The sequence below is a fragment of the Thalassobius sp. Cn5-15 genome, assembly GCF_022347685.1.
Taxonomy (GTDB): domain Bacteria; phylum Pseudomonadota; class Alphaproteobacteria; order Rhodobacterales; family Rhodobacteraceae; genus Thalassobius.
The window spans coordinates 741,499-856,841 of record NZ_JAKRGF010000001.1; the positions used below are offsets into that span (position 1 = coordinate 741,499).

Below are 115,343 nucleotides of genomic sequence, written 5' to 3' on the forward strand. Positions count from 1 at the left end.
TCCACACCACATGCCAGCGGGGTCACCAGACCCAGACCTGTAACAACAACTCGGCGCATATCTGCTCTCCTTTGCCTCGGCAGTTTGCGCCTTCAATAACTGAGATACAGTAACAGGCGCAAGTAGATCGGCGGCAGTATTGGGCCACCGGCATGCTGTTGCCAATGGAAAAACGGCTGTGGGTGTTGGGAAAGCGCAAAGTGGCGGGGAAAAGTCCATCTGTACCACCCGGCCGTTAGGTCGGGCAGCACCTGCCTGCCCCTCGGCAGGCGCTGCCCTAAATGCATTGTGCAACCACACAACAAAAAACCCCCACCCAAATGGGCGGGGGTTTCTTTAGGTCATTCGACAGGGAGGCTTAGGACGCTTCGCTGATGAATTTAACCGCGTCACCGAACGACTGGATGGTCTCGGCGGCGTCATCGGGGATTTCGATGCCGAACTCTTCTTCGAAGGCCATGACCAGCTCAACGGTGTCCAGGCTGTCTGCGCCCAGATCGTCGATGAAGGAGGCGTTTTCGACAACTTTGTCTTCTTCAACGCCCAGGTGTTCTACAACGATTTTTTTGACGCGGTCTGCGATATCGCTCATTTTCTGTCCTCATTCGTTTGGGCGCTGTGGCCCAGTTGATCGCCCTGCCCGAAGGTAGGTCGGTAAAGTGCCCCTCCGGGCGGATCTGGTCCCACACATCCCGCAGGATCTGTGAAACATTCTCAAGGCCGGAACCCCCCGCCTTAAAAAATCTGGATGGCCTATAGCATATGGTGAAGCCAAGGCAAACGATTTCACACGTTTCACTATTGCTGTTTTGCTGTCTCGCAACAGCCTGAGAGCAAAATTCGCGCTTCACATAAGCATTCCTGCTCGTGACACAAGAGAAAAGTGACCAAGGGTCACCTTTCGCCTGTTATCCGAGCATCGCCATGCCGCCATTTACATGCAGGGTAGTGCCAGTCACATACCCCGCCTCAGTGCTTGCCAGATAGATCACGGCTGCGGCGATCTCTTCAGGCGTCCCCATGCGGTTTGCGGGGATCTTGCCGTTGATGGTGGCTTTCTGATCGTCGTTCAGCTTGTCGGTCATTGGCGTCGCGATGAAGCCCGGCGCAACCGCGTTGGCGGTGATGTTGCGGCTGGCCACTTCGGCAGCGATGGATTTGGTCAGACCGACCAGACCGGCTTTGGCGGCCACATAGTTCGCCTGACCGGGGTTGCCGGTGGCGCCAACAACAGAGGTGATGTTGATGATCCGGCCCCAGCGGGATTTCATCATCGGGCGCATCACACCACGGCACAGACGCATCGAAGACGTCAGGTTCACATCCAGAACCGATTGCCATTCCTCATCCGACATCCGCATGAAGATCTGGTCGCGGGTGATCCCAGCGTTGTTGACCAGAATGTCCAGACCACCCATTGCGGCGATCGCCTCTTTCGGCAGCGCATCAACAGCCGCGCCATCGCTGAGGTTGCAGGGCAGAACGTGGGCGTTTTCACCCAGTTCAGCGGCCAGCGCCTCCAGCGGCTCAACACGGGTGCCCGACAGGCCCACAGTTGCGCCTGCCGCGTGCAGCGCCTTGGCAATGGCACCACCAATGCCGCCCGATGCGCCAGTTACCAGCGCTTTTTTACCAGTCAAATCAAACATCTGTCTGCCTCTCTCACTTGACTATCACAGGCTCTGTCAGGAGCCGATATTTCTCTATTTCTGCCTCAGACATCTCATGGGAGTCATCGATGGAGGCCGCTGTCAGCGTATACCAATAGAAATCCGCCGATCCCAACATCCGTGCAGTATAGTCTACATAAGCTTGGTGCACCGGATCATCTTTGGGAAAGTCCGTGCCCGATTGCGTGGCTGTGCCCCATGTGTGCACACCAATCACTGCGCCGCGTTCCATGCTGCGGCGCACGCCCGCAAGGAACAGGTCAGAACCACCCGAATGTACTTCGCTCGTCGCGGTCAAGTGGGTGTTGAGCCCCAGATCGCGCACCCGGTGCCCCAACGCCAAGTTGGTGTCATCATCCACCGATCCCGGCACATCCAGCAAAACCAAACGGGTCAAACCCGGATTTTCTGAAACGACCTTTTCAAAGGCGGCGAGCGTATTCTGGTTCAGCGTACCACTGACCTGCAGGTCGCGGCCATCCACCACAAAGGAGGTGGTCTCGCCCATATTCCAATAGGCCAGTTCCACATACCCACAGCTGCTGAGGGTCAGCGCAGCAAAACCTGCTGCGCCAAGTGCCAGAAAACGGCGTTTCATCACAGGCTGGCCACCGCTTTGGCCACATCTTCAGGTGTGCCAACGGCGGTGCAGGCGATCGACCGTTCGATGCGGCGCACCATGCCCGACAGCGCCTTGCCCGCGCCTACTTCCCAGATGGCGTCAACACCTTCGGCAGCCATGAAGCCAACGCTTTCACGCCAGCGCACTGAACCGGTGACCTGATCAACCAACAGCGAACGGATGGTGGCAGGGTCGGAAACCGCCTCGGCAACCACGTTTGCAACAACCGGCACCACGGGACGGTTGATGTCCACCTCGGCCAGTGCCTGCGCCATCACCTCTGCCGCCGGGGCCATCAGTTCACAATGAAACGGTGCGCTTACCGGCAGGATCACTGCACGTTTGGCGCCTTTTTCCTTGGCCAGTTCGACCGCACGCTCCACCGCGTCCTTATGGCCAGAAACCACAACCTGGCCCGGATCGTTGTCGTTTGCCGCCTGACAGACCTCGCCCATCGCGGCCTCTTCGGCCACAGCTTTGGCACCTTCGAAATCCAGCCCCAGCAGCGCGGCCATTGCGCCAACGCCCACCGGAACCGCCTGCTGCATCGCCAGACCACGGGTGCGCAGCAAACGGGCGGCGTCCGAAATGGACAGCGCGCCAGCGGCAGCCAGCGCCGAATATTCACCAAGAGAGTGACCAGCGACAAAGGCCGCCTGATCGGCCAGCACAACGCCCTCGGCCTCCAGCGCTTTCATTGCGGCGAGCGAGGTCGCCATCAGCGCGGGTTGAGCATTCTGCGTCAGGGTCAGCGTATCCTGTTCACCTTCCCAGATCAGGGTAGAGAGCTTTTCGCCCAGCGCCTCATCCACCTCATAAAACACCGCTTTGGCCGCCGGATAGGCCTCCGCCAGTGCTTTGCCCATTCCGATGGTCTGTGCCCCCTGCCCGGGGAAAACAAATGCTTTGGTCATATTCGGCCTCGTCCCGATTTTATATCTCACTTATCTCTTGTGACGTGGTGTAAACCCACATGCGCCCCACCACAAGGGAAAGCCACATACCCCCGTGGTGCACATCACAGCCACAGGCCCGCGCCTCCCTATGCGCGCAGTAGCAGATCACCTGTGCGTGTGCAGTGGTTTATCGTACGACGCCAGCACGCTAGGGTATCAGAAGTCGGAATTTACATGACATTTGACCGGAGAGAGCTCATGTCCCTCACCAATACCCAGGCGCGCTACGGCAGCGTCGCCAAGGCGCTGCACTGGTCTGTTGCGCTGTTGATCCTTGCGATGCTGCCGGTTGGTTTCATCGCTGCCAAACTGGCAGAAGCCACACAGGCTGGCAGCCCTATAGTGTCGATCAGTGTGCTAACCACGTTGTTTTCGGCACACAAAACCTTTGGTGTGCTGGTGCTAATCCTTGCCGTGTTGCGCATCCTGTGGGCGCTGACACAATCACGCCCGGCACCGCTGCATCCGGAACGCAAACTGGAAACACTGGCCGCAGAGGCGGTGCACTGGATGCTCTACGCCTTTATCCTTTTGGTCCCGTTGACCGGCTGGATACACCACGCCGCCAGCAGTGGCTTTGCACCGATCTGGGGGCCATTCGGTCAGGATCTGCCGTTTGTCGCCAAGAATGAGGCGCTGTCGCATGTCTTTGCACAGCTGCACTTTGCCACCGTGCTGGGCATGGTGGGCACGCTGGGTCTGCACATTGCCGGTGCGCTGAAACATCAGGTGATTGACCGTGACGTGACCCTTGCGCGGATGCTGCCGGGCCGGACCCTGCCAGAGGCTGCTCTGTCCGGTGTCGGCGCTGAACCGCATGGCAAAGCGGCCAGTCTGTTCGTGGCTGTCCTGCTGCTGGGCGTCGGCGCAGGCGTCACGTCGCAACTGATCGGTCAAGGCCATGACGCGGCAACGCCCCCCCACACGTCCCCCTCCGCCACGGCCACGCCAGCCCCTTTGACCGCCACGGCCACCGCCGCCTCCACCCTGCCCGTCTGGCAGGTCGAAGACGGCACATTGGCGCTGGAAATCACCCAGTTGGGCAATCTGATTTCTGGTCAATTTGACAACTGGCAGGCCGACATCCGCTATGATCCAGAGGCCACAGGCACAGACAAAGGCGCGGTGAGTGTGGACATTGACATCGCCAGCCTCAGCCTGGGAACCGTCGCGGCGCAGGCTATGGGGGCGGATTATTTCGACAGCGCAGAATTCCCCACCGCCCGCTATGAGGCAACGCTGCAGGACATAGACGGCGCCTTGAGCGCAGTTGGCAGTCTGACGATCAAGGGTATCGCGGTTCCTCTCACTCTCCCTGTTGCGCTGCGTGTTGAGGGGGGGCAGGCCGAAGCCAGCGGCGCCTTCACCCTAGACCGCCGCGCCTTTGGTATCGGCGACACGGTCCCCGACGAAGGCACATTGGGCTTTGGCGTTGATCTGAATTTCACGCTTAAGGCCACACGACAGTAACCCTGCCACTGCGGACAGGCGCACCAGACTTACAAAGGGCCGCCCGCACCTCGGGCGGCCCTATCCATCTGGGCAACCTGTTCATCTGGGCAACCTGCCCCAACAAAACACTGGCGCGGATCTTGTGTTTCTTCGCCCCCCTGCGCACCATGGAACATGCTCAAGATTTAGGCAGCGTCCCAAGCGAGGTACGCACAGCCAAGCCCGTAAAATTGCCGGAATTGACAGGCGCTTATGAATTTGATCAAAATTCATCAATCACAACACGCGCCCCACAAGGGCGCAAAGGAGGACCGGTGAACACCCCCGCCCAGAGCCCAGACCAGCCCAAAAGCTGGCAGGCCACATTGCCCGAAGATTTCCTTGCCCACGCCCGCGGTCGCCGCGTTGATGAAGTGGAGTGCATTGTCCCAGACCTTGCAGGCACCGCCCGCGGCAAGGCGATGCCTGCCTACAAGTTTGATCCAGACAGCGAACTGGCGCTGCCCATCTCGCTGTTTTATCAGACCATTTCTGGCGAATACGTGGATATGGAGATTGAAAACCAATGGATGGAACGGGACGTGATCCTGCGCCCTGACATGTCTACCGCCTGTGCGGTGCCGTGGTCGGACGATGTGGCGGTACAGGCGATCTGTGACATGTTCACCCGTGACGGCGACCCGCTGCCCATCGCGCCGCGCAACCTTTTGCGCCGTGTTATCGCGCTTTATGAGGCAAAGGGCTGGCGCGCCGTTGTTGCGCCCGAGCTGGAGTTTTACCTGACCAAACCCAACCGCGACCCAAATGAACCGATCGAGCCCCCCATCGGCCGTACAGGGCGCAAAGGTGCCAGCCGTCAGGTCTATTCGATGACGGCGGTGGATGAATACGGCGCGGTGATCGACACCATCTATGATTTCGCCGAAGCGCAGGGCCTGCGCATCGACACCATCATTCAGGAAGGCGGTGCGGGTCAGATTGAGATCAACCTAACCCACGGCGACCCATTACATCTGGCAGATCAGGTCTTCTACTTCAAACGCACCATCCGCGAGGCGGCGCTAAAAAACGGGGTCTTTGCCACCTTTATGGCGAAACCCATCCGCGATGAGCCGGGCAGTGCGATGCATGTACACCAGTCAATTGTGGATATTGAGACCGGCGAAAACATCTTCTCTAACGCGGATGGATCTGCATCGGATCTGTTTGGCTACTTCATCGGTGGATCGCAGCGATATATGCAGGATGTGGTGCCGCTCTATGCGCCTTATGTGAACTCCTACCGCCGCATCACTGTGGACGGGCAAAGCGCACCGGCAAATCTGGAATGGGCGCAGGACAACCGCACCACCGGCCTGCGGGTGCCTCATTCGCCGCCCGCTGCGCGACGGCTGGAAAACCGTGTCATCGGGATGGACTGCAACCCTTACATCGCCATCGCCGCTTCGCTGGCCTGCGGCTATCTGGGCATGGTGAACAAAATCACCCCCCGTCCCGAAGCCCGTTCCGAGGTGTGGGAGGCAGATGATCCCCTGCCACAATCTCTTGCCGTGGCGCTGGAACAATTCGAGGGCGGGACAGAGATTCGTCAACTGCTGGGCGAAGAGTTTTGCCGTCTCTACCACGACATCAAACGGGCGGAGTATGAGGAGTATCACCGCGAAATCTCCCCTTGGGAACGTCAGCACCTGCTGTTGAACGCCTGATTTTGCGACGCCTTTAGGGGGTATTTCGATGGATCTGCTTACCGTGAACGACCGCGCCGGCCAGTACCCGGCGTCTTACTACGCGGCCTGTGCTACGCCGCTGCCGCCGTTTCCTGTGCCTGAGGGTGCGCTGCGCTGCGATGTCTGTGTGGTCGGCGGCGGTTTCATGGGGCTATCAACTGCACTGGAGCTGGCTCAGCGCGGCTATGACGTGGTGCTGCTGGAGGCGCAGCGCGTTGGCTTTGGCGCATCGGGTCGCAATGGCGGTCAGGTGGGACAAGGTCAGCGACTGGATCAGGACGATCTGGAGGATCTGGTCGGCAAAGACCACGCCCGCCAGCTATGGCAGATCGCCAATCAATCCGTTGATCTGGTCCGCGAACGGGCGAAATCCCCGCTGGTAGAGGCGGATTTCAACGACGGCATCATCCACGCCGATCACCGTGAACGCTATGTGCCCCACAGCCGATCCTATGTGGAGAAGCTGAACAGCACCTATGGCTATGACAAAATCCGGTTCCTTGATCGGGACGAAATGCGCCACATGGTCAACTCCCCCGCCTATCATGGCGGCACGCTGGACATGGGCGCAGGCCACATCGATCCGCTGCAATACGCGCTGGGTCTGGCGCGGATGTGTCAGGCAGCAGGCGTGCGCATCTATGAAGGTGCGCGGGTGAACCAGATCGACCAGGGCGCACCGGCGAAGGTGAATCTGGCGGGGGCTGATGTCACAGCCGACTATGTGGTCATGGGGATGAACGGATACTTGGGGGATCTGGAGGCACAGGTCGCCCGCCATGTGATGCCGATCAACAACTACATCGTCGCCACGGCACCAATGACGCCCGATCAACAAGAGACCTTGCTGCGGCACAACCATGCGGTGGCGGATAGTAAGTTTGTGGTGAACTATTTCCGCTTTTCTCCCGATAACCGGCTGCTGTTTGGCGGCACCGAAAGCTACCGCTACAGGTTCCCCAGCGACATCGCCGCCAAGGTTCGCAAACCGCTGGCGGAGATTTATCCACAGCTGGCGGACGTGCAGATCGACTATGCCTGGGGCGGCACTCTGGGCATCACGATGAACCGAATGCCGCATGTCACGCGGCTCTCGGGCAATGTGTTGTCGCTATCAGGCTTTTCCGGTCACGGGGTGGCGATGGCATCGCTGGCGGGTCAAATCGCGGCAGAGACGATCGCCGGTCAGGCTGAACGGTTCGACGTGATGGCAAAGGTGCCGAAACTGCGTTTCCCCGGTGGGCCACGTTTACGCACCCCGCTCTTAATCGCCGCGATGCTGTGGTATTCGCTACGCGACAAACTGTGAGATCCTGCCCATGACCCGCATCTATGAGGATATGGCCTACAGCGACCGTCCCATTCAGGATCGCTATTGGGACAGCACGTTAGATGCGGAGTTGCCCGTCTATCCCGCGCTAGACGGCGACGCGTCTTGCGATTTTGCCATTATTGGCGGTGGCTATACCGGATTGTCAGCGGCCCTGACGCTGGTTGAGGCGGGCGCTGACGTGATCCTCCTGGACGCTAAACGCCCCGGTTGGGGGGCTTCGGGGCGCAATGGCGGTTTGGTCTCGGCGGGGATGAGCAAACTCAGCGATGATACAATCGAGGCGACATATGGCGCTGCGGACGCGCGACTGTTCTATGACGCGGAACGGGCGGCGGTAGATCTCGTTAGGGACTACATCGACCGCTACGCCCTAAACGTTGATCGTCATTCCGACGGCTATAGCTGCGTTGCGCACAGCCCTGCGGCCCTAGATGGGCTGAAAGCCTATGGGGAGAGCTACACCCGCCGCTACGGACTGCCCTATCAGTTGATCGCACCGCAAGAGATGGAAAATCATGGCATGGCCTCGCCCGATTTTCACGGCGGGGTGCATTTGCCGATGGGCTTTGCCCTGAACCCGCTAAAGTTCCTTGTCGGCCTCACCCGCGCCGCCGCAGCCGCAGGCGTCATGATGCATTCGGACACACCCGTACTGAAGGTGCTACAAGACGGTGGCTTTCATCTGAAAACACCGACCGGCACGGTCAGGGCGCGCAAGGTGCTGTTCGCCACCAACGGCTATGGCAGTGACCACCTGCCCCGCCCGCTGGGCGCACACTATCTACCGGTACAATCCAACATCCTTGTCTCCCGCCCACTGAGCGAGGTGGAGCTGCAGACGCAAGGTTGGACCAGCCGTCAGATGGTGGTGGATTCGCGCACCTTGTTGCATTACTTTCGCCTGCTGCCTGACAACCGGATGTTGCTGGGCCTGCGCGGATCGGTGCGGGTGAGCGAGGACAACATCGCCAGAACACGCGCGCGCGCACGCACCGATTTTGATCGGATGTTCCCTGCATGGCGCCATGTGGAAACGCCTTATTTCTGGTCCGGCCTCATCTGCATGACCCGCGCCCTAGTGCCCTTCGCCGGCCCCGTGCCAGGCATGGAGGGAGCCTTTGCTGCCTTCGGCTATCACGGCAGCGGTCTCACCGGCGCACCATACGGGGGGGCATTGATCGCGGATCTGGCACTTGGGCGTAACAGCGCCGACAGACCACATCCCGCCTTTATGCAGGCCGCGCCCAGACGGTTCGAACTGGGCCGCTATCGCCGTGCCAGCCTGCCACCGGCCTTTGCGTGGTACCGGCTGAAGGACCGCCTGTCCTAAAACCGGTCCGGAACCACATGGTCAGTACCGCATAGAGAGGTTGTAGCCCTGCCGGTACAACAGCCGTGTGAAGTTCACCGGCACCTCGCCCGCCCAAACCGCACGTTCGATGCGAAACAGCGCCGCCCCCACTTCTGTCCCTAACAGGCCAGACATATCCGCATCGGCGATCTGTGCCGAAAGGCTCATCTCTACATCGCTGAACGGCACCTCAGACACGAACCATTCTGCCGCGCCACTCTCCGCAAAGGACGGCGTGCGCGCCGTTGGCAGACCCAACAGGTTAAACCAGCGATCCTCATACTGATATGGCACACCGTCAGCGTAATGCATCGCGCGCACATGGCGCACCTCTGCCTCATCATGAAGGCTTAGACGCGCGCGCAACCAATCAGGTGCAGGTGCGATCGTATCCTCCAACAGCGCATAGCGATAGCGGCTGCCGGCGCCCTCGATCTCGTTGCGGATCAGCGGCACCGGCATCCTGACATGACGACGCGGCACCTGACGCACCCGCGTGCCCGCCTTGCGCTTGCGTTCCAGCAACCCCTCTTCGGCCAGTTCACGCATCGCGCGGTTCACTGTGGCACGGGCGCAGTTGAATTCCGCAGCCAGATCCACCTCATTCGGCAAAAGCGCGCCAAGCTTCCATGTTCCCCCAACAATGCGCTGACGCAGCTCACTTTTAAGTTCTCTAAAGTCAGTTTTCATAATCTTCCTTTAATTCCTCCCTGCCCGCATCTTCCAGAGCACCCAGCGTAGCACACCAGATCTTTGTCAGGTGGTTTTTCCACTTCAACAGGTCCACGGCTTCAGATGTCTCCAACTCGCTTTCGAGCGTGTTAAGCGCGTTGCGTAACTGTCGCGCCCCCATCATCGAAGCGCTGCCAGCCATCGTATGAACAGCCCGCATCAAGGCTTCACGCTGCGCGGCGGACAGACCGGAGCTGGGCAACCCTTCCAACTGTTGCACCAAAGCGCCACCTTCATGGCGCACACCCGAGATAAGCTTTTGCGCTTTCTCAGGAGATAATGCCGCCAGCACCTTTTTCAGGTGCTGCTCATCAATCCTTCCTGCCTCTTGTACTGCGGGGACAATCCCCCGCACCTCCCCCTTGAGTACACGGCGCAAATCGTTCCATTGCAATGGTTTTGATAGCACTGCGTCCATTCCCGCCGATTGGTAGACGGCATCATCCCGTTCGGTAAGATGTGCGGTCAGAGCGATAATGCGGCTGTCACGACACAGGCTATCGCGACGGATCTGCTGGCTGGCCTCCAGTCCGCCCATGACGGGCATGTTCAGATCCATGAAGATCACATCGAATTTTTCGCGCTGCGCCCGTGCCAGACCAAGGGCGCCATTGACCTCTTCGGCCACCGCATGGCCATCCCGCTCCAAAAGGTCGCGGACCACCAGCCGGTTGGTCGGATTATCCTCTACAACCAAGATCTTCTGCGGCGCAATTGCAGCGGCCTTTGTCCCCGTCTGGTCCTGCTCCGCAGCAGCGACCAGTTGACCGTCCGCCAACTGAGGCATCGTCACCCGCACCCAGAAAACTGAGCCTTCCCCCTCCAGACTGTCAACGCCGATTTCACCGCCCATTGCCTCGACAATGCGTTTGGCAATGCCTAATCCCAGACCAGTGCCTTCGATATGTTCTGTGCCTTCGCTGTCCAGCCGCACAAAATCCTCAAAAATCCGCGCCTGATCCAATTCAGAGATCCCTATGCCGGTATCAGTCACCTGAAATTCCAGACTGACGCGCGGGCCTTTGACCTCTGCATCCGAGGCAGGCGACAGAAGTTGCTGACTGACAGAAATACACACCTCGCCCTGTTCGGTGAACTTGATCGCATTGCTCAGAAGGTTCAGCAGCACCTGACGCAAACGATTGCTGTCGCCGTGAAAGCGCCCGAACGGGGCCTGTGGCGCCTCAAAGGTCAGGGTATTTTCCTGCAACTGCGCTGCCACCACCATTGGTCCGATCAGATCTGCCAACATCTGGTCCAGATCAAAGGCCTGTGGATTCAGGCGCAGCCCATCCACCTCCACCTTGGCAATCTCCAGCACGTCATTCACATGCCCCAGCAGCAACTGCCCCGAGTTGCGCATCAGATCAAAGTAGCGCTGCCGGTCCTTTTTGCTGAGTTCGCCACTTTCTATCACCTCAATCAGCCCCAGAATACCGTTCAGCGGCGTGCGCATTTCATGGCTCATCACCGCAAGGAACCGGGATTTCGTCCGTTCGCCGGCAAGGGCACGGTCGCGCGATGCCAGAATAGCCTTATCCGCCGCCAGTCGATCGGAAATATCCCGCAGGAAGTACACGTAGAAAGAGCGCCCCTCCACCTCTGCCACGCCTTGTGACAGTTCAATCGGCACCGTCGCCCCCTTCGCGCAGCGGACCGAAAATTGCTCGGCGCTGCGTGGCTCGCTTGTCAAAAGAGGCAGATGCGCCCAGCTGCCGGAGGAGCCGAACAGATATTTGGCCAGCCGTCGCCCCAACATGATGTCGCGGGATCTTGCGAACAACTCTTCGGCGGCTTGATTAAACTCGACGATCAACCCTTTTTCATCAGTCACCACCACCGCATCCGGCGAGGTGGCGATCACCGCCGCAAATCGCGCCGACGCATTGCGGTACTCCAGCGCATTTGCGCGATAACCACGGCTGTTGCGATAAAGCAGCAGGGTCGCCAGCGACAGCGACAGAAAAGACACCACCGAAGCAATCGACAACTGCAGCAACAGCGCACTGACGTCATCGCGGGCCTCTTGGCTCCGCTGGCCGGTATATTGATTGCCACGGTTGATGATCCGGCGAACCAGTCGAGAGCGGTTCTGATGCGCCGCCAAAAGCTGCGGCAGGGACGCCTCCAGCTCCGGATCGGGCTGATCAATCAGCGGCGCCAATTCTAACATTTCAGACCGGATCATATGCAGGGCCGCCTGCGTGCCAGCGATCTGAAAAGCGTTGCGGTAAAATCCACCGGTGTCCAACGTCGCAAGGCGGCTGTAATACACATCGAACTGCTGCCGCACATCGCCCAGTTGATTAGGCGTCACCTCCTCCGCATCCGTAGCGGCAAGCAGGCTACGTTCCAACTTCAGAAACTCCACCTCCAGCTGGGTGAGGTTCCAGATCACATTGTCCTTCTCGGATGTGCGCAGTTGCAACAGCTTGGCCGAAACCTGCCCCCAGATCTGTACCACCATCGGCAGGCTGATCAACACGACCATGACCAGAACACCGATCTGAATCAGATTGAGGAGAGACCCGGCCCGTGGCCGTTTGGCCGGCGCAGCATCAAAGCCGTTAGACCGAACGTCGGCTTTTTGCCGCCGAGGATCTGTGTGCGCGCCACTCATGTGGTGTCCTCCACGCTTGGTGACAAGATCGCTGAAAAAGCGGTCGTTCGGAGTATTCTCAATGCTTTTCGCAGCACCGCACCTCGTGTCCGGTTACGGCAATGCAATCATCAAGTCTAGTTGCCAGATACTCGAAACATATACCATTTCTGTCTGCAAATGCGGCCCCTCGTCATAGGGATACACCACCCAAAGCGGCCCGCGTTCGCGTGGCGACATCAAGGCGCCATTATGGCGGTAGGCAATCATCGCTTGACTGCCTGGAACTTTCTCAGCGACAAAATCCACCAGATATTCATTCAGCGCGCTCAACTCCACCGTGCCCTTTTCCAGCCCCAGATGAGCGAACACATCCTGCAGCCAGACGCCGTCAAACCGCTGCACGCCATCTGTCCATATCGTGGTGGTGTCAAACCCCGCCTGTGGCATGGATGCCAGATCGCCCAGTGTTAACTGCCGCACTTCGCGTCCACTGCCATCCTCATAGCGCACCTCCAACACCTCCTTAGCGGCCTCATCCGCAGTCAGGGGGCGTGCCTCTTCGGCGGCGCTGGCAAATGCGCTGGCCAGACAACCAATCACCGCAATCACATATGCCTTCATTCGGGTGTCCTCCCAATCTCGTTTCTGTGCACAACTATAGGAAATCACCACAAACCCATACAAATCACATTGCTGAAATTGACTCGGCGCGTCCACCACCCTATCCATTTGGATAAGGATAATCAGAAAACCCCTGATGTAGACGCCGCGCTAGATATTGATTTTTGTACACTGCATAGCTTTCATTCCTTCGATCCCCGCCGTTAGTGACAGAAGTTACCGGTTGTAACCCGAACGGACCCAACGCAGGACTTTGCCTTATGGCCCGCATTCTGATTGCAGATGACCACGATCTGGTCCGCGAAACGCTCGCTGCGTTTATGAGGGATATGGGGCAGTTCACCGTTGATCAGGCTGCTGCGCTGCCAGAGGCCGTGAAACTGATCGAAGAAAACGCCGCCTATGATCTGATCTTGCTGGATTACACCATGCCCGGCATGACTCTGCCCGACGGGCTGACCCAGACGATGGGCATTGGCAAAGGGGCACCCGTTGCAATCATTTCCGGCACGGCATCCCCCTCAGTGGCCAAGGGCGCGCTGTCAGCCGGTGCTGCGGGGTTCCTGCCGAAAACCATGAATCCCGAAACCCTGTTGTCGGCGATTAAGCATCTGCTGCAAGGCGGGATCTACACACCGCAGACCTTTCTGGACACCCCATCCAAAACAGAGGCGCGTGTACACCTGACACCGCGTGAGCTGGACGTGCTGCGCGGCATTTGCGAAGGCAAGGCCAACAAGGAAATCGCCCGTGACCTTGATGTGCAGGAGGTAACGGTAAAGCTGCATGTGAAAACGCTCAGCCGAAAACTACAGGCCCGCAATCGCACCCATGCGGCGATGATCGGGCGCGATCAGAACCTGATCTGACCACTGCATTTACACCGATCCAACATAGAAAAAGGGCGCCCGGTCGGCGCCCTTTTCTATTGTCAACAAATCTCAGGAAACCGTCCGGGGTTCACAAGACAAAGCCTCATACCCCCCGAAGAGTGCCCATGGCTTAGCCGCGACGACGACGACGGCCACCGCGACCACCCGCTGCATCGTCACCGGGTGCTTTGTTGAATTTAATCCAGGCTGCACCACCTTCGTCGTTGTTGGTCAGGAAGTTGGCAGCGCGGATGGCCTCCATTTCCTTGCCAGCGCGCGGCTTGGTGGAGCCGATGCCGAAAGTCTGGCAGAAGGTTTCGTCATCCATGTCGGCGGGGATGATGATGCCTTTCGCTTCGATCTCGGCGCGTTTTTCAGCCAGCTTCTTGGGGCCAACAGGGATCGCAACCGGGTTCATGATCGCCGAAGTCATGCCAGTGGCCATCGCCATCGGCAGGAAGGCGTTGTTGATGCCGTGACGGTTCGGCAGACCAAACGAGATGTTCGAGGCACCACAGGTGGTGTTCACACCCAGTTCGTTGCGCAGACGGTAGTTCAGTTCAAACACCTGCAGGCCAGCGGTGCCCATGGCACCAACCGGCATCACCAGCGGATCAACCACGATGTCATGCGCGGGGATGCCGAAATCAGCGGCGCGCTCGACAATCTTTTTAGCAACAGCGAAACGCACTTCGGGATCTTCCGAGATGCCAGTGTCGTCGTTGGAGATTGCAACAACGGGAACGTTGTATTTGGCAACCAGCGGCAGAACCACTTCCAGACGCTCTTCTTCACCGGTGACAGAGTTCAACAGCGGACGACCTTTGGCGGCAGCCAGACCAGCCTCCAGCGCGCCAGGAACCGAGCTGTCGATGCACAGAGGGCAATCGGTCACTTCCTGCACTTTTTCCACCAGCTGACGCATCAGCTCGGGCTCCACGAAGTTGTTGTCCGCGTAACGGGGATCTTCGGCCATTTTGTTGGAGAAAACCGCGCCCGAGTTAATGTCCAGAACGGTGGCACCAGCGGCAACCTGTGCCAGTGCGTCGGCCTGCACGCGGGAAAAATCGCCGCGCTCCAGCTCTTCGTTCAGGATTTTACGACCCGTGGGGTTGATACGCTCGCCGATAACGGTGAACGGCTGATCAAAACCCATGATTGCGGTTTGGGTTGCAGATTCAATGATAGTACGGGTCATAATTAATCCTGTTGTGCAGCGGCGGGTTGTGCCGAGGCACCGCCATTTTCGATTGCCCAGTTGGCGTTGGTTTTGATGCCGCCAAGCGGGAAGAAGTGGACTTTTTCGATGTTAAAGTCTGGGTTCGCGGCCTTGTGTGCCGCCAGATCGGTCAGTACGTCGGTCGGCTCATGCGGCAACAGCAGCTTCGACACATCCTTGGCACGCTTTTGCAGAACTTTCAGCGACGGGCCAACGCCACAGGCAATGGCGAACTTGATCATGGTCTGCAATTTGGCAGGACCCGCGATACCGATGTGGATCGGCAGGTTCATACCGCGCTCTTTCAGTGCGTTTGCCCATTCAATCACCGGCTCTGCCTCAAAACAGAACTGGGTCGCCAGCGCCATCGAGGCGTCTGTGCGTTTGGAATATTCCTGTTTCCAGTCCAGCGCTGCGTAGGTATTGGCGCGACCGCCATTCGGGTCGATGTCCAGGTTCGGCTCGGGGTGGCCGGCGACGTGCAGGTTGGTGAAACCCGCTTTGTCGAACAGACCAGTATCCAAGAGCTGCATCGAGTCGGAGAAATCGCCATGCGGGTTGGCAACACCACCGGCCAGCAAAAGCGCCTGTTTTACGTCCGCTTCGCCCTGATACATGGAGATCCAGTTTTCCAGTGTCGCCTTGTCCTTGATGATGCGCGCGGGGAAGTGAGGCATCACATCATAGCCTTCGCCTTTGATGCGCTTGGCAGTGGCAACCATATCCTCGATCGGGGTGCCTTCGATGTGGGCGATATAGACGCGGGTGCCTTCGGGCAACAGCGCACGGAAATCTTCGACCTTGGCCGCGGTGCGCGGCATCACTTCGATCGAGTAGCCTTTCAGAAAGGCCTCAAGCTCGGGGTTCACAGGTTTGGTGCCCTGTGCCTCCTTTTTGCGGAAATTCAGCAATGCCATGACGGCCTCCCTAATATGTTGCGACCACGGGATCACCCGCGATCCCATCCTTCAGCTGCGATCAGCGCCTTAATGCGTTCCTGATCGTATTCTTCCTCCAGTCGCGCCACTTCGGCGGCGACAATCTCTGCCGGATCACCGGCCATCTCATAAGGTTCCGCCTTGCGCCACTCTGCCAGATAGGCGTCGGTGTCGCTGGCGCCGATCTTCATCGCAGCGCGGTCGATCGCCTGCTCAAAGCGTTCGGCCAGCGGCTTTTTGGCGCCACGGCGTCCTTTTCCAACGATGACCTGCGCCGGAATATCGCGCCAGTAAACGATCGTAACATCGGGCATATCAGTCGTATTCCTTTGTATGCGGGGTCAGTTTCGTTGCGCGGGGTTTGATTCCGCCTCGGTGTCTTACTTGCATAAACCAGCCGGTTTGCGACGTGGGGGCAGTTTTCGACATTCCGGTGCGGTCCAGCGACCTATCGTCATATTTACGACGTATAACACCACCGCTTGCGTCAGATCGCCGGACGCTCTACGCTGGGGCCAACTTGAAATGGAGGGCGTGATCATGGCGCCCAAGCGTCGCAGAGGTGCGGGCGCATTCCCCAAACCGGTTGAGAGCCCCGCGCCCAATCCGCCTGATTCAGCTGAGCTTTACGCAGCGCTGGATCTGGGCACCAATAGTTGCCGTATGTTGATTGCCCAACCCAAGGGCAGTCAATTTCATGTGGTGGACAGCTTTTCAAAATCGGTGCAACTGGGCGCCGGATTGGAAAGCACCGGACGGTTGAGCCGTGCCTCTATGGGGCGCACGGTACAGGCGCTTAGGATCTGTCAGCAGAAACTGAAACGCCACAAGGTGCGCCGGATGCGTCTGGTCGCAACAGAAGCCTGCCGCCGTGCCAAAAACGCCCGTGATTTTATCAGGCAGGTGCGTCGTGAAACGGGCCTGCAGCTGGAAATCATCCAGCCCGAAGAAGAGGCGCGTCTGGCCGTTATTTCCTGCGCGCCCTTGGTTAGTACCAAAACAGAACAGCTGTTGGTCGTCGATATCGGCGGCGGGTCTACTGAACTGGTGTGGATTGACCTGACAGCGGTGCCAAAACGCGACCGCCCGCGCGCGATCATGCGGCTGCATTCCGGTTTTCACACCGCAGACAGCCCGTTTCCTGCGGCCAAGGTGGTGGACTGGATTTCAGTCCCCTTGGGGGTCGCCACCCTGCGCGATCAGTTTCAGGATGTCGAAGACGATGCCGCCCGCTTTGCTCTGATGAGCTGGTTCTTTGAAGAGAATCTGGCTGAATTTGCCCCCTACGCCAACGAACAGGCGCGCGAGGGGTTTCAGATTGTCGGCACCTCCGGCACCGTGACCACAGTTGCGGCGTCACATCTGGGACTGAAACGCTATGACCGCACCAAGGTGGACGGGCTGCGCATGACCTCGGATCAGATCGACAAGGTGATCCACGGCTATCTGGAACTGGGCCCAAAGGGACGGCGTAACGATCCCCGCATTGGTCAGGACCGTCAGGCGCTGATCATGTCGGGATCTGCCATCCTGCAGGCGCTCCTGCGCTGCTGGCCCACCGACCGGCTGTCTGTGGCGGATCGTGGCCTGCGCGAGGGGTTGCTGTATGCGCAGATGAGTGCGGATGGTGTCTTGGAAGATGGGCCCTTCTGATAGGGACCGTTTCTGGCGTCATTTGTCAGGAAAAGACCCAATCGGGCTTGGCTTTTCGCTGAACATACGCCAAACCCGCGCAGACCTTGAAATTCTACGGTTCCGGCGTCGATGCGCCACTGTCCAGACCGTAATCGAACCGCCCAGAGGGTACAGAGATGGCCAAAAAACCCGGCAAGAAAAAATACGGCGTCGGCAAACCCGGTGCGAAGAAGAACACATCAGGCCGTGGTCAGCGTGATCTGACGGTGACGGTGAAAACCGCCCGTGGACGCAAGATTTCATCGACCCTCTGGCTGCAGCGCCAGCTAAACGACCCTTATGTGAAGCTCGCTCAGGCCGATGGCTACCGTGGGCGCGCCGCCTATAAGATCCTAGAGCTGGATGACAAATTCCGCTTCCTCGTGCCCGGTGCGCGGGTGGTGGACCTTGGCTGTGCGCCGGGCGGCTGGTGTCAAGTGGCTGTGCCCCGCATCAACGCGCTGGGTGAGAAAAAGGGCAAAGCTATCGGTCGCATCATCGGCGTCGACCTGCAAGAGGTGGAACCGATTGCGGGCGCAGAGGTCTATCAGCTGGACTTCATGGAAGATGATGCCGACCTGAAGGTGAAGGAATGGCTGGGCGGTCAGGCGGATGTGGTAATGTCGGATATGGCAGCAGCCTCCTCGGGCCACAAACAGACCGATCACCTGCGCATCATCGCCCTGTGTGAGGCGGCGGCCTATCTGGCCTTTGACGTTCTGGATCAAGGCGGCACCTTTGTGGCCAAGGTTCTGGCAGGTGGCGCCGAGGGTGAGCTTCAGAAGCTGTTGAAGAAGAAGTTCAAGAAGGTGGTGAACGTTAAACCGCCGGCATCGCGCGCTGACAGCTCAGAAAAGTTTGTGGTTGCGACCGGCTTTTATGGCCGTGACGGTGAACGCGATGATGATCCCAGCAATCCGCTGGGGTAACGCACCCGACACAACAAACCCGACACCCAACAAATCCTATCGACATAAAAAGGGGATGACTGCATGCCATCCCCTTTCCTGTGTTCACTGGCAGGAGCAAATCACGCGGGCTGACGGGTCGCGGCAATGACCACGTCGCGGATATTCACGTTCTGCGGCTGGGTATACATGAACAGCGCAGTGCGGGCGATGTCGTCTGCAACCAGAACGCCACCCATGTCCTCTTTCCATGCTTCATAGCCATCAATGATCTCTTGATCGGTGGTGTGGCCCAGCAGCTCGGTTTCCACTGCGCCGGGGCAGATGGTCATGACGCGCACACCATCACCAGACACTTCTTCGCGCAGGTTTTCACTGATCGAGGACACGGCAAACTTGGTGCCGACATAGGCTGCGTGGTTGGGAAAGCTCTTCTTGCCAGCGATGGAGCTGACGTTCAAAATAGTGCCTGTGCCGCGCGCCTTCATGCCGCTCAGAACCACTTGGGTCGCGTTCAGCAGCGCCAGTACGTTCACATCAAACATGTTCTGCCATTCGGCCGGATCTTGTGTGTCCAGCTGACCCAGTTGCATCAGGCCCGCGTTGTTGACCAACAGGTCGACAGGGCCATACGCCGCCTCTGCCTCTGCCACCGCGGCACGCAGGGCGGCAGTGTCGGTCACATCAACCGAACGGCACATGGCATTTTCCAGACCCAGCGCCTCAATCCGGTCCAGACGGCGGGCGATCAGCAACAGCGCGTGGCCCGCATCCGCAAAATGCTGCGCCATCGCTGCGCCAATACCGGAAGAGGCACCGGTGATCACAACAAGCGGTTTCAAAATATCAGCCATAAGGGAGGTCCTTTCATTTCCATTGCCCCTTATCTGGCGCGGATCGGGCAATCTGGGAATGACAGAACCTCTCAGAGAGTTGTCAAATCCTGTCAAACTCCCCCGGATGATGTGCCGCCCGCCTCTTGCGGCAGTTTCCCCTTCCCCCTAGGTAAGGGCGATGCAGACAGACCAAGACCAGATGCTAGAACAGCTGAAACAGATCTATGGCTTTGAGCCGGGCGCGGGCTATGTGGAAACCCACCTGCCTCAGGTGCGGTTTTTCTGGTCGACAGAACCGGTGCCACGGGCGCCTCTGATCTATAACGCCGGTCTGGTGTTGATCCTGCGTGGACACAAAACGGGCTATCTAAACGATCACACCTTTACCTATGATCCCGATCACTATTTGGCGCTATCGGTGCCAATGCCGTTTGACTGCAAAACAGATGCTTCTGCAGACGATCCCCTACTGGGTCTGTTCATTGATGTGTCGCGCAAAACACTACACGAACTGAATCGCGCCATGGGGGATCCCCGAACAGAGCCGGATCAGGCCACCAAGCTGGGCGTCACCCCTGCCCCGATGGACAGCGGCATGCGCAGCGCGATTGACAGGCTGATGGCGGTGCTGTGCGACAGTCAGGATGCCGCGATCCTTGGCCCCGGCATCCTGCGCGAAATCCTCTATCATGCGCTACAAGGTCCGCATGGATCAGCCCTGCGCGCGATCGGACAGGTGGACAGCCACTTTGACCGGATTGCCCGTTGCATCAGCCAGATCCGCGAACACTATGCAGAACCGATCAGTATTGACGACATGGCCCAGACTGCAGGTATGAGCAGTGCAGTCCTGCACCGTGCGTTCAAAAACGTGACCGGCGCGTCACCACACCAATATCTGACCGCCACCCGCCTGAACCGCGCCAAGGGCATGATCATCGCCGATGGCTTGCCCGTAGCCGAAGCTGCGCGTCAGGTCGGCTATGACAGTGCGGCGCATTTCAGCCGTGCGTTCCGCAAACATTTCGGTGTCAGTCCGCGCGACGCACGCGATGCCGGTTACAGCCCGATTGACATCTAACGCTGCCAAACGACACAGGGCGTCGTTTTTGCCCCTATCGCCCCCCTTCTGCCCCACCTGCAGCGCAGCAAATCCACTTTAGGGTGCGCAGCTTTGCATAAGAAATCAGCGATATAGCGCCGCGTTGCCTCCTGCGGGGCATTTCTTTTATCACACTCCAACGACTCAGATTAATCGACTGTTTTGATTTAATTTTAAAATGAAATCCGCATAATGAAACGTCATGCTGCACGGTCTTTTCATGCTGCCTCACAGCGTACCGTGGTGTACTTCGGCAAAAATTGCATTGCAGAGACACGACACAGTTATGATTTCCGTTTTTCGATCTAAAAGTGTCGTTTGTTGTCCTCCGCAGCAAAGGTCTTCGGAACTAAGTTCGGGCTGCAAGGTGCCGTTGGTCCGACATACTCGAATCAACGGAGAATTGGGAAGCTGGTGAAATTCCTGCACTGCCCCCGCAACGGTAACGAAGGCGTGGTGCTGCAAAAACCACTGGGACGAGGGTCCCGGGAAGGTGCAGCATTGGGCGAAAGCCCCTTCTAAGTCCGGAAACCAGCCTTGCATGTTAGTCAAACCGCGGGTGGCGGTGGAGGCTCTGTGTCCGGCGGCGACCCCTCGTCTGCGCCGGGACTGCCTCTGCTTGCCTTCTGCTCCAGCGAAGCGCCGCAGCATAAGCGGCACAGGAGGTAGCAATGCTCCAAGATAGCGAGATTCTGGCGAAGCTCATGCAGCGCCAAATGGGGTATTCCCTAGAACAGGACTTTTACACCGACGCCGGTGTGTTTGATCTGGACCTGCGTAGCGTCTTTTACCGTGAGTGGCTGTTTGCCATTCCCACCTGCGAAATCCCCAAGCCCGGCAACTATGTAACCCATAAGGTTGGCGACTACGGCGTGATTATCGTGCGTGGTCAGGACGGCGAAATTCGCGCTTTCCACAACGCTTGTCGCCACCGTGGCTCCGTTGTCTGCAAGGCCAAGAAGGGCACCGCACCGAAACTGGTCTGCCCCTACCACCAGTGGACCTATGAACTGGACGGCAGCCTCTTGTGGGCGCGGGATATGGGGCCCGACTTCGATGCCTCAAAACACGGGCTGCGCAGCGTACACTGCCGCGAGCTGGCCGGTCTGGTCTACATCTGTCTGGCCGCAGAGGCGCCCGATTTTGACGCCTTCGCTGCAATGGCAGAACCCTATCTGGCCCCTCATGATCTGGGCAACGCCAAGGTCGCTTACGAAAGCTCGATCATCGAGAACGGCAACTGGAAGCTGGTCTGGGAAAACAACCGCGAATGCTACCACTGTGCGGGCAACCACCCATCACTGTGCCGCACCTACCCCGAAGATCCTGCCGTCACCGGCGTCAGTGATGGCTCCACCCCGCCGGTGCTGCAACAACACTTCGACCGTGTTGAGGCAGGCGGCATACCGGCCCGTTTCCAAATCGATCAGGGGGGCCAGTTCCGCGTGGCGCGTATGCCGCTGCTGGACGGTGCCGTCAGCTACACGATGAACGGCAAAGAAGCTGTGACCAAGAAACTGGGTCGCGTGCCCTTCGCGGATGCCGGCCCGCTGCTGCAGTTCCATTACCCCACCACCTGGAACCATTTCCTGCCCGATCACTCGATCGTCTTCCGCGTGACACCGATCAGCCCGACGGAAACCGAAGTGACCACCAAATGGCTGGTGCATAAAGATGCCGAAGAGGGTGTGGATTACGACCTGCAGCGCCTCACTGAGGTGTGGATGCACACCAACGACGAAGACCGCATCGTGGTCGAGGACAACCAGCAGGGCATCAACTCGCCCGCCTATACCCCTGGCCCCTACTCACCCACCCATGAAAGCGGCGTGATTCAGTTTGTGGATTGGTATACCGCCCAGCTGACCCGCACCATGACGGGCCGCACCCTCGTTGCAGCGGAGTAACTGAGATGAAAGACATGAACGACCTCCCCGGGTCTGCGATCTGGAAAGACAGCGAATTGCTGGAATGCGTCTCGGTCGTACCAGAGGTGCCCCACACCGCCAGTTTCTCGTTCAAGGCGCCTTCGGGCGCGCTCTTCTCTTATGAAGCAGGTCAGTTCCTGACACTGGAAATTCCGGCGCCGGGCGAACCGGGGGGCGTGGTGCACCGCACCTACACCATTTCTTCCTCCCCTTCGCGCCCACGTATCGTCACCATCACCGCCAAGGCGCAGGCAGACAGCATCGGCACCCGCTGGATGCTGGACAACCTGCAACCGGGCATGACGCTGCGGGCTTTTGGCCCTGCCGGACTGTTCACCAATGCCGCCAGCAAGGCGGACAAGTTCCTGTTCATCTCTGCCGGGTCCGGCATCACCCCGATGATGTCGATGACCACCTGCATGTATGACGAAGGTCAGGATCTGGACATCGTCTTTATCAACTGTGCCAAACGCCCATCGGAGATCATCTTCCGCCAGCGTCTGGAACAGATGGCCAGCCGCGTTCCCGGCATCGACCTGAAGTTCGTGGTCGAAGAGCCCGACCGTTACAGCCCGTGGACCGGATATCAAGGTCAGTTCAACCAGCTGATGCTGGGCCTGATGGCACCAGACTATCTGGAGCGTGAGGTGTACTGCTGTGGCCCCGAACCGTTCATGGACGCGGTGCGCGAAGCATTGGCCGGTCTGGGCTTTGACATGGACAACTACAATCAGGAAAGCTTCGGTGCGCCAGTTCAGGAAGAGGCAGACCAGCCAGAACTAGACGACGTGGTTCTGGACGACGCGGCCAAAGCCACCATTCACTTCACCCAATCTGACGTTACCCATACCTGTAGTGAAACCGACACCGTTCTGGCCGCAGCCAAGGCAGCGGGCCTCAATATTCCATCGGGTTGTACTTTCGGCGTCTGCGGCACCTGCAAAGTCAAGAAAACTTCGGGTGACGTGCATATGGTCCACAACGGCGGCATCTCTGATGATGATGTCGAGGCAGGCTACATCCTTGCCTGCTGCTCGAACCCGATCGGTCAGATCGAGGTCGAGGTTTAAGTCATTCTCCCCGGCGGTACTCTCGCCGCCGGGGAGGTCACAGCGGTTCACCGCACCCATCCCAATAAGCGAAATTTTCCTTGCAACCACTAGGACGGACGATAGGGTTTGATTATCGTCTATAGGGAAAATTCTATGAAAAAGCTTTTCACTACACTCTGCGCACTGACCCTTACTGCAGGCGCAGCTGCCGCCGATATGTCCATCACCCTCGGCGGAGGCTGGGACGGCAAAAAAGTACCCGCTGGCCAGCAATGCACGCTCTTTGGCGGCAAAGGCAAAACCCCACCTATGGCCGTCAGTGGCCTGCCCACGGGCACTACATGGGTGATTGTTGAATACAATGACCGCGACTACCGGCCACTCTCCAAGGACGGCGGTCACGGGGTCATTGGCTATCCCGTCAAAGGATCAAACGCTGATCTCTACGCCGTGCCCGGTCTGGTCGGTAAACTGCCCGGCAAGGCCAAAGTGATTTCCGCCGCGCGTGGAACCGGCAAGTACAAGTCCGAAGGTTACATGCCCCCGTGCTCTGGCGGCAAACGAAACCGCTATTTCGCGATCGTAAAAGCCGTGTCCGCGGACGGTAAGGTTCTGGAAAAAAAGCGCGTGAACATCGGGCGCTATTGAGCGTCAGAACCAAAATCTCTCGCGGCGATTCTGCCGCGGGAGCATGACACTGAACGGACAGAAAAGCGAAGGTCCGGAATTCCCTACAGAAAAAATCAACTATTGACGCTGATAATTTTAGTCAGGTATCTAGGGGCAGCCACAATGGACCCCGACTATGATTATTTGCAGCTGCCAAGTCATCAGTGACACCGACGTACACAACGCCATCGACTGGATGCGCGCGTCGGACGCCAGCACCATCATCACCCCCGGAAAAATCTACCATGCCCTTGGTAAATCACCTGATTGCGGGGGTTGTATGAAATTGTTTATTGCCTCTATGCGTACAAACCCTAATCTAGAAGTCCCAGCAGAGTTGCGTAGCTTGCGCAACCAGCAAGACAGAAGGAGTATGGGAAATGAAAGGCGACAAGAAGGTTATTGAATACCTCAACACTGCACTAAAACACGAGCTGACCGCCGTGAACCAGTTTTGGTTGCATTATCGCCTGCAGGCCGACTGGGGAATCACCAAACTGGCCAAAAAGATGCGCGAAGAAAGCATCGAAGAGATGGAACATGCCGATAAGATTATTGATCGGATCATCTTTCTTGAAGGCATGCCCAACCTGCAATCCCTGAACCCGCTGAAAATCGGCCAGACCGTACGCGAAACGCTGACCTGTGATCTGGAGGTCGAGCTGGAGGCAGTCGCGCTCTATGCAGAAGCGCGCAAATACTGTCATGAGGTGGGCGATTACGCCTCCATGCGCCTGTTCGAAGACCTGATCATGGACGAACAGGGTCACGTTGATTTCCTTGAGACCCAAATTGGCCTGCTGGATGACATCGGCGCAGCGAACTACAACAAACTGAACGCTGACTCTGCCGACGCAGCAGAGTAATTTATGCGATGTTCCTCCTTGCCGCGAGGCGCATCGCACACCGCAACAAAAAGGCCCCCAGCATCGCTGGGAGCCTTTGATATATCCTGACCCGGTGCGCGCTGCTTTATAAATAAAGCGTTAAGTCCGGTATGACTCTGACCATTATCCGCGCAATACTCATCAGGATCATGAAGAGCTGCGCGAACAGCCGTCCCCCCCCTGTCTGCCGCTATTCCTCTTCGCCGCAGTGGGGCCCGGAGTAAATTCGGGCAATCCAAAGCGCCGAAGTAATATTTCTTCAGGCTTGCGCAACGTCTTTTAAGTATCTGCGTAATCGTGAAAACATCACTTCTCAACCATCTGATCAGAAACCCCAGATGCCCCTTAAAGACACTCTGTTGCGGATCAAAAAGGCAGCACTCAGGCGGATCAACCTAACAGTTCTGAACGAATACAACTGTAAATTCGGGACTCGCCATCATGTAGGCAGACATGCCATTCACACCCTGACCAACATGAACTGTGCACGACATGCACTTGATAAAAAACAAAAAAGCCCGCCACAAGGGCAGGCTTTTATGGCGGACAGGAAGGGATTCGAACCCTCGAGACGGTTCCCCGCCTACACACTTTCCAGGCGTGCGCCTTCGACCACTCGGCCACCTGTCCGAGGCTGGGTCTATAAAAAGCCCCGACAGGCCGCAAGCCCAAAAGTGAAGAATATTGCGTCGATGTGAAATTTTTCTGCTCACACAAGTTGCACGTTACAGTGAGGGGGATCGTTTTATGCAATCTGCCAATGCAGAATAAGCGTCCGACTGTTGTAACCCGAGGTCACATCGAACATAGTCTCGACGCAAGACGCTCTGAAAGCTGCGAAATGAACCAAAGTCCTCACCGCCCTCCAGCCCCCCGACCGGTTGAAACCGGTCGAATGAAACCCAGCCAGATGGAACGTGCCCAGACAGCGGCGCTGATCATCATCGCGCTGGCGGTGGTGTTGTTCCTACTGGTGCAGGCGCGGTTTTTGCTCATCTCGCTAGCGACGGCGATCATTCTGTTTTCGCTGACCAGCGACGCGATCAACTTCATCGCCCGCCAACGGATCGGCCCCTTTCGCATTCCAAATGTTCTGGCTTCTATCACGGCCTTGCTGCTGATTTCGGCGGGAATGCTGACGCTGACCTCGATCATCCTCAGCCAGATTAACACCGTGTTGACGCTGTCCCTGACCTATGCTGCCCGCCTGCCCCATGCGGTGGCGGCCATGTTTGCCTGGCTGGGCGAGGATGTGCAGACCTCTGTTTTTAACACGGTCAGTTCGATTGATGTGGCCAGCTACGTGAGCACCGCCGCCGGCGGCGCAGGCAACCTGATGTCGGCCACCGTGCTGGTGATCCTTTTTGTTGGCTTCCTCTTTGCAGAACGGATCTGGTTTTCCACCAAGCTGGTGGCGCTGGCAGGCAATGAGGAGCAGGCTGAACGGGTCAGCCGCATCATCGCGACGATCATTCACCGCGTGAACTACTACCTGCTGGTCAAGACAGGCGTCAGTGCCATCACCGGGATTATGGTCTGGGCGGTTGCCAGCTTCTTCCAGTTGGATCTGGCGGTGGCGCTGGGGATCCTGACCTTTGTGCTGAACTACATTCCCAACATCGGGTCGATCGTGGCTACGGTGCTGGTGGCACTGGTGTCCTTTGTCGAAGTTGGTGAATCCGGCCAGACAGCGGCGATTTTCGTCATTGTCGCCATCATTCAGTTCATCAACGGATCGGTCATAGACCCGATGCTCATGGGCCGCGCGCTGCGGCTGTCGTCTTTTGGGATTATCATTAACCTCGCCTTCTGGGGCGCGGTTTGGGGAGTGCCGGGAATGTTCCTGTCAGTGCCGATCATGGTGGCAATGATGATCATCTTCTCGCAGATCCCCGAACTGCGGTCGCTGGCAATTCTATTGTCACGCGAAGGCCTGCCAGAAGCGGAAGAAGCCGCTGCAGAACCGCAGCGTGCGGCACCGCGCACGTTGGAGCATGAGGCGCCCAAACAACAATCGCAGGAAGAAGACACCGCCGCCTGAAGACCCACTGAGACGCCTAAGCCGTCAGTTGTCCAGATGCACGTAAACGCGGCGGTTTTGCTTACCCTTCTTTTCGATCTTGCCCAGACGCAGACGGCCGATTTCGCTGCTGCGCGCCACATGGGTGCCACCGCAGGGCTGCAGATCCACCTGATCGCTCTCTGTTCCAATGCGGACCAGACGCACCCGTCCCTGCCCCATCGGCGGCATCACTGACATAGTTTTCACCAGCGATGGATTGGCTGCCAGCTCTTCATCGCTGATCCAGTCTTCGGTCACCTCCAGATCACGGTCGATCAGCGCATTCAGCGCCTCCTCGATCGCGTCGCGATCCTGCGGCGCCTCAGGCATATCGAAATCCAGACGCCCCTTGTCCACCCCGATACTGCCACCGCTGACCGGCAGCGGGATCACCACAGACAACAGGTGCAGCGCGGTGTGCACCCGCATGTGACGGTGACGACGATTCCAGTCCAAATGCTGTTCCACCCGCGTGCCTACAGCTGGCAGCGCGGTGGGTTCTGCGGGCACCAGAATGACGCTGCCTGCCTCCCCCTTGACGGCGGTGGCGATCTGCATCTCTGCGCCGGACCAGGTGATCCGACCACTGTCGCCGGGTTGACCGCCGCCGGTGGGGTAAAACACCGTAGCATCCAGAACGATTCCACCTTCGGGCGTCAGCGCAATCACCTCTGCCTCTGCGTCGCGCAGGTAGGCATCTTTACGAAACAGGGGGTTAGTCGTCTCTGTCAATGTTACGCTCCTCGACACTGGGGGCCTCTTGGGGTTGGCTGGCTTTGGCTTGGCTGTCTTGAGGCTGCAGCGCCTCAGGGTTGCGCAGCCAGATATCACGCTGTGCAAAGGGAATTTCTATCCCCTCAGCCGTGAACCGTTCGGCAATCGCGTGGTTCATGTCACTGCGCACGGACAACATCCAGTTCACATCGCGCAGAATGGCGCGGATCTCAAAGTCCAGCGCATCTGCGCCAAAGCCCTGAAACAGCACCGCAGGGGCAGGATTGGCCAGAACCATTGGATGGGCCTCTGCTACGTCGCTCAGGATCTTTTCGACCTTACGTGTATCTGTACCATAGGCGACGCCAACACTGACAATCAGGCGGCCAACCGTATTGCCGCGCGTGTAGTTGGTGACCGTGCCACTGACCAGATCAGCGTTGGGGACAATCACATCTGTGCGGTCAAAGGTTTCGATCCGCGTGGCACGAACAGAAATATCGCGCACATAGCCCATCTGACCGCCCACCTCGATCCAGTCGCCTTCGGAAATAGGGCGTTCGACCAACAAAATGATACCAGAGACAAAATTCGACACAATGGTCTGCAAGCCAAACCCGATGCCCACCGACAGCGCACCCGCGACAATCGCAATGGACGACAGGTTCAGGCCCGCGCCTGTGATCGCCACCAGCGCGGCAATCGTGATGCCCAGATAACCAACGCCCGACACCACCGCGGTCTGACCGCCCTGATCCAACCGGGTTTTCGGCAGGACAGAGGTTTTCAATGCGCCCTGCACCATGCGGGTAATCACATAACCGATGGCAAACAGCATGGCGAAGGCGATGAAATCACGCGGCGAAATACGGGTGTCGCCCAGCGTGATGCCAGCCATGAACTGGCCCCACATTTCGGTCAGGTCGGTGACACGCATGCCCCAGATCAGCGCCAGAACCGGTAGGGCCAGAACCGCCAGCGCAACGCCGACCAATGCGGGCACCAGTGCCTCTTCGGGGTCATCGCGGGTGCTGAACAGCGCGTAGATCATTGTGCCCAGATGCTGAGTGGCGAACAACGCCGCCAGCAGTCCAACGGTGTAGATCGCGGGGTAAATCAGCGCCTCTGCCGCATTACGATAGCCGATTGCGGCCAAGAGCGGCGCAAGGACCGCCACCACCATCGCACCGCGCGCCAGAAGGACCACCGCGCGCAGGCGCAGTGGCGCAGCCTCATCTGTATCCAGTGCCAGCAAGCCGGGCATTACCAGCGCCCGCACCAGACGCCCCAGCCGCATCAAAGCCAGCGAGCTAAGAACCATCAGCGGGAAGGAGAGCAGCACGCCTGCCACCTCATCCAGACCGCTCAGCGCTTCAAAATCCGCACCGATCTGCGCCAGAACCACGGCTCCCGCCAACCCACCACCAATGCGGCGCAGTGACCCACGACGGCTGGCATCAACCTCAAACACTGCAGGCGCGGGCGGATCGGCAAACAGCTTGTCACACAGCCACACAACAATCAGCAGCGTGCCGCCCCAAAGGGGCACCTGTGCCACCAGCGCCTCACCGCGCAGCCCCAGAAGGCCACTGACCAACAGCGCCTGCGTGAGCAGGATCAAACCGATTAACGGCAGGATCACCTTGCTGAGCGACACGAGGAAGGTCAAAATCTCGGTGCTGGCGATGACACGCGGCGTGACTTGATCGCGCTGCAGATAGGTCCGCAGCCGCGCCATCGCCTCTGCCGCCCAGCCACGCCCACGCGCCAGCAAAATCAGACCCAGCAGACCCAGCGGAATAATAGCCAAGAGGTTCTGACGAAACTGGAACAGACGCAATTCGTTGCCAAGATTGATCCGCACCTCTTGCAACGGGACGGCAACAGCATCTTTCAACTCTGCCAGACCTTCCCCCCAATCGACAGGGTTCAGCGGACTAGGGCCAATGGCGACCAGCGCGTCGGCCTGACGATTACGCAGTTCTGTATCGATTTCAGCAATCAGGCCAGAGGCGCGGCTGGCAGCACTTTCGGCAGCCACAACCGGCGCCCTCAATTGCGCCAGACGGTCGGTCAGATCCTTGCGCTGCGCGCTGATTTCAGCGCTTTCGCTGCCATCTTCGGGCATCGGGCCCAGAACTGCCAACTGGCTTTGCAAATTGGCGATCCGCTGCCCGTGACTGCCCTGTGCCTTGACGAACACCTCGCGCCAATCGACCAGTTCGGCCCGCAACCCATCCAACACCCGATCCGAAGCGCGCCCCGCCTCCAGCGCCAACTCGGCACGCCGAGCGGTGCTTTGCCAATCCTGATTTTCCGCCTCTGACAGGGTCAGGGCCCCAACACCCTGTGCCTGCACCACACTGGGCGCAGAAAACAGCGTCACGGCAAACAGGAGGGCCACAAAAAACAGCCCCCCCGCGATACGCCCGAACCAAGAGGTGCGGGCCGGCGTTCCATAGCGGGGGGGCTGTGTCATATACATCAAGCGGGTATCGCTCTGACCGATTTACGGGTTTTCAAACACCGCAGGGGGTGTCGGCAGCTCCTGCGTGAGCCATTCAGGCTGCGGCAGACCCTTTTCGGCCAAAAACTCTGGGTTAAACAGTTTCGACTGATAGCGGGTGCCATAGTCGCACAGGATGGTCACGATGGTGTGGCCGGGGCCTATATCCTTGGCCATGCGCATCGCACCGGCGATGTTTACCGCCGAGGATCCGCCCAGACACAGGCCTTCGTCCTGCAGCAGATCAAAGACCAGAGGCAGCGCCTCTTCATCAGGGATCTGGTAATTCATATCGGGGGTGAAGCCGTCAAGGTTGGCGGTGATCCGCCCCTGCCCGATGCCTTCGGTGATCGAGGTGCCAGTGGAGGCAAATTCACCGTGCGCATAGTAGCTGTAAAGCGCAGCCCCCATCGGATCAGCCAAACCGATTTTCACGCCCTTCGGCTGCAGCGCCATGCCAACACCTGCCAGCGTGCCGCCAGACCCAACAGCGCAGATAAAGCCGTCAACCTTGCCACCCGTTTGGTCCCAAATCTCAGGGCCGGTGGTTTCCACGTGGGCCTGACGGTTGGCGACGTTGTCAAACTGGTTGGCCCAGATCACACCGTTTTCCTCTGTCTCGGCCAATGCTTTGGCCAGACGTTCGGAATAGCGCACGTAGTTGTTTGGGTTTTTGTAGGGTGCGGCGGGCACCTCTACCAGTTGAGCGCCAGCCAGACGGATCATGTCCTTCTTTTCCTGACTTTGAGTTTCGGGGATCACGATCACGGTCTTGAACCCCATCGACGCGCCAACCAGCGCCAGACCAATGCCAGTGTTGCCGGCAGTGCCCTCAACAATGGTGCCCCCCGGTTTCAGCTGCCCCTTGGCGATCGCATCCTTGATGATGTAGAGCGCGGCGCGATCCTTAACCGATTGACCGGGGTTCAGAAATTCGGCCTTGCCCAGAATTTCACAACCGGTTGCCTCACTGGCCGCTTTCAGGCGGATCAGGGGGGTTTTGCCAATGGCGTCAGCCAGATCGCGTGCGATGCGCATAATTATCGTTCCTCATCAGGTTTGACGGAAACTTATGCGGCAATGCCGCGATGCTCAAGCACCTCTGCGCAAGCTTTCACGATTTCGTGCCAGCCAATGCAGCGCCAGGGCCAGTGGCCCCACCCGAATATCGCCGCGATCCAGCATCGCCATCACCGTAGCAAATCCAAAGACATGCCCCTTGATGTCCTCATGTTCTCCGTCCACACCGCCAAGACGCGCCGCCTCATCCGGCAGATCAGCAAGGCCGAGGTAGGTGTAGAAAAACTCTGACGACGCACCGGGTGACGGATAGCCCTGATGGATCTCCTGCAAATCGGTTAGCGTCAGGCCCGCCTCTTCCTGCGCCTCACGCCGCGCGGCCTCCTCTGGTGCCTCGCCGGGGTCAACGCGACCTGCAATCGGCTCCAGCTGCCATGGCCCATGATCACCGCGCGCCAAGGGCCCCATGCGCACCTGTTCGACGAGCAGCACCCGATCGCGCACAGGATCATAGGGCAACACCAGCGCCGCATCACCAGACATAAAGATCGCGCGATCCACTTCGGCACTCAACGAACCGTCAAAACGACGAAAACGCAGGTGGCGCTCCTCCATCGCGAAGAAGTTGGCGTAGGGAATTGAAATATCGCGACTTTCAACATGCGCACGGCGCATTCCGCTGGGCCCCAAAACAGGCGTTTCCCGCTGAGCGGCAACAAAAGCGGCGGCGCGCACATGGATCATACCGTAGATCGCGCCCACCTCTGCCGCGGTTTTGCAAGGCTGGTGACGCATCACCTCAACCGCCGCGCGGGTGTTGATATCACCCCACTTGGGCGCCCAATCTTCCAGCCGGAACACTGCCCCCGGTGCGTGACCGCTTTCCGGCGGCCAAAACATCTGCACCCGACGTGACACCCCATCCTCCACGACCTCAGTCCAGATTAGGTCAAAATTGAAAACCTCTTCGTAGTACACCAGCCGCGCCACATCCGCATCACTCAATCCGCGCGCCAGCAGGCCCACCGCCTGCTGTCCCTCTGCCTTAACCAACAACGGAAAGGCATGCCCTGTCGCCCAATGGATCTGGTGATCAGGAAATGCCGCCTCACTCAGACTGATGCCAGAAAGGTCGTGGCCAATCACAGTTTCAAGCAGCGGCACATGGCACAGGGTGCCAAAGAAAAACAGATCCGGCATTTGGGGCATATCCTATTGAAGAAAAGAGGAAAGTTATCTCCAACGGCTATGGGCCATACCCACGATAAAGGCAATCAAAACCGTTCCGATGATCAGTGGGCCAATCACCGTCGGGTGCAAAAGAATGGCACCATATTCCGCAATGATGCGAAAAACATCTTCAAGCGCTTTCAGAGGGTTAGAATAGCGCAATCGCATCGACAGACGTAGCATCTCATTCACAGCCTGTGCCAGTATGGCAATGCTGGCCAGTGAAAACGCCGCTGTCAGCCCGCGTGACAAGGGCGCCAGAGGGTTGGCTTCGTCCTGCCCATCTTTGGGCACCAGCATCGCCCACCCCACATAGCCACCAAGCGCCAGATTTACGTGATTGAACCAGCCAAATACCGTGCTTTCCGGCATCAAGGGCCGCACCATGTCAGATACAAACCATCCCAAGGCGCCCATCAGGATGGCACCGATCACCCGCGCTGTCGTTAAACTCATCTGCTCGCCCTTCGTTTTTTAGCAGGACCATGCAGCTATATTGATGTTATTTTCGCCGCAACGAACGCGGTTTTGCGCCCGCAGAGGGTGCTTTTGCACCACTTTGCCCTCCCCCAAAGGTGACAAGAAACGCGAGGCGGATCAAGTCCACGTCGCCCATCATCGTGTGAAAGCCTTGCTCAGACCTTTTCAGGCTGCGTTGCTTTAAATGCCTCCAAAGCCGCAAGCGCTGCGGTCCGCCCCTGCGCCAGCGGCACGATAGGGTTCAGTGGGCGTGAGGCTTTCCAGGACAAGGGCATCGCCTCTTCAAACCCGCTTCCCGTGCCCAGCCAATGCCGGCAGTAGGCGTTCTGTGCATCGAATTTCTGCTGTTGAGTGTCGGGATTGAAAATTCGGAAATAGGGTGCCGCATCCGGGCCGCAGCCAGCGACCCACTGCCACCCCATCGCATTAGACGCTGCATCCCAATCAACCAGCGTGTCGGCAAACCACTGCTGCCCCAACCGCCAATGCATACGCAAATGTTTGGTGAGATAAGAGGCCACGATCATCCGAACCCGATTGTGCATCCGCCCCGTGGTGTACAATTCGCGCATGCCTGCATCGACCAGATCAACGCCCGTGCGCCCCTGCTGCCAAGCGATCAGATGAGGGTGATCAGCCGCTGTGTCCCAGTTGAAGCGATCCCATTCCTGCCGCCAGCACCCAGTCTGGATGTGCGGATCATGGTAGGTCAAGTGCCAGGCAAAATCGCGCCACGCCAACTCCTTCAGGAACTTCTCAGCCTCGCCATTTGGGTAGCGCAGCCATGTCTGATGCCAAATCTGGCGCGCAGAAATCTCGCCATAGGCCAGTGGTTCACTAAGGTTCGAGGTGACAGCGCGCGCCGGAAAATCACGGTCCTTGGCATAATCCGGCAGCGCAGTTTCCAGAAACCTATCCAATCGCGCCTGCGCCGCCTCTTCACCCAAGGAGAGATGGAGCGCCACAACGTCTGCGCCGCGCCCCATATCGTGGCCAAAGCCCCAACTTGCCAAAGTTTCCGACGCAGGCCATTCATCAGGCGCGCGCAGAACCTGCGGCGCCGCAATCGGTGCAGGAATATCGTGCACAGAAAGCGCCCGCCAGAACGGCGAATAAACCTTAAAATGACCGCCCGTTTTGGTGGAAGTTTTCCACGGCTCCAGCAAGAGATTGCCAGAAAAACTCCGCACATCGATGCCTGCGGCGGCAAACTGCGCCTTAACCTCGCTGTCCCGTTCGATACTTTCGGGGTCATAAGCACGGTTCCAATAAAGAGACGTGGCACCGGTTTCCGTCATCAACGCCCGCAGCACGTCGAATACAGGCCCACTGCGCAGGATCACCCGGCTGCCCAGACTCTGTAATTGTTTTTGAAACTTCTTGAGCCCCAGCCCAAAGCGCCACTTCGGCGCAGCGCCCAGCGCGTCAAACAGAGGATCACGGACAATTACGGCAATCACAGGACGGCCGGTTTCAGCTGCGGCCACGACAGCAGGATTGTCACCCAGACGCAAATCACGCCGCAGCCACACAATAACGGGAGCCGCACAAGACGCAGCAGGGATAGCGGAACCAGACAAACAAAACGCCTTTCTTTGCCCCGAATACGCAGCCTGCCACGATTTGGATCACCGTGTTCGGAACGCTTTCTGAATAAAGTACTCTCAAACCTCTTTCAACAAACGCGTTGCAGGTCAGGGCCTTGACCTCAATCCCGCTACGCCGCGACCTCACCCAGCGTAGCGGATTGTTAGCCACCCTTACGCGTTCACATCGACCACAACACGTCCCTGCACCTGTCCGGCTAGGATATCCGCGCCCAGCTGCGGCAGATCAGAAAGAGTCGCCGGTCTCACCATCGCCTCCAGTTTGTCCATGGGCAGGTCGGTGACAACCCGTTGCCAAGCACGCTGGCGGTTTTCAAACGGCTGCATAACCGAGTCGATCCCCAGCAAATTGACCCCACGCAGAAGGAACGGAATAACGCTTGCCGGCATCGCTGTCCCGCCAGCCAGACCAACAGCAGCAACCGAAGCACCATATTCCAGTTGCCCCAGAATGCGCGCCAACATCTCTCCGCCGACGGCATCCACACAACCAGCCCAGGTCTCTCCCTCCAACGGACGTTTGATGACCTCATTCAATTCTGCCCGCGCAACAATCTGCGTCGCACCAAGTGATTTCAGATACTCCTGACTCTCATCACGTCCGGTCACCGCAGCAACGCCATAACCTTTGTGCGCCAGAATCGCAGTAGCCACCGATCCGACACCGCCCGCAGCCCCCGTTACCAGCACCGGACGACCGCCGGGCGTCATGCCATGATCCTCCAGCGCCATGACAGACAGCATCGCCGTAAAGCCTGCGGTACCAACAGCCATCGCCTGACGGGTGCTCAGCCCGTCAGGCAGCGGGACCAGCCAATCGGCGTTCACCCGCGCCTTTTGACCATAGCCGCCCCAATGCACCTCGCCCACACGCCAACCGGTCAACACGACCTTATCCCCGGGGGCGTAGCGGGGATCATGTGACTCCTCTACAGTGCCAGCAAAATCAATGCCCGGCACATGTGGATAGCTGCGCACCAAACCGCCACCGCGCGGCCCCATGCAAAGGCCATCTTTGTAGTTCACGGTCGAGTATTCAACCGCAACAGTCACATTCCCCGCAGGCAGATCGGAGAGTTCCAATTGCTGCACCTGTGCGACGTTTTCTCCGTCTTCATTCTGCGTAACCACCAGCGCATTGAACATTTGATATCTCCTCCGAGTTAATTTTTTCCTAATGCCACAGCAAAAATTCGTTGCGATCTGAAAAACGCAAAAGCGGCCTCCAGAAAGCACGACCGACCTCTGCATCAACGTTTTCTTTACGATTTAGCTTCAAATTAAATCCGATCATCGATTCTAAACCGTTCAACACCACCCAAATCCCTGTTCGGTATAGGAGGGGCAAACATCGAAACATTGCATGGCGCTGCGACAGACGTTAAATGTCTGACAAATAAAAATCGGCTTGCCAAGCGAAATGTCAGACAATTCAGAAAAACGCCCTTCAACACGGAAACCAGCCCGGCGGGCAGCGTCCGATCTATCCGCGGATATTGCCAATGAGATCCGCGATTCTATTATTGATGGCCGCCTGATTGTTGATGCGCGCCTTCCGTCGGAAGCAGAGCTGGCGGCGCAATTCGCCGTATCGCGGCCGACAGTTCGTGAAGCACTGAAACGCCTTGCAGCGCAATCGCTTATCCGTACACAACGCGGTGCAAGCGGCGGGGCGTTTGTGAACCGGCTGAGCTATGAACAAGCCTATCCGCAGCAGGTGACCACCGCGACTCTGCTGCTCAGCATGAATGGCATCAGCTTTGCCACCGCCTGCGAAGCGCGCTTTGCGTTAGAGCGCGCATGTGCGCTGCTGGCCTGCTCAAACCGGACAGACCAACAGCTGGACGCATTAAAATTCGAAATCGAACGGCAGAAGGACACCTTCTTATCGGACGAAACGTTTTGCCAATCAGACGTTTCCTTTCATCGCACCTTCGTCGACTGCGCCTGCAACCCCGTTCTATCCTATCAATTGGCAGGCGCTATTGAAGCGATGCAGCCGTTAATGAACATGATCACTTACACGCGACGGTCACGGGCAGTTATCGTCGACCTCCATAGCGCAATTCTGGATGCCCTTGCGGATCGCAAGGCGACGAGCTGTGAAAACGTTCTGGATGAACTGCACAGCTATACACTCTCGCTCGCGTCCCCCAAGTCGTGAGGGTCTCGCGTCCCCCAAGTCGTGAGGGTAAAGCCTCACCGGCGCGGCTGGCGCGAAATAACGACGGGCGACCTTATTTCAAAACCTTAGGACCAACACCAACCGTGTAGCCCGACGCCCCAAACACCCAAATGCCGCACAACGCCCCTTTTCAAACTGCGATCAAGCAACTAGATATCAGGTGTTCCCTCGGGGACTATGGACATAAACGCGCTCGTAATAAGCGGATCGGACCCGGGGGCGGTACCCGGCGGCTCCACCAAACATCCTTTATTGGGGGATCATGGGGCCGAAACAGGATCGACGAACGTCTAAAAGGGTTAGCTTTGTCCCGGTGAGATACCACCGTTATCGGTTCGTTAAGCATAATTGCCAATAACAATCGTGCTCCGATGGCTCTGGCTGCGTAAGCAGTCCGAAAAATCGACCTTTAAGTCCTTACGCCTAGCAGCCTAAGGCGGGGTCCGCAGGTACCTGGCAACAGAAACCTGCACCTTACCTTCCCTATCTTTTCAAGACCTGACATGGCCGCCACAGCCTGACATATCCCTGACAAATCTGCGCTATACGCACAGTGCGAAGCCCGCTAGAACGGGCCAACCGCCCCGCCTTTTCAGTCGCAGGTAAACCATGTCTTCTCCTTCCATGTCCGAGTTGTTCCGCGTCTTTGGCCGGATTGGCTTCATGTCCTTTGGCGGCCCTGCGGCCCAGATCGCATTGATGCATAAAGAACTGGTGGAGGATCGTCCGTGGCTGAGCGAACGTCAGTTTCTTTCAGCGCTTTCCTTCTGCATGTTGCTGCCCGGGCCAGAGGCAATGCAGTTGGCCACCTACGCTGGCTGGCTGAAACGTGGGACATTGGGGGGCGTGATGGCCGGGGCGCTGTTTGTACTGCCGGGGGCTGCGGTCATTCTGGCACTGGCGCTGGCCTATGCGCAGTTCGGCACCCTGCCCCTTGTGCAGGCCGCCTTTCTTGGCGTGCAGGCAACTGTTGTGGTCATCGTGCTGATGGCGCTTCAGAAAATTGCAAACAAAGCGCTAAGCAACACTGTGTCGCGGACACTCGCGTTGCTATCTTTCGTCGCCATCTTCGCACTCAACACGCCCTTTCCGCTGGTCGTTTTGGGGGCCGCGCTGATCGGCGCGCTGCGCCCTGATACCGCGTCAGCAGAGAGCGGCACGCCGCCCCGCCATCGGTTCAACTGGCGGGCTGTTTTGACCTGCATTATTCTCTGGGCCCTGCCCTTTGCCGCCCTTCTGATCTGGCCAGCCCCCTTCTTGTGGGATGTAGCACAGTTCTTTTCCAAACTGGCGGTGGTGACATTTGGCGGTGCCTATGCGGTGTTGGCCTATATGACGCAAGCAGTGGTGCAGGACTTTAACTGGTTAAACCTTAACCAGATGATGGACGCCCTCGGGCTGGCGGAAACCACACCGGGGCCGCTGATCCTGGTGACACAGTTTGTGGCCACGCTGGCTGGCCAGCTGCAGGGGGGAATCAGCGCCGCGTTGATCGCGGGTGCCCTGACCCTGTGGGTCACGTTTATCCCCTGTTTTTTATGGATATTCGCTGCCGCCCCCTATGTGGAGAGGATCACACACGCCCCACGTCTTGCAGGTGCGCTGAGCGCGATCACCGCCGCGGTTGCAGGCGTTATTGCCAACCTGTCGATCTGGTTTGCAATGCAGCTGCTGTTTGGGGAGGTCACGCAAACCGCCTTCGCCCCCCTGCCCGTCTGGTCCACGCTTTCCCCCTTGGCCGCCATGTTCATCGGACTGGCGGCGATCCTGATGCTGGTGCTGAAACGATCGATGCTGGTGACGTTGGCAATAATGGCAGGGATCGGTCTGGGCTGGGGGGCAATCGGGGTATGACACACTGCCACATAAGCCAAGATCCCAGCCTGCAAAATTTTCTCAACAATTCCGCAAGCGCCCTTCCGTTTTGTGGCAAATCTACTATGATTTTTACAGACAGACCCGCACCAGCGACCGGACGCAGAAATCGCGCGCAAAGAAAGGCAACCACATGTCCAGCAGCATTGACTACGGAAACCTGATGCACCGCGCCATGCGCAGCCTCATTCAGGAGGTGCTGCAAGACGTGGCCGATAATGGCCTGCCGGGGGCGCATCATTTCTTCATCACCTTTGACACCAACCACCCTGATGCGGTGCTGGCAGAATGGCTGAAGGAGCGTTACCCCGAAGAGATGACCGTGGTTATGCAGCACTGGTATGACAACCTCTTGGTTGAAGATGACGGTTTCCACGTCACGCTGAATTTCGGCGATCAACCGGAGCCCCTGTATATCCCCTTCGACTCACTGCGCACATTTGTGGATCCGTCGGTCGAATTTGGCCTGCGCTTCGAAAGCCCTGAGATGGACGACCTTGGCGAAGAGGATCTGGACGACGACCTGCTGGATCAAGACGAAAGCGCCGCTTTGGAAGAGATCCTCGAAGAGAAAGACGCGCCCAAAGAGGCTGAGGTTGTCAGCCTCGACAGCTTCCGCAAGTGATCGCATTCGCGAACTGCCATCAGACCGTCCGGCGCCGCTGGGCGGTTTTGCATTTCAGCCATCAAAACCACCTGCGTGCAGCACGCTGGAAATAGAGCTGTTAGCGGTATCCCACGGTATACAGCATTGCACTTTGGCCCCCATGCGTTATGACAGACTCAACGCTTTTATCGGAGGTCCATCATGGCAAACACCCGCACCGAAACCGACAGCTTTGGCCCGCTGGAAGTTCCGTCCGACAAGTACTGGGGCGCGCAAACCCAACGTTCGATCATGAACTTCCCCATTGGTTGGGAAAAACAGCCCGTCGCCATCGTGCGTGCGCTGGGTGTGATCAAGCAGGCCTGTGCCATGCAGAACAAGGCCACGGGTAAGATGGACGCAAAAATCGCTGATGCGGTGATTCAGGCCGCGTCCGAGGTGGTTGAGGGCAAGTTCGACGACAACTTCCCGCTGGTGGTCTGGCAGACCGGTTCCGGCACCCAGTCGAACATGAACTCGAACGAGGTGATCGCCAACCGCGCGATTGAAATCCTCGGCGGCGTGATCGGCAGCAAGGATCCGGTGCACCCCAACGACCACTGCAACATGGGTCAATCCTCCAACGATACTTTCCCCACCGCGATGCACATCGGCGCCGCGATGACGGTACGTGATGTGCTGCTGCCCGGTCTGAACAAACTGGCCGAAGGACTGGAGAGTAAAGCCGAAGAGTTCAAAGACATCATCAAAATCGGCCGCACCCACACGCAAGATGCGACGCCACTGACCCTTGGTCAGGAATTTGGCGGCTACGCCCACCAGATCCGTCAGGGCATCGCCCGTGTCGAAGCGGCCCTGCCCGGCATCTATGAGCTGGCCCAAGGCGGCACCGCCGTTGGCACCGGCCTGAACACCCAGAAAGGCTGGGGCGAGGCAGTAGCGGCAAACATGGCCGAAATCACCGGCCTTCCCTTCGTCACAGCACCGAACAAATTCGAAGCGCTGGCTGCCCATGACGCGATGGTCTTCATGTCCGGCGCGCTGGCGACCGTTGCAGGCGCGATGTACAAAATCGCCAACGACATCCGTTTCCTTGGCTCCGGCCCCCGTTCGGGTCTGGGCGAGCTGATCCTGCCGGAAAATGAGCCGGGTTCGTCGATTATGCCGGGCAAAGTCAACCCCACTCAGGCAGAGGCGATGACGCAGGTTGCCGCCCACGTGATGGGCAACAACGCTGCGATGACCTTCGCAGGGTCGCAGGGCCACTTTGAACTGAACGTTTACAACCCGATGATGTCCTACAACCTGCTGCAGTCCATGCAGTTGTTGGGCGACGTGGCAGACAGTTTCACCACCCGTATGCTCAACGGCATCAAGGCCAATGAGCCACGCATCGACAAGCTGATGAAGGAGAGCCTGATGCTGGTCACCGCACTGGCCCCGACAATCGGCTATGACAACGCGACCACCGTTGCCAAAACCGCGCACAAGAACGGCACCACGCTGAAGGAAGAAGCAATTGCCCTCGGCTTCGTGGATGAGGCGACCTTTGACGCGGTTGTGCGCCCTGAGCAGATGATCGGTCCCAAAGACTAAGATCCGGTTAAAATCATGTAGGAAAGGCGGCCATTTGGTCGCCTTTCTTTTTGAGACTCTGTCTGTTAGAGTTTTGGCTATGACTGTGGTGAACCTCAACAAATTTCGCAAAGCCAAAACACGCGCAAAGAAACGCACGCAAGCAGATGAAAATGCTATGAAATTCGGGCGTAACAAAGCGGAGAAATTGCTGGACCAGGCGCGCGCTGACAAAGCAAACCGCGACCTTGACGGCAAGCGCCGCGAGGACGGGGAATGAACCGTCCGGTCAAACGCTCGCTGACATTGCGCGGCCACCGCACATCGGTCAGTCTTGAGGATGCCTTCTGGCAGGCCTTTCGAGAAATCGCAGCAGAACGTGGTCAGCCAATCAACGTTCTGGCCGCCGAAATTGATGAGAACCGCGATTTGGACGCAGGCTTAGCGACAGAGATCAGGTTGTTCGTGCTGGCGCACTATCAGGAAAAAATGCAGACCGTTTAGACGGCTTTAACTTTGTTGCATGTATCCTCGGTCGCGTTTTGAGGAGTATACAATGCACCAACAGACAGATCCGCCCACGCGAGGAAACACTTTCCTGACCTCTGGCCGAGGGAGCTGTTTACGACCTGCGCAGCGCGAACGGGCAATGTTTTCCGTTGGCAAGGGCACGATGTGAAACGTGTATTTGTGATGCGCAGCACTTTCTGAATTTGATCCTGTGCCACGGGTTTCAAGTGGTTCGAAAGGGGGCGTGCCCACAGTGGCCTCTGTAACCAACAGCCGCTCCAACAACTGGTCTGAGCGCGGCTGGTGTATGTGGTGTAGGCTTTCTGGCGCCAGAAAGCCCCATCCGAATGTGTCGCCAAATGTGGAACGCCGGATGGACAAGTTAACGCTTTGTGAACCGCAACCAGATTCCATCCCCCCCGCGCACAGTCAGATGCGCCACAGGCACCGGTGGTTTTTCAGTCACCACCTCAAACCGGTAAGCCCGCACCAGTTGTGACAGGATCAACGGCCCCTCAACCATCGCAAAACCCGCACCGGTACACACACGTTGCCCGCCAGAGAACGGCATATAGGCATCACGCAGGCCGGACTTGCCATTCTCCGTCTCAAACCGTGTAGGGTCAAACTCATCAGGCCGGTCCCATAGGCGTTCATGACGGTGCAGATGCCAGGGCGACAGCACGATCTGACTGCCAGCGGGCGCGCTACGGTCGCGCAACTGTTCTGGGCAGGTGTTTTCGCGCACCATCATCGGCACCGGAGGATAGAGGCGAAGGGTCTCTCGAAATACGTCACGACTGACCCTCAACGTCTTCACCACCGAAAATTCTGGCTGCACAGGACTGGCGAGTACCGCTGCCTCATCTGCCACACGGTCCTGCCAGTCGGGATAAAGCGCCAGTAAATACAATGCCCACGCCAGTGCCGAGGCGCTGGTTTCATGCCCTGCGAGGAAGAAAATAGCGACCTGATCCACCATTTCTTCGGTATCGAAACGGGCACCTGTTTCGGGATCAGCGGTGGTCATGATCTTGGTCGCCAGATCATCAGGCGCCTCGCCTGCGCGGATTGCCAGCATGCGATCCGTCGTCAATTGGGTGATAAGCTGGCGAATGACCCTCGCCGTCTGTTTGGTACGGCGGCGGTGAAAGCGTGGGAACCAACGTGGCAGCGGTACAAAGGCGCCGAGGTTCAGCACCGGCTGAGTACGCTGGTGTTCACGGAACTGATCAAATACCTCTGCCGCAACCTCATGTTCGATGGGAATCGAAAACAGCGTGCGGAAAATCACGTCAGCAGCGGCGTGACTGGTGTGTGCCTCAACCTCCACAGCCTCACCCGTTGCCAGCCCCTGCAGTCGCGCGACTGCCGCCTGCCCTGCCTGCCACATAGCGGGAAAGGTATCGCGTAGGCGGCCGCCCTCAAAGGCGGGATCAATGATACGGCGCTGCCGCTTCCACACCTCACCGTTGGTCAGGAACACCGAATTGCCCAACAAGGGCCGCAGCCCTTCGCTGATGCGTTCGGATTTGGGGAAGTCATCCGGGCGTTGTTTCAGCACCAGATCCACCAATTCCGGCTGGTTACACATATAGCTGCGGAAAAACGGCGTGCGAAATTCGGCCATCCAGGCACGGTAGAGCCGCTGCGGCTGGGCTGATAGGATGTCGCGGCGAAACAGGCGCAGATAGCGCAGGAGCGAGACCCTATCAGGACGCGCCTCTGGCTTCGGCGGCCTGGGAGAGACGGGGCAGCCGGTCATTGCATTACCTCTGCGGCCATGGAGGTGAATTTGTTCACAGGGGCTTCCAGTCGTGATTTCGACGGTGCGCGACCGGCGAAACGATGTTCCAATCGTTCAGGTCCTGCAGTGATGCGGAAGTAGTCGTAATCGCCAGGCCGATCAAAGGCGCAAAGGTATTGAAAGTGCAGCCGGAAGAACCGCCAGCGCAATTCTTTCCAGCGCGCAGGGCTGAGCGTTTGGGTGAAGGCGGCGGAAATCACCACTGGCCAGCGCTTTCCTTCCGGCGCAACGCCGGTCACGGCCACCGGGTCGCACAACGCAAAGGCACAGCCGTCCCCCGGCGCCGTCACGTCCAGCCACGCCAATTCATCCCGTACAGACAGGAAATGCAAATCGCGCCGCAGTCGGTCGGCATCGGGCAGAAATGCAACCATCGGCACCACCTGTCCCAGCGACATAAAGTTCAGACGCGCTCCGGTCTCTGGTACCTCGCCGGCGCGGATCAGATCGGCAAGGATGGACACCGCAAGGTGAGCACCCGAACTGTGACCGATGACCAGCACCTCATCGACGTCCGTGGTCAACGCCTCCGCAATCAGTGTGCGGAACTCATCAATCCGTTCCTCCAATGGCGCGGGATTGGCACCGCGCGTATTGGCCGAATAGGCATAGTCATGCATCAGATAATAGGCGAAAAACTTTCCGTCCTTCGCTTTAAACCAGCGCAATACAAAGGGCACCACAGCCAGTCCAGCCCATGCCAGCAGCGGATGCAGCCGTGCCAACAGCGCGCCAGCTCCCCACGCCAGAGCCAAGGCTAGCAGAAGTTGCACGATCAGGAACACCACAGGATAAAGCGCGGCAATCACAGGCCCCTTGCGCAGACGCATCAGCCGCCAAAGGGCACCGGTGCCGATATAGGTCCATGCGGTGCGGGCCAGTTGCAGGTAGGTCTGAACGATGCCCTGATCCATGCTGTCGCGCACCAGATCGACCCAGTAGAGGACCTGAACATCCGTATCCGTATGGTGGCCATCCTGCGTGCTCTCTACGTGCCAGCCATAGGGGCCGTCCAGACGTTTGGGGCTGAGGGTCAGATTATAGCCGGAAATAGCGGCCTGCGACGCGCCCTCTTTGCGGTACAGTTCGCGGTAGCGGCGCGGGTGGATCGGGTCATAGCCCGGAATATAAAAAACCCGACGGGTCCGCACGGATGGGTAAGTCTGATCGGTCATACGCTGCCTCTTTGCGCGTATCTTAGCGCAGATTTGCCGCGTTACCACAACCGATCAGTGTTTTATTGTAGGGACTTAGGCGAAAACCCTCTGTCGTGTGTCAGCCCATAAGTGCCAGCGCCGGGAAGGTTTCCAGCAGCCAGTAAGAAAAGGCCGAAAAACCACCTGTCAGCATCAACAGACCAATGGTCCACAGCAAGAGGCCCATGACCTTTTCGATCTGCTCCATGTGACGCTTCATCCAGCTCATAAAGCCGGTGAGGCGCGGCAGGAAGGCCGCGACCAGCAGAAAAGGCACACCCAGACCCAGCGCATAAAGCGCCAGCAACATCGTGCCACGGGCAAGCGAGGCCTCAGATGCGGCCAGCGACAGGATCGCGCCCAGCTGCGGGCCGATGCAGGGCGTCCAGCCAAAGGCAAAGGCCAAACCCAACACATAGGCACCAAAGGCCGATCCACCGCGATCACCGGCGTCAAGACGCGCCTCGCGGTCCAGAAAGCCGATGCGATACACGCCGACAAAATGCGCACCGAAGATCATCACCAAAATACCAGCGATAGAGTTGAACCAACCTTGATACTGTAAAAACAGAGTGCCCACGGCAGAGGCCGTGAAACCAAGGAACAGGAAAATCGTCGACAGTCCCAGAACAAAGAACAGCGCTGGCACCACGGCAGCACCGGACTTTGCACGGCCCTCGCTGAGGTCAGTGATCGACACACCGGACATATAGGCCAGATAAGGCGGCACGATCGGCAGCACGCAGGGGCTGAGGAAGGAAATCAGGCCAGCAAACAGGGCAATCGCCATGGCGGGCAACAGGGCGGCATCAATGATGCTGATATTTTCGAGTCCAAACATAGCGCCTGCGTAGCGAATCCGCGCGCCGCTGTCACCTGACGCGATGTCACAAGCCCGTGCCAAATGGTTACAGTGACGCGACCCGCAGCCGTGGCAGACAAAAAACGCCGCCCTCTTTGCGGAGGACGGCGTTTTTTAGGTTCTGTTTAAAGCTCTTAGATCGACCACCAGCCCCGACGCTTGGGCTTCGGGGGGGCGGCTGGCTCTTCGACGGCGGGGGCCACTGCAGCCTCTGCAACGACAGTCTCTGCCGCCAGCTCAGGCTCAGGCTCTGCCGCCGCAACCTCGGCCTCTGCTTTCGCCTCTGCAGGCGCAGATTCGACAGCGACCTCTTCTGCTGCAGGCTCCGCTTCGGCTTTCACCTCTTCGGCCGCGGCTTCAGTGGGCTCTTCGGTGAGTTCTGCGGCTACAAGCCCAGTTTCTGCTTCGGGGGCCTCTGCATCGGATGCCTCTTCGGCTGTGGCTTCAACGGGGGCCTCTGCGCGGCCCGCGCCTTCAGCTGCCGCTTCAATTGCTTCACCTTCCGCGTCTGCTTCAGCGGTTTCTGCCTCAGCATTTTCTGCCTCAGCGGGCTGATCGGACTTCTTGCGACGTGAACGACGACGGCGGCGTTTCTTTTCCACCGGTTTGTCCTCATCGCCCTCTGCCTCAGCTGCGCCACCTTCGGTGCCCTCCGACGCTTCTGCATCAGCCGCAGCCACGTCTTCGGCTTCACCTTCTACGGTCTCCCCCTCAGGGCGATCTGCTCCCCCCTTGCGGCGGCGGCGGCGACGGCGGCGCTTCTTCGGCTTCTGCTCTTCATCGCCTTCCGCTTCAACAACAGCTTCTGCAGCTTCCTGCGTCTCTTCTTCGGCCTCTGCCTCTTCGTCGATTTGATCCATCAGCGAGGAATCGACCGAGACAACAGGTGCGGTGGGTTCCGCCACAACGCGGGTCGCAGTTTTGAACTTCTCAATGGTGAAGTCGGGGCTGACCAGCATGGGATCCCCTTCGATTCGAACCGAAAGGCCATAGCGTGCTTCGATCTGGGCGACGTGTTCACGTTTCTGGTTCATGATGAAGTTGGCGATGCCAACAGGGCATTTCACCAGAACTTCGCGCGAACGACCACGGGTGCCCTCTTCTTCGATCTGGCGCAGGATCGACAGCGCGAGGTTGTCATCAGAACGGATCAGGCCAGTGCCGTGACAATGCGGGCACGGCTGTGTCGTTGCCTCGATCATGCCGGGGCGCAGACGCTGGCGCGACATTTCGAGCAGACCAAAGCCAGAGATACGGCCGATCTGAATGCGCGCGCGGTCGGACTTCAATTTGTCCTTCAGGCGTTTTTCCACCGCATTGTTGTTGCGGCGTTCGTCCATATCGATGAAGTCGATGACGATCAGACCAGCAAGGTCACGCAAACGCAGCTGGCGCGCCACCTCTTCGGCGGCCTCCAGGTTGGTTTTCAGCGCGGTTTCCTCGATCGAGCCTTCTTTGGTGGCCCGACCAGAGTTCACATCAACCGCAACCAATGCTTCGGTCACGCCGATCACGATGTAGCCGCCGGATTTCAGCTGTACGGTCGGGTTGAACATCCCGCCGAGGTAGCTTTCCACCTGATAGCGCGCGAAGAGCGGCAACTGATCCTGGTAGTTTTTCACGTTCTTGGCGTGGGACGGCATGATCATTTTCATGAAGTCCTTGGCGATGCGGTAGCCGCGTTCACCTTCGACCAGAACTTCATCAATCTCGCGGTTGTACAAATCGCGGATCGAGCGTTTGATCAGGTCGCCTTCCTCATAGATTTTGGCCGGTGCAATGGATTGCAGGGTCAGTTCGCGGATCTGTTCCCACATGCGCTGCAGGTATTCATAGTCGCGTTTGATCTCTGCTTTGGTGCGTTTGGCACCGGCGGTGCGCACAATAAGACCCGCGCCCTTGGGCACGTCCATTTCATTGGCAATCTCTTTCAATTTCTTGCGGTCGGCGGCGTTGGTGATTTTACGGCTGATGCCGCCGCCACGGGCGGTGTTGGGCATCAAAACGCAATAACGCCCCGCCAACGACAGGTAGGTGGTCAGCGCAGCGCCTTTATTGCCGCGCTCTTCTTTGACCACCTGAACCAACAGGATCTGGCGGACCTTGATAACTTCTTGGATCTTGTAACGACGGGGACGCGGTTTGCGGCGGGGACGGATATCTGCACTGTCATCTTCATCGGCAACAGATTCGATGCTGTCGTCTTTATCCGTCGCGTCCAGTTTGTCGTCGCCGTCTTCATCCTCATCATCAGAGTCGTCAGAGGCGTCTTCAGGGGTATCATCAGATGACACTGCATCTGCAGCCGCATCGTCAACCTTCGCATCATCTACAGCTGCGTCATCAACTTTCGCCTCTTCGGCTTTTGCGTCTTCAGCAGGAGCTTCCTCAGCGGGGGCGGCTTCTTCAGCTAAAACTTCAGCAACCGGCGCCTCTTCGGCAGCGGTTTCTTCGGCGGCGGTATCTGCGGCGGTTTCCTCTGGGGTCGCCTCAGACGGCTCTTCAACGGGGGTTTCCGCAACGGTTTCCATAGGCGACAGGCCTTCGCCTGCCTCCACCACATCGGCGGCACCAACTTCGCTTGCCTCTACAGCTTCTACGCCACTGTCCGTCAGGTCGATGGTTTCCATGCCCGCGATGGCGCTGCCGCCTTCGGCGGTCGCCTGATCAACAACGGGGGCTGCCTCTTCAGACGATGCCTCTACCTCTTTGGTGGCCTTGGCGTCTTTGGATTTGGCCGATGCAGCACGCGAACGCGAACGACGGCGACGCGGCTTTTTCTCTTCTTCTTCCTCTTCGGCCTTTTGCTGTTCGGCGTAGGCGCGCTCTTCTTCCATCAGGGCTTCGCGGTCAGCGACCGGGATCTGATAGTAGTCAGGATGGATTTCCGAAAAAGCGAGGAAACCATGGCGGTTTCCGCCATAATCCACGAAGGCCGCCTGAAGCGAAGGCTCTACGCGGGTGACTTTTGCCAGATAGATGTTGCCAGCAAGCTGACGTTTGTTTTCGGATTCAAAGTCGAATTCCTCAACCTTGTTTCCGTCGACCACCACAACGCGGGTTTCTTCCGCGTGGGTGGCATCGATAAGCATTTTCTTTGCCATGTTGTCCGTTTGCATCGCTGCAAAACGGCCCGACCCGGGGGCCCGACCTGTTGCGGCGGATGTCTGTCAGGGGCGAGTGCGGACGCGCGACTGGACCGGCTGCAGGCAGCCGTCTCAGTCAAACTCGTAGGTTTCGCGCGCCTCATCGCGTTTCTCTCCGGACGCTGCTGGCGGGTTTTAGCCCCTCGCGCAGCGCGCCCATTACTTGGGCCTATAGTTGGTTCAAGCCAACCTCAGGCGGTCTAAACAGCCCGTTCACGCAGATCGCGGCGCGGGCTCAATCGGTCTGATCGAAGGGTCGAGGCCAGTCATTTGTGGGCCGTCGGCCAATCTGTCGATCAGCGAAACTCATGCAGGGGGTGGATTTATCCACAACACCCGTGGCTCGACCATAGTGCGGGCTGGGGATAAAATACAATGGGGAAAATGCGCCTCCCCCCTTTTCGGGAGGGTTTTACATCCCATTGCATGTGCGTCGCTCACGGGCTGACCAATAACGTGCTGTCGCGACAAATGGCGACAGATCAAACTCGCCCTAGCCCTTGCGCCCAGCACTTACCCCATACGCCCCCGTACGGCACTGGCCTGTGCCTGCGCAACGGCCTCTGCCAATGTGGTCGCGACCATCTGTCCCAGCGCAGGCAACGGTTTGCCAGCGGGACGCAGATCAGGCACCTGCACCGCGTGGCATCCGGCGGCCACGGCCGCCGCAATTCCGCGATCGCTGTCCTCAAATGCAGCGGCGCGTGTTGGGTCAACAGCCAGACGATCCGCCGCCATAAGGTAGGGGGCAGGATCTGGTTTAGGTGTCGGCACCTCATAGCCACCAATGACAAAATCCATATGACGCAGCAGGTCGGCCCGTTCCAGATGATGACGTGCGCGGTCGCCACTGGTGGAGGTGACAACAGCCATCCGCGCCCCCTGCCCCGCCAGATCTGACAACAGATCTGCCACACCGGGTTTCACCGGAACGCCAGCCTGTGTGGCCAGATCGAAGGCAGCGGTCCAACGGTCCTCGACCTCTGCGACAGTGATATCCGCCGGCAAGAATCCCGCCAATAAGCGGCGTCCTTCTGGTGCAGCGGTGCCGATCATAGTCAAACCAAAGGGTTCCGACACATGCGCCGCCACGCCAAGCGTTGTCATGACATCGACAAAACAGGCCATCCCCAGACGTTCCGTGTCCAGCAAGAGCCCGTCCATGTCAAAAAGGTAGGCGTCAGGCATTACAGGTAATCAGCGCGGGCCAGACCGTATTTCGCCATCTTTTCATTCAGCGTCCGGCGCGGCAGGCACAGCTCTTCCATCACCGAAGCGATGGAACCTTTGTGGCGGCGCATGGTATTGTCGATCAGCATGCGCTCGAAGGCCTCGACATATTCCTTCAGCGGTTTGCCTTCGGTGGTCATCACCGGTTGCATGTCCTCATGATCCGACATCAAGAGCGAAGCAATAGTGCCGGAACCGCGACGCGATTGCAGCACCGCGCGTTCTGCCAGATTGATCAACTGACGCACGTTACCGGGCCACGGCGCCTGCAACAGCTGCGCCGCCTCTTGCGCCGACACTTGCGGGGTTTCGCATCCATATTCATCGGCGAACTGTTCGCTAAGGCGGGTAAATAACGTCAGGATATCCTCCCCCCGCTGACGCAGCGGCGGCAGAGTAATGCGTAGGGCGGCCAGGCGGTAGAACAGATCAGAGCGCAGTGCGTCTTCGCAGGTACGGTCCTGTTCCTGCATATTGCAGATCGCCACAACGCGGGTTTCCGCAGGTGTACCCTGATCGTTGATGAAGGACAAAAGCCGCGCCTGCAGGCTATCGCTCAACGCCTCGACGTCTTCCAGCACCAGCGTGCCGCCCCGGGCTTCTTCGACGGCGGGCAGTTGACTGTCTTCGGGCAGCATCGGACCAAAGAGGCGCTTGGCCAGCGCGTCCTCATCCCACGCTGCGCAGGAGAGCAGCACGAACTTCTTGCCTGCGCGCGACCCAACCGCATGCAGCGCATGAGCCACCAGCGTTTTACCGGTGCCTGTTTCGCCATCGATCAACACATGGCCGTCGGCCTGACCCAGATCCAGAATATCCTCTTTCAGCCGTTCCATTGCGGGGGCGGAACCAATGAGTTTCTTCATCAGTTGCCCCCCATCGGAGAGCTCACGACGCAGAGCGCGGTTGTCCAGCGTCAGGCGGCGGGCATTGGTCGCCTTCTTGGCCAGTTCGGTCATCCGGTCAGGGTTGAACGGCTTTTCAAGGAAATCGAACGCGCCAACGCGCATTGCCTCGACCGCCATCGGCACATCGCCATGGCCAGTAATCATAATCACCGGCAGGGCGCTGTCGCTGCCCATCAGTTTCTTCAGAAACTGCATCCCGTCCATGCCGGGCATCTTGATGTCCGAAATCACAATACCCGGGTAATCCGGCCCCAACGCCTTCAGCGCGTCTTCGGCACTGGCGAAGGTTTCCGTGTCATAGCCCGACAGCGCCAGCCACTGGCTGATCGACTGACGCATATCCTGTTCATCGTCTACGATGGCGATTTTCATTGCTTTTGCCATGATCATACCGGCCCTTATTCGGCCGCCTCAATGTCACTTTCACCTGTTAAGATAGGCAGCTGCATTTCAAATACAGCCCCCCCACCCTCAGCATTGCGTGCCAAGAGGCGTCCCCCTAGGTCGTTCACGATCCCCGAGGAAATGGCAAGCCCCAGACCAACGCCATCGCCGGGGCGCTTGGTGGTGTAGAAGGGTTCAAAGAGTGCATCCAGATCCTCAATCCCCTGCCCGTTGTCGCGCACAGTGAGGGTGACGGTTTCACCGGCGGCAAGGATCAGATCGACCTGCGGCTCATCCACCGATTGGGTGGCGTCCAGCGCATTGCGCAACAGGTTCACCATCACCTGCTCCACCCGCACACGATCCCCCATCACATGGACCGGCTCATCCGGTATCACGCGGCTGATCTGCACCTTACGGTTTTTCAACTGCGGCTCCATCATCGACAGGGCCGAGGCCAGCGCATCGCCCATATTCACAGGGGTAAAGTGATCGCCACCCTTACGCGCATAAGATTTCAGCTGACGGGTGATTTGCCCCATGCGATCAATCAGATCATCGATCCGCTGAAACGATGACAGCGCCTCATCCGGCCGGTTTCTGTTGAGGAGCAGACGCGCGCCCGCCAGATAGGTCCGCATCGCTGCCAAGGGCTGGTTCAGCTCGTGACTGACCGCTGCCGACATCTCGCCCAATGCGGCGAGTTTTGAGGATTGCGCAAGCGTCTGCTCGGCCACTGCAAGCGTCTGCTGCACCCGTTCGCGTTCGGCGATTTCCCGCTGGAGCTGCGTATTCAATTGGCGAAGCTCTGCCGATTCCCGTTGGAACAGCACCATGCGCCCCGCCGTCTTGCGGCTGAGCGCATAAAACGCCAGCGCCAGCAGCATGGCGAATCCCATAATTTCTAACGCCAGAACGCCGTTCACCTTGTCCCGGACGCTCTCGTATGTGGTGAAGCTGGCAATGTGCCATCCACGGAAGGGAATGCGGCTTTCCATCCGCATCACGGCCTGCCCCTGCACATAGGCATCTGCCGGCAGCGCGGTCCAATCCGCGGTGGCCTGCAGCGCGCGTTGAATTGCCGATTGCGCCGGCGCTTTGACCAGCGCCTCCCCTTCGGTTTTGCCCCGCCAGCGTGGCTCTGTCGCCAGAATGATTGCACCGGTACTGTCGGTCACCAGAACGGCATCAGAAATCCCCGCCCAGGCGCGTTCAAACTTGTGCAGGTCCACCTCAACCATGATCACACCGAGGAGCTGACCCAGATCCTCAATCCGACGCGAATAAACGAAACTGTAACCACCAGTCTCATTCTCCAGCACCGTGAACAACGTCTCACTCGCCCTTGCAGCGTTGACGAAATAAGGCGACATGCGGTGTTGACTGCCCAGACGATTGCGGTCGGTCGCCGCCACCGCGCGCCCGTCGGAGTCAAGCAACATCAACGAGGCCGCCCCAATCTCTTCTACAAACGAAATCAACCGCTGCGAGGAGTTGGAATAATCCGACGAATTCAGCGCCCCGATCAGGGCCGGATCGCGCGACAAGAGCTGTGGCACAATCGCGTTGCGGCGCAGCTCTGACAGCAAGTTGCCGGAATAGAGCGCAAGGCGCAGCTCGGCGCGGTTGCGGGTGTTTTCGGTGAACCGGTCGGTCAGCAAAACATTGGTGACAACGACGGTGATCACCGCCAGCACAAACAGCATCGCCAGCGCGATACGCACACGCCAAGAGGTCAAGGGCGCACGTTGGAACGGCGATACGGCTGAATCAGCAGAAGGGTTGGGCAGCGCAGACATGGCGCAAAGGTAAAGCAGCCCCCGTAGGGGCTGCAAGGGCACATCGTTATGCGCTGACCAGTTGATCCATCAGACTGCGGAACATTGCCGATCCGTCAGCGCCACCATGGCGGGGATCCACCGCACGTTCAGGGTGCGGCATCATTCCCAGCACGCGGCGGTTGTCCGACAGGATGCCAGCGATATCGCCGTCCGACCCGTTGGGGTTTTCGGTGTAGGTAAAGGCCACGCGGTCCTCGCCCTGCAGACGGGCCAGCAGATCGGCGTCAGCGTTGTAGTTGCCGTCGTGGTGCGCCACCGGAATGGTCACCTCTTGGCCCGCGCTGTAACCGGCGGTGAAGGCACTGTCGGCAGTTGCGACATTGAGGCCCACCTGTTTGCAGATGAACTTCAGCCCTGCGTTGCGCATCAGTGCCCCCGGCAGCAAGCCGGTTTCGGTCAAGATCTGGAACCCATTGCAGATGCCGAGCGCGTAACCGCCACGTTCGGCGTGTTTTACCACAGACCGGCAGATAGGCGAGTTGGCAGCGATTGCGCCGCAGCGCAGGTAGTCACCAAAGGAAAACCCGCCGGGGATGCCGACAATGTCGATCCCTTCGGGCAGGTCGGTGTCCTTGTGCCAGACCATGGTGACATCGGCGCCAGCGCGCTCAAAGGCCACAGCCAGATCGCGGTCACAGTTGGAACCGGGGAAGACGATGACAGCAGCTTTCATGTGCTCTCTCCTCTTGATTGGATGGTCGCGGCTTAGGCCAGTTCGATCGTGTAGCTTTCGATCACGGTATTGGCGAGCAACTTCTCGCACATCTCTTTGACGGTCTCTTCCGAGGTGCCATCGGCCAGATCCAGTTCGATCACTTTGCCCTGACGGACGCCTTCGACGCCCCCAAAGCCCAGCGCACCCAGCGCGTGGCGCACGGCCTCACCCTGGGGGTCCAGAACACCGTTTTTCAGCATGACGTGTACGCGAGCTTTCATGTGCGTCTCTCCGGTCTCAGTCGTTATCTTGATATGCAAACGCCCGGCATGACACCGGGCGAAAGGATTAGTTGATCAGGGTAGGCTTGGACACAGGTGGCTGGCCTTTGGGCATAACGCCCAGCCGGTTTGCAACCTCCGTGTAGGCGTCGGTCAGGCTGCCAAGGTCGCGGCGGAACACATCCTTGTCCAGCTTTTCGCAGGTTTCAATGTCCCACAGACGGCAGCTGTCGGGGCTGATCTCATCCGCCACCACCAGACGCTGGAAATCCCCTTCAAACACGCGACCAATTTCGATCTTGAAATCGATCAACTTGATGCCAACACCGTACATGACACCTGACAGGAAGTCATTTACCCGCAGCGCGATGCTAAGGATGTCGTCCATGTCCTGCTGACTGGCCCAGCCAAAAGCGGCGATATATTCTTCGGGGACCAGCGGATCGCCTAATGCGTCGTCCTTGTAGCTGTATTCGACGATCGGACGCGGCAGTTGCGTGCCCTCTTCGATGCCCATGCGTTTTGCCATGGAACCGGCGGCATAGTTGCGCACGATCACTTCCAGCGGAATGATCTCACACGACCGCACCAGCTGTTCGCGCATGTTCAGACGTTTGAGGAAGTGGGTGGGAACGCCGACGTTTGCCAGACCCAGCATGAAGTATTCCGAAAGCATGTTGTTCAGAACGCCTTTGCCTTCGATCACGTCCTTCTTTTCGGCATTGAACGCAGTGGCGTCATCCTTGAAGTATTGCACGATAGTTCCCGGTTCCGGGCCCTCATACAGTGTTTTTGCTTTGCCTTCGTAGATTTTCTTGCGCCGTGCCATGACCACTCCGTCAGTGATCCGGGGCCGAGTCCCCGGGGTTGGCGCCCTCTTAGGGCAAGAACGCCTTTGTCGCAAGCGTGCTGAGCACCCTCTGTCACAGGAATGTAACGTGTAAATGGCCCCGCGACGCTGCTGCGCAGCAAATTTGTGCCGTCAGCCGGCGTCAGGACGCATCAGAGGCCCGTTGCAACATGCCCACGACATCGACGATCTGCGCGAATGTGTCATCGGGCAGTGCGAACCGTTCGGCGATTTCCGCCAACGCCTGTTTCTCACGGTGCGCCAGATGGCCATCGACCATCGCCACCCGCATGGCGAAACAGACAGCTGTTTCGCGCAATGGCATCGCCAGTTCCGCAGCCGCATGATCAATCACCGCCTCGGCGCCTTTGGTGTTGAATTCATCCAACAGGCTGTCGATCAGCGCGTCCACACTGCCAGCCGGCAGGCGGGCATAGATCGGGCTAAAAGCACAAAGGTTTTGCAGCATAGCATGCTCCGCCTCTGCCACCCGACCATCTGCCGCCATGGTCAGCACCGCAGGCGCCAATGTCGCGCGCGCCTCTGGCGTCAGGTCGGCCAGATCAGTGGCGGCGGCCACCACCGCTTCGGCGGCATCGTTTTGTCCCAGAAGGCGGGTGAAGAATGTCATTGCTCTGTCCTGTTCTCTGCGCAGTTCACATCCTAATCAAAACGCACCGAACAACCGCTATTTTAGCCCCCGTCTTAGCCTCCGTGGCCGATCCGAACGGATCTGCCCTAGGCGGGCGTTTTGACTTGCGCAGCTTTCCAGATGTGTTTTGATCTGCATCATGTTGCAGCAATGCCCCGAATGGCACATAGCTAGGGCGCCGTTACACTAACAGGACAACTAAAGGGACAAGGCAATGAGCACCTTTGACGAACGCGAAGCCGCATTTGAAGCAAAATTCGCCCATGATGAAGAAACCAAGTTTAAGGCAGAAGCCCGCGCCAACAAGGCACTGGGGCTATGGGCCGCAGACCTGCAGGGCCTATCGGGTGACGCAGCTGAGGAATACGCGTTGACCGTGATCAAAGCCGATTTCGAAGAAGCAGGTCACGAAGACGTGGTGCGCAAGGTTGCAGGCGATCTGGAAGGCAAAGCCGACGCCACCGCCATTCGCGCCAAACGTGGCGAACTGCTGAGCATGATCAAAGCAGAGATGATGAAAACTGCCGACTGATCGACACTTATACTGACGCATGTCAGACGAAGACTGACGAAACGCGGCGATCCTCGCCGCGTTTTTGCGTATTTGCAGGGACCTGCCCCTTGGCCTTTATGTCGATGCCCTATAGCGTTCGACGAATCCCGCCTGCCCGTGCGCGCGGGAAATCGCTAATGACCTGATCACAGCATTGGACTGATCTTATGACCAACGCCCTCTCCCGCATTCTTGAAACCCGCGACTGGCTGCTGGCCGATGGCGCAACCGGTACCAACCTGTTCAATATGGGGCTGCAATCTGGCGACGCGCCGGAACTGTGGAACGAACAGCACCCTGACCGCATCAAGAAGCTTTACCAGATGGCTGTAGATGCGGGCAGTGATCTGTTCCTGACCAACAGTTTTGGTGGCAACGCATCGCGTCTGAAACTACATGATGCCGGCGATCGCGCGCGCGAACTGTCGCGCATGTCGGCAGAGATCGGCCGTGAGGTGGCAGACGCCTCGGACCGCGACATCATCGTTGCCGGTTCAGTCGGCCCGACCGGCGAGATCTTTGCCCCCATGGGCCCGCTTACCCATGAGCTGGCGGTCGAGATGTTCCATGAACAAGCCGAAGGTCTGAAAGAAGGCGGCGCAGATGTTGCGTGGCTGGAAACCATTTCCGCGCCCGAAGAATACATCGCCGCCGCCGAAGCCTTTGCACTGGCGGATATTCCGTGGTGTGGCACCATGAGCTTTGACACCGCAGGCCGAACCATGATGGGCGTGACCTCGGCGCAGATGACCGAAATGGTGGAGAAACTGCCGAACCCACCACTGGCCTTTGGTGCCAACTGTGGCGTCGGCGCGGCGGATCTGATGCGTACCGTGCTGGGCTTTGCCGCCCAAGGGTCAGAGCGCCCGCTGATTGCCAAAGGCAACGCCGGCATCCCGAAATACGTCGATGGTCACATCCATTATGACGGCACACCTGAGCTGATGGCCGAATACGCAGTTCTGGCCCGTGATGCAGGTGCGACCATCATCGGTGGCTGCTGTGGCACCATGCCCGAACACCTCAGCGCGATGCGCGCCGCACTGGAAACCCGCGAGCGTGGCCCCCGGCCGTCACTGGAACAGGTGGCAGAGGCGCTTGGTGGCTTCTCCTCCGCCTCCGACGGTACCGGCGAAGACGCAGACGCGCCCAAGCGCGAACGCCGCGGCCGCCGCCGCAGCTAAGCGCTGTCAACGAACGAAAAACGCCGTCCAGCCTATTTCACCGGCTGGGCGGCCAACACATCCGAAATCGTGCGCAACAATTCCATCGCGCCCACCGGTTTTGACAAAATCTGCTGTGCCCCCAGCAATTTCGCCACCTCCAGATAGTTCACGGCAGATGTTCGCGCCCCACCCGAAATGGCGATGATCGGCGGTGCATCCGCCCGCTTGCGTAATGCGCGGATCACTTCGACCCCGTCGCAATTGGGCATGATGATATCGGTCAGCACCAGATCCACCTTCAGCGTGCGCAGCAAGGACAGACCTTGCAGCCCATCCGCTGCCATCGTGACCTGATGGCCGTCAGCGCCAAGGATGATTTCAAAAGTGTCGCGTACTGCAGCGTCGTCTTCGATCAGTAGAATATGTGCCATTTAGGGTCCGCTGATGAGAATTCTTTGCATTGTAGGTTCTGGGCCTTGGCGGATTTCGCCTGCGTTTTGGGACGCCTGACACTGTCGGACGCCGGTCTGGTTTCATCCGGCGGCCTCTCTTGCCACGCTGCCTTTGGTCCAATGGTTGTCTTCGGCGCGAAAGATCCCTGGCACCCAGACTTTGAACTGGGCGCCGCTACCAGGCTGTGAATCGACCGATATCTGCCCCCCGACATTGCGCAAAAGTTCCTGCACCTGCCATAAACCAAGGCCTGTCCCCTCACCCACCGGCTTAGAGGTGAAGTAGGGTTCGAAAATACGGCTCAACATATCCGGCGTGATGCCTACACCTGTGTCCGACAGACTGAGAAACAAACCATCGACACCGCTCATCTGGCCCGGCGTTGCAGTAAAGGTCACGCTGCCCTGCGCCCCACCAATTGCGGCCAAGGCATTCGAGAACAGATTCATGATCACACTTTCCAAATCATCCCAAGCCATTTTTGGCTCCGGCAGCGCGTCTGAGATAATCGGCAGAAAGGTCACATCACTGGGGCAACTCAGGCTGAGCATATCCACCAGATCCGCCATGTTCTGAGTGACATCCACCTCGCCCCCAAATTCATTTCTGCGCCGCGAGATGCGCAGAACCGTATCCAGCGATCCTCGCGCCCGCATTGCCGCGTCGCGGATCATTTCCAATTGCCGCAGCCTGGGATCTTCTTCGGCCGTTTGCACCACAATCAGTTCTGACAGGCCGATGACCGGCTGCAACTGGTTGTTCACCTGATGTGCCATCCCCGCCGCGAGCGTGCCCAGCCCGTCCATTTTCCGCGCATGCGACAGTTGACGTTCCAATTCCAATAAGCGTTCTGTCTGTTTCTGTGCCTCGCGCATGCGGCGCCATGTGTACCAGGTCAATGGCAAGGGCAGCAGCAGCAGCAAGATGACCGTTTCGTCCAGATCCCAATCCTCATGCGCGCGGGATACTTCATAAAACCATTCATAAAGGTCCAGTTCCGACATCGGCACCCAAACCAGAAGCAACAGCACCAGCATAACCCACACGTCGCGCCATTTGGCAGATCTGAATAGTCTCGATCCGGACATACTTCCGAAGATACTCAAGCCCCATCACCCCTTATTACAGGACCCGACGCACCACCTTGCAACAACAAAGGTTGTAGCAATGCGCCTCACCTCCCTCATTAATAGTCAATTGAACCAAATCAGGAAACACCGTCGCAATCCGGTAAAACAAATTCTCTTCAAAGCACAAAAAACGGCCAAATTCGCCGCGAAACATACACATTATAGCCGCCACATAGCCGCCAAAACGGTCACGTCGCTAACCAGTTGTGCAGTCGCAGAAAATTCACCGACGAAGGATTTAAACGACCATATTTTTGACCTTACGTCGCAACTGCACATCGCCAAGTCGCAAATTGCCCAGACCAATCTGCCTCGAAAAAGCGAAATATACTTAGAAACACCGCCCCTAATTTATCCGGGCTCCCACTCATTTCCAGCCAGCCTGTTTTACAGATGCGTGGCCAGACCAAGCCAAGGAAGCACACCATGTCGGACGAAGACGATATCATCCTGTCGGAACTCGATGATGAGGAACTTGTTCAACAGATGTTCGACGACCTCTACGACGGTCTTAAAGAAGAGATCGAAGAAGCGGTCAACGTCCTGCTGGAACGCGGCTGGCAGCCCTACGACATCCTGACCAAAGCATTGGTTGGTGGTATGACCGTTGTTGGTGCCGACTTCCGTGACGGCATCCTGTTTGTGCCTGAAGTTCTGCTGGCGGCAAACGCGATGAAGGGCGGCATGGCCATCCTGAAGCCGCTGCTGGCTGAAACCGGTGCACCGCGCATGGGTTCGATGGTTATCGGTACGGTAAAAGGCGACATCCACGACATCGGCAAAAACCTGGTTTCCATGATGATGGAAGGCGCTGGTTTCGAAGTTGTAGACATCGGCATCAACAACCCGGTCGAAAACTATCTGGAAGCTCTGGAAGAGCACAAGCCCGATATTCTGGGCATGTCCGCCCTGCTGACCACCACCATGCCATACATGAAGGTTGTAATCGACACGATGGTCGAAAACGGCATTCGTGACGACTACACCGTTCTGGTTGGTGGCGCCCCCCTGAACGAAGAGTTCGGCAAAGCAATCGGCGCAGATGGTTACTGCCGTGATGCGGCTGTTGCCGTGGAAATGGCCAAGGAGTTTGTTGCGCGCAAGCACAACCAACCCAACGCCTAAGAACTGCGTCTGACCTATGACGCAGTTTGATGACAGCACCCTGACCTCTCAGACCCTCCCACCCCTTCAGGGTCAGGGTCGGGTGCTGATCATCGCTTGTGGTGCTTTGGCGCGGGAAATACTCGCGCTGAAGGACTTGAATGGCTGGGATCATCTGGATCTGACCTGTCTGCCCGCCATTCTGCACAATCACCCCGAAAAAATTGCCGACGCTGCACGGGATGCGATTGCCAAGCATCGCGGTGCCTATGACCAGATCTTTCTGGCCTATGCGGATTGCGGCACCGGCGGTGCGCTGGAAATGGTCTGCCGCGCGGAGGGGGTTCATATGATTGCCGGCCCGCATTGTTACAGCTTCTTTGCCGGCAATGAAGCATTTGAAGCGGCGGGCGAAGTGACCAGTTTCTTCCTCACCGATTTTCTGGCGCGTCAGTTCGAAACCTTTGTGGTGAAGCCGCTGGGCCTCGACCGCCATCCAGAACTGTCGTCGATGTATTTCGGCAATTATGAAAAACTGATCTATCTGGCCCAGACCGACGATCCCGCCCTAACCGCAAAGGCTGAAGAAGCGGCAGAAACTTTGGGGTTGGCATTTGAACGGCGCATGACAGGCTACGGAGATTTGGCCACTGCTCTGGCCGACCTGAAAAAGTAAGTGCGGCCCAGCATGGACCGCACTTTCATTTCAAAACAGTGATTTAAGGCATGTCCTTTGCTGCGATCTGTTTCCCCCCCTCTGTCTCAAACGCTGCCAATGCGTCCCCGTCCACTTGCGCCCCTACACGGGACACCCAGTCCCTGATCAGCGCACTCTCTGGCATCAAATGCGGCGCCCACTGGAAGGGCGACGCCATCAGGATATCCGCCACGCTCAGCGTATGCCCCAAAAGATACGGTGCCGTATGGAGCGCACTCTCCAGCTCTGCCGCAACCTCTGACATACCGCGGAATGTCTCTGCCAATGCGGGGTGATCAAGGCCGGAAAACGCCGCAACCAGCACCGGTTCCAGCACCCCAGCGGAATAGACCATCCAACTGAGGTAAGCGCCACGTGTCGCCTCGCCCAGCTTGGGACTGAACGGTTGGTCGAACACCTCATCCAGATAGATCATGATCGCCGCGCTTTCGCGGATACCTACCCCATCATCTGTGATCAGATAGGGCACCTTGCCTTCTGGGTGAGGGTTGCGCGGATCACGACACCCAGTGCCATCATGGCGGGGTACATCAACGATCACGACCTCCACCGCATCCAGTTTGCCCATCAGCATCAATTGCGCAATCACACGGGACGAGCGGCTGTTGGGGGAATGATAAAGGGTTGGCATGGGATGCCTCCTGTCTGGGATTGAAGATGCCCCCTCTATCGCGCTACCCTCTTGCCAATTTTTGTCAGTATCGATCAGCGACCCTACCCCATGTCCAAAAGCGATCGCCTGTTCCGCCTGCTGCATCTGATCCGGGGCCTCCGCCCGCCGGTGACCGCCGCCCGTCTGGCCAGCGCAATGGAGGTGTCAGAGCGCACGATTTACCGCGACATCGACAGCCTGCGCGCCGCAGGGGCGCGAATTGAAGGTGAGGCAGGCGTCGGCTACACCATGGTCGAAGATCCTGCATTGCCACCGCAGACGTTTACACAGATCGAAATTGAGGCGCTGACGCTGGGCCTGTCGGACGTAACACAACGTGGAGATAGAGATCTGGCGCAGGCAGCGCAGGATGCGCTGGTCAAGATCCTCGCGACCCTGCCCGAACGCCAACGCCGCCAAGCCGCGCACGCGGTCAATATGGTGCACCGTTTCAACACGCCCCCGACACCCACAATTGACATGACGCTGCTGCGAGAAGCCATGTGGGCCGAAGAGGCGCTGGATGTCGGCTACCGCGACCTCAAAAACACACATACGACGCGGCGTATCTATCCGCTGGCGCTATCCTATCATGATCGCAACGTGATGTTGCTGGCGTGGTGCTGCAACCGGCAGGATTTCCGCAGCTTCCACGTCACCCGTGTCACCGGATACAAAAAAACCGGCGAAAGCTTTCGCCCGCGCCGGGTCGCACTATTGCGCGAATTTGTGGTGCAGCTACAGGAACGCGACCGCGCTTGCGAGGCGGCGAACCAGACTCAGCCAACATCTTAGACGGGCTTCTTAAGCCGCTGCCGCCACGCTGCGGATCCGTTCAATCATCGCCCGCACCCCGTTGGAACGCTGCGCCGACAGGTGTTCGTTCAACCCCAGACGGCCCAGTTCGGCGTGGGCATCCACCTGCCCCACCTCAGACAGCGTAAGATCATTATAAAGCGCCCGCAGCACCGCGATCAGGCCTCGTACGATCATCGCGTCGCTGTCCCCGTCAAAACGGAACACGCCCCCCTCGATGCTGGGATGTAGCCAGACCTGCGATGCGCAGCCATCCACCTTGGTCGCGGGCACCTGCAGGGCGGCATCCAGCCCCTCCATCGCTTTGCCCAGTTCGATCACATGGCGGTAGCGATCTTCCCAGTCTTCCAGAAATTCAAAGTCTTCGACGATCTCTTCAAAGGCGGCGGCTGCCATCGCACTCTCCTGCTTTGGTGCTGTCATCTGCTGCAACCGAGTTAGGGCGCAGACCGCCAAAGGTCCAGCGAAATTCAGCGTAAATCCAGCTACAAATGGGGCAAAGCGTGCAAGCCACTTTTCAACACCCTTCCAATGCGCTACCCCAGAGCAAAGCGACAACAAGCAGGCCACAGGTAGAGCTCATGCAAAAATCACTCTCGGTTCTTCTGATTTCATCTGTGGTGCTGGCAGGCTGCGGTCAGTCAGGCCTTGGACAATCGCGCCTTAATCCGCTGAACTGGTTCGGCAGTGCAAAACCTGTGACCGCCGTGCCAGCCACCACAGACGCGACAGTGAACCCGCTGATCCCAGAACGCAGCCGACTGGCACGTGATGACACCTATCAAGGTGAACTGGTGGCAAATATCACCGATCTGATTGTTGAGCAGACCCCCGGTGGCGCCCTGTTGCGGGTAAACGCCTTGGCCGCAGCTCAAGGGAGCCATGACGTGCGCCTTGAAGCGCTGAACGAGGGGGAACCAATCGCAGGCGTTCTGGTCTATGAGCTGCGTGCTATTCCGCTGAACCCGCGCTTTCGCGACGCCAAAGTTGGCAGCGAAGCGACCCGCCGCATCACCGCTGCGGCCTTCGTCAGCGAACAGACGCTGGCACGGGTCAACAGCATTGAGGTGCGTGGGCTGAACAACACTTTGGCCAGCCGTCGCTGATCGGGCGTCGCTGATCGGGCGTCACTGAACGAACCTTGAGGTTCCAACAGACATCTTTGAAATGAAAAAGGGGCCGCGCGGCCCCTTCTTTGTGTCTAGCACGGATCGGCTGATCACAGGCTGATCAGCTTGATCGATTTGCCCTTGGCAGCCAATGCCACCTCGCCGTTGCACAGGCGCAGGGCGTCATTGCCAAACACCTCTTTGCGCCAGCCCTGCAGCGCAGGCACATCGCGCACGCCAGCGGCGATGGCATCCAGATCCGCAGCAGGCGCAATCAGACGCGATGCAACGCCAGCATCTTCGGTCTTGGCCTTCAACAGGACCCGCAGCAGATCGGCCAGCGCGGGGTTCACCTGCAGCTTGTCACGGCTGGTATCCGGTTTCGGCAGTTGATCGGCGGGGCAGTTCACGCCGGCTTTGACGGCAGCCAGAATACCTTCGGCGATGTCACCTTTGCGGGCCTCACGCAGCAACAGGCGCGAGCGCCCCAGATCCTGCATATTGCCCGGTTTGGTCGAGGCCAGTTCCACCAGCGCGTCGTCTTTGAACACGCGCGAGCGCGGGATGTTACGCTGTTGCGCATAGCCTTCGCGAAACTTCGCCAGTTCACGCACAACGGCCAGAAACTTGCCGCTGGTGGTGCGGGTTTTGACCCGTTTCCATGCATCCTCAGGCTGGATGATATAGGTATCGGGATTGGTCAGAATGCGCAGTTCCTCGCGCACCCAAGCGTCGCGGCCGGTCTTTTCCAGCTCCGTCGACAGGTATTCGTAGATCATCCGCAGGTGGGTCACATCCGCCAGCGCATATTTCTTTTGCGCATCCGTCAGCGGACGGCGCGACCAATCGGTAAAACGCGATGTCTTATCAAGGCTTTGCTTGGCAATCTTGCGCACCAGTGTTTCATACCCCACCTGTTCACCAAAGCCACAGACCATTGCGGCAACCTGCGTGTCAAACAGCGGTTCAGGAAACACGCCCGCCTCAACAAAGAAGATCTCAAGGTCCTGACGCGCGGCGTGGAACACCTTGACCACATTGGTGTCTTTGAACAACTCCAGCAGAGGCGCAACAGAAATACCATCGGCCAGCGGATCAACCAGTACGGCGTTGTCGTCGGTGGTGCCGGGCATAGCCAGTTGCACAAGGCACAGTTTGGAGTAATAGGTGCGTTCCCGCAGGAATTCGGTATCGACCGTCACATAGGGGTGCTTGCGGGCCTCTTCGCAATATGCGGCCAGCTCTGCGGTCGTGGTAATCGTTTTCATAGAGTGCTTTCGCCTCATTCTGGTGGGTGCGGGGTCATCCCGCAGGAAATGCCTGACCCTGTTGGCCAAGCTGGGGGCAGCCTTACGCCATTCGGGGGCGAATGGAAAGGTGTGCGGTGTTGGGGTCAATCAAGGATAAGCGGCGCCGTTTCACCGGCCACAAAGCGGCGCAATACGGCAGGGTATAGTTTGTGCTCCTGAACCAGCACCCGTGCAGCCAGCGTGTCGGCGGTATCACCTGCCTGAACCGGAACCCGCGCCTGCCCCAGAATGGGGCCATCATCCAATTCCGGCGTCACCAGATGCACGGAACAGCCTGCTACATCATCACCCGCATCCAGCGCGCGTTGATGGGTGTTGAGGCCTTTGTACTTCGGCAGCAGCGACGGGTGGATGTTCAGCATCCGCCCTTCCCAATTGCGCACGAACCCTTCGGTCAGAACCCGCATGAAGCCCGCCAGACAGATGATGTCCGGCTGCGCCTCTTCCAGCTGGCGCTGTAGTTCCGCCTCAAACGCAGCGCGGTCGCCTTTATAGGGGCGATGATCAACGGCGAAGGTGGGCACGCCCATCTCAGCCGCTTTTTTCAACCCGCCCGCCTCTGGGTCATTGGACCCCACAAGGACGGCGCGTGCAGGGTGATCGCCCTGCATGCTTTCGACCAGTTTCACCATGTTCGAACCGCCGCCCGAAATCAGCAGCGCGACCCGTTTGCTCACAGCAGCGCACCCTCATAGGCAACGCCCGGCGCGGTGGTCACGGCGCCCAGTTTGGTGACGGTTTCGCCAGCGGATTCCAGCACTTTGGTCAGTGCTTCGGCTTCTGCCTCATCAACGACAAGGATCATGCCGATGCCGCAGTTGAAGGTTTTGAGCATCTCGGCCTCTTCCATACCGCCCGTTGCGGCCAGCCATTTGAACACAGGCGGCATATCCCATGCGCCCAGATCAATCGTCGCGCCCAGATCGTCGGGCAGAACGCGCGGCAAGTTTTCGGTCAAACCACCACCAGTAATATGGGCCAGCGCATGTACGCCACCTGCGCGGATCGCGTCCAGAACCTGTTTGACATAAAGACGGGTCGGTGCCAGCAGCGCGGCACCCAGCGTCTGGTGGTCATCCCACGGACAGGTCGCGTCCCAGCCAAGGCCCGAGACCTCAACCAGTTTGCGCACCAGCGAATAGCCGTTGGAGTGCACGCCGTTAGATCCCAAACCCAGCAGCACATCGCCTGCCTTCACGTCTACAGGCAGATCCGCGCCGCGTTCCATCGCACCAACAGCGAAACCGGCAAGATCAAAGTCGCCTTCACTGTACATGCCGGGCATCTCGGCGGTTTCACCACCGATCAGCGCACAGCCGGATTGTTCGCAGCCAGCGGCGATGCCGTTGATGATGCGGGTTGCGCTGTCCAGTTCCAGTTTACCGGTGGCGAAGTAGTCGAGGAACAACAGCGGCTCTGCACCCTGACAGACCAGATCGTTCACACACATGGCCACCAGATCAATGCCGATGGTATCTACATTGCCGGTGTCGATCGCGATGCGCAGCTTGGTGCCCACACCGTCGGTGGCGGCCACCAGAATAGGGTCTTTGTAGCCTGCGTCCTTTAGGTCAAACAGCGCGCCAAAGCCACCCAACCCCGCCATCACGCCGGAGCGCGCAGTACGCTTGGCTGCCGGTTTGATCCGATCGACCAGCGCGTTGCCTGCATCAATATCCACACCTGCGTCTGCGTAGGTCAGACCGTTCTTGCCCTGGCTCATAGTGAGATCCCCTGTGTACCATCGGTAATTTGGCGCCTGCGATAGACCAAGCAGCGGCTCGTGTCTACGCTTTCTGCCTGTTATCTCAACCAATGCAGGCAGATCAGCGACAAATACTGCATTTAACGCAAGCCCTCTGCAATACTCACCCCCTCAGGGCGATCACGCAGGGACGCAATTGCCGTGGAAAATTTACTCACTTGAAACGAGTATCTTACCCCACTCCCACACCAAATTCGGCGGCATTTCCAACAGCGGTCACTAATATTCCAATTTTTGATGTCGTTACCTGTTACAGCGCGTTCAAACACGCAGTAACAAGTTCAGAAAGATTTATGATGTCGAGTGTAGACCCCGCAAAACAAGACACCAGCAATCTGTCCCAACAGACAGCCTACGCCGCCTACGAACACCTCAGCTGCCCGATCATGGTCTGTGATAGCCAATTGGTCATTCGCTATGCCAACAGCGTCGCTTATAAGATGTTCGCCAGTATTGAGGCCGCCATCCAAGAAGATCTGCCGCATTTCACCGCCAGTGATATCATCGGCAAAACCATCGACGATTTTCACAAAAAACCGTCCTATCAGCGTGATGTCATCGCAAATATGACCGAAACCCATCTAGGCAAGCTCAAGGTCGGCAGCAAACATCTGACCTTTCACGCTTCGCCCAACTTCAACGATGATGGCACACTGGATGCAATTGTTGTCGAATGGCAGGACCGGACCGAAGAGCGTCAAGCACGCGAGGATCTGACCAACTTTTTGGCGGAAGTAAAGGCAATGGGTGGTGCCCATGAAGAAGGCGATACCAGCATATTTATCGCCGACGGCAACTATCCAGACCGTTTGGGCGAAGTGGCCAAAGCCGTGAACACCATGGTGAAGGGCCATATGCATATCCAAAAATGCATGGGCGCCGCCACCGCTGCCTTTGCAGCCGGTGACTTCAATTTCGAGATGGAGCAGTTCAAAGGCGATAAAGCCGCCGTCAACGATGGCGTGGAGCATGTGCGCTCCAGCTTCTTGGCGCTGACGTCCGAAATCCGCAAAGCCTCGGAAGCGATGGTGACAGGGGATCTGGCCATTCATATTGAAACTGAAACCTTCGAGGGTGAATTCCGTGAAGTGATGGAAACCTTTGACCGCGCCTTCGCGGATCTGAGCCACACAGTGGGCGAGCTGAACGCGCAGATCCAGGAGGTCAGCAAATCCTCTGACCGCGTTTCCAACTCGTCACACACCCTGTCCACCAGTGCCGAGCGCGCGAGTCAGGCGATTGACGAAATCTCCTCCTCCTTTGATGAAACCGAAAGCATGGTGCGCGCCACCTCGGACGCGGCCAACCGTGCCCATGAGGTTGCCAATTCCGCCAGCCAAACCGCAACCGACGGCAGCGACACCATGGCCAGCCTGCTGACCGCGATGGACGGCATCGACGCCAAGGCCCGTTCGATCGCATCAATCAACAAGGTGATTGATGAAATTGCGTTTCAAACGAACCTCCTGGCGCTCAACGCTGCGGTAGAGGCCGCGCGTGCAGGCCAATATGGTCGCGGTTTTGCTGTGGTGGCCCAAGAAGTGCGCAACCTCGCAGGTCGCTCTGCCAAAGCGGCACAGGAAACCACATCGCTGATCGAGGATTCGACCCAAGCTATTCAGGAAGGCGTGAAAATTGCCAATGACATGGACACCGCCTTCAGGTCCCTGTCGGATTCCTTTGATGATGTGAAATCACTGGTCGGGGAAATCAACGTTGCCACCCGCGAACAACAGGCGGCGGTCGGTCATATCTCAAACTCGGTCAGTGAAATCGCAGGCACCGCCGCCACAACAGATTCAGAATCCAGTTCGCTGGCAACGGGGGCGGAACAGCTGTCCTCCTCCACCAGTCTGATGCGGGCACAGTTGGGTCGGTTCAAACTGCGCGACACACAGGCCGATATGTCTGGCGCACTGGCGGATTTTGACCTGTCAACGCTCAGCCCGGAAATGGCAGCGCAGGTTCAGCGAATGCTCGACGATGACACGCTGAACAAATACGTGGGTGAATAAGACGGTTCTCCGCCCTACCCTATAAAAATGCAAAACGCGCCCTCAATCGGGGCGCGTTTTTCATTGCTTCGAATACTGTGATTACTCTGCCGCGATTTTCATATCACCGGCCGGAACCTCATCGCTGAACGGCATCTTCCAATCTGTTTTCAGACCGTTCAGCAACGGGAAGGTGTCGTAGAGGCGCGGCATTTCCTCTTCGCGGACAGACGCATCACCACGACGCCCTTTGCTGTCGTTGGTGCCATGCACAGACCGGATGTATTGCGGTTCCAGCGTGTGGATCACCCGTACAGGGCGACGTTCCAACACCTTGTGGTGGGCCACGCGGAACGGGCTGCGATGGCTTTCAGTGGGGGCCACAACGGTCAGGCCCAGATTGGTCGCCGGCACGTTGCGCGGAATCAGCTTCAGTGCGCCTTCCTTAAACTCTGCGGTGACGCCACGCGGCCAGGACAGGAATGTATAGTTCGGCTGATTCGCCTTGCGCAGAGTGACGGCTGCATTTGCTTCACCCCGTAGATCCGCGGTGAAATCGACGCCAACCGCGTCATCGTCATCCAGCACGATCTGCGCAGTGTGCGCATAACGATCAAAGGTCTGCCAACGGTATTTCTGGAACACCCGCGATGTGGAGTCCGGTTCGCGGAAGATCACATGCGCCCGTGACCCCAACATGTCATGACAGATGTCTTTCAGGCGGGTCTGATACTTCTCCGGCATCAGGGTCGAGGACAGGACAATCAGATTAAAGCCCTGGTCTGTCTGATCCCGCAACGACGGCAGCGCAACCTTGCGCAGAAAATACTCGCGTTCTTCCAGACGTTTGGGATCGAACAGTTTTCCGGGATCACGACTGGCTTCACCCCGCCAACCGGACTGACCAAAATACGAATAGCGCATCAAGTAAAGCAAGTGCATCGATCGAAACCTCTCAGCTCGCGGCGGGGTCTTAATACTTTGAGAGCCGCTTTATTCTCTTTTTATAGAAAACATAGACAATTTGATGGCATCTCGCAAATTTTTTCGCTCACAGCGATAAAATCGGTCGTGAGGATGATGTGAATTAAACCACAGAGTGCATGCCAGACCCGTAAAAGAGCCAAGACGGCGCACCATCATCACCTGCATAATTGCAGGACACAACAAAAAAGGCCGGAGCAAGCTCCGGCCTTTCTGCATGTCTATCCAGATCCTGCGCTATTCAGCAGCGATCTTTTGCGCTGCTTCTACGCGTACGGCGGAGAATTTGAACTCAGGGATCTTGCCGTAGGGGTCCAGCGCTGGGTTGGTCAGGATGTTTGCCGCCGCCTCAACATAGGCGAAGGGTACGAACACCATATCCTCTGCCACTGCGCGGTCGGCACGGGCCATAATCTCGATCGAACCGCGGCGTGTGCTGAGACGCACCATATCCCCCGGCTGCACGCCAAGGCGACGCAGGGTTTTGGGGTGCAGAGAACAGTTCGCTTCGGGCTCTACCGCGTCCAGAACCTTGGACCGACGGGTCATCGACCCGGTGTGCCAGTGTTCCAGCTGACGACCGGTGGTCATGATCATCGGGTAATCCGTATCCGGCGCCTCATCCGGCGCGATAACCGCCGCAGGAGTGAAGCGCGCACGCCCACCTGCACGGGGGAAGCCATCGCCGAACACCACAGCCTGACCCGGATCTTCGGGGCTGAGCGACGGGTAGGTCACGGTTTCTGTCTTCAGACGGTCCCAGGTGATGTTGTTCAGCGACTTCATCACCTGCTTCATCTCGTCAAAGACCTGCGACACATCGGTGTAGCCCCAATCAAGGCCCAGACGCTGCGCCAGTTCCACGGTGATCGCCCAATCTTCGCGCGCTTCACCCGGTGGGGTGACGGCGGGACGGACCCGCTGAACCTGACGGTTGGTATTGGAAACGGTACCGTTTTTCTCATAGAGCGCCGAGGCCGGTAGGATCACATCGGCAAAACAGGCAGTTTCGGTCAGGAAGATATCCTGCACCACCAGATGTTCCAGCTTCGCAAACGCTTCGCGCGCGTGTTCCGCATCAGGGTCGGACATGGCGGGGTTTTCACCCTGAATATACATCCCCTTCACGTTGCCCGCGTAGGCCTGATCGACAATCTCGGTCACGGTGAGACCGCGTTTGTTCGACCAATCCTCATCGCGCCCCCAAACACCAAAGATGTCTTCGCGGACCGCGTCATCCTCAACCGAACGATAATCCGGCACGAACATCGGGATCAGACCCGCGTCAGACGCGCCCTGTACGTTGTTCTGACCACGCAGCGGGTGCAGGCCGGTGCCCGGACGCCCCACTTGACCTGTCATCAGTGCCAGCGAAATCAGGCAGCGCGAGTTATCGGTGCCGTGGATGTGCTGGCTGACGCCCATGCCCCAGAAGATCATCGCCGATTTCGCACCCGCAAAGGTACGGGCGACGTCGCGGATGACATCAGGTTTAATGCCACAGATGTCTTCCATCGCTTCGGGGGTGAAGTCCTTCAGGTGTGCCTTCTCTGCGTCCCAGTTTTCCGTATAGGCGTCGATGTACTGCTGGTCATAAAGGCCTTCCTCGACAATCACGTTACAGATCGCGTTCAGCATGCTGACATCCGCGCCGGGGCGGAATTGCAGCGTCTGATAGGCAAAGCGTTTGAGGCCCTGCGCGCGCGGATCCATCACAATCAGTTTGCCACCACGTTTGGTGAACTGCTTGAAGTAGGTTGCCGCAACGGGGTGGTTTTCCAGAGGGTTACAGCCAATAACGATCGCCACATCAGCGTTTTCAATTTCGTTAAAGGTGGCTGTCACAGCGCCAGAGCCAACGTTTTCGATCAGCGCCGCAACCGATGATGCGTGGCACAAACGGGTGCAGTGATCGACGTTGTTGTGCTTGAACCCCTGACGGATCAGCTTCTGGAACAGATACGCCTCTTCGTTGGTGCATTTCGCCGAGCCAAAGCCCGCAACCGACGCCCCACCATGCGACTGGCGTAGTTTCGCCAGACCGCCTGCGGCTTTTTCCATCGCCTCTTCCCAACTGGCTTCACGGAAGTGGGTCATCAGGTTGCCGGGATCGACGTTCAAGCCCTTTGCCGGCGCATCGTCACGACGGATCAGCGGTTTGGTAAGACGGTGTTCGTGGTGAATGTAGTCAAAGCCAAAGCGGCCTTTCACACACAGGCGACCTTCGTTTGCGGGGCCGTTGATGCCCTCCACATACTTGACCTTGCCATCCTTCACCTTGAGCGAGACCTTACAGCCGACACCACAGAAGGGGCAGACGCTTTCGGTTTCGCTATCGAAATCAGCAGTGTCACCCTGTTGGTTTTCGTCCACAACCGACGACGGCAGAAGCGCGCCGGTGGGGCACGCCTGCACACATTCACCACAGGCCACACAGGAACTGTCGCCCATCGGGTCAGCAAAGTCGAAGGTCGGATAGGCGTCATGGCCACGGCCAGACATGCCGATCACGTCGTTCACCTGAACCTCACGGCAGGCGCGGACACACAGACCACACTGGATACAGGCATCAAGGTTCACGCTCATCGCGACGTGGCTGTCATCCAGCAGCGGAATGCGGCCCTCTTCCAGCTTGGGGAAGCGGCTGGTGTCGATGCCATTGGCATCAGCCATATCCCACAGATGCGAGGATTTATCGTGCGCCTCTTCACGCGCGGGCTGATCGGTGACCAGCATTTCCACAACCATCTTACGCGCAGTTTCAGCGCGGTTCGAATTGGTGGTGACAACCATGCCCTCAGCAGGTTCGCGGATACAGGAGGCAGCCAGCGTACGCTCGCCCTCAATCTCTACCATACAGGCGCGGCAGTTGCCGTCGGGGCGGTAGCCCGGCTGCGGCTTGTGGCACAGGTGCGGGATTTTCAGCCCACGGCCGTTGGCCACTTCCCAAATGGTCATGCCGCGATCTGCGGTGACTTCTTCCCCGTCGAGGGTGAATTTGATTTGGTCGCTCATCCCTCAGACCTCATCTGCAAAGTGTTTCATGGTCAAACGGATCGGGTTCGGCGCGGCCTGACCCAGACCACAGATCGACGCATCGCCCATGGTGGTGCACAGCTCTTCCAGCAGGGATTGATCCCAGCGGTCCGCCTGCATCAGCTTCACTGCTTTTTCGCAGCCCACGCGGCAGGGCGTGCACTGGCCACAGCTCTCATCCTCAAAGAAGCGCAGCATGTTCAGCGCGGCTTCACGGGCGCTGTCGGCCTCGGACAGGACAACAACAGCGGCGGACCCAATGAAGGTGCCGTGCGGTTGCAACGTGTCAAAGTCCAGCGGAATGTCGTTCATGCTGGCAGGCAGCAGACCGGAGGACGGGCCGCCCGGCTGGTAGGCCTTGAACACGTGACCATCTGCCATGCCACCGCAAGCCGCGATCACGTCGTCGATGGTGGACCCAGCAGGCAGCAAGTGCACACCGGGGTTCTTTACGCGGCCAGAGACGGAGTAGGAGCGCAGGCCTTTGCGACCGTTCTTCTCAACGCTGCTCATCACCTCTGCGCCTTCGCGACAGATCTTGGCCACCCAGTAGAGGGTTTCAACGTTGTGCACCAAGGTCGGCGCGCCGAAGATACCGACCTGCGCCACAAACGGCGGGCGGTGACGCGGGATGCCGCGCTTGCCTTCGATGCTTTCGATCATCGCGCTTTCTTCGCCGCAGATATAGGCCCCTGCCCCACGGCGCAGATCAATATACCCCGGTTCCACAATGCCAGCGGTTTCCAGTTCTGCAATCTCACGACGCAAGATTTCCAGCACGGCGGGATATTCGTCGCGCATGTAGATGAAGGCTTTTTCTGCCTCAACCGCCCATGCGGCGATCAGCATACCTTCAAGGAACAGGTGCGGCGTGCGCTCAAGATAGTAGCGGTCCTTGAAGGTGCCCGGTTCGCCCTCATCGCCGTTAACGGCCAGATAACGCGGACCTGCATTCGCGCGTACAAAGCCCCATTTGCGACCCGAGGGGAAGCCTGCGCCGCCCAGACCACGCAAACCAGAAGACAGCACAGTTTCCTGCACCTCTTCCCAGTTGCCGTTCTCGCGCAGTTGCTTCAGCTTGGCGTAGCCGCCATCCGCCTGATAGGCCGCCATGTCCTGATAATCAGGAATATCCGCATGCGTATGGTTTGCCGCAATCGCCGCTTGCACCTTTTCTGGGGTCGCGTGATCGATGTGGTGATGGCCCAATTCCAGAACCGGCGCGGTATCACAACGGCCCATGCACGGCGCGCGCAGAACACGGACTTCGGACGGATCCAGACCATCCTCAAGCGCCTGTTTCAACTGCTGGGCACCCGCCATTTCACACGACAGGCTGTCACAGACACGGATGGTCAGCGCGGGCGGCGGGGCCTCGTCTTCTTTGACCACATCGAAATGGGCATAGAAGGTTGCAACTTCATAAATCTCGGACATGGCGAGGCGCATTTCCTCTGCCAGTGCACGCATATGCGCCGCACTCAGATGCCCGTATTCGTCCTGGATGAGGTGCAGAAACTCGATCAGCAAATCGCGATTGCGGGGACGATCCCCCAAAAGGGCGAGAACCTCGCCATGGGCTTTATCATCCAACTGGCGGCCTTTGGTCGTGTGGCGACCTTTGCCTTTGCCGGATTTCCAGATGCCCGCGTCATCCAACGACATGTTGTGACCTCCCGTCCGCACTTGCGTGTGTGTTTTGCTGGTTGCAACGTAGATATTTGGATTAGCCTACCATATCCGACGTAGGGTCAGATTACGGTTTACGCCATTCTGCTGCCTAAATGCGCCACCCGGGACTGCGCCCACCGTTCAGTCACGACCAAGAGATGCCAAATTGCGGCGTGGCGTGATTTTCATGCCTCTGCTGCGGGGATTTATCCGACAAAAACAGAAGGTTATCAGATAGCTCACCCCAATATGCACAAACAAAAAGGCGACCCGCTGGGCCGCCTTTGACAGAAGTGATGTGATGTAACCTACGCCCCGCAGGCCGCCATCAAACGATAAGTAATCTGCGCAGCAGTGAAATCCCATGCTGCCTCCCCGTTCGGCGCCAGCTCGACCACGTCAAGACCCACGCAACGACGCCCTTTCAGTGCGTTTTCAACAAGATGAAGCGCCTGATAGAACTGCAATCCACCCGGCACAGGCGTGCCAGTTGCGGGCATCTGACTGGGGTCCAGACCATCCACATCAAAGCTTACATAGACCAGCTCAGGAAAATCCTCAGGCAGATCGACCGCGTGAATGTTGCCTGTGACCAGTTCTTCGGCATCCACATAGAAAACGTTGTTGCTGGTCCGGCTGTCTGCCTCTTGCGGGCACAGGGCACGAACGCCGAATTGCGCCAGACGCACACCTTGTTCCGCCAAGAGGTGCATAACAGAAGCATGCGAATGCTTTTCGCCCTGATAGGCAATCCGCAAATCGGCGTGAGCGTCGATTTGTACGATTCCAATCGGCTGGCCCAGCGCACGCGCCACTCCCATCACCGCGCCATAACTCAGCGAGTGTTCCCCCCCCAGCGTCACCGGCAGCTTGCCCGCCTTCACCACGCCTTCGGTGGTCGCCGCGATACGTTCCATCACCTCTGGCAGCGGGCCGTCGCAATCAACAGACGGCAGCGTATGGACGCCCTGGCCACAGGGCTCCCAGCCTGCACACAGGCGCTCCAGCTCGTCCGAGGCCTCAAGGATCGCGGCGGGACCGTCCACGGTGCCCGAACCATACGACACCGTACGTTCCAGCGGCACGGGGATCACATGGAACCGCGCATCCACACCGCGTTCATCTGCGGTCAGCTCACTGTCGAGGAAGATAGAGGTGCTCATCGCTTAGGACAGCCTTTCCTTGAAGTCATCATAGGTAAATTCACGGATCATCTGCAGATCGTCGGTCTTGCTGTTCCACAGCGCAATCGCGGGCAGCGGCACACCATTGAAGGTGTTGGTTTTCACCATCGAATAATGCGCCTGGTCAAGGAAGGCGAAACGATCGCCTACCGCAGGCGGCGTGGCCCAGACGTAATCGCCGATCACGTCACCAGCCAGACAGGATTGTCCACCGAACCGATAGCGCCCGCCCTCTGCAGCCTCATCCAGCATCGCCGGGCGATAAGGGGCCTCGATCACGTCGGGCATGTGGCAGGTGGCGGAAATATCGGTGATCGCAAGGTTCATGCTGTTGTGGTGCAGGTCCAGCACCTCCCCCACCAGAATGCCCGCATCCAGCGCCACCGCTTCGCCGGGTTCCAGATAGACCTCCACCCCGTAGGTGGCGCGGATGTCCTGAATGAAATGCACCAACCCGTCGCGGTCATAGTCAGCGCGGGTAATGTGGTGGCCACCGCCGAAATTGATCCATTTGATCTGCCCCAGATAGGGACGCAACTGATCCTCGACCGCAGACCATGTGCGCTCCAGCGGTTCAAAACCCTGCTCACACAGCGTGTGCATGTGCAGCCCCACAACCCCTTCCAGCGCTTCTGGCGTCAGCTGCGACACCGGCGTCCCCAGTCGCGATCCGGGTGCGCAGGGATCGTACTTGGCAATCTCGCCCTCAGAATGTTCGGGGTTGATCCGCAGACCGATCTGTACACCAGCGGCCTGAGCGTCTGCCAGAAAGCGATCCTTCTGCGCCGGTGTGTTGAAAATGACATGGTCCGACAGTGCAAGAATTTCTGCCATGTCCTGCACTTTGTAGGCGGCGCAATAACTGGTGACATCGCCGCTGAATTCTTCACGGCCCAGACGCGCCTCGTAAAGGCCACTGGCACAGGTGCCCGACAGATAGCGCGACACCAGAGGTGCCAGCGAAAACATCGAAAACGCCTTCAGCGCTAATAAGATACGTGCGCCGGAACGGGTCGACACATCCTGCAAGATGCGCAGATTGCGTTCAATCGCGGCTTCGTCAACGACGAAACAAGGGGTCGGAACACGCCCCAGATCAAAGTGTTGAAATGCGCCGGCATCGCCGGCTTGGGTGGTCATGACATCGGTCATTGTCGTCAATCCGAAATTGCGCCGACAGGGGCCAGCAAGTGAGTGTTGAGGGGCGACACGCCGACACCGCCAGAAGGCGGCGTTGGGGGGATGGCGGTCTGTCTCGCCCGATGTCATCGCGAAATCGGGCGAAACTGTCGCTAGTTGACGCTATCGCGATCAGAAGTCAACCGGTCCTTCCAGCTCATGCACCTGCCACGGCAGACCGTGTTCGTTGAGCATATCCATAAAGTTATCGGGATCGAGCTGTTCCATATTCCAGACGCCGGGCTTGACCCAATTGCCTTTCAGCACCTGCGCTGCACCGATCATCGCGGGCACGCCGGTGGTGTAGGATACAGCCTGCGAACCAACCTCGGCAAAACACTCTTCGTGATCGCAGATGTTGTAGATGTAATAGGTCTTCTCACCCGAACCATCTTTGGCCTGACCGGTGGCGATGTCGCCGATGCAGGCCTTGCCCTTGGTTTCCGCACCCAGATCGCCGGGATCGGGCAGCAGGGTTTTCAGAAACTGGATCGGAATGATTTCCTGACCGTCGTGCACCACCGGATCAATGCGGGTCATGCCAACGTTTTCCAGCACTTTGGCGTGCATGATATAGGCATCACCGAAGGTCATCCAGAAACGGGCGCGCTCAATCTCGGGGAAGTGGGTCGAAAGCGACTCCAGCTCCTCGTGATACATCAGGTACATATTCTTGTTGCCGATGGCGGGGAAATCGAACTCGACCTTGGTGGTCATCGCCGGGCTGGTTTTCCATTCACCGCCTTCCCAATGGCGCACCTCGGCCAGAACTTCGCGGAGGTTGATCTCCGGGTTGAAGTTCGTGGCAAATTCCTGATCATTCGAGCCACCGTTGGCATCCAGAATGTCGATCTGGCGAATGGTGTCCAGCTTGTGCTTTTTCAGCCAAGTTGCAAACACCGAGGTCACGCCCGGATCAAAGCCAGATCCCAGAATAGCGGTCAGGCCTGCCTCTTTGAATTTGTCCTGATAAGCCCACTGCCAATGGTATTCAAACTTCGCCACATCCTCGGGCTCATAGTTTGCGGTGTCGAGGTAATGGCACCCCGCTTCAAGGCAGGCATCCATCAGCACGAGGTCCTGATAGGGCAGCGCAAGGTTCACCAGAATTTCGGCGCCGGTTTCCTTGATCAGCGCTACGGTGTCGGCAACCTTATAGGCGTCCAGCGCGGCGGTCTTGATCTCTACGCCGGTGCGTTCTTTGACGCTGGCGGCGATGGCATCGCATTTGGATTTGGTGCGGCTGGCCAGCGTGATATCGCTAAAGATATCCGCATTCATTGCCATTTTGTGCACGGCTGCGTGGCTTACGCCGCCGGCCCCTACAACAAGTGTTTTGCCCATCAGTCTCTCCTCGAGCGTTTGCCCTAACAGGGGGTCATTCAAAATAGGTATAGCCATTCATCGAGTCGCGATAGGCCCCGATCAATGTCTTGCGGTCGCTGGCCTTCAGGCCACCGGCGGAAATGGCCTCATCCACCATCTTACGGAAGGCGGCGAGGCAATCGGCGGGATCGTATTCCACGTAGGAAAGAACCTCGGCGATGGTGTCGCCCTCTTGTTCGTGCAAGAGGTCAAAACCGCCATCGGGGCGCAGGTCGATCGTCACCACATTGGTGTCCCCAAAAAGGTTATGCAGATCCCCCAGCGTTTCCTGATAAGCACCAACAAAAAAGACGCCAAGGTAGTAGGGCCGATCTTCTGGCAGGGAATGCACCGGCAAGGATGGGGCAATTTCACCGTCCAGAATGAACTGATCCAGTTTGCCGTCACTGTCGCAGGTGATGTCAGACAGAACCGCGCGGCGGTCCGGTGCCTGATCCAGCATCTGCAACGGTACAATCGGGTGCAACTGATCAATCGCCCAGACATCCGGCAGCGACTGAAAGACGGAGAAGTTGCAGTGGTACACATCCGCGATCTTCTGCAGCTCTTTGTCCAACTCACTGTTTGCCTCAGCCGTGCGGGCAATATCCTTGATCCGCGCCATCAGGCTCAGGTAGATGCGTTCCGCCCGCGCCATCTGGCGCAGGTCCACATAGCCACGACGGAACAGGGCGCGCAGCTCATCGCGGTAAAACCGCGCGTCGTTCCAGCATTCCTGTACGCGGTCAGCAACCAAATAGCCCGACACCGCAGCCAGATCAGCCAGCAGGTGGTGATCATCAGGCTGCACCGCCGGCGCGTCCGGCGCATCATAAAGCGTGCTTTCAAGGACATCGAAAATCAGCATGGACGATGTGGCGGATACCGCGCGACCGCTTTCGGTGATCAGAACAGGGTGATCCACCGCTGCCTCATCCATCGCGTAGGCCACGGTTTCGACAACCGCGGTGGCATATTCGGCCATCGAATAGTTGATGGAGTTTTCACTGGCGCGTTTTTCGCCAGTGTAATCCACCCCCAGACCGCCGCCCAGATCCAGATGGGTCAGCGGCACGCCCTCACCCACGAGTTCGGTGAAGTACCGGCAGGCTTCGGTCGCGGCGCGGCGTACGTCGTTCACGTCCGGCACCTGCGATCCAAGGTGAGAGTGTTGCAGTTTCAGACAGTGCAGCAGGCCCTCGTGACGCAACCGATCTACCACGCGCATCAGTTGATCAGTGTTCATCCCAAAAGCCGAACGGTCGCCAGAGCTGCTCTCCCACTTGCCGCTGATCTGGTTGGTCAGCTTGACCCGCACACCCAACAGCGGATCCATGCCCAATTCGCGCGCGACCTCAATGACGATCTCGGCCTCTTTCGGGCTTTCCAGCACGATCACCGTGTTGAATCCCAGACGGCGCGACAGGATGGCCAGACGGACAAACTCCGCATCCTTGACCCCATTGCACACGATCAGCGCGTCGCGCGACAGCCGGTGGGCCAGCGCGATCACCAGTTCAGGCTTTGACCCTGCTTCCAGCCCGTAATCATACTGGCGGCCAAATTCGACAATGCGGTCTACCACCTGCGCCTGCTGGTTCACCTTGATCGGGAACACACCGCGATAGGGCGCGCGATAGCCCGTGCGCTGGATCGCCTCGGCAAAGCCTTCGTTGAGGGTGCGGATCTCCGCCTCAAGGAAGCTTTTGACGCGCAGGACCAGCGGGCTGGCGATGCCACGCTGCTGTAGATCCTGCATAATCTCAGGCAGGCTGATCGGCGGCGCGTCGGGATGCGCCGGATCACACAGGGCGACATCGCCGTTTGGCAACGCGGACAAGAGGCCTTTGCCCCAACGGTCAAGACCGTAAAGATTGGCGGAAAGGGGCTGTTCATGGGTCATGCGAACACACCTTTGCAATGTATAGGAAAGTCTAGGAGAGAGAACACACGGCAGTAAAGCCACGTCAGACTACGCGGGTTCAATCTGTCCGGCGTTGTGAAGATGAAGCCATTTCATCTGTCATAGTCTCCTGAAACGCTGTGGGGTTAATCAGCGTGATGCGGCGATAATTTCGCAACCCCCTTCTGTCAACAGAAAAAATACGGCAACAGGCCTGCCCTACCCTCTTTGCATTGCCATTGATGCCCACTGCAGCCGAGCATAAAAAAACCCTCCCCGAGGGGGGGAGGGTCTGATGTCTTACGCTATTTGACGCTTTAGAAGTGGGCCGACTTGGTGGTCGACGGCACCTGCAGCGGCGGCGCGAACTTGGTCAGGTCGATGCCTTCGACAGCGGCCTTATACTCTTCCAGCGTGGGCGTGCGGCCCAGGATCGCCGACAGAACAACCAGCGGGGTCGAAGCCAGCAGGCTCTCACCCTTCTTCTCGGGCAGGTCGCCTACAACGCGGCCTTGGAACAGGCGTGTCGAGGTGGCCAGAACAGTGTCACCCTTGGCGGCTTTTTCCTGGTTCCCCATGCAGAGGTTACAACCGGGGCGTTCGAGGTAGAGGATGTTCTCATACTCGGTCCGGGCCTGTGTCTTCGGGAACATGTCATCAAAGGTGAAGCCGGAGTAGCGCTCAAGGATTTCCCAATCGCCCTCTTCTTTCAGCTCATCAATGATGTTGTAGGTCGGCGCGGCCACAACCAGCGGCGCGTTGAATTCGACCTTGCCGTTCAGCTTCTCAAGGTTCTTGAGCATCTGCGCCACGATCTTCATGTCGCCCTTGTGCACCATGCACGAGCCGACGAAGCCCAGATCAACCTTCTTCTCGGCCTTGTAGTAGGACACGGGACGGATGGTGTCGTGGGTGTAACGCTTGGACACGTCGTCGTTGTTGACGTCCGGGTCTGCGATCATCGGTTCAACGATCTGGTCCAGATCCACCACAACTTCGGCAAAGTACTTGGCGTTATCATCCGGGGTCAGTGCAGGCTTTTCACCCGACTTGATTTCCGCGATACGCGCATCCGCTTTGTCGATCAGACCCTGCAGGGTGCCAACGGCGTTTTCCATACCCTTGTCGATCATCACCTGAATACGGCCTTTGGCCAGTTCCAGCGACCCGATCAGGGTGTCATCGTTGGAGATACAGACAGAAGCCTTCGCCTTCATCTCTGCGGTCCAGTCGGTGAAGGTGAACGCTTGGTCAGCCAGCAGGGTGCCAATGTGCACCTCGATGACGCGGCCCTGGAAGACGTTGTCGCCGTGCTGTTCCAGCATCTGCGCCTGCGTGGCGTGCACCACATCACGGAAATCCATGTGCTCTGCCATCTGGCCCTTGAAGGTCACCTTGACCGACTCAGGGATCGGCATCGCCGCTTCACCAGTGGCCAGCGCCAGCGCAACAGTGCCCGAGTCCGCACCAAAGGCGACGCCTTTGGACATACGGGTGTGGCTGTCGCCGCCAACGATGATGTCCCAGTCATCTACAGTGATGTCGTTCAGCACCTTGTGAATAACGTCAGTCATCGCGTGATACTGATCTTTCGGGTCACGCGCGGTGACCAGACCGAAATCGTTCATGAATTTCATCAGTTTGGGGATGTTGGCCTGTGCCTTCTTGTCCCAAACGGATGCGGTGTGACAACCCGACTGGTAGCCCACGTCGACGGAAGGCGAGATCACGGTGGCGGCCATCGCCTCCAGTTCCTGCGCGGTCATTGGGCCGGTGGTGTCCTGCGACCCCACAACGTTCACCTTCACACGCACGTCGGAACCGGCGTGCAGGGTGGCGCCGGGGGTTGCGCCCAGTGCGTTGCGGTTGAAGATCTTTTCAACCGCGGTCAGGCCTTGGCCCTCTACGGACACTTCTTTCGACGGTGCGTAGGCGGATTTCAGTTCTTGACCCAGTGCAGCCGCGGCGAATGTCTGCAGCTTCTTGCCGAAGACAACAGCGTAGGAGCCGCCTGCCTTCATGAACTCCATCTTTTGCGGGGTGAAGGCGGCAGCAACGCTTTTCAGCTCTTTACCGTCTGCATCATGCAGGGTTTTGGTCTTGGAGTTGATGGTCAGCACGGTGCCGGTGGCGACCGAGTATGCCTCTTCCAGAACCGCTTCGCCGTCTTCGTCCACAACAACGTTGCCGTCGGCGTCGACCTTCTTGACCCAGTTGTCCAGATCAATGCCGATACCGCCCGTCACACCAACGGTGGTCAGGAAGATCGGCGAAATGCCGTTGGTACCTGCCACAACGGGGGCGATGTTGATGAAGGGCACGTAGGGCGATGCCTTCTTGCCGGTCCACAGGGCCACGTTGTTCACACCCGACATGCGGGACGAGCCAACGCCCATAGTGCCTTTTTCAGCGATCAGCATCACACGGGCATCGGGGTGCTGTTTCTGAAGCGCCTGAATTTCGTCCTGCGCCTCAGGGGTGATCATGCACTTGCCGTGCAGTTCACGGTCCGCACGCGAGTGCGCCTCGGCACCCGGCGACAGCAGGTCCGTCGAAATATCACCGATACCGGCGATATAGGTGACAACCTTAATCTCTTCTTCAACTTCGGGCAGCTTGGTGAAAAATTCTGCCTTGGCGTAGCTTTCCAGCAGCTCTCTGGCGACGGCGTTGCCTGCTTTGAACGCTTCGTCCAGACGATCAGTGTCGGCCTCATAAAGGAACACTTGGGTCTTCAGAACTTCAGCCGCCTGTGCGGCGATGGCTGCGTCGTCACCCAGCGCCAGATCCAGAAGAACCGCAACAGACGGGCCACCTTTCATGTGCGAGAGCAATTCGAAAGCAAACTCGACCGAAATCTCTGCAACCTCGGCGGCACCCAGAATAATCTCTTTCAGGAACGCGGCCTTCACGGCTGCGGCGCTCGTAGTGCCGGGCAGTGTATTGTAGATAAAGAAGTTCAGCGAGTCTTCGCGGTGCGCGTTGCCCTGATCTTTGATCTGTTCGATCAGTTCTGCGACCAGATCCCCACCGTCGATGGGTTTCGGGTTCAGGCCTTCCTCTTTACGAGTGGCAATCTCAGTCAGGTAGTCGGTGTACAAGCTCATGACATTCCTAGCGATTTGGTGTTTCGAAAGCCCTATCCACATTCACAATGCGGGATGTGGCAAGCTGGGGGCAGGCTCATTTGTATGCGGTCGTATACCATTTCATGGTGAAGTGCAATCACTTCCCACCCTGATCCTGTAACCCAGATACGCGGCGTCAGCATTGAGAACAGGCCTGCGGTCGGTGGATCGGTGCGGGCAATGCGCAACCACTATGGTCGCGCTCTTAGCGCAAATTGGGGGGCGAGCCAAAGGAAAAACGTGTTGGCTAGACCTCTGTCCCATGCCCCTCATCCAAAAGGATTAACCGCAGCACCCACTGGTGCAACTGTTTTGCACTTGTTGCAGATCCTCATCAATCAGCGCCAGTTCGCCGGTCAGCACCAGCGTCGGAATATGCAGCGCGGCCGCGAGACGGTCTGCAGCGGGTTCCGCCATGGCGGTGGCAGGACCGGCCACTGCGGTTTCCAGTTTCGTGATTTGGCGTTCCGTCATACCGACCAGCTTGGCCAATTTCGGCCGCCCCAATTTGCGGGCCTTGCGCAGGGTTTTCAGACGCTGAGGATCAATGGTGAGGGTGGTCATATATTCGGGCCTTCGATCTGGAACGACAGTTTCCTGTCATAGAAAGCCCCATACGCTGTCTGTCAAGCACTCCGCTCAGACCACGGCGGCCAACTGCACTTTGCTGCTTTCAGACACCGGGCGACGATCCGTTTCTGCTAACGCGGTTCGGGAATAGGCAAGGTAAGGCGCAAGCTGCCGGCGATCATGCGCACATCGTGTAACATGCGTGGGTCTCCTCACCTATCGCGCCCATGCGGCGAAGCTGGCGCGCGCGGCAGTTAATACTTAGCAGACGCAGGCATAGGATTTACATCTTTGGGAGCGGCGCCGCACCGGTAGTGTACCGGGGATGCATCGGGGGTGTACTGACGTATTTTCCTCGCCAAATACCGAAAAGCCGCCCACACATGTGGACGGCTTTCCCAGATTTCAAATGATCCCGGATCACATCCGGGTCACATTCGATCAGTCGATGATCGCGTTCAGTGTGGCCGAGGGGCGCATCACTTTGGCTTTCAGCTCAACCGACGGGCGGAAGTAGCCGCCAATGTCCGCTGCCGGACCTTGGGCTGCCGCCAGTTCGGCCAGAATGGCCGCTTCGCCCTCTGCCAGCGCCTTGGCAACACCGGCAAACTCTGCCGCGAGATCCGCATCGTCGGACTGAGCGGCCAGTGCTTCGGCCCAGTAGCGGGCGAACCAGTAGTGGCTGTCACGGTTGTCCGGCTGACCTACCTTGCGCGAGGGCGAGCGGTTATCGTCCAGAATGCCTTGTGTCGCTGCCTCTGCCGCGACGCCCAGAACGCCTGCTTTGGCGTTGCCTTTGGCGTCGGCGAGGAAGTTCAGGCTTTCACCCAATGCGCAGAATTCGCCCATCGAGTCCCAGCGCAGGTGGTTTTCTTCGACCAGCTGCTGCACATGCTTTGGTGCCGAGCCGCCCGCGCCGGTTTCAAACAGACCGCCGCCCTGCATCAGCTTCACGATGGAGAGCATTTTAGCAGATGTGCCCAGCTCAAGGATCGGGAACAGATCGGTCAGGTAGTCACGCAGCACGTTGCCGGTGATGGCGATGCTGTCGTTGCCTGCGGTGATGGTTTTCAGCGACTGTGCAGTGGCTTCGCGCGGGGCCATGATCTGAAACAGGTCCGCCTTACCAGCTGCTTCCAGTGCGGGCTGGACGTATTTGATCAGCTCTGCGTCATGGGCACGGTTTGCGTCCAGCCAGAAGATCGCCTCGGATCCGGTCAGTCGCTGACGATCCAACGCCAGTTCAATCCAGTTCTCGATCGGGGCTTTCTTCACAGTGCAAGACCGCCAGATGTCGCCAGCCTCGACGTTGTGGCTGTGCAGGGTTTCGCCATTCGCCAGAACGATGCGGATGGTGCCTGCGGCAGGCGCTTCGAAGGTGGTGGGGTGCGAACCGTATTCTTCTGCCTTCTGGGCCATCAGACCAACGTTGGCCACAGAACCTGCAGTGGTCACGTCCAGCGCGCCGTTGGCTTTGAAGAAGTTGATGGTTTCGTCATAAACGGTGGCATAGCAGCGGTCAGGGATCACACAGTTGGTGTCACCTTTATTGCCAGCCTCATCCCAGCCTTTACCACCCGCGCGGATCACGGCGGGCATCGATGCGTCGATGATCACATCAGACGGCACGTGCAGATTGGTGATGCCTTTGTCGCTGTCGACCATATACATGGACGGACGGTCCAGCGCAGCAATCTCTGCCTTGATCTCATCGGCGTTGGCCAGCGTGTCGATGGCCGCCAGAACCGCGCCGAGGCCCGAGTTGGCAGCGCCACCAGCAGCGGCGATTGCGCCGCCGTGTTTGTCCCAAACAGGACCCAGCCATGCTTTCACCGCGTGACCAAAGATGATCGGATCAGAGACCTTCATCATCGTCGCTTTCATGTGCAGCGAGAACATGGTGCCGTCGGCTTTGGTGTCTTCAATCGCTTCGGCGAGGAAGGAACCCAATGCAGCAGCAGACATAAAGGTCGCATCCGCAACGGTACCTTCGGCCAGAGGATAGCTGTCCTTCAGAACGGTGACAGCACCGTCCGCAGCGACGAATTCGATCTTCGCATCACCGGCCTGAGCAGCAGAGATGGTCGCCGACACTTCGTTGGCATAGAAATCGCTGCCGGGCATCGAGGACACTTTGGTCTTGCTGTCCGAAGCCCAAGCCCCCATCGAATGCGGGTTGTTCTGAGCGTAGTTCTTTACCGCCTTCGCCGAACGACGGTCAGAGTTGCCTTCGCGCAGAACCGGGTTCACAGCGGAGCCTTTGATCGCGTCGTAACGGGCGCGGATCTCTTTTTCAGCGTCAGTTGCGGGCGCTTCGGGATAGGAAGGGATATTGTAGCCCTGCCCCTGCAGTTCCTCAATCGCGGCAACCAGCTGCGGCACAGAGGCCGAAATGTTGGGCAGCTTGATAACGTTGGCGTCAGGGGTCTTTACCAACTCACCCAGTGCGGCCAGATCATCAGACTGGCGCTGATCATCGGTCAGGTTTTCCGGGAAGGTCGCGATGATGCGGCCCGCTAGCGAAATGTCTGGGGTGCCCACGGTGATTCCGGCAGTCGAGACAAACTTGCGAATGATCGGCAAGAAGGAGGCGGAGGCCAGCTCGGGCGCTTCGTCTACAATTGTATACAAAATGTCGGGCGTCTTGTTTTCAGCCATGTTTCTACCTTTCGTTTTTTTACAGGGTAGCTGGTTGACGAACAGCAGCGGCGCTGCATCACAGAATGCGACGGTACAGGCGCCTGCCATATGGTGCAGCCTGCACGGTTCACGTTTCCCTTAGAGCAGCTGGGCCAAAAGATCAATTCGCATTCGCGCAATTGGCGCATCAGCCGCAAAAAATCACCGGTCAAAACATGAAAACCTGTGCAAGTTTCGTAGATCAGGCTGTTGATCACGGATCAGGCGCTGCCTACGACGGTTCGTCAAAGCGCGGTCAAATGAGCAGCGGGGCCCGCCCATAAAGAGACAGGCCCCGCAAGCAATGTTTCCAGTTTCACCAGTCAGATCGAACAGCCAGATCGGGCCGCCAAATCAGGCAGCGCGGGTCTGGGCGGGGGTGAAATCGACATCATCATCCGCATCATCCGCGTCTTCTTCGAAATCATCCATCGACAGATCAATCCCAGCCCCATGCGCCAGCGCCTCGGACGCCACCGGGGCGGCCTCTGACTGTTCGGCCGCAACCGGCGCGTCGCTGACAACAGCGGCCTCATCCAGATCCGCCTGCCCCTCTTCCAGCTGGAAGTAGCGCACACTGTCACGCAGCGTCTGCGCCTGTGCGGCCAGTTCTTCGGCAGTGGCAGACATTTCCTCGGACGCGGCGTTGTTTTCCTGTGTCACGTCATCAAGACTGGTGATCGCATGGTTGATCTGCGTCATGCCTTGCGAAATCTCGCTATTGGCGTTGGAGATATTAGAGACCAGCGCAGCAGTGCGTTCGATGTTCGGCACCAGCCCGTCGAGCATTTTCATCGCCTTTTCAGCCGCCCCTTGCGTGCCCGACGACAGCGCCGAAATCTCGCCTGCGGCTTCCTGGCTGCGCTCTGCCAGCTTGCGCACCTCTGCCGCCACGACGGCAAAGCCGCGCCCATGTTCACCCGCACGCGCAGCCTCCACCGCGGCGTTCAGCGCCAACAGGTCGGTCTGACGGGCGATTTCCTGAACCACGTTGATACGGTCAATGATGGTATTGAGGCTGTCCATCGCCTCTTTGACCGCCGCACCACTGTCGCGGGCCTCTTCGGCCGAAGCCAGCGCCATCTTTTCCGTTTCAACCGCATTTTCTGCGGTCTGCGAGATGTTTGCGGTCATTTCCTCAACCGAGGCAGAGACATCTTCGGTCGCCCCCGCCTGTTTCGATCCGCCATCGGCAATCCCAACGGACGCTTCGGCCATCTGATTGGCGCCGGTAGACACATAACGCGCACCTTCGGCCACGTTGGTCACAACACCGCGCACGTTGGTCACCATGTCGTTGAGGTTGTCGAGCAGATCGCCCAGCTCGTTGCGCTGTTTGTGAGTTATGGTTTTGCTCAGATCACCACCAGCCACATCGCTGGACAGATCAACCGCCTGCTTCATGCCGCGCGACAGGGCGGTCACAATGCCCTGCCCCATAACAATCGCAATCAGAATGCCAGCAATCACCGAGCCAATCAGGATACGCAGTGTCCACTCATATACTTCGACATTCTTGGCCAGCGCTTTGTCCAACAGATGATTTTCCTGATCCAGCGTGTAATCAACCAATTCTGCCATACGGATGTAATTGCTGCGATTATCCTCGCGCAGCAGGTTGGCCGCGATGCTCACGCCACCCACACCCAACATCTGCATCACATTGCGGTTCACCCGATCAATCTTCTTCGAGATCGCCTGATATTCTTCAAGGAACGCCAGCATCGCCAGTTCGTGCTGAGCCGAGACGTCGCCTTCACCCAGATGGGCTCTTACATCCGCCAGCGTCTCTTCGCTGATCCCGTCCTGCAGGGCAAATTCACGGTGCAATGCAAACGCGGCTGCAACCTGCGCCTTGCGGTCATCGGTCAGTGCCTTCAACTCTGTTTTCAGAGCTTTGCGATCCTTGCGCCCCTCAACCAGAAGGTAGTCGCGGATGCGCGTTTGAATTTGCTCATGCACATTGGCCAATTCTTCGACCTCTTTCAGGGCCGAGAAGTTACGGGCGACGATCTTGTCGTTCACCGCGTTCATCTTGCGCATTTCGTTGACGGACAACCCGCCGATACCGGCGATCACAAGTGTCAACGCCACCAACGTCACCGTTAGCCGGGTTTTAATTGTGACTTTCATACTCATACACTCTCTACTGTTGTTTCTACCGACGACACCCAATTCAGGGACGATTGCGCCATCGGCTTTTGATCAGTGGGGTCTGATTGGCCAGAAGCCAGAATAGCCTGAACCGCGGCGCCCCCTTCGCGGCGCCGCGGTCAAAAGAAGTTATGCAGCTTTGCTTTTGTCTGATGAGCTGTCCTTGGGGATGAAATCAACCTCGGCCTCATCGGCAAACTCATCCTCTAAATCGTCCATCGAAAGATCAATGACCGGCTCTTCCTTGGCGGGGTGCGGCTGTGCTGCTTGCGCCGCTTGGCCCGCTGCGTCCTGCTCTTGGTCTTCGTCTTGATCCGCACCAGAAATCACTGCGGCAGCGGCCTGACAGTCGGTATCGCTGCCATCGCATTCCAGCACAAAGGCCCCGACGGTTTCGCGCAAACTCTGCGCCTGTGCGGCCAGTTCTTCGGCAGTGGCAGACATTTCCTCGGACGCGGCGTTGTTTTCCTGTGTCACGTCATCAAGACTGGTGATCGCATGGTTGATCTGCGTCATGCCTTGCGAAATCTCGCTATTGGCGTTGGAGATATTAGAAACCAGCGCAGCAGTGCGTTCGATGTTCGGCACCAGCCCGTCGAGCATTTTCATCGCCTTTTCAGCCGCCCCTTGCGTGCCCGACGACAGCGCCGAAATCTCGCCTGCGGCTTCCTGGCTGCGCTCTGCCAGCTTGCGCACCTCTGCCGCCACGACGGCAAAGCCGCGCCCATGTTCACCCGCACGCGCAGCCTCCACCGCGGCGTTCAGCGCCAACAGGTCGGTCTGACGGGCGATTTCCTGAACCACGTTGATACGGTCAATGATGGTATTGAGGCTGTCCATCGCCTCTTTGACCGCCGCACCACTGTCGCGGGCCTCTTCGGCCGAAGCCAGCGCCATCTTTTCCGTTTCAACCGCATTTTCTGCGGTCTGAGAGATGTTTGCGGTCATTTCCTCAACCGAGGCAGAGACATCTTCGGTCGCCCCCGCCTGTTTCGATCCGCCATCGGCAATCCCAACGGACGCTTCGGCCATCTGATTGGCGCCGGTAGACACATAACGCGCGCCTTCGGCCACGTTGGTCACAACACCGCGCACGTTGGTCACCATGTCGTTGAGGTTGTCGAGCAGATCGGCCAGCTCGCCCTTTTCTTTATGATCAACCGTACGCGACAGAACACCCTGCGACACATCCTTACTGAGGCCGATAGCCATGCGCAGCCCACGCGACAGAGCGCGAATGATGCTCCATGCGGTAAGGACACCAATCAACAGCGCCGCCGCCACCATCGTCACCACCTGATTGAATGCGGTATCGTAGATCGCCTGGGATTCCTCAATCGACGTCTGCATCGCGCCGTTCTTCTCGGCGAAGACTTCGGTCAGCAGCTTTTCCATCGCGGTGTCAATCTTGGTCGACTCGGTTATCAGAATGCTGGCAGCCATGTCTTTGCTGCCAAAGACGAGGACGTTCATTACTTTTTTATTGGCACGCTCCGACTGGGCCTTCAGCTCTGCGTATTGCGTGAGGAAACCGGCCATCACCGGATCCAGCGCAGCACGTTCGCTGGTTGCCGTGGCATCGCCCGCACCGTCGGAAACGGGCTGCGCCCCGTCCGCTCCGGCCTCAGATGCAACATCGAGCGCACCATAGGCCAGTAGCTCGCCTTCGGTGATCAACTTTTCTTGCCGTGCTTTCAGTTCTGCCATCTCAGCCTTCAGCTCTTTGCGCAAGGCACGATCTTCGATCAGCATGTAGTTGCGAATGCTGGTTTCGATCTTGGCCTGCACCGCGGCGAGGTCTTCGATTTTCTGAAGTGCGGCTACATCGCTGGCGACGATGTGTTCGCCGCGCTGCTGCACCTGACGCAACTCATAAAGAGACAATGCGCCGATACCGATAAACAGGACGGACATCAGGGCAAAAGTCAAAGACAGACGGGTTTTGATGGTCATAAACTTGGCCTTCACTGGTTACATTCGCACGCTCACCACTGTCTATGGCCACATCACGCAGACGCATTGGAAACAGGGCGCTTCCTCCTCTAAACGACGCGATGCCGCACCATTTGAGCATTACGTAAAAATACAACCTGTGACTGACATCAGGCCGCAAACACAAGAAAAATGCGGTGTGCATGACACCGCAACGACAGCCGCCCCCGGCTTTGGCGACGCGCTGCAAGCGTACAACGCGAGCGACAGACGCAGGCTAAATATCAGCTGAGATGCAAACAGGACGGAAATCTGGCAGGATCGGCGGGTGTGCCTGTTTTCGGGAAAAATGCTTATCTTTCAAACTTGAAGTGCGCCACTGCGCGTAAAATCCTGCTCTGACAAAACCAATAGGTTAGAGGGCGGGTGTCCCACGAAAACACGCCCAAATTCATCACCGCCTTGCAATCAAAGCAATAAGGGGCCATGCCTTCGGGGGGGTTTGTTCCACACAAGAACGCGTTTTATACTTCTGTCCACATGTGATTAGGTGCAATTGATATTCTATTAGGAGTTTAAAATATTGCCACGTTTGTTGATGTTAACAGGTTGTGCCATCGTGTTCGGGTTCGTCGGCTGGGGCTACTGGCATGCAGTGATCGAAGCGCCGGCTGTCAGTTACCACACGGATTGGGGATCAAATACGATCCGACGACTTACTGTTTTATTGGCCAGTTTCATTGTCGTCCCCTTGGCCGGTTGGGTGTTCAAGCTTGGACTTCGCCGGCAACTGGCCGCCGCGGATGCTGATACGGGTGGAGCGGAGCCAGAGCACCTAAAATCGAACCACAAAAGTGGTTGGCATTATGTCATAGAAGGACTGGGATTAATGATCATCTGTGGCTTGATCATTGCGACTGCCCTGGCTTGGTGGAACAGTATTCCTACAGGATATGGTGATCGCGGGATGGGGCCAATCGCTGTCTTTCTGGGAAGTCTCGTACTGGCTTTTCCCGTTGGTGCCCTCCTGTTGATTGGAGGCAGCGGCGTTATCTATGGTGCGATCCGTTCGTTGGGCGGGCTAAGCGCGGTTATTGCCAGCAAACCTTCATCCTGAGTTATGTGTGATAAGCCAGATCCCATCATAGGCATTAATCTGTGAAGGGGGTCTAAGGGGGTCGATTGATGACGTGTCCCGCGCCCAATTTGCCGTGGGACACTTTAGGTCGCAAGGCTGCGCTTTGATGTAACAAAGTGATAGGGGTGGTAGGCCCGGCAGGATTCGAACCTGCAACCAAAGCGTTATGAGCGCTCTGCTCTAACCGTTGAGCTACAGGCCCCCAGTGATCCACTGCTTAGGCCTATGGCGCAGGATGGTCAAGCGCCTTGACCCAACATCGACCGCAGCTTTTTATGCGATCCGCCCTACCCCGAAATGACGCGGCGTTTTGATCAAAACCAATGGACACTGCACCGCAACTTCTTATCACAGCGGGCATGCAATACGCACACGTATAATCTTGAGGAGGATTTCATGTTTGGTTCGATGATGCACCAGCAGCTGACCGTCAGCTCGCAGCTGGCACACGCCGCACGTTATCACGCAAAAACTGAGGTTGTTTCCGTAGAAACCACCGGTGGCATTGAGCGCACGACCTGGGGTCAGGTTGAACAGAACGCACGCCAACTGGCGTCTGCACTGGAGAGCCTCGGCCTCGACAAAGGCGCACGTTGCGCCACCATCGCCTGGAACAATCGCCGCCACCTTGAAATCTACTTCGGTGTCGCTGGCGCAGGTATGATCTGCCATACGATCAATCCCCGTTTGTTCCCCGAACAGCTGATCTACATCATCAACCACGCCAAAGATCAGGTGCTGTTTGTCGATGCCACTTTCCTGCCGATCGCAGCAAAGCTGGGTGAGCACCTGAACACCGTAAAGCATGTGGTTCTGATGGGCCCGCGCAACGAAGAAGCTGCCGCTCAGATCCCCAACCTGAAATTCTACGACGAACTGGTTGCCTCGGGCGATGCAGACTATGTCTGGCCCGACATCGACGAAACCACGCCGTCGTCGTTGTGCTACACCTCTGGCACGACCGGCAACCCCAAGGGCGTTCTCTATACGCACCGTTCGACCGTTCTGCACTCGCTCAGCGCAAACCAGGCTGACGGCATGGGCATTTCTGGCCGTGACACCGTCATGCCGGTTGTACCGATGTTCCACGTCAACGCATGGGGCACCCCCTACATCGCGGCAGCAAACGGCTGTAAACTGGTCCTGCCCGGCCCGAACATGGATGGTGCCAGCCTTGCCAACCTGATCGACGACGAACGTGTGTCGATTGCTTTGGGTGTTCCGACCATCTGGATGGGCCTTTTGGCCGCTCTGGCAGAAAAAGGATCGAGCGCACCGTCGCTGTCGCGCACCGTTATTGGTGGATCTGCTTGCCCGCCATCAATGATCGAAACCTTCCGCGACAAATACGACTGCACCGTGATCCACGCTTGGGGCATGACCGAAACCAGCCCGCTGGGGACCGTCAACAACCTGCTGCAGAAACACGAGGGACTCAGCGTCGCCGAACAAAACAAGATCCGCGAAGGTCAGGGCCGCCCGCCCTTCGGCGTGGAGCTGCGTCTGGTCGACGACGAAGGTCACATTCTGCCCCACGATGGCGTCACGCAGGGTGAGTTGCAGATCCGCGGTCATTGGATCGTCGAAAACTATTTCATGGTAGAGGAAAGCGCGCTGACCATCGACGGCTGGTTCGACACCGGCGACGTCGCAACCGTGGATCCTGATGGCTACATGATCATCCGCGACCGGTCCAAGGACATCATCAAGTCCGGTGGTGAGTGGATTTCTACCGTAGAGCTGGAAAACATCGCCGTCGGCCACCCCGCCGTCGCCAACGCCGCAGCCATCGCCGCGCGTCATGAGAAATGGGACGAACGCCCCGTGATCATCGCGCTTTTGGCCGAAGGTCAATCGGTGAGCGAAGAGGAACTGCTGGCCTACTACGACGGCAAAATCGCCAAGTGGCAGATCCCAGACAAGGTGATCTTCACCGACGCCCTGCCGATCGGCGGCACCGGCAAGGTGCTGAAAAACAAGCTGCGCGAGCAGTACGGCGAGTGCCTTATTGAGGGCTAAGCCGCTGATAGAGCGTCAAAAAGGAGGCCGGGGTTCTGCCCTGGCCTTTTTGCTTGCCTTGCCTAACCTTTCGCGCGCCCCCACACCCTTTGCGTATCAGACCTAGGCCTCTGCGCGCCTGAATGTCGCCACAGTTTTTGGTTAGGCTGACACCAACGGGATAGCGCCACCCCGGGTCAGACTGGCGCACAGCAGCAAGGGAAGGATGCAATATGCCTCAAGATGCTCAGAAACCGCAGAAGTCCCCGCACCAACGTGCGATCGCAACGCCACAGGAACCACAACAGTCCAAACGCGAGGCACAGCAACCTTTCGTCTTTACCGATTTTGCGATGATCTAGGTCACTCCGGCACGTGACGTCTGATACGGCTTGGGCTACAAAGGCACATGCCCGATCCCGTCAGCACCATCCGCAACCTTGGCCCCAAAAGTGACGCCAGCTTTGCCCGCGCAGGCATCATGGATGCCGACACCTTACGCGATCTGGGCGCGGATGAGGCCTATAAACGCCTGATCGCCAGCGGATCAAAGCCGCATTTCATCGGGTATTATGCCCTTGTGATGGGCCTTCAGGGACGCCCGTGGAACGACTGTCAGGGTGACGAGAAAAAAGCGTTACGCAAACGCTTTGACGCACTCAAAGTGGCGGCTAGCCAAATGCCCGCGTCCGCAAACCCCCTCGCCGCGGGCCACCTGCCCCATGCGATTGAGAAGGTCCTTGATGAAATCGGTGTCCGTCCTGATCGCCACTGACTGTTTTTCACACCACCATCACAGCCAAGCCTTGCCCGACGCGGCCTTTTTGACCACTCTGCCTCAAGCAACAGAGGGAGAGAACTATGGCAGATCACGGATATAACAGCGGACGTTTGGATCTGCCCTTTGTTGGGATCGCCACCTTTGGCAAACGTCCGTATCAACCTGACTGGACCCAACTGGAGGCAGATGTTGCCGTCATTGGCGCGCCTTTTGATGCGGGCACGCAATGGCGTTCCGGCGCCCGTTTCGGCCCCCGCGCGGTGCGCGAGGCATCAACCCTGTTCAGCTTTGGCCACGCCGGAGCCTATGATCATGAGGACGAGGCGACCTACCTGCCGGGATCGGTGCGGATGGTCGATATGGGGGACGCAGACATCGTGCATACTGACACGATGAAAAGCCACGCCAACATCGAAACAGCCGTGCGCGCCGCACTGGCAGCCAAGGCACTGCCGGTGGTGATTGGCGGCGATCATTCGGTCAACATTCCCTGTATTAACGCCTTTGACGGTCAGGGCGATTTTCACATCCTGCAGATCGACGCCCATCTGGATTTTGTCGATGAACGCCATGGGGTGCGGTTCGGTCACGGCAATCCGATGCGCCGCGCTGCCGAAAAACCCTATGTCACCGGCCTGACTCAGGTGGGCATTCGCAATGTGTCATCAACTGCGAAAGAAGGCTATGACGATGCCCGCGCCATGGGATCGGACATCCTGTCGGTGCGCCAAATGCGCAAACTGGGACCAGCGGCAACCGCACAGCGTATTCCCAAAGGCGCGCGGGTCTATGTGACGATTGATATCGACGGTTTCTGCCCCTCGATCGCGGCCGGCACCGGCACGCCCAGCCACGGTGGCTTCCTATATTATGAGGTGCTGGAGCTGCTGCAACAAGTGGCCCAGCAGCATGAGATTATTGGTATAGATCTGGTAGAGGTGGCGCCGGATTATGACCCGTCGGGCGGCACTCAGGTACTGGCAGCGCAGGTTTTGCTGAACCTCCTTGGCTTCATCTTTCACGCGCGGGGATATCGCTAACACCTCGTCCCTAGGACGAAAGATGCGACACTCAATTGCGCAAATATAACTATAAAATTCAACTTCATGACGCGGTTGGAGTTGTTTATGCCGCCTTTGCACTGTCGGGCAGCCTGCGCTGACCTATGCTAAACTCACGCGAACAACATGTGACGAGCCATGACTACCGAGCCAAACACCGATCCTCTTGTCATCTTCACACCTTCGGGCCAGCGCGGGCATTTTGCCAAAGGCACCTCGATCCTTGATGCCGCCCGCCAGCTGGGCGTCGATCTGGACAGTGTCTGCGGCGGGCGCGGTATCTGCTCCAAATGTCAGGTGACGCCATCTTTCGGCGACTTCCCCAAACACGGGCTGACCGTGTCTGAAGAAGCGCTATCGGAATGGAACGCGGTTGAGGAACGCTATCGCCACAAACGCGGGCTGATCCACGGGCGCCGTCTGGGTTGTCAGGCCAAGGTTGAGGGCGATGTCATCATCGACGTCCCGCCCGAAAGCCAAGTGCACAAACAGGTGGTCCGAAAAGCAGCCGACAGTCGCGTGATCGAAATGGATCCCGCCACCAAACTGGTGGTGGTTGAGGTCGAAGAGCCCGACATGCACGCCCCCACCGGCGATTTTGAGCGCCTGAAGGATGCTCTGCGCGAACAATGGCAGATCGAACGGGTCGACGCCGATTTAAACATACTAACCCGCCTGCAACCCACCCTGCGCAAGGGCAAGTGGCAGGTCAGTCTGGCAATGCACATCTGCCACGCCGGTGGCCCGTCGCGTATTCTGGACATCTGGCCGGGCGTCGCGGAACAGGGGCTTTATGGTCTGGCCATTGACTTGGGTTCCACTACAATTGCAGCACATTTGTGCGACCTGAGTGACGGCAGTGTGTTGGCCTCGTCCGGCGCGATGAACCCGCAGATCCGCTTTGGTGAGGATCTGATGAGCCGCGTCAGCTATGCGATGATGAACCCCGGCGGCGATCAGGAAATGACCAAGGCCGTGCGCGAGGCGCTGAATGGCCTGATCTTTGACCTGATCAAAGAGACAGAGATCCCGCCAGAGCGCCTCTATGAGGCAGTGATCGTCTGTAACCCCGTCATGCACCACCTGTTAATGGGCATTGATCCGGTGGAACTGGGTCAGGCTCCGTTTGCGCTGGCCACCTCAGACTCGCTGTCGCTACAGGCCTGTGATCTGGACCTGCTGGCCATGGCGCCGCGGGCACGGGTCTATGCGCTGCCTTGTATCGCCGGTCACGTGGGCGCAGATGCTGCTGCCGTTGCGCTGGCGGAATCCCCCCAAAGCTCCAGCGATCTGGCGCTGATGGTCGACGTGGGCACCAACGCGGAAATCCTTTTGGGCGACCGCGATGGCGTTCTGGCCTGTTCCTCTCCCACTGGTCCTGCCTTTGAGGGGGCGCAGATCTCTTCTGGTCAACGGGCCGCTCCGGGCGCGATTGAACGGATTGAGATTGATCCCGTGACCAAGGAACCCCGTTTCCGCATCATCGGCGTGAATATGTGGTCCGATGAAGCCGGATTTGAAACCGCCGCCGCCGCAACTGGCATCAACGGCATCTGCGGGTCCGGCATTATCGAAGCGGTGGCCGAAATGCGCATCGCTGGGCTGCTAGACCCCACCGGCCTCATTGGGTCGGCAGAGGCAACAGGCACGCCACGCTGCATTCAGAACGGGCGCACCCATTCCTACGTGATCTGGGACGGCAGCGCCGATGGCGGGCCGGTGATCACCGTGACCCAAGGCGACATTCGCGCCATCCAGTTGGCGAAATCCGCGCTATACGCCGGTGCACGTCTGCTGATGGATCAACGGGGTGTGGACAAGGTGGACCGCGTGGTGCTGGCTGGTGCCTTTGGCGCCCATATCAGCCCCAAACACGCGATGGTGCTGGGCATGATCCCCGACGTGCCGCTGGACAAGGTGCAATCGGCCGGCAACGCCGCAGGCACAGGCGCGCGGATCGCGCTCTGCAACCTCGGCGCGCGGGCAGAGATTGAGCGCGTAGTACGCGAAATCACCAAGGTGGAAACCGCAGTGGAGCCAAAATTCCAAGAGCATTTCGTCGCCGCCAACGCGATCCCGCATGCCACCGATCCCTTCCCCGAATTGAGCCAAGTGGTTACCCTGCCGGACGTGAACTTCAACACCGGCGGTGGTGAAAGCGCCGATGGTGGCCGCCGCAGACGTCGCCGCAAAGCGTAATCCGGCGACGGAACAGCACCGGGATGAACAGGGCGTTGCTTTTATTGAGGCAGCGCCCTTTTTGCGTCATACTCCCCTTATTTTATGACTCTATTCACTGATGGCGGAGAGTGCCCCCATGTCACGCAAATTGATTGTCTGTTTCGACGGAACCGGAAACGAGATTGAAAAGAACGAAAGCAACGTGCTGCGACTATACAAATGTCTGCAACACAACGACCGACAGCTAATCTATTACGAACCGGGCGTTGGCACCCTGTCCACCCGTCCCTTTGCCCGCAACAGCTTTGCCAAAGTGCGGCTGGCGCTGGGGCTGATCGCGGGACTGGGATTGCATGACAACGTGCTGCACGCCTACCGCTTCCTGTGTGAAAACCACCGTGAGGGGGATCAACTCTACTTCTTCGGCTATTCACGCGGCGCCTATACCGCACGCGTGCTGGCGGGATTTATCAACGACTTCGGCCTTGTGGCACCGCATGAATTGCACCTGATTGGACCGGTTTTTAAATCCTGGCGAAAACTGCGCCAAAACGGGCCGCGCGAACAATATGCGCCCTTACGGATTTCACAGCAGTTTTTTCACATGCGCCACCCGTCGATCCGGTTTCTGGGGCTTTGGGACACGGTCAGCTCGATGATCCGACTGCGACTGAAATGGGGAACATTTCTGGAATTTGGCACTCATTCCAGCGTCGATGAGAACCCATCTGTACGTGCCGTGCGCCATGCGCTGTCCATCGACGAACGCCGCCGCTTTTTCCGCCACCAGTTCTGGACAGATGGTCAGACATACTACGGCAACCGCTTCAAAACAAAGAATGACCCACCGTCACAGGACGTCAAGCAGGTGTGGTTCCCCGGCACCCACACCGATGTGGCTGGTAGCGTGCCAGAGGCGGAGGCAGGCCTGAGCAAGGTCACCATGCAGTGGATGCGGCAGGAACTAGACGACCTTGGCGTCGATCGGTTGGAGTTCCGTGATCCTTTCTACAACCGCTATGTGCTGGGCAAAAAAGACAAGGTGACAGAGCGTATGGGCTTGAACATCTCTCCCCCCAGCAGCACGGCCGACTTGCATGATCAACTGACGCCGCCGAAACCGTGGCTCCTTCTGGAATTTCTGCCCCGTCTTGTCAAACGCAGCCGCTGGCCAGATCAGCACGGCCTCTTCGGGTATTACCTGCCGCTAGGCCAATACCGCTATATCCCGCCGGAGGCGTCGATCCACCCATCGGCCTTTGAGCGACGCGACGTTCTCAGCGATTACGATCCACTGAATATACGGGATTTCAAACAAATGGAGACAGGCGTAGAAAAGGCATCGTGAACACCTTGACCTTCCCCAAACGCTTGGATACCTCAAGGGCAGGAGCGCGGGTATGGTGAAATGGTATCATGCGAGCTTCCCAAGCTTAAGGTGCGGGTTCGATTCCCGCTACCCGCTCCAATCTCCCCTTCCTGCCCTATCTCTATCACACCGTAGACCTGCGGCTTGTCGCATACGCTGCGCTGTGACATGACATGGGTATGCGTAACGGAGGCCTCCAGATGAACAGCCGCAGCCTGATCACCACTTTGGGACTGTGCGCGGTGGCAGGGCTTGGTGGATATCTGGCCAGTTTCACGCTACTCCCCCTACCCTACATGTTGGGTGCGCTCCTGACGTCTGGGACGATTGCGCTGTTTCAGGCCCATCACCTGCCTGCAGGATATGAGTTTCCGCATCGGTTCCGGTTAATTTTTATGGCTCTTGTCGGGGTGATGATCGGCGCGCAGGTGACGCCCGCGCTGCTGGGGCAATTACCGGGGCTCACGCTGTCGATGGTGGCGCTGACGGTCTTTACCCTGATGGCGCAGGGGGGCAATTATCTGATGTTTCGCCACATCGGCGGGTATGACCGCACCACGGCTTTGTTTTCCGGTGCGCCGGGAGGATTGCTGGAATCGCTTGCCATGGGCGAAGAGCGTGGCGCCGATCTGCAACTGCTGACCATGCAGCAATTTTTGCGCATCATTCTGGTGATCACCCTGCTGCCGCTAGGCCTGTCGCTATGGTACGGCACGCCGGTGGGCAGTGCCGCAGGCGCCGGTGCTGCGCCACCGGATATTGCGTGGGCGACAATCGTTCTGGCTGTCATTGTCGGCCTCACCGGCACTATGATGGGGCGGTTTCTACATCTGCCTGCGGGACAGTTGACCGGGCCGCTTCTGGCTGCAGCGCTGATTTCTGTCAGCGGGTTGGCGCAGCTGGCGCTGCCTGATTGGATGATCCACATGGCGCAGGTGGTGATTGGTGCCTCTCTGGGGTTGCGGTTTCAGGGATTGCGCGGCCGTGCAATGCTGCGTGCGCTATGGTTGTCAGGACTATCTGTCGCGTGGATGCTGGGCCTTGGCCTGACGCTGGCTCTACTGGTCAGCGCTGGGACGGGGCTGCGCTTTGACATTCTGCTACTCTCCTATGCACCCGGCGGGGTGACGGAAATGGCGCTGGTTGCCCTCAGCCTCAACGCCAACCCAGCGCTGGTCACCCTGCATCATGTGTACCGGATCTTTGCCACCGTTCTGGCGATGGGTGCATTTGCCCGCTGGGTTCTGGGATCGCAGACCCGCTAATCCCCATCCTAAATCTTCACGGGGCAGCCTGACTTTGGCAGCCCTCTTTTGACAGCCTTCCTTTGACAGGCGCGACAGAACTCGTTACCCATTTACTGAACAAACGTTCAATTCATCGTAATCAGAACATCACAGTGGAAAGGAAGACACGAGGGATGGAGATGAAAGACACCTGCGCAGTGATCACCGGTGGCGCCTCTGGTCTGGGAGAGGCCACGGCCCGCGTATTCGCCGATGCTGGCGCCAAGGTCACGCTGCTGGACCGCGACACCACCCGCGGGCCTGAGGTCGCAGCAGAACTGGGCGGCACCTTTGTGGAAACCGACGTGACCGACGAGGCCTCCGTCCAAAACGCTTTCACCACCGCGCGGGAAACGATGGGCTGCGTCAATGCAGCCGTCAATTGCGCCGGTATCGTGATCGCGGAAACCGTATTGAAAAAGGACGGCGGTATTCATAGCCTCGACAGCTACCGCAAGGTGATCGACGTCAATCTGGCGGGAACCTTCAACGTGGCCCGTCTGGCGGCAGACGCGATGAAGGACAACGCCCCTGCCCCCGACGGCAACCGTGGGGTGATCATCAACACTGCTTCTATCGCCGCCTTTGATGGGCAACGCGGTCAGGCGGCCTATGCCAGTTCCAAGGGCGGCGTTGTCGGGCTGACCCTGCCGATGGCACGGGATCTGGCGCGAGCGGGCATTCGGGTGATGGCGATTGCACCCGGTGTTTTCATGACCCCAATGCTCGCCGAACTGCCGCAAGACGCGCTGGATACCTTGGCCAAGGATGTGACCAACCCCAAACGTCTGGGCGACCCGCGTGAATATGGGCAACTGGCAAAGTTCATCGTCGAATGCGGCTACCTGAACGGCGAAACCATCCGTATCGACGGCGCCTTGCGGATGATGTAACTGCGCACGATAAGCCTTTGCAAATAAAATAAAACGGCGAGGTTTCCCTCGCCGTTTTTCGTGTCTATCACCGCGCCGTCAGCCTCACGCCGCGCGGCGCTGTTGTGTCGGTTCTGTGGTCGCTTTTTCCTGATGAACCGGCAGTGTCTCCACCTCTGCCACAGTCACGTCTGTTTCAGGCACATCTGTTTCAGGCACGCCTGCTTCCAGCAGATCGAAGAAGGCCACAACCTCGCGCAGGGTTTGGGCCTGCGTCGCCAGTTGCTGCGCCGTAGCAGAGATGTCGCCGGACGACGCATCGGTCTGCTGCGCCAGTTCATCCAGACTGACCACCGCATCACGCAGTTGATCCATGCGGCCTGCAACCTCATTATTGGCAGTCGCAATTTCACCAACCAAAGCGGCGGTTTTGTGAATGCTGGGCGACAGATCTGCCAGATGATCCTTCGCATCTGCGGCAGCTGACACGGTGGCATCCGACAGGGCGTGGATTTCCGCCGCGGCCTGACCGCTGCGTTCGGCCAGTTTACGCACCTCTTGCGCCACCACGCCAAAGCCCGCGCCCATGTCGCCCGCACGCGCTGCCTCAACAGCAGCGTTCAGCGCCAGAAGGTCGGATTGTTTGGCCAGCTCCTGCACGATCTGGATCTGATCAACCATCTCTGCCATCCGATCCAGCGCCTGCGTCACTGCCGCCTCACTGGTCTGCAACTGCTGCAGGGCATCCTGCGCGCGTTCATTGGTTTCAGAGGAATGACTGGCAGTGCGGGCCACAGTCTGCCCCACCTCTTCGATCGCGCCTGACAGATCCTCTGTCGCACGAACCTGCTGACTGGCGTTGGTGCGCATCTGTCGCGAGACCTGCGCCATGCTGCCGGCGCCATCTGACACCTCGACCGCGCCGTCAGACACCCGGTTCACCACGCCGTGCAACTGCGACGACATGCGATCCAGGTTGCCCAACAGATCCCCGATCTCATGCGTCGCACGCTGATAGCTGGCCGCGTCCAGCCGTCCTTCCGCCACAGCAAGACTAAGCGCGGAAGCCTGCGCGAAACCACGCACCAACAGCCGCGTGATCCAGACCGCCGCTCCAATCCCGATCACCAGCGCCAAGATTGTCAGCGCCGTCAGCCGCCAGAATGTCACCTCGAAGATCTGATCAGCGGCAGCAATAGAGGCACGCATTTCCTGTTCCAGCAATGCCTCTGCTTCATGCAGATGGTTCGACATCCGCAACAACGTCGAACCGGCACCCGAAACCAGACCACTGTCCAGCTGGTCCTGCAATTTACGGTAAGCGACAACCAAATCCGCAACCTGTGCGACCTCTGAATGACTGCCAGCCAGGGCGGCAGACTGTTCCAACACAAAGTCCAGCTCTTGCCATGCCAGATCACGCGACATCATCGTCTGATCAATCAGCCCGCTCAACCGCGCCTTTTCACCGCGATCCTCGCGCGACAAAAGTGCTTTGGCCCGCCGCTGGCTGATCAGTTCCATCTGCAGGCTGTTCAAACGCTCCAGTTGCAGCACGCTTTCAAACTCGACTGACTGGATCTGCTCACTGCGTTGTTTCACGCCATAAAGCTCATAAAGGGCGATGCCGCCCCCCGTCACCATGAAGCACAGCAACATGGCAAAGATAATAATCATACGCAGGCGTATTGTAAGTCTCATTGGGGTCTCTCATTACAGGGGAGCAGGACGGCTGTGAGGCCACTGCGATCCCATTTCACTGTAATAAGAAACGACCCGGATCAGGTCAGTTATACTGTCCAAAAGAACAGGGTAGAGACCTCTTTTGGTGCGCTCTGCCATTTTCCCCGCACGATGCGGACAACCGTTTAACCGGCAGCTTTCTCTTCCAGTTCCATCCACTCTTCTTCGGCGGCGGCCAGTGCCGCTTGGCGTTCGACCAATGCGTCTGTGGCTTTCTGGAACTTGACCGGCTCTTTGGTAAAGAGGTCAGGATCCATCAGGAACTCTTCCAGCTTGGCAATCTCGGCTTCCAGCCGTTCAATCACGGCTGGAAGCTCGTCCAGACGATGCTTTTCGGTGAAGGAGAGGCCGGATGGTTTTTCCGTCTCTTTTGGGGACTTTGCGTCTTTCTTCGGCTTCGCAGTGGCTTTCTCTGCTTTGGCGACCACCGTCCCCTTCTGGGTCTGATAATCAGTCCAGCCGCCCGCATAGACTGTGGCGCGACCGTTGCCCTCCATCGCGATGGTGGTGGTTGCCACACGATCCAGGAAGTCACGGTCGTGACTGACCAGCATCACCGTGCCGTCGAAATCATCCAGCAACTCCTGCAGCAGATCCAGCGTTTCAATATCCAGATCGTTGGTCGGTTCATCAAGAACAAGCAGGTTGCTTTCCCGCGCCATCAGTTTCGCAAGCAGCAACCGCGCCTTTTCCCCGCCCGAAAGCGAACGTACAGGGGCCCGCGCCTGACGTTCATCAAACAGGAATTCCTTCAAATAGCCGACCACATGTTTCGGCTGACCCCGTACCATGACCTGATCCGCCTTGCCGGACACGCGCATGTCTGGATCGCCGGTCAGGCTATCCCAGAGGCTCATGTCAGGATCCAGTTGCGCACGGCTTTGGTCAAAGATGGCGGGGACCAGATTAGTGCCCTGCACCACTGTGCCCTCGTCAGGCTGCTCCTGCCCCATCAGCATTTTCAGCAGCGTGGTTTTGCCCACGCCGTTCGGGCCAACGAAGGCAACACGATCACCGCGCTGAATCTTGATATCAAACCCTTTGAGGATGGATTTATCGCCGTAGGATTTGGCGATCCCCGTGGCTTCGATCACCTTACGGCCGGATTTCGGCCCGGAGGTCAGTTCAAGCGCCGCCGCGCCCTGACGTTTGATCTGGGAGGCGCGTTCATCTTTCAGCGCGTGCAGCGCCCGCAGGCGGCCTTGATTGCGTTTACGACGCGCAGAGATACCCTCGACCGCCCAACGCGCCTCTGCCTTGATTTTACGGTCCATCTTGTGACGCGCGATGTCTTCTTCTTCCCAGGTCTTGTCCCGCCAGGCTTCAAAGGCTTCAAAACCTTTTTCTTGGCGACGCACCTGACCGCGATCAATCCACAGCGTCGCGCGGGTCAGTGCGCGCAAAAACGCACGGTCGTGGCTGATCAACACATACCCCGCGCGGGTGTTGGCCAGTTCCTGTTCCAGCCACGCGATGGCTTCAATGTCTAGGTGGTTGGTCGGCTCGTCCAGCAACATCAGCTCCGGCGCTTCGGCCATCAGTTTGGCCAATGCGGCGCGACGACGTTCCCCGCCCGATGCCGTTTCCACGGGACGTGCGGGGTCGAACTTCAGCCCCTCACCGGCCATCTCAACACGGTACATTTCGGACGCATCAAGGCCGGAGGCCGCAAAATCGCCCAGCGTGGCAAAGCCCGCCATGTCCGGTTCCTGCTCCATATACCCGACAGAGATCCCCGGCGGCACCACGCGCAGACCTGTATCGGCCTCCACCAATCCGGCCATCACCTTCATCAGGGTGGATTTTCCCGACCCGTTGCGCCCAACCAGCGCCACACGGTCGCCCGGCTGCACCATCAGGGACAGATCATGAAACACAGGATCGCCACCGAAGGTCAGCGCGATGTCGTTAAGCTGCAAAAGAGGAATACGTGCCATAAGCTGCTGCTACGGCAGCAGCGGTGACAGGTCAAGCCACACAAACAGAGGATCACAGCGGTCAGCTCAAGCGTCCAACACACTTGCTTAATGCACATCCGTTTTTCACAGTGGCCCTCAGCCATACCCCGAAACCGCGAAAGGAATGTCAGATGTCCCAAATTGAAAAGGCCACCCGCTTCAAACAGCTGCACCAGAAGGGCGCGCCAGTTGTGCTTTACAACATCTGGGACGCTGGTGGGGCGCTGGCCGTTGCAGAGGCCGGCGCCAGCGCAATCGCAACCGGCAGTTGGTCAATTGCTGCTGCCCATGGCTACCCCGATGGCGAGATGATCCCGTTGGATTTGGCCCTGCAGGTGGTGGAGCGTATTTGCGCCACCGTCGATCTGCCCGTCACCGTGGATTTTGAAGGCGGATATGCCACCGCCACCGCAGCGGTTGCCGAAAACATCCGCAAAGTAATCCGCACAGGCGCGGTAGGGATCAATTTCGAGGACAGGATTGTTAACGGCAAAGGCCTGCACACAATCGACGCGCAAGTTGCCCGCATCCAAGCGATCAGAGATGTCGCAACAGAAGAAGGTGTGCCATTGTTTATCAATGCGCGCACAGATCTGTTCCTCAACGCAAAACCCGATAACCATCCCGATCTGCTGGCAGAGGCATTAGAACGCGAAACGGCCTATGCTGCGGCGGGCGCGGATGGCTTTTTTGTGCCTGGCTTGACGGATGAAGGTTTGATCACGCAAATCACCCAAACCGCCAGACTGCCGGTCAATGTGATGATGCGCGGCGCGTTGAAAACAGTTGCAGAGGCCGCCAAAACAGGCGCTGCCCGCGCCAGCTACGGCCCCGCCCCCTATGTGCGGTTCCTCAGTGATCTGAAAACCGCATATGCCGAGGCGATAAATCCCACCTAAATCCGCAGGCCACGGTTGCCAGCCCAACCACTGTCATCACCATTTTCACCGTCCAGAAAATATCCGGGGGTTAATTTGGTCATCTCCTCTTATGACCACCGAGGGGAAGCGCGGCCTAAAGGCTTTTTGCTCCGGGACAGCCAGGGGCCTGATCTGCCCGCCCTAGCCCGCCACCGCGCGCAGCAATTTCTTGCGGGCGGGGGGGATGGCCGCAATCTCGACACCAGTGAACACATGCAATGTGTTCATTTGCCGATCTACCACGGCATGGTCACTGACCCAGCCGCCCATCATCAGATAGGTCCGCAACAGGGGCGGCATGTGACGCATCGCCAGTTTTGTATCCGGTTTGCGGCGCAGCCTCTCGGCAAAGCGGAACACCTGCGGCGCCTTCACCCGCGGCAGCCAGCGCTTTGGCGCCAGATGGCGATCACGCAGCATTGCAAAAGCGTCCAGATACGCGCCCTCATCCGTGCCCGAGAAAGACGCACAGCCAAAAAGCATCTCCACCCCATTGTCATCGACAAAGGCAGTCATCGCCCCCCATGCCACACGCAGCACGTCAGGATCTTTCACATCGGGATGGATGCAGAACCGGCCCATTTCCACCATCGGTCCACTGAACCCCTGCAGCGCGGACAGTTCATAATACTGTGCAGAATAGCTGTCTGAAATCGCCGCCCCGTTGGCCAGCGGCAGCAAACGGAAACAGCAGACCAACTGGCCGGTGCGCGCCTCTTCGACCAACACATGCTGGCAGGCAGCGTCATAACGGTCGCAGTCCAGACCAGATATGCCGTGAAAACTCAGATGGCGCAGCGCCTGTGCGGCCTCAACATCCGCCTCCGTCTTCGCCAGACGCGTCACATAGCGCCCTTTCCTCAGTGACAGCATACCCGCCCCCAACCATTCAACATCTTCAAAGTAGGTGCGTTGAGGCTAACACACAAGACATGTCACTGCGGTGACACTAAGGTGACCGCAGGACGAAAGCGCCCCAAATCGAGGCGATTGCACAGACCTGATTACAGAATGTCGCCTGCGCTGACTTGGCCGATGTTGCCCAAGAGCTGGCGGATGAAGCCCTGATCAACGATGCCGCCATCCGTCGAACGGCGCGACAGCGGCACGACCTGACCATCTTCCAGACCGAAGCGTTCAATGTTGCTGACCACGCCCTGACCGTCAAAGCTGATTGCCACAACTTCGCGGCCGACCACTTCTGGTTCGCGGTAGGCGAAATGTCTGACGCGGCTTTGGACGTAGTAATAGGCGCTGTTATTGATCACGCCGCCGGTGGTCGGCGGGCCAACATTTTCCGACACGCTATCACGGGTATCCACACCAACGAGGATACCGGCCAGCTCATCCGCAGGCGGAACAAAGCCATGATTGCGATAACTGGCGGAACATCCGGCGACGCTCAACGCTGCCACGACGACCATGACACGGCCAAACGTCTTTGCCCGCCCGTTTACAGAACCGTTTCTCGAACCGATTACTTTGTTCGACATGTCCACCCTCTTGCACTGGCTTCTTTCGCCTTTTATCTCGCTTACAGAAGGAATGACTTCGGTTCAAGCAAAGGAACCATCACAAAGATGAGCAATCTGCCCACTCAGCCGCTGCGCGTGGCCGACCTATCCACCAGTAAACCAACACGGTTTGAACTGATCCCCGACCAGCCTGCCCTGCAGGCCATTGCCGCAGAACTGGGTCTGCAAGGGCTGCGCAAGCTGCGTTTCAAGGGCGAAGTGCGCGCCAGCGGCAAACGTGACTGGGTGCTGGAGGCACAGCTGGGGGCCACTGTGACCCAAGCTTGTGTTGTGACACTGGATCCAGTCACCACCCGTCTCGAAGAAAAAAGCGAACGGCGCTTTGTTGCCGACATGCCAGAATATGACGACAACGCCGGCGGTGACGATGGCGTTGAAATGCACGAAGATGACAGCCTCGAACCGCTGGGCAGCCACATTGACCCCACCGCAGTGATGATCGAAGCGCTGTCGCTGGCCCTGCCGCTCTACCCGCGTGCGGATGGCGCTGCAATGGGCGAGGCAAACTTCACCGAGCCGGGCAAAGACGCGATGACCGATGAGGCCACCAAACCCTTCGCGGGTCTGGCCGCCTTGCGCGATCAGCTAAGCGGCAAGAACTGAGACGCGATACAAAAGGCGCCGGAATCTGGCTTTCGGCGCGAATACCCCTTGCGCTGGCCAGAATTCGCAGTATTTTCCGGCGCTCATCGAATTTAGGGTTGGACATGTCGGCCAGATAAGCCTATGTGCCACCAACCTACCCGAAACCGGGCCTTCTGCGCCCCATGAAATTGAGGTTGTGACATGGCTGTCCAACAGAACAAAGTATCCAAGTCGCGCCGCAACAACCGCCGCGCACACGACGCACTGGTCGCTGCTAACCCGAACGAGTGCTCGAACTGCGGTGAGCTGAAGCGCCCCCACCACGTATGTGCCTCCTGCGGCCACTACGCCGATCGTGAAGTTGTCGCAATGGCCGACGACATCGATCTGGACGAAGACGCAGCATAAGACCAAATAACGGGGACGTGTGTCCGCTATGACCGCTTCGCAGGAAAATTCCACAGCAGCGGCTGCGGACTCCACCGTTATTTCGGTAGACGCCATGGGTGGCGACCGAGGACCGGCGACAGTTGTCGCCGGTATTTCGTTGTCAGCCAAGAAAAACCCTGACATCCGCTTTATTCTGCACGGCCCAAAGGCCGAGCTGGACCGTTTGCTCGCCCGCAAAAAAGCGCTGGCAGGCCGGGTTGAGGTGCGCGATGCCACGGATGTGGTGTCGATGGAAGACAAGCCATCGCAAGTGATGCGGCATGGCAAGCAAACCTCTATGTGGTCTGCACTCGATTCGGTGCGATCCAAAGAGGCCGACGTCTGCGTTTCCTGCGGCAACACCGGTGCACTGATGGCGCTGTCGATGATCCGCCTGCGCAAACTGCCCGGCGTCAACCGTCCCGCCATTGCCATCCTGTGGCCCTCGTCAAACCCCCAGGGGTTCAACGTGATGCTGGATGTGGGCGCCGATATCCGCGCCGACGAACGCGATCTGCTGCAATATGCAATGATGGGCGCCTCTTATGCGCGCAACGGTCTGGACCTGAAAAAGCCGCGTATCGGCCTTTTGAACGTCGGCACCGAAGAACACAAAGGTCGCGCCGAACTGAAGCTGGCGCATGATCTCATTGCCACGCAGGCACCGCTGGCGGGCTACGAATTCGTCGGCTTCGTCGAAGGGGGCGATATTCCCGGTAACGTCTGTGACGTGATCGTCACCGACGGGTTCACCGGCAACATCGCACTGAAAACAGGTGAGGGCACTGCCAGCCTGATCGGCAACCAGCTGAAAGCGGCCTTCCGCTATTCGCCGCTGTCACGGCTGGCATCTGTGCTGGCCTATACATCGCTGCAGCGTCTGAAGAAAAAGATCGACCCGCGCCGTGTGAACGGTGGCGTTTTCCTTGGCCTCAACGGCACCGTGGTGAAATCCCATGGCTCTGCTGATGCGATGGGGGTTGCCGCTGCGGTGAAGCTGGCGTTCCAGCTATCGCAATCGGGCTTCTCTCAGAAACTCGCAGCGCGGGTTGCATCTGCCACCGAGCAGGTTCAAAATGCTCTGGAAGAAAGCAACCAGAGCGGTGAGACAGAATGACAATCAGGGCGGTTGTAAAAGGCGTTGGGCACTATTTGCCAGAACGCATTGTTCCCAATAGCGAATTTGAGGCCACTCTGGACACCACAGACGAATGGATTCGCAGCCGTTCGGGCATCGAACAGCGCCACTTTGCGTCTGAGGATGAGTTCACCTCGGATCTGGCGGTAAAAGCCGCTGAAGCCGCGCTGAAAAACGCAGGCCTGCAGGCAGATGACATCGACGCGATCGTACTGGCCACCTCTACGCCTGACCTGACCTTCCCCTCTGTCGCCACAATGGTACAGCAGAAATTGGGCATGACGCGCGGCTTTGGCTTTGACGTGCAGGCGGTTTGTGCCGGGTTTGTCTATGCGCTGACCACCGCCAATGCGCTGGTGATGTCTGGACAGGCCAAACGCGCGATGGTCATTGGCGCGGAAACCTTCAGCCGGATCATGGACTGGGAAGACCGCTCGACATGCGTGTTATTCGGCGACGGCGCTGGCGCACTGGTGCTGGAGGCTGAAGAAGGCACCGGAACAGGCGAAGATCGCGGTATCCTTTCCGCTGACCTCAACTCTGACGGTCGTTACAAGGATATGCTGTTTGTTGACGGCGGGGTTTCGACCACTGGAACCTCAGGCAAGCTGCGCATGCAGGGCAACGCGCTGTTCCGTCAGGCGGTAGAGCGTCTGACCTCCACCGCGCGTACGGCAATTGAACAGGCTGGCCTGCAGGAAAGCGACGTCGACTGGATCGTACCACATCAGGCCAACATCCGCATCATTCAGGGCACCGCCAAGAAGATGGGCCTGTCGATGGACAATGTCATCGTCACCCTGAACAATCACGGCAACACCTCTGCGGCCTCTATTCCGCTGGCCCTTTCGGTTGGCGCTGCGGATGGTCGGATCAAAAAGGGTGACCTTCTGGTGACAGAGGCGATCGGCGGTGGATTGGCCTGGGGATCGGTGGTTTTGCGCTGGTAACCGCCTTCGCAGAACACCAAATGCGTGCACCCCCTGCCCCAGCGCCTTGAAAATAAAGCCAATGATATTGACAGAGTTCACCCCTTCCCGCATGCTGCCCCAAACGAGGGAGGCCCCGAAATGAGTGAGAAGACCCTGACCCGCATGGACCTGAGCGAAGCGATCTTTCGCGAGGTGGGCCTGTCGCGCAATGACTCGGCTCAGCTGGTGGAAAGCGTGCTGAACCACATGTCCGACGCATTGGTAGATGGTCAACAGGTTAAGATCTCTTCCTTCGGGACGTTTTCTGTTCGTGACAAGGCCGCCCGCGTTGGTCGCAACCCCAAAACCGGCGAAGAGGTTCCAATCAACCCGCGCCGCGTGCTGACTTTCCGCCCATCTCATCTGATGAAAGAACGGGTAGCAGCAGGGAACGCCAAGAAAGGATAAGCGGCCATGGCGAAATCGCCTGACGCTTTTAGAACCATCAGCGAAGTCGCCGAGTGGCTGGACCGTCCGGCCCACGTTCTGAGGTTCTGGGAAAGTAAATTCACCCAAGTGAAACCCGTAAAACGCGCCGGCGGGCGCCGGTATTACCGGCGTCAGGATATGCTGTTGCTGGGGGGTATCAAGAAGCTGCTACACGATGATGGGATGACCATCAAAGGCGTGCAGAAGCTGCTGCGTGAGAATGGCGTGAAACATGTCACCGCCATGTCGCAACCCCTGTCTGGTGAGGATGACGCGGTGTCGGCTGAGACCGACGCGCCCATGACTGATGTTGCAGAAAATCAATCGGTTGAGGACAACCTCGTTCCCTTCCCCACTCCTGCAGCGGAAGTTGACCCAACCACCGAAGCAGAGGCCGGAGCCGCGAAGAAAAAACCACCCTTCGAGCGAGAGCCGGAACAGGCACTGCTGTTTGAGGTTGCCGATTCCATCGCACCTGAACTGGACGATATCTATCTGGCTGATCCAAACGCCCCTGTGGTTGAAGACCCGGAAGAGATTGAAGTGCCGCTGCCCTTTGGCGATGCGGACACTGTCGATCACCCGACGATCAGCGCCGCAGGGTCCCCGAACGCTGTCCTTGGTGATCTTGACCCCAAACCCGGCCTGCTGTCAGACATCCTGCACCCCTCGGCATCAGTGGACGCCCACGATACCGTAGCGCTGCACGAGATACGCAGCCGTCTGCTGGATCACGCCAACAGTTTGAAAGCAGCTGTTTAATTCCATCTAAACAGTGTCCGTCATGTGGCCTGACCTCTGCGTCGGGCCTATAGCTTTGGTCGCGCCCGCATCCCGTTTAGTCACGGTTTTAACGCGCTCCAAAAAGCGATGAAAAAATCTGTAAGAAATGACAAATGCCTCTTGCCCCTGCCTCAGAATACAGTATGAAAGCCAAACCGTCGGGCTATAGCGCAGCCTGGTAGCGCGTCCGTCTGGGGGACGGAAGGTCGCAGGTTCGAGTCCTGCTAGCCCGACCATTTTCTCCCACACTGGTGACAGTGATGCATCCGCATCCCGTCCTACGTGTCATTCCGATGGCCTGAAAATGATCTGCCCACCGCATTGCGGTTGGGCTGCTGATCCGTTTCATTCCCTACGCAACCTGGCCCCTACGCAACCCGGCATTTCGCACCGCATACCTGCGCCTCTGACATATGCGCATTGCGTTATTGCAAAGCACGAAACACCATCTCTGCCCCGCTGCAAGATATAGCGCGCTGCCAACCCCTCAATATCACCGGCTTTTCCCAGTGTGACGCGGCGTCAAAACCGGAAAGCCACGGACGCAATATCCTTTTGCTTTGCAGCCCGCTTGACAGACACCGTTCCGCATCTGATCACCTAGATAAAAGAGTATTGTAGGAGGAGCCACGATGAAAAAGTCACTGGACGATTTCGCGCTGGAAAACATCACCGTCAGCATGGACGAGGACGGCATCACCACCGTCACGTTGAACCGCCCAACGAAGCGCAACGCGCTCAATGCTGACACTATCGAAGAGCTGATCGAGGTCTTTTCCAACCTGCCCCGTATGGGCGCGCGCGCCATTGTGCTGCGCGCCGAGGGCGATCATTTCTGCGCTGGTTTGGATCTGGTAGAACACCATGTCGAGGATCGCCGCCCAGAAGATTTCATGCACGTCTGCCTGCGCTGGCATGAGGCGTTTAACAAAATGGAATACGGCGGCGTGCCGATCATTGCTGCGCTCAAAGGCGCGGTTGTGGGCGGTGGTCTGGAACTGGCGTCATCTGCCCATATCCGAGTCGCAGATCAATCGACGTACTTCGCCTTGCCCGAGGGTCAGCGCGGCCTGTTCACCGGCGGTGGCGCCACGATCCGTGTTGCCGACCTGGTCGGCAAAGCGCGGATGATCGATATGATGCTGACGGGCCGCATCTACGCCAAGGAAGAGGCGGTATCGGTTGGCCTGACCCAGTATCTGGTCGACGATAGCGAGGCCAAAGCCTATGAAATCGCCCGCGCGGCGGCAGAAAATCCGCCGCTGTCGAACTTCGCCATCTGTTCAGCGATCAGCCACATGCAAAACATGTCCGCGCTGGATGCCGCATATGCCGAAGCCGTGGTGGCCGGTGTGGTGAACACACAGCCCGCATCGCGCGAACGATTGGCCGCCTTTGCCAACAAAACCGCCGCACGGGTACGCCCGACGGAGTGAACCGGTTTTCGCACGGTGATATAGCGCGTGGTCTTTGCAGGCCGCGCGCTTTTTCGTGCCTCCGGCTGGAGTATTGTAGGGATCATTGAAGGGAACGCGTTATCACGCTTTCGCGGAGGCCGCGCCTTTGATATGACAGGAAAAACCCGATCAGGAGGCAAATATGACCGGTGTACTGCCCTCACAAGCGCTGGAACAGATGATTGAAACTGGCGCCCTTTCGGCAGAGCCTGCGATCATCTCTGAACAAATCCAGCCCGCCAGCCTTGATCTGCGCCTTGGCAACCGTGCATGGCGGGTCCGCGCTTCGTTTCTGGCCGGCAATGGGCGATCTGTCATGGAGCGTCTGGACGAGTTCGAGATGCACCAGATCGACCTGTCTGAGGGGGCCGTACTGGAAAAGGGCTGTGTCTACGTTGTCCCCTTGATGGAGAGTCTTGACCTGCCCGCGCACATTCAGGCGGTGGCAAACGCCAAATCCTCCACCGGGCGGTTGGATCTGCTGACCCGTACTATCACTGATGGCGGGGAGGAATTTGATCGGATCCAGCCGGGCTACACTGGCCCGCTCTATGCAGAGATTTGTCCGCGCAGTTTTTCGGTTCTGGTGCGCCCCGGTATGCGGCTGAACCAGATCCGATTCCGTGATGGGCAGGCGGTATTGAGTGACGCGGAGTTGACCACGCTCCATGCCCAAAGCCCGCTGGTTGATGGTGAGGCCGTCATTGATGACGGTCTGGGCTTCTCCGTCGATCTGCGCCCCAGTGAGGGCGATTTGGTCGGCTACCGTGCCAAACCGCACACCGGCGTGATCGATCTGGACCGGATCGGTGCCTATGATCCGGCGGACTATTGGGAAGAGGTACGCAGTCACAACGGCCAGATTATTCTGGACCCCGGTGCGTTCTATATCCTCGTCAGCCGCGAGGCGGTGCACATCCCGCCGCAATACGCCGCTGAAATGGCACCCTACCTCGCCATGGTTGGCGAATTCCGCGTACACTACGCTGGTTTCTTTGACCCCGGCTTCGGCCACGCCGAGGCCGGTGGCGCAGGATCGCGCGGTGTGTTGGAAGTGCGCTGCCACGAGGCGCCTTTCGTGCTGGAACACGGGCAGGTCGTGGGCCGTCTGGTCTATGAACAAATGGCAGAGGTGCCGACCCAGCTATACGGCGCAGGGATTGCATCGAACTATCAGGGACAGGGCCTGAAACTCTCCAAACACTTCAGCGCAGGCTAAGCAGCGGATGCGTCTGCAACCGGTGCCGCTGTTGACGCTGGCGATTGGCATTATTGGTGCCAATTCCATGGTGCTGCCGCCGATTGCTGCCGCTGTGGCCAATGATCTGAATGCGCGCCCGGAACAGATTATCATCGCAATGAGCGCCTATGGCGCGGCCACGGCCCTCTCCGCCCTTTTCCTGGCCCCGCGTGCCGATGTGATCGGCGCCGATCGCAGCCTGCGCCGCGCCTGCGCCTTGCTGACATTGGCGCTGGTGCTGACGGCCTTGGCGCCCACAGTCACACTGCTGCAGGGGGCGCATCTGCTGGCTGGTCTGGGCGCTGGCATGGGATTGCCTGCGATCTATGGACTGGCCGCAGAGGTGGCGCCGAAAGGACAGGAAAAACGCACGCTGGGCAAAGTGCTGGCAGGCTGGACATTGTCGCTGGTCGGGGGCGTCCTGTTGGCCAGTGTGGTGGCCGATCTGGTTGGCTGGCGGTGGCTCTATGCGTTATTGGCGGGGCTGACCGCACTGTTGTGGCTGCTGCTTGGGCGTACGCAGATCAACGCCGCATGCGGTGGCACGCCCACCTCACCGTTAAGCGCCATGCGGGTGGCAGGCGTTGGACGCGCGCTGTTTTCCAATGCCATGCTGATGTTGGGTTTCTTTGGACTGTATGGTTTCCTTGGCATTCATGTGGCCGAAGGCCTGGGCCGCAGCACCACAAGTGCCGGTGTGTTGACGATGTTTTACGGCAGCGGATACGGCATTGGATCTCTGCTTCTGCCGAAACTCATGCAGGGGTCGCGGGAAACCGCGCTAACCCTTGGTTTCGGCGGGCTGACCTTGGCGCATGGGATAATTGGAGGACTGAGCGGCACCTATCAGATGTTGCTGGTTGGTGCAGGCATTTGGGGAGTGTTTCAGGCAATGACACACAACGCGGTGCTGGACCGGCTGAACACGCTGGATCCGCGCCAGCGCGGTGCGATCATGGGGCTGAATTCCGCCAGCACCTATGCCTGTGTGATGCTGGGCGGGGTACTCTATGCCCTGCCCTATAACAGCTACGGTCTGATGGGTTGCGCGGCGCTGTCTGTCGCCTGCAACATGATGGGAAACGCTGAAGCGCTGTTGCCACGCCGTCAGGCAACATCCGATCAGATCAGCGGTTCAGCCGATTAGCCATGCGCGAAGCTTTGCGAACGGTACGCGCATCTTTGTTCGAACCGGTCATTTTGTTCAGACCTGCATCAACGCCTTTGTTTACCAAACGGCGCATCACCTGACGGATCACCATGTTAATCAGTTGGTTGGCATTCATTGCTCTTACTCCTGCTGCGAGGACGAACTGCCCCTGCCTTCGGCCCTAATATAGCGGCGATTGTGGCCCTTTCACGACCAAACGACGCAAAAACCGGTCATCTTAGATCAATTCTCGAACAGGTCGTCCTGATCGTCATTGTCGACGACGTCTTCTTCATCCTCTGCCGTGACACCGGGCATGGTGCCCGGGCGCGGCCGATTGTCGAGAAGCCCCGCCGCACGCAACTCTTTCAGCCCCGGCAGATCGCGGGCATTTTCCAAACCGAAGTGATCAAGAAACTCCTGCGTCACG

At 58.4% G+C, this 115,343-nt stretch carries 100 protein-coding genes, 4 tRNA genes, 1 other RNA gene and 1 riboswitch (2 of these 106 only partly in view); of the genes, 48 read left to right on the forward strand and 57 right to left on the reverse strand.

What is annotated here, in order from left to right; translation table 11 throughout:
* The 5 genes from fabF to fabD form a co-directional block, all read right to left on the reverse strand.
* Window positions 1-59, reverse strand: partial view of a beta-ketoacyl-ACP synthase II gene (gene fabF / locus MHM86_RS03605; RefSeq protein ID WP_239195919.1) — the beginning only. Its footprint begins 1,201 nt before the window's first position; only the first 59 of its 1,260 coding nucleotides appear in the window; its start codon is at window positions 57-59; its stop codon lies beyond the left edge, outside the window.
* Between the two features lie 299 nt (window positions 60-358).
* Entirely contained in the window at window positions 359-592 is a 234-nt protein-coding gene (locus MHM86_RS03610; RefSeq protein WP_058318921.1) for an acyl carrier protein, read from the reverse strand.
* 316 nt (window positions 593-908) lie between these two features.
* Window positions 909-1,649: a 3-oxoacyl-[acyl-carrier-protein] reductase gene (fabG, locus tag MHM86_RS03615; protein WP_239195921.1), complete on the reverse strand. Its 741-nt coding sequence runs from the start codon at window positions 1,647-1,649 to the stop codon at window positions 909-911.
* Between the two features lie 13 nt (window positions 1,650-1,662).
* On the reverse strand, window positions 1,663-2,268 hold the full coding sequence (locus tag MHM86_RS03620) for an alpha/beta hydrolase (RefSeq protein ID WP_239195923.1): 606 nt from the start codon (window positions 2,266-2,268) through the stop codon (window positions 1,663-1,665).
* On the reverse strand, window positions 2,268-3,206 hold the full coding sequence (fabD, locus tag MHM86_RS03625) for an ACP S-malonyltransferase (RefSeq protein ID WP_239195925.1): 939 nt from the start codon (window positions 3,204-3,206) through the stop codon (window positions 2,268-2,270). Before fabD ends, MHM86_RS03620 begins: the two co-directional genes overlap by 1 nt.
* Window positions 3,207-3,446: 240 nt before the next feature.
* On the opposite strand from fabD, the gene MHM86_RS03630 reads away from it, so the two are divergent.
* From MHM86_RS03630 to MHM86_RS03645, 4 genes are all read left to right on the forward strand, one after another.
* Window positions 3,447-4,718 (forward strand): cytochrome b/b6 domain-containing protein, encoded by a 1,272-nt coding sequence (locus tag MHM86_RS03630; protein ID WP_239195927.1) that lies wholly within the window; start codon window positions 3,447-3,449, stop codon window positions 4,716-4,718.
* A gap of 296 nt (window positions 4,719-5,014) precedes the next feature.
* The gene (locus MHM86_RS03635; RefSeq protein WP_370644014.1) at window positions 5,015-6,406 is read left to right on the forward strand and encodes a glutamine synthetase family protein; all 1,392 of its coding nucleotides are present in this window, start codon (window positions 5,015-5,017) and stop codon (window positions 6,404-6,406) included.
* 28 nt (window positions 6,407-6,434) lie between these two features.
* Window positions 6,435-7,736 carry an FAD-binding oxidoreductase gene (locus tag MHM86_RS03640; protein ID WP_239195929.1) on the forward strand — a complete coding sequence of 434 codons (1,302 nt, stop codon included), beginning with the start codon at window positions 6,435-6,437 and terminating at the stop codon, window positions 7,734-7,736.
* Window positions 7,737-7,746: 10 nt separating this feature from the next.
* The gene (locus MHM86_RS03645) at window positions 7,747-9,090 is read left to right on the forward strand and encodes an FAD-binding oxidoreductase (RefSeq protein ID WP_239195931.1); all 1,344 of its coding nucleotides are present in this window, start codon (window positions 7,747-7,749) and stop codon (window positions 9,088-9,090) included.
* A 21-nt stretch (window positions 9,091-9,111) separates the two neighbouring features.
* On the opposite strand, the gene MHM86_RS03650 is transcribed toward MHM86_RS03645, so the two are convergent.
* The 3 genes from MHM86_RS03650 to MHM86_RS03660 all read right to left on the reverse strand — a co-directional run bounded on the left by MHM86_RS03650 (window position 9,112) and on the right by MHM86_RS03660 (window position 13,066).
* On the reverse strand, window positions 9,112-9,801 hold the full coding sequence (locus MHM86_RS03650; RefSeq protein ID WP_239195933.1) for a GntR family transcriptional regulator: 690 nt from the start codon (window positions 9,799-9,801) through the stop codon (window positions 9,112-9,114).
* Window positions 9,791-12,463, reverse strand: coding sequence for an ATP-binding protein (locus MHM86_RS03655; protein WP_239195935.1), 2,673 nt, complete (start codon window positions 12,461-12,463; stop codon window positions 9,791-9,793). The genes MHM86_RS03650 and MHM86_RS03655 overlap by 11 nt, the downstream gene beginning before the upstream one ends.
* 93 nt (window positions 12,464-12,556) lie before the next feature.
* Window positions 12,557-13,066 (reverse strand): oxidoreductase, encoded by a 510-nt coding sequence (locus MHM86_RS03660; RefSeq protein WP_239195937.1) that lies wholly within the window; start codon window positions 13,064-13,066, stop codon window positions 12,557-12,559.
* A gap of 260 nt (window positions 13,067-13,326) precedes the next feature.
* Here MHM86_RS03660 and MHM86_RS03665 point away from each other — a divergent pair, with 260 nt between their 5' ends.
* Entirely contained in the window at window positions 13,327-13,935 is a 609-nt protein-coding gene (locus MHM86_RS03665) for a response regulator transcription factor (RefSeq protein WP_239195947.1), read from the forward strand.
* Window positions 13,936-14,068: 133 nt separating this feature from the next.
* On the opposite strand, the gene MHM86_RS03670 is transcribed toward MHM86_RS03665, so the two are convergent.
* The 3 genes from MHM86_RS03670 to MHM86_RS03680 are packed head-to-tail and all read right to left on the reverse strand — an operon-like array spanning window position 14,069 to window position 16,409.
* Window positions 14,069-15,136 (reverse strand): dihydropteroate synthase, encoded by a 1,068-nt coding sequence (locus tag MHM86_RS03670; protein WP_239195949.1) that lies wholly within the window; start codon window positions 15,134-15,136, stop codon window positions 14,069-14,071.
* Window positions 15,137-15,138: 2 nt separating this feature from the next.
* Complete coding sequence (locus MHM86_RS03675) at window positions 15,139-16,074, reverse strand: methylenetetrahydrofolate reductase (protein ID WP_239195951.1); 936 nt, start codon at window positions 16,072-16,074, stop codon at window positions 15,139-15,141.
* Window positions 16,075-16,106: 32 nt separating this feature from the next.
* Window positions 16,107-16,409, reverse strand: coding sequence for a virulence factor (locus tag MHM86_RS03680; protein WP_058317466.1), 303 nt, complete (start codon window positions 16,407-16,409; stop codon window positions 16,107-16,109).
* A gap of 226 nt (window positions 16,410-16,635) precedes the next feature.
* Between MHM86_RS03680 and MHM86_RS03685 the strand changes: the two genes are divergently transcribed.
* Together MHM86_RS03685 and MHM86_RS03690 are read left to right on the forward strand one after the other, a co-directional pair.
* On the forward strand, window positions 16,636-17,748 hold the full coding sequence (locus MHM86_RS03685; protein WP_058317559.1) for a Ppx/GppA phosphatase family protein: 1,113 nt from the start codon (window positions 16,636-16,638) through the stop codon (window positions 17,746-17,748).
* 158 nt (window positions 17,749-17,906) lie between these two features.
* A complete protein-coding gene (locus tag MHM86_RS03690; RefSeq protein ID WP_239195953.1) occupies window positions 17,907-18,698 on the forward strand; it encodes an RlmE family RNA methyltransferase in 792 nt (263 codons plus the stop codon).
* Window positions 18,699-18,799: 101 nt separating this feature from the next.
* On the opposite strand, the gene MHM86_RS03695 is transcribed toward MHM86_RS03690, so the two are convergent.
* Entirely contained in the window at window positions 18,800-19,531 is a 732-nt protein-coding gene (locus tag MHM86_RS03695; protein WP_239195955.1) for an SDR family oxidoreductase, read from the reverse strand.
* A 160-nt stretch (window positions 19,532-19,691) separates the two neighbouring features.
* Here MHM86_RS03695 and MHM86_RS03700 point away from each other — a divergent pair, with 160 nt between their 5' ends.
* From MHM86_RS03700 to bfr, 5 genes are all read left to right on the forward strand, one after another.
* Window positions 19,692-20,594 (forward strand): AraC family transcriptional regulator, encoded by a 903-nt coding sequence (locus tag MHM86_RS03700; protein ID WP_239195958.1) that lies wholly within the window; start codon window positions 19,692-19,694, stop codon window positions 20,592-20,594.
* Between the two features lie 369 nt (window positions 20,595-20,963).
* Window positions 20,964-21,170, forward strand: a riboswitch (cobalamin riboswitch).
* A 116-nt stretch (window positions 21,171-21,286) separates the two neighbouring features.
* Window positions 21,287-22,522, forward strand: a complete 1,236-nt coding sequence (locus tag MHM86_RS03705) for an SRPBCC family protein (protein WP_239195961.1) — start codon at window positions 21,287-21,289, stop codon at window positions 22,520-22,522.
* 14 nt (window positions 22,523-22,536) lie between these two features.
* Window positions 22,537-23,613 carry a hybrid-cluster NAD(P)-dependent oxidoreductase gene (locus tag MHM86_RS03710; RefSeq protein ID WP_239195963.1) on the forward strand — a complete coding sequence of 359 codons (1,077 nt, stop codon included), beginning with the start codon at window positions 22,537-22,539 and terminating at the stop codon, window positions 23,611-23,613.
* Between the two features lie 135 nt (window positions 23,614-23,748).
* Complete coding sequence (locus MHM86_RS03715; protein ID WP_239195965.1) at window positions 23,749-24,243, forward strand: hypothetical protein; 495 nt, start codon at window positions 23,749-23,751, stop codon at window positions 24,241-24,243.
* A gap of 401 nt (window positions 24,244-24,644) precedes the next feature.
* Window positions 24,645-25,130 carry a bacterioferritin gene (gene bfr, locus MHM86_RS03725; protein ID WP_239195969.1) on the forward strand — a complete coding sequence of 162 codons (486 nt, stop codon included), beginning with the start codon at window positions 24,645-24,647 and terminating at the stop codon, window positions 25,128-25,130.
* Between the two features lie 561 nt (window positions 25,131-25,691).
* Here bfr and MHM86_RS03730 read toward each other — a convergent pair.
* Window positions 25,692-25,781, reverse strand: a tRNA-Ser gene (locus MHM86_RS03730).
* Between the two features lie 265 nt (window positions 25,782-26,046).
* Between MHM86_RS03730 and MHM86_RS03735 the strand changes: the two genes are divergently transcribed.
* Window positions 26,047-27,192, forward strand: a complete 1,146-nt coding sequence (locus tag MHM86_RS03735; protein WP_239196897.1) for an AI-2E family transporter — start codon at window positions 26,047-26,049, stop codon at window positions 27,190-27,192.
* 24 nt (window positions 27,193-27,216) lie between these two features.
* Here MHM86_RS03735 and MHM86_RS03740 read toward each other — a convergent pair whose 3' ends face one another.
* From MHM86_RS03740 to acuI, 7 genes are all read right to left on the reverse strand, one after another.
* Complete coding sequence (locus MHM86_RS03740) at window positions 27,217-27,945, reverse strand: alanyl-tRNA editing protein (protein WP_239195971.1); 729 nt, start codon at window positions 27,943-27,945, stop codon at window positions 27,217-27,219.
* Window positions 27,929-30,406, reverse strand: a complete 2,478-nt coding sequence (locus MHM86_RS03745; RefSeq protein ID WP_239195973.1) for a DUF3772 domain-containing protein — start codon at window positions 30,404-30,406, stop codon at window positions 27,929-27,931. The genes MHM86_RS03740 and MHM86_RS03745 overlap by 17 nt, the downstream gene beginning before the upstream one ends.
* A gap of 30 nt (window positions 30,407-30,436) precedes the next feature.
* Window positions 30,437-31,471 carry a cysteine synthase A gene (locus MHM86_RS03750; RefSeq protein WP_239195976.1) on the reverse strand — a complete coding sequence of 345 codons (1,035 nt, stop codon included), beginning with the start codon at window positions 31,469-31,471 and terminating at the stop codon, window positions 30,437-30,439.
* 54 nt (window positions 31,472-31,525) lie between these two features.
* Window positions 31,526-32,653, reverse strand: coding sequence for an NUDIX domain-containing protein (locus tag MHM86_RS03755; RefSeq protein WP_239195979.1), 1,128 nt, complete (start codon window positions 32,651-32,653; stop codon window positions 31,526-31,528).
* Window positions 32,654-32,686: 33 nt separating this feature from the next.
* Window positions 32,687-33,139: a TrgA family protein gene (locus MHM86_RS03760; protein WP_239195982.1), complete on the reverse strand. Its 453-nt coding sequence runs from the start codon at window positions 33,137-33,139 to the stop codon at window positions 32,687-32,689.
* Window positions 33,140-33,318: 179 nt separating this feature from the next.
* Window positions 33,319-34,743: a deoxyribodipyrimidine photo-lyase gene (locus MHM86_RS03765; RefSeq protein WP_239195984.1), complete on the reverse strand. Its 1,425-nt coding sequence runs from the start codon at window positions 34,741-34,743 to the stop codon at window positions 33,319-33,321.
* Window positions 34,744-34,923: 180 nt separating this feature from the next.
* Window positions 34,924-35,916 carry an acryloyl-CoA reductase gene (gene acuI / locus MHM86_RS03770; protein WP_239195986.1) on the reverse strand — a complete coding sequence of 331 codons (993 nt, stop codon included), beginning with the start codon at window positions 35,914-35,916 and terminating at the stop codon, window positions 34,924-34,926.
* A gap of 274 nt (window positions 35,917-36,190) precedes the next feature.
* Between acuI and MHM86_RS03775 the strand changes: the two genes are divergently transcribed.
* The 7 genes from MHM86_RS03775 to MHM86_RS03805 all read left to right on the forward strand — a co-directional run bounded on the left by MHM86_RS03775 (window position 36,191) and on the right by MHM86_RS03805 (window position 41,516).
* On the forward strand, window positions 36,191-36,934 hold the full coding sequence (locus MHM86_RS03775) for a FadR/GntR family transcriptional regulator (protein WP_239195989.1): 744 nt from the start codon (window positions 36,191-36,193) through the stop codon (window positions 36,932-36,934).
* A 144-nt stretch (window positions 36,935-37,078) separates the two neighbouring features.
* Window positions 37,079-37,429, forward strand: a transfer-messenger RNA (tmRNA) gene (gene ssrA / locus MHM86_RS03780).
* 135 nt (window positions 37,430-37,564) lie between these two features.
* Window positions 37,565-38,809, forward strand: a complete 1,245-nt coding sequence (gene chrA / locus MHM86_RS03785) for a chromate efflux transporter (protein WP_239195993.1) — start codon at window positions 37,565-37,567, stop codon at window positions 38,807-38,809.
* Window positions 38,810-38,963: 154 nt separating this feature from the next.
* The gene (locus tag MHM86_RS03790) at window positions 38,964-39,455 is read left to right on the forward strand and encodes an SspB family protein (protein ID WP_239195995.1); all 492 of its coding nucleotides are present in this window, start codon (window positions 38,964-38,966) and stop codon (window positions 39,453-39,455) included.
* A gap of 183 nt (window positions 39,456-39,638) precedes the next feature.
* Window positions 39,639-41,033 (forward strand): class II fumarate hydratase, encoded by a 1,395-nt coding sequence (gene fumC, locus MHM86_RS03795; RefSeq protein WP_239195997.1) that lies wholly within the window; start codon window positions 39,639-39,641, stop codon window positions 41,031-41,033.
* A 34-nt stretch (window positions 41,034-41,067) separates the two neighbouring features.
* On the forward strand, window positions 41,068-41,292 hold the full coding sequence (locus MHM86_RS03800) for a DUF4169 family protein (protein ID WP_370644019.1): 225 nt from the start codon (window positions 41,068-41,070) through the stop codon (window positions 41,290-41,292).
* The gene (locus tag MHM86_RS03805) at window positions 41,289-41,516 is read left to right on the forward strand and encodes a ribbon-helix-helix domain-containing protein (protein ID WP_239195999.1); all 228 of its coding nucleotides are present in this window, start codon (window positions 41,289-41,291) and stop codon (window positions 41,514-41,516) included. The genes MHM86_RS03800 and MHM86_RS03805 overlap by 4 nt, the downstream gene beginning before the upstream one ends.
* Window positions 41,517-41,904: 388 nt before the next feature.
* Here the strand turns inward: MHM86_RS03805 and MHM86_RS03810 are convergent, their stop codons facing one another.
* The 11 genes from MHM86_RS03810 to MHM86_RS03860 all read right to left on the reverse strand — a co-directional run bounded on the left by MHM86_RS03810 (window position 41,905) and on the right by MHM86_RS03860 (window position 55,313).
* A complete protein-coding gene (locus MHM86_RS03810; RefSeq protein ID WP_239196001.1) occupies window positions 41,905-43,287 on the reverse strand; it encodes a cytochrome P450 in 1,383 nt (460 codons plus the stop codon).
* Window positions 43,284-44,504, reverse strand: coding sequence for a hypothetical protein (locus MHM86_RS03815; protein ID WP_239196003.1), 1,221 nt, complete (start codon window positions 44,502-44,504; stop codon window positions 43,284-43,286). Before MHM86_RS03815 ends, MHM86_RS03810 begins: the two co-directional genes overlap by 4 nt.
* Window positions 44,505-44,604: 100 nt before the next feature.
* A complete protein-coding gene (locus MHM86_RS03820; RefSeq protein ID WP_239196005.1) occupies window positions 44,605-45,366 on the reverse strand; it encodes a cytochrome c biogenesis CcdA family protein in 762 nt (253 codons plus the stop codon).
* 155 nt (window positions 45,367-45,521) lie between these two features.
* Window positions 45,522-48,491, reverse strand: a complete 2,970-nt coding sequence (locus MHM86_RS03825) for a ribonuclease E/G (protein WP_239196007.1) — start codon at window positions 48,489-48,491, stop codon at window positions 45,522-45,524.
* A 555-nt stretch (window positions 48,492-49,046) separates the two neighbouring features.
* Entirely contained in the window at window positions 49,047-49,721 is a 675-nt protein-coding gene (locus MHM86_RS03830; RefSeq protein ID WP_239196009.1) for an HAD family phosphatase, read from the reverse strand.
* Window positions 49,721-51,055: a sigma-54 dependent transcriptional regulator gene (locus MHM86_RS03835; RefSeq protein WP_239196011.1), complete on the reverse strand. Its 1,335-nt coding sequence runs from the start codon at window positions 51,053-51,055 to the stop codon at window positions 49,721-49,723. The genes MHM86_RS03830 and MHM86_RS03835 overlap by 1 nt, the downstream gene beginning before the upstream one ends.
* A 14-nt stretch (window positions 51,056-51,069) precedes the next feature.
* Window positions 51,070-52,854, reverse strand: a complete 1,785-nt coding sequence (locus MHM86_RS03840) for an ATP-binding protein (protein ID WP_239196901.1) — start codon at window positions 52,852-52,854, stop codon at window positions 51,070-51,072.
* Window positions 52,855-52,900: 46 nt separating this feature from the next.
* Window positions 52,901-53,569, reverse strand: coding sequence for a phosphoribosylformylglycinamidine synthase subunit PurQ (purQ, locus tag MHM86_RS03845; RefSeq protein ID WP_239196013.1), 669 nt, complete (start codon window positions 53,567-53,569; stop codon window positions 52,901-52,903).
* A 32-nt stretch (window positions 53,570-53,601) separates the two neighbouring features.
* The gene (gene purS / locus MHM86_RS03850; RefSeq protein WP_239196015.1) at window positions 53,602-53,832 is read right to left on the reverse strand and encodes a phosphoribosylformylglycinamidine synthase subunit PurS; all 231 of its coding nucleotides are present in this window, start codon (window positions 53,830-53,832) and stop codon (window positions 53,602-53,604) included.
* Between the two features lie 67 nt (window positions 53,833-53,899).
* Window positions 53,900-54,661, reverse strand: a complete 762-nt coding sequence (gene purC, locus MHM86_RS03855; RefSeq protein ID WP_239196017.1) for a phosphoribosylaminoimidazolesuccinocarboxamide synthase — start codon at window positions 54,659-54,661, stop codon at window positions 53,900-53,902.
* A 163-nt stretch (window positions 54,662-54,824) separates the two neighbouring features.
* Window positions 54,825-55,313, reverse strand: coding sequence for a tellurite resistance TerB family protein (locus MHM86_RS03860; RefSeq protein ID WP_239196019.1), 489 nt, complete (start codon window positions 55,311-55,313; stop codon window positions 54,825-54,827).
* Window positions 55,314-55,548: 235 nt separating this feature from the next.
* On the opposite strand from MHM86_RS03860, the gene MHM86_RS03865 reads away from it, so the two are divergent.
* Window positions 55,549-55,866 carry a DUF1476 domain-containing protein gene (locus MHM86_RS03865; protein WP_239196021.1) on the forward strand — a complete coding sequence of 106 codons (318 nt, stop codon included), beginning with the start codon at window positions 55,549-55,551 and terminating at the stop codon, window positions 55,864-55,866.
* A 188-nt stretch (window positions 55,867-56,054) separates the two neighbouring features.
* Entirely contained in the window at window positions 56,055-57,071 is a 1,017-nt protein-coding gene (gene bmt, locus MHM86_RS03870; protein WP_239196023.1) for a betaine--homocysteine S-methyltransferase, read from the forward strand.
* Between the two features lie 32 nt (window positions 57,072-57,103).
* Here the strand turns inward: bmt and MHM86_RS03875 are convergent, their stop codons facing one another.
* Together MHM86_RS03875 and MHM86_RS03880 are read right to left on the reverse strand one after the other, a co-directional pair.
* Window positions 57,104-57,484, reverse strand: coding sequence for a response regulator (locus MHM86_RS03875; protein ID WP_239196025.1), 381 nt, complete (start codon window positions 57,482-57,484; stop codon window positions 57,104-57,106).
* A gap of 102 nt (window positions 57,485-57,586) precedes the next feature.
* Window positions 57,587-58,543, reverse strand: a complete 957-nt coding sequence (locus tag MHM86_RS03880) for a sensor histidine kinase (protein WP_239196903.1) — start codon at window positions 58,541-58,543, stop codon at window positions 57,587-57,589.
* A gap of 519 nt (window positions 58,544-59,062) precedes the next feature.
* On the opposite strand from MHM86_RS03880, the gene MHM86_RS03885 reads away from it, so the two are divergent.
* Complete coding sequence (locus MHM86_RS03885) at window positions 59,063-59,761, forward strand: B12-binding domain-containing protein (protein ID WP_239196027.1); 699 nt, start codon at window positions 59,063-59,065, stop codon at window positions 59,759-59,761.
* Window positions 59,762-59,777: 16 nt separating this feature from the next.
* Entirely contained in the window at window positions 59,778-60,416 is a 639-nt protein-coding gene (locus MHM86_RS03890) for a DUF1638 domain-containing protein (RefSeq protein ID WP_239196029.1), read from the forward strand.
* Window positions 60,417-60,459: 43 nt separating this feature from the next.
* Here the strand turns inward: MHM86_RS03890 and MHM86_RS03895 are convergent, their stop codons facing one another.
* Window positions 60,460-61,089, reverse strand: a complete 630-nt coding sequence (locus MHM86_RS03895; RefSeq protein WP_239196031.1) for a glutathione S-transferase family protein — start codon at window positions 61,087-61,089, stop codon at window positions 60,460-60,462.
* A 90-nt stretch (window positions 61,090-61,179) separates the two neighbouring features.
* Here MHM86_RS03895 and MHM86_RS03900 point away from each other — a divergent pair, with 90 nt between their 5' ends.
* Window positions 61,180-61,905, forward strand: coding sequence for a YafY family protein (locus MHM86_RS03900; protein ID WP_239196033.1), 726 nt, complete (start codon window positions 61,180-61,182; stop codon window positions 61,903-61,905).
* Between the two features lie 9 nt (window positions 61,906-61,914).
* Here the strand turns inward: MHM86_RS03900 and MHM86_RS03905 are convergent, their stop codons facing one another.
* A complete protein-coding gene (locus tag MHM86_RS03905; RefSeq protein ID WP_239196035.1) occupies window positions 61,915-62,322 on the reverse strand; it encodes a SufE family protein in 408 nt (135 codons plus the stop codon).
* Between the two features lie 185 nt (window positions 62,323-62,507).
* Between MHM86_RS03905 and MHM86_RS03910 the strand changes: the two genes are divergently transcribed.
* Complete coding sequence (locus tag MHM86_RS03910) at window positions 62,508-63,032, forward strand: hypothetical protein (protein ID WP_239196037.1); 525 nt, start codon at window positions 62,508-62,510, stop codon at window positions 63,030-63,032.
* 113 nt (window positions 63,033-63,145) lie between these two features.
* On the opposite strand, the gene rnd is transcribed toward MHM86_RS03910, so the two are convergent.
* From rnd to purM, 3 genes are all read right to left on the reverse strand, one after another.
* Window positions 63,146-64,303, reverse strand: a complete 1,158-nt coding sequence (gene rnd, locus MHM86_RS03915) for a ribonuclease D (protein WP_239196039.1) — start codon at window positions 64,301-64,303, stop codon at window positions 63,146-63,148.
* A gap of 125 nt (window positions 64,304-64,428) precedes the next feature.
* Entirely contained in the window at window positions 64,429-65,022 is a 594-nt protein-coding gene (gene purN, locus MHM86_RS03920; protein WP_370644021.1) for a phosphoribosylglycinamide formyltransferase, read from the reverse strand.
* On the reverse strand, window positions 65,019-66,068 hold the full coding sequence (gene purM / locus MHM86_RS03925) for a phosphoribosylformylglycinamidine cyclo-ligase (protein WP_239196041.1): 1,050 nt from the start codon (window positions 66,066-66,068) through the stop codon (window positions 65,019-65,021). Before purM ends, purN begins: the two co-directional genes overlap by 4 nt.
* 338 nt (window positions 66,069-66,406) lie before the next feature.
* On the opposite strand from purM, the gene MHM86_RS03930 reads away from it, so the two are divergent.
* Window positions 66,407-68,125, forward strand: a complete 1,719-nt coding sequence (locus tag MHM86_RS03930; protein ID WP_239196043.1) for a methyl-accepting chemotaxis protein — start codon at window positions 66,407-66,409, stop codon at window positions 68,123-68,125.
* 81 nt (window positions 68,126-68,206) lie between these two features.
* Here the strand turns inward: MHM86_RS03930 and MHM86_RS03935 are convergent, their stop codons facing one another.
* The 12 genes from MHM86_RS03935 to MHM86_RS03990 form a co-directional block, all read right to left on the reverse strand.
* Complete coding sequence (locus MHM86_RS03935; protein WP_239196045.1) at window positions 68,207-69,046, reverse strand: glycosyltransferase; 840 nt, start codon at window positions 69,044-69,046, stop codon at window positions 68,207-68,209.
* 279 nt (window positions 69,047-69,325) lie between these two features.
* Window positions 69,326-72,103: a formate dehydrogenase subunit alpha gene (fdhF, locus tag MHM86_RS03940; protein ID WP_239196047.1), complete on the reverse strand. Its 2,778-nt coding sequence runs from the start codon at window positions 72,101-72,103 to the stop codon at window positions 69,326-69,328.
* 3 nt (window positions 72,104-72,106) lie between these two features.
* A complete protein-coding gene (locus tag MHM86_RS03945) occupies window positions 72,107-73,789 on the reverse strand; it encodes an NAD(P)H-dependent oxidoreductase subunit E (protein ID WP_239196049.1) in 1,683 nt (560 codons plus the stop codon).
* Window positions 73,790-74,103: 314 nt separating this feature from the next.
* On the reverse strand, window positions 74,104-74,958 hold the full coding sequence (gene speB, locus MHM86_RS03950; protein ID WP_239196051.1) for an agmatinase: 855 nt from the start codon (window positions 74,956-74,958) through the stop codon (window positions 74,104-74,106).
* Between the two features lie 3 nt (window positions 74,959-74,961).
* On the reverse strand, window positions 74,962-76,131 hold the full coding sequence (gene nspC, locus MHM86_RS03955; RefSeq protein WP_239196053.1) for a carboxynorspermidine decarboxylase: 1,170 nt from the start codon (window positions 76,129-76,131) through the stop codon (window positions 74,962-74,964).
* 159 nt (window positions 76,132-76,290) lie between these two features.
* Entirely contained in the window at window positions 76,291-77,502 is a 1,212-nt protein-coding gene (locus MHM86_RS03960) for a saccharopine dehydrogenase family protein (protein WP_239196055.1), read from the reverse strand.
* 34 nt (window positions 77,503-77,536) lie between these two features.
* Window positions 77,537-79,426 carry a biosynthetic arginine decarboxylase gene (gene speA, locus MHM86_RS03965; RefSeq protein WP_239196057.1) on the reverse strand — a complete coding sequence of 630 codons (1,890 nt, stop codon included), beginning with the start codon at window positions 79,424-79,426 and terminating at the stop codon, window positions 77,537-77,539.
* 317 nt (window positions 79,427-79,743) lie between these two features.
* The gene (locus tag MHM86_RS03970; protein ID WP_239196059.1) at window positions 79,744-82,533 is read right to left on the reverse strand and encodes a bifunctional aconitate hydratase 2/2-methylisocitrate dehydratase; all 2,790 of its coding nucleotides are present in this window, start codon (window positions 82,531-82,533) and stop codon (window positions 79,744-79,746) included.
* Window positions 82,534-82,836: 303 nt separating this feature from the next.
* Entirely contained in the window at window positions 82,837-83,118 is a 282-nt protein-coding gene (locus MHM86_RS03975; RefSeq protein ID WP_239196061.1) for a helix-turn-helix transcriptional regulator, read from the reverse strand.
* 447 nt (window positions 83,119-83,565) lie between these two features.
* A complete protein-coding gene (locus tag MHM86_RS03980) occupies window positions 83,566-85,782 on the reverse strand; it encodes an NADP-dependent isocitrate dehydrogenase (protein ID WP_239196063.1) in 2,217 nt (738 codons plus the stop codon).
* A gap of 375 nt (window positions 85,783-86,157) precedes the next feature.
* Window positions 86,158-87,942, reverse strand: coding sequence for a methyl-accepting chemotaxis protein (locus MHM86_RS03985; protein WP_239196065.1), 1,785 nt, complete (start codon window positions 87,940-87,942; stop codon window positions 86,158-86,160).
* 144 nt (window positions 87,943-88,086) lie between these two features.
* Window positions 88,087-89,910 carry a methyl-accepting chemotaxis protein gene (locus MHM86_RS03990; RefSeq protein WP_239196067.1) on the reverse strand — a complete coding sequence of 608 codons (1,824 nt, stop codon included), beginning with the start codon at window positions 89,908-89,910 and terminating at the stop codon, window positions 88,087-88,089.
* Between the two features lie 562 nt (window positions 89,911-90,472).
* Here MHM86_RS03990 and MHM86_RS03995 point away from each other — a divergent pair.
* Window positions 90,473-91,006, forward strand: a complete 534-nt coding sequence (locus MHM86_RS03995; protein ID WP_239196069.1) for a hypothetical protein — start codon at window positions 90,473-90,475, stop codon at window positions 91,004-91,006.
* Between the two features lie 147 nt (window positions 91,007-91,153).
* On the opposite strand, the gene MHM86_RS04000 is transcribed toward MHM86_RS03995, so the two are convergent.
* Window positions 91,154-91,229: transfer RNA gene (locus MHM86_RS04000), tRNA-Ile, on the reverse strand.
* A gap of 194 nt (window positions 91,230-91,423) precedes the next feature.
* Here MHM86_RS04000 and MHM86_RS04005 point away from each other — a divergent pair.
* The 9 genes from MHM86_RS04005 to MHM86_RS04040 all read left to right on the forward strand — a co-directional run bounded on the left by MHM86_RS04005 (window position 91,424) and on the right by MHM86_RS04040 (window position 100,596).
* The gene (locus tag MHM86_RS04005) at window positions 91,424-93,046 is read left to right on the forward strand and encodes a long-chain fatty acid--CoA ligase (RefSeq protein WP_239196071.1); all 1,623 of its coding nucleotides are present in this window, start codon (window positions 91,424-91,426) and stop codon (window positions 93,044-93,046) included.
* 212 nt (window positions 93,047-93,258) lie between these two features.
* On the forward strand, window positions 93,259-93,387 hold the full coding sequence (locus MHM86_RS17025; RefSeq protein WP_255723007.1) for a hypothetical protein: 129 nt from the start codon (window positions 93,259-93,261) through the stop codon (window positions 93,385-93,387).
* Window positions 93,388-93,434: 47 nt separating this feature from the next.
* The gene (locus MHM86_RS04010; RefSeq protein ID WP_239196101.1) at window positions 93,435-93,800 is read left to right on the forward strand and encodes a TfoX/Sxy family protein; all 366 of its coding nucleotides are present in this window, start codon (window positions 93,435-93,437) and stop codon (window positions 93,798-93,800) included.
* Window positions 93,801-93,886: 86 nt separating this feature from the next.
* The gene (gene speB, locus MHM86_RS04015) at window positions 93,887-94,846 is read left to right on the forward strand and encodes an agmatinase (protein WP_239196103.1); all 960 of its coding nucleotides are present in this window, start codon (window positions 93,887-93,889) and stop codon (window positions 94,844-94,846) included.
* Window positions 94,847-95,005: 159 nt separating this feature from the next.
* Window positions 95,006-97,066: an ASKHA domain-containing protein gene (locus MHM86_RS04020; protein WP_239196105.1), complete on the forward strand. Its 2,061-nt coding sequence runs from the start codon at window positions 95,006-95,008 to the stop codon at window positions 97,064-97,066.
* A gap of 118 nt (window positions 97,067-97,184) precedes the next feature.
* Window positions 97,185-98,396, forward strand: coding sequence for a DUF2235 domain-containing protein (locus tag MHM86_RS04025; protein WP_239196107.1), 1,212 nt, complete (start codon window positions 97,185-97,187; stop codon window positions 98,394-98,396).
* A gap of 46 nt (window positions 98,397-98,442) precedes the next feature.
* Window positions 98,443-98,516: transfer RNA gene (locus tag MHM86_RS04030), tRNA-Gly, on the forward strand.
* Window positions 98,517-98,617: 101 nt separating this feature from the next.
* Window positions 98,618-99,682 (forward strand): AbrB family transcriptional regulator, encoded by a 1,065-nt coding sequence (locus MHM86_RS04035; RefSeq protein ID WP_239196109.1) that lies wholly within the window; start codon window positions 98,618-98,620, stop codon window positions 99,680-99,682.
* Window positions 99,683-99,837: 155 nt separating this feature from the next.
* The gene (locus tag MHM86_RS04040; RefSeq protein ID WP_239196111.1) at window positions 99,838-100,596 is read left to right on the forward strand and encodes an SDR family NAD(P)-dependent oxidoreductase; all 759 of its coding nucleotides are present in this window, start codon (window positions 99,838-99,840) and stop codon (window positions 100,594-100,596) included.
* Window positions 100,597-100,680: 84 nt separating this feature from the next.
* Here the strand turns inward: MHM86_RS04040 and MHM86_RS04045 are convergent, their stop codons facing one another.
* Window positions 100,681-102,276 (reverse strand): methyl-accepting chemotaxis protein, encoded by a 1,596-nt coding sequence (locus tag MHM86_RS04045; protein WP_239196113.1) that lies wholly within the window; start codon window positions 102,274-102,276, stop codon window positions 100,681-100,683.
* A 167-nt stretch (window positions 102,277-102,443) separates the two neighbouring features.
* Entirely contained in the window at window positions 102,444-104,255 is a 1,812-nt protein-coding gene (locus MHM86_RS04050) for an ABC-F family ATP-binding cassette domain-containing protein (RefSeq protein ID WP_239196115.1), read from the reverse strand.
* A 152-nt stretch (window positions 104,256-104,407) separates the two neighbouring features.
* Here MHM86_RS04050 and MHM86_RS04055 point away from each other — a divergent pair, with 152 nt between their 5' ends.
* Window positions 104,408-105,175, forward strand: coding sequence for an isocitrate lyase/phosphoenolpyruvate mutase family protein (locus MHM86_RS04055; protein ID WP_239196117.1), 768 nt, complete (start codon window positions 104,408-104,410; stop codon window positions 105,173-105,175).
* A 162-nt stretch (window positions 105,176-105,337) separates the two neighbouring features.
* On the opposite strand, the gene MHM86_RS04060 is transcribed toward MHM86_RS04055, so the two are convergent.
* Window positions 105,338-106,069 carry a GNAT family N-acetyltransferase gene (locus tag MHM86_RS04060; RefSeq protein ID WP_239196119.1) on the reverse strand — a complete coding sequence of 244 codons (732 nt, stop codon included), beginning with the start codon at window positions 106,067-106,069 and terminating at the stop codon, window positions 105,338-105,340.
* A 131-nt stretch (window positions 106,070-106,200) separates the two neighbouring features.
* Window positions 106,201-106,689, reverse strand: a complete 489-nt coding sequence (locus MHM86_RS04065; RefSeq protein WP_370644022.1) for an outer membrane protein assembly factor BamE — start codon at window positions 106,687-106,689, stop codon at window positions 106,201-106,203.
* Window positions 106,690-106,776: 87 nt separating this feature from the next.
* Here MHM86_RS04065 and MHM86_RS04070 point away from each other — a divergent pair, with 87 nt between their 5' ends.
* From MHM86_RS04070 to MHM86_RS04115, 10 genes are all read left to right on the forward strand, one after another.
* Window positions 106,777-107,334 carry a DUF177 domain-containing protein gene (locus MHM86_RS04070; RefSeq protein ID WP_239196121.1) on the forward strand — a complete coding sequence of 186 codons (558 nt, stop codon included), beginning with the start codon at window positions 106,777-106,779 and terminating at the stop codon, window positions 107,332-107,334.
* Window positions 107,335-107,517: 183 nt separating this feature from the next.
* Window positions 107,518-107,724, forward strand: coding sequence for a 50S ribosomal protein L32 (rpmF, locus tag MHM86_RS04075; RefSeq protein ID WP_239196123.1), 207 nt, complete (start codon window positions 107,518-107,520; stop codon window positions 107,722-107,724).
* Window positions 107,725-107,752: 28 nt separating this feature from the next.
* Window positions 107,753-108,862 carry a phosphate acyltransferase PlsX gene (gene plsX, locus MHM86_RS04080; protein WP_239196125.1) on the forward strand — a complete coding sequence of 370 codons (1,110 nt, stop codon included), beginning with the start codon at window positions 107,753-107,755 and terminating at the stop codon, window positions 108,860-108,862.
* Window positions 108,859-109,833: a beta-ketoacyl-ACP synthase III gene (locus tag MHM86_RS04085; RefSeq protein ID WP_239196127.1), complete on the forward strand. Its 975-nt coding sequence runs from the start codon at window positions 108,859-108,861 to the stop codon at window positions 109,831-109,833. Before plsX ends, MHM86_RS04085 begins: the two co-directional genes overlap by 4 nt.
* Before the next feature lie 120 nt (window positions 109,834-109,953).
* Window positions 109,954-110,262, forward strand: coding sequence for an integration host factor subunit alpha (gene ihfA / locus MHM86_RS04090; protein ID WP_058317766.1), 309 nt, complete (start codon window positions 109,954-109,956; stop codon window positions 110,260-110,262).
* 6 nt (window positions 110,263-110,268) lie between these two features.
* The gene (locus MHM86_RS04095; RefSeq protein ID WP_239196129.1) at window positions 110,269-111,045 is read left to right on the forward strand and encodes a MerR family transcriptional regulator; all 777 of its coding nucleotides are present in this window, start codon (window positions 110,269-110,271) and stop codon (window positions 111,043-111,045) included.
* Window positions 111,046-111,225: 180 nt separating this feature from the next.
* Window positions 111,226-111,302, forward strand: a tRNA-Pro gene (locus MHM86_RS04100).
* A 396-nt stretch (window positions 111,303-111,698) separates the two neighbouring features.
* Window positions 111,699-112,502: a crotonase/enoyl-CoA hydratase family protein gene (locus MHM86_RS04105; RefSeq protein ID WP_239196131.1), complete on the forward strand. Its 804-nt coding sequence runs from the start codon at window positions 111,699-111,701 to the stop codon at window positions 112,500-112,502.
* A 163-nt stretch (window positions 112,503-112,665) separates the two neighbouring features.
* A complete protein-coding gene (locus MHM86_RS04110) occupies window positions 112,666-113,742 on the forward strand; it encodes a 2'-deoxycytidine 5'-triphosphate deaminase (RefSeq protein ID WP_239196133.1) in 1,077 nt (358 codons plus the stop codon).
* A gap of 7 nt (window positions 113,743-113,749) precedes the next feature.
* The gene (locus MHM86_RS04115; RefSeq protein ID WP_239196135.1) at window positions 113,750-114,910 is read left to right on the forward strand and encodes an MFS transporter; all 1,161 of its coding nucleotides are present in this window, start codon (window positions 113,750-113,752) and stop codon (window positions 114,908-114,910) included.
* Here MHM86_RS04115 and MHM86_RS04120 read toward each other — a convergent pair.
* Together MHM86_RS04120 and scpB are read right to left on the reverse strand one after the other, a co-directional pair.
* Window positions 114,891-115,049 carry a hypothetical protein gene (locus MHM86_RS04120; protein WP_239196137.1) on the reverse strand — a complete coding sequence of 53 codons (159 nt, stop codon included), beginning with the start codon at window positions 115,047-115,049 and terminating at the stop codon, window positions 114,891-114,893. The genes MHM86_RS04115 and MHM86_RS04120 overlap by 20 nt on opposite strands.
* Before the next feature lie 107 nt (window positions 115,050-115,156).
* Window positions 115,157-115,343, reverse strand: partial view of an SMC-Scp complex subunit ScpB gene (gene scpB / locus MHM86_RS04125; protein WP_239196139.1) — the 3' portion only. It continues 497 nt past the right edge of the window; 187 of the gene's 684 nt are visible here — the last part of the coding sequence; its start codon lies beyond the right edge, outside the window — the gene reads right to left on this strand; it ends in the stop codon at window positions 115,157-115,159.

Bases quoted from the DNA above. Each gene is read 5' to 3' on its own strand.
- MHM86_RS04035 (WP_239196109.1), top strand. From the start codon at position 98,618: ATGAACAGCCGCAGCCTGATCACCACTTTGGGACTGTGCGCGGTGGCA.
- MHM86_RS03975 (WP_239196061.1), bottom strand. From the start codon at position 83,118: ATGACCACCCTCACCATTGATCCTCAGCGTCTGAAAACCCTGCGCAAG.
- MHM86_RS03875 (WP_239196025.1), bottom strand. From the start codon at position 57,484: ATGGCACATATTCTACTGATCGAAGACGACGCTGCAGTACGCGACACT.
- MHM86_RS04070 (WP_239196121.1), top strand. From the start codon at position 106,777: ATGAGCAATCTGCCCACTCAGCCGCTGCGCGTGGCCGACCTATCCACC.
- MHM86_RS03745 (WP_239195973.1), bottom strand. From the start codon at position 30,406: ATGACACAGCCCCCCCGCTATGGAACGCCGGCCCGCACCTCTTGGTTC.
- rnd (WP_239196039.1), bottom strand. From the start codon at position 64,303: ATGAAAACGATTACCACGACCGCAGAGCTGGCCGCATATTGCGAAGAG.
- MHM86_RS03695 (WP_239195955.1), bottom strand. From the start codon at position 19,531: ATGGCTGATATTTTGAAACCGCTTGTTGTGATCACCGGTGCCTCTTCC.
- speB (WP_239196103.1), top strand. From the start codon at position 93,887: ATGGCAGATCACGGATATAACAGCGGACGTTTGGATCTGCCCTTTGTT.
- MHM86_RS03710 (WP_239195963.1), top strand. From the start codon at position 22,537: ATGAACGACCTCCCCGGGTCTGCGATCTGGAAAGACAGCGAATTGCTG.
- MHM86_RS03905 (WP_239196035.1), bottom strand. From the start codon at position 62,322: ATGGCAGCCGCCGCCTTTGAAGAGATCGTCGAAGACTTTGAATTTCTG.
- purC (WP_239196017.1), bottom strand. From the start codon at position 54,661: ATGGCACGGCGCAAGAAAATCTACGAAGGCAAAGCAAAAACACTGTAT.
- MHM86_RS03705 (WP_239195961.1), top strand. From the start codon at position 21,287: ATGCTCCAAGATAGCGAGATTCTGGCGAAGCTCATGCAGCGCCAAATG.
- MHM86_RS03830 (WP_239196009.1), bottom strand. From the start codon at position 49,721: ATGCCTGACGCCTACCTTTTTGACATGGACGGGCTCTTGCTGGACACG.
- MHM86_RS03935 (WP_239196045.1), bottom strand. From the start codon at position 69,046: ATGCACTTGCTTTACTTGATGCGCTATTCGTATTTTGGTCAGTCCGGT.
- fdhF (WP_239196047.1), bottom strand. From the start codon at position 72,103: ATGAGCGACCAAATCAAATTCACCCTCGACGGGGAAGAAGTCACCGCA.
- MHM86_RS03890 (WP_239196029.1), top strand. From the start codon at position 59,778: ATGACGCAGTTTGATGACAGCACCCTGACCTCTCAGACCCTCCCACCC.
- MHM86_RS03860 (WP_239196019.1), bottom strand. From the start codon at position 55,313: ATGACATTCTTCACCCGCCTTCTGGGACAAAACGATGCCGCCGAAGCG.
- MHM86_RS03690 (WP_239195953.1), top strand. From the start codon at position 17,907: ATGGCCAAAAAACCCGGCAAGAAAAAATACGGCGTCGGCAAACCCGGT.
- MHM86_RS03685 (WP_058317559.1), top strand. From the start codon at position 16,636: ATGGCGCCCAAGCGTCGCAGAGGTGCGGGCGCATTCCCCAAACCGGTT.
- acuI (WP_239195986.1), bottom strand. From the start codon at position 35,916: ATGTTCAATGCGCTGGTGGTTACGCAGAATGAAGACGGAGAAAACGTC.
- purQ (WP_239196013.1), bottom strand. From the start codon at position 53,569: ATGAAAGCTGCTGTCATCGTCTTCCCCGGTTCCAACTGTGACCGCGAT.
- MHM86_RS04050 (WP_239196115.1), bottom strand. From the start codon at position 104,255: ATGGCACGTATTCCTCTTTTGCAGCTTAACGACATCGCGCTGACCTTC.
- MHM86_RS03750 (WP_239195976.1), bottom strand. From the start codon at position 31,471: ATGCGCATCGCACGCGATCTGGCTGACGCCATTGGCAAAACCCCCCTG.
- MHM86_RS04025 (WP_239196107.1), top strand. From the start codon at position 97,185: ATGTCACGCAAATTGATTGTCTGTTTCGACGGAACCGGAAACGAGATT.
- MHM86_RS03990 (WP_239196067.1), bottom strand. From the start codon at position 89,910: ATGACCATCAAAACCCGTCTGTCTTTGACTTTTGCCCTGATGTCCGTC.
- speA (WP_239196057.1), bottom strand. From the start codon at position 79,426: ATGACCCATGAACAGCCCCTTTCCGCCAATCTTTACGGTCTTGACCGT.
- MHM86_RS03815 (WP_239196003.1), bottom strand. From the start codon at position 44,504: ATGACCGATCAGACTTACCCATCCGTGCGGACCCGTCGGGTTTTTTAT.
- MHM86_RS04045 (WP_239196113.1), bottom strand. From the start codon at position 102,276: ATGAGACTTACAATACGCCTGCGTATGATTATTATCTTTGCCATGTTG.
- plsX (WP_239196125.1), top strand. From the start codon at position 107,753: ATGACCGCTTCGCAGGAAAATTCCACAGCAGCGGCTGCGGACTCCACC.
- MHM86_RS03910 (WP_239196037.1), top strand. From the start codon at position 62,508: ATGCAAAAATCACTCTCGGTTCTTCTGATTTCATCTGTGGTGCTGGCA.
- MHM86_RS04115 (WP_239196135.1), top strand. From the start codon at position 113,750: ATGCGTCTGCAACCGGTGCCGCTGTTGACGCTGGCGATTGGCATTATT.
- MHM86_RS03735 (WP_239196897.1), top strand. From the start codon at position 26,047: ATGAAACCCAGCCAGATGGAACGTGCCCAGACAGCGGCGCTGATCATC.
- MHM86_RS04085 (WP_239196127.1), top strand. From the start codon at position 108,859: ATGACAATCAGGGCGGTTGTAAAAGGCGTTGGGCACTATTTGCCAGAA.
- MHM86_RS03985 (WP_239196065.1), bottom strand. From the start codon at position 87,942: ATGAGTATGAAAGTCACAATTAAAACCCGGCTAACGGTGACGTTGGTG.
- speB (WP_239196051.1), bottom strand. From the start codon at position 74,958: ATGAGCACCTCTATCTTCCTCGACAGTGAGCTGACCGCAGATGAACGC.
- nspC (WP_239196053.1), bottom strand. From the start codon at position 76,131: ATGACCGATGTCATGACCACCCAAGCCGGCGATGCCGGCGCATTTCAA.
- MHM86_RS04095 (WP_239196129.1), top strand. From the start codon at position 110,269: ATGGCGAAATCGCCTGACGCTTTTAGAACCATCAGCGAAGTCGCCGAG.
- MHM86_RS03805 (WP_239195999.1), top strand. From the start codon at position 41,289: ATGAACCGTCCGGTCAAACGCTCGCTGACATTGCGCGGCCACCGCACA.
- MHM86_RS03820 (WP_239196005.1), bottom strand. From the start codon at position 45,366: ATGTTTGGACTCGAAAATATCAGCATCATTGATGCCGCCCTGTTGCCC.
- MHM86_RS03670 (WP_239195949.1), bottom strand. From the start codon at position 15,136: ATGACCCGTACTATCATTGAATCTGCAACCCAAACCGCAATCATGGGT.
- MHM86_RS04110 (WP_239196133.1), top strand. From the start codon at position 112,666: ATGACCGGTGTACTGCCCTCACAAGCGCTGGAACAGATGATTGAAACT.
- MHM86_RS03650 (WP_239195933.1), bottom strand. From the start codon at position 9,801: ATGAAAACTGACTTTAGAGAACTTAAAAGTGAGCTGCGTCAGCGCATT.
- MHM86_RS03835 (WP_239196011.1), bottom strand. From the start codon at position 51,055: ATGGCAAAAGCAATGAAAATCGCCATCGTAGACGATGAACAGGATATG.
- MHM86_RS03620 (WP_239195923.1), bottom strand. From the start codon at position 2,268: ATGAAACGCCGTTTTCTGGCACTTGGCGCAGCAGGTTTTGCTGCGCTG.
- MHM86_RS03755 (WP_239195979.1), bottom strand. From the start codon at position 32,653: ATGCCGGATCTGTTTTTCTTTGGCACCCTGTGCCATGTGCCGCTGCTT.
- MHM86_RS04060 (WP_239196119.1), bottom strand. From the start codon at position 106,069: ATGCTGTCACTGAGGAAAGGGCGCTATGTGACGCGTCTGGCGAAGACG.
- fabD (WP_239195925.1), bottom strand. From the start codon at position 3,206: ATGACCAAAGCATTTGTTTTCCCCGGGCAGGGGGCACAGACCATCGGA.
- MHM86_RS03900 (WP_239196033.1), top strand. From the start codon at position 61,180: ATGTCCAAAAGCGATCGCCTGTTCCGCCTGCTGCATCTGATCCGGGGC.
- MHM86_RS03790 (WP_239195995.1), top strand. From the start codon at position 38,964: ATGTCCAGCAGCATTGACTACGGAAACCTGATGCACCGCGCCATGCGC.
- bmt (WP_239196023.1), top strand. From the start codon at position 56,055: ATGACCAACGCCCTCTCCCGCATTCTTGAAACCCGCGACTGGCTGCTG.
- MHM86_RS03825 (WP_239196007.1), bottom strand. From the start codon at position 48,491: ATGGCAAAGAAAATGCTTATCGATGCCACCCACGCGGAAGAAACCCGC.
- MHM86_RS03775 (WP_239195989.1), top strand. From the start codon at position 36,191: ATGTCAGACAATTCAGAAAAACGCCCTTCAACACGGAAACCAGCCCGG.
- MHM86_RS04065 (WP_370644022.1), bottom strand. From the start codon at position 106,689: ATGTCGAACAAAGTAATCGGTTCGAGAAACGGTTCTGTAAACGGGCGG.
- chrA (WP_239195993.1), top strand. From the start codon at position 37,565: ATGTCTTCTCCTTCCATGTCCGAGTTGTTCCGCGTCTTTGGCCGGATT.
- MHM86_RS03665 (WP_239195947.1), top strand. From the start codon at position 13,327: ATGGCCCGCATTCTGATTGCAGATGACCACGATCTGGTCCGCGAAACG.
- MHM86_RS03885 (WP_239196027.1), top strand. From the start codon at position 59,063: ATGTCGGACGAAGACGATATCATCCTGTCGGAACTCGATGATGAGGAA.
- purM (WP_239196041.1), bottom strand. From the start codon at position 66,068: ATGAGCCAGGGCAAGAACGGTCTGACCTACGCAGACGCAGGTGTGGAT.
- MHM86_RS04055 (WP_239196117.1), top strand. From the start codon at position 104,408: ATGTCCCAAATTGAAAAGGCCACCCGCTTCAAACAGCTGCACCAGAAG.
- MHM86_RS04010 (WP_239196101.1), top strand. From the start codon at position 93,435: ATGCCCGATCCCGTCAGCACCATCCGCAACCTTGGCCCCAAAAGTGAC.
- MHM86_RS03700 (WP_239195958.1), top strand. From the start codon at position 19,692: ATGCAGACAGACCAAGACCAGATGCTAGAACAGCTGAAACAGATCTAT.
- MHM86_RS03675 (WP_239195951.1), bottom strand. From the start codon at position 16,074: ATGGCATTGCTGAATTTCCGCAAAAAGGAGGCACAGGGCACCAAACCT.
- MHM86_RS03640 (WP_239195929.1), top strand. From the start codon at position 6,435: ATGGATCTGCTTACCGTGAACGACCGCGCCGGCCAGTACCCGGCGTCT.
- MHM86_RS17025 (WP_255723007.1), top strand. From the start codon at position 93,259: ATGCCTCAAGATGCTCAGAAACCGCAGAAGTCCCCGCACCAACGTGCG.
- MHM86_RS03680 (WP_058317466.1), bottom strand. From the start codon at position 16,409: ATGCCCGATGTTACGATCGTTTACTGGCGCGATATTCCGGCGCAGGTC.
- MHM86_RS03980 (WP_239196063.1), bottom strand. From the start codon at position 85,782: ATGGCTGAAAACAAGACGCCCGACATTTTGTATACAATTGTAGACGAA.
- rpmF (WP_239196123.1), top strand. From the start codon at position 107,518: ATGGCTGTCCAACAGAACAAAGTATCCAAGTCGCGCCGCAACAACCGC.
- MHM86_RS04020 (WP_239196105.1), top strand. From the start codon at position 95,006: ATGACTACCGAGCCAAACACCGATCCTCTTGTCATCTTCACACCTTCG.
- MHM86_RS04040 (WP_239196111.1), top strand. From the start codon at position 99,838: ATGGAGATGAAAGACACCTGCGCAGTGATCACCGGTGGCGCCTCTGGT.
- MHM86_RS03895 (WP_239196031.1), bottom strand. From the start codon at position 61,089: ATGCCAACCCTTTATCATTCCCCCAACAGCCGCTCGTCCCGTGTGATT.
- MHM86_RS03840 (WP_239196901.1), bottom strand. From the start codon at position 52,854: ATGTCTGCGCTGCCCAACCCTTCTGCTGATTCAGCCGTATCGCCGTTC.
- purS (WP_239196015.1), bottom strand. From the start codon at position 53,832: ATGAAAGCTCGCGTACACGTCATGCTGAAAAACGGTGTTCTGGACCCC.
- MHM86_RS04105 (WP_239196131.1), top strand. From the start codon at position 111,699: ATGAAAAAGTCACTGGACGATTTCGCGCTGGAAAACATCACCGTCAGC.
- MHM86_RS03865 (WP_239196021.1), top strand. From the start codon at position 55,549: ATGAGCACCTTTGACGAACGCGAAGCCGCATTTGAAGCAAAATTCGCC.
- bfr (WP_239195969.1), top strand. From the start codon at position 24,645: ATGAAAGGCGACAAGAAGGTTATTGAATACCTCAACACTGCACTAAAA.
- MHM86_RS03810 (WP_239196001.1), bottom strand. From the start codon at position 43,287: ATGACCGGCTGCCCCGTCTCTCCCAGGCCGCCGAAGCCAGAGGCGCGT.
- MHM86_RS03630 (WP_239195927.1), top strand. From the start codon at position 3,447: ATGTCCCTCACCAATACCCAGGCGCGCTACGGCAGCGTCGCCAAGGCG.
- MHM86_RS03660 (WP_239195937.1), bottom strand. From the start codon at position 13,066: ATGAAGGCATATGTGATTGCGGTGATTGGTTGTCTGGCCAGCGCATTT.
- MHM86_RS03945 (WP_239196049.1), bottom strand. From the start codon at position 73,789: ATGTCGTTGGATGACGCGGGCATCTGGAAATCCGGCAAAGGCAAAGGT.
- MHM86_RS03760 (WP_239195982.1), bottom strand. From the start codon at position 33,139: ATGAGTTTAACGACAGCGCGGGTGATCGGTGCCATCCTGATGGGCGCC.
- MHM86_RS03645 (WP_239195931.1), top strand. From the start codon at position 7,747: ATGACCCGCATCTATGAGGATATGGCCTACAGCGACCGTCCCATTCAG.
- MHM86_RS03715 (WP_239195965.1), top strand. From the start codon at position 23,749: ATGAAAAAGCTTTTCACTACACTCTGCGCACTGACCCTTACTGCAGGC.
- MHM86_RS03655 (WP_239195935.1), bottom strand. From the start codon at position 12,463: ATGAGTGGCGCGCACACAGATCCTCGGCGGCAAAAAGCCGACGTTCGG.
- fabG (WP_239195921.1), bottom strand. From the start codon at position 1,649: ATGTTTGATTTGACTGGTAAAAAAGCGCTGGTAACTGGCGCATCGGGC.
- MHM86_RS03880 (WP_239196903.1), bottom strand. From the start codon at position 58,543: ATGCTGGTGCTGTTGCTTCTGGTTTGGGTGCCGATGTCGGAACTGGAC.
- MHM86_RS04120 (WP_239196137.1), bottom strand. From the start codon at position 115,049: ATGAATGCCAACCAACTGATTAACATGGTGATCCGTCAGGTGATGCGC.
- MHM86_RS03960 (WP_239196055.1), bottom strand. From the start codon at position 77,502: ATGGGCAAAACACTTGTTGTAGGGGCCGGCGGCGTAAGCCACGCAGCC.
- MHM86_RS03970 (WP_239196059.1), bottom strand. From the start codon at position 82,533: ATGAGCTTGTACACCGACTACCTGACTGAGATTGCCACTCGTAAAGAG.
- ihfA (WP_058317766.1), top strand. From the start codon at position 109,954: ATGAGTGAGAAGACCCTGACCCGCATGGACCTGAGCGAAGCGATCTTT.
- MHM86_RS03930 (WP_239196043.1), top strand. From the start codon at position 66,407: ATGTCGAGTGTAGACCCCGCAAAACAAGACACCAGCAATCTGTCCCAA.
- MHM86_RS03610 (WP_058318921.1), bottom strand. From the start codon at position 592: ATGAGCGATATCGCAGACCGCGTCAAAAAAATCGTTGTAGAACACCTG.
- MHM86_RS04005 (WP_239196071.1), top strand. From the start codon at position 91,424: ATGTTTGGTTCGATGATGCACCAGCAGCTGACCGTCAGCTCGCAGCTG.
- fumC (WP_239195997.1), top strand. From the start codon at position 39,639: ATGGCAAACACCCGCACCGAAACCGACAGCTTTGGCCCGCTGGAAGTT.